General features: G+C 61.8%; 111 protein-coding genes and 1 tRNA gene (2 of these 112 running past the window's edge). 58 read left to right on the forward strand and 54 right to left on the reverse strand.

Features of this window, described 5'->3' with window-relative positions; genetic code table 11:
• Both AN189_RS01730 and AN189_RS01735 read right to left on the reverse strand, forming a co-directional pair.
• Window positions 1–1,284: the 5' portion of a calcium-binding protein gene (locus tag AN189_RS01730; RefSeq protein WP_056030023.1), read on the reverse strand. 111 nt of this gene lie to the left of the window's left edge; 1,284 of the gene's 1,395 nt are visible here — the first part of the coding sequence; its start codon is at window positions 1,282–1,284; its stop codon lies off the left edge, out of view.
• Window positions 1,285–1,335: 51 nt separating this feature from the next.
• A complete protein-coding gene (locus AN189_RS01735) occupies window positions 1,336–2,541 on the reverse strand; it encodes a calcium-binding protein (RefSeq protein ID WP_056030025.1) in 1,206 nt (401 codons plus the stop codon).
• Between the two features lie 288 nt (window positions 2,542–2,829).
• On the opposite strand from AN189_RS01735, the gene AN189_RS01740 reads away from it, so the two are divergent.
• The 8 genes from AN189_RS01740 (at window position 2,830) to AN189_RS01775 (ending at window position 11,529) form a co-directional block, all read left to right on the forward strand.
• Complete coding sequence (locus AN189_RS01740) at window positions 2,830–4,191, forward strand: mechanosensitive ion channel family protein (RefSeq protein ID WP_056030028.1); 1,362 nt, start codon at window positions 2,830–2,832, stop codon at window positions 4,189–4,191.
• A 120-nt stretch (window positions 4,192–4,311) separates the two neighbouring features.
• Complete coding sequence (locus tag AN189_RS01745; protein ID WP_216597715.1) at window positions 4,312–5,961, forward strand: YadA-like family protein; 1,650 nt, start codon at window positions 4,312–4,314, stop codon at window positions 5,959–5,961.
• A 23-nt stretch (window positions 5,962–5,984) separates the two neighbouring features.
• Window positions 5,985–6,437, forward strand: a complete 453-nt coding sequence (locus AN189_RS01750) for a hypothetical protein (RefSeq protein WP_172794835.1) — start codon at window positions 5,985–5,987, stop codon at window positions 6,435–6,437.
• A gap of 184 nt (window positions 6,438–6,621) precedes the next feature.
• On the forward strand, window positions 6,622–6,978 hold the full coding sequence (gene rsfS, locus AN189_RS01755; RefSeq protein ID WP_056030037.1) for a ribosome silencing factor: 357 nt from the start codon (window positions 6,622–6,624) through the stop codon (window positions 6,976–6,978).
• A complete protein-coding gene (gene rlmH, locus AN189_RS01760; RefSeq protein WP_056030039.1) occupies window positions 6,978–7,448 on the forward strand; it encodes a 23S rRNA (pseudouridine(1915)-N(3))-methyltransferase RlmH in 471 nt (156 codons plus the stop codon). The genes rsfS and rlmH overlap by 1 nt, the downstream gene beginning before the upstream one ends.
• 81 nt (window positions 7,449–7,529) lie before the next feature.
• On the forward strand, window positions 7,530–9,050 hold the full coding sequence (gene gpmI, locus AN189_RS01765; RefSeq protein WP_056030042.1) for a 2,3-bisphosphoglycerate-independent phosphoglycerate mutase: 1,521 nt from the start codon (window positions 7,530–7,532) through the stop codon (window positions 9,048–9,050).
• Window positions 9,050–10,162 carry a murein hydrolase activator EnvC gene (locus tag AN189_RS01770; RefSeq protein ID WP_056030045.1) on the forward strand — a complete coding sequence of 371 codons (1,113 nt, stop codon included), beginning with the start codon at window positions 9,050–9,052 and terminating at the stop codon, window positions 10,160–10,162. The genes gpmI and AN189_RS01770 overlap by 1 nt, the downstream gene beginning before the upstream one ends.
• An 8-nt stretch (window positions 10,163–10,170) precedes the next feature.
• A complete protein-coding gene (locus AN189_RS01775; RefSeq protein ID WP_056030049.1) occupies window positions 10,171–11,529 on the forward strand; it encodes a S41 family peptidase in 1,359 nt (452 codons plus the stop codon).
• A 90-nt stretch (window positions 11,530–11,619) separates the two neighbouring features.
• Here AN189_RS01775 and AN189_RS01780 read toward each other — a convergent pair whose 3' ends face one another.
• On the reverse strand, window positions 11,620–12,513 hold the full coding sequence (locus tag AN189_RS01780) for a homocysteine S-methyltransferase family protein (RefSeq protein WP_056030052.1): 894 nt from the start codon (window positions 12,511–12,513) through the stop codon (window positions 11,620–11,622).
• Between the two features lie 90 nt (window positions 12,514–12,603).
• Window positions 12,604–13,059: a GAF domain-containing protein gene (locus AN189_RS01785; protein WP_056030055.1), complete on the reverse strand. Its 456-nt coding sequence runs from the start codon at window positions 13,057–13,059 to the stop codon at window positions 12,604–12,606.
• Between the two features lie 232 nt (window positions 13,060–13,291).
• On the opposite strand from AN189_RS01785, the gene AN189_RS01790 reads away from it, so the two are divergent.
• Window positions 13,292–14,869: a gamma-glutamyltransferase family protein gene (locus AN189_RS01790; RefSeq protein ID WP_056030058.1), complete on the forward strand. Its 1,578-nt coding sequence runs from the start codon at window positions 13,292–13,294 to the stop codon at window positions 14,867–14,869.
• On the opposite strand, the gene hspQ is transcribed toward AN189_RS01790, so the two are convergent.
• The gene (gene hspQ, locus AN189_RS01795; RefSeq protein WP_056030061.1) at window positions 14,866–15,192 is read right to left on the reverse strand and encodes a heat shock protein HspQ; all 327 of its coding nucleotides are present in this window, start codon (window positions 15,190–15,192) and stop codon (window positions 14,866–14,868) included. The genes AN189_RS01790 and hspQ overlap by 4 nt on opposite strands.
• A 208-nt stretch (window positions 15,193–15,400) precedes the next feature.
• On the opposite strand from hspQ, the gene AN189_RS01800 reads away from it, so the two are divergent.
• On the forward strand, window positions 15,401–15,985 hold the full coding sequence (locus AN189_RS01800) for a transglycosylase SLT domain-containing protein (protein ID WP_056030064.1): 585 nt from the start codon (window positions 15,401–15,403) through the stop codon (window positions 15,983–15,985).
• A gap of 43 nt (window positions 15,986–16,028) precedes the next feature.
• Here AN189_RS01800 and dps read toward each other — a convergent pair whose 3' ends face one another.
• Complete coding sequence (gene dps, locus AN189_RS01805; RefSeq protein ID WP_056030067.1) at window positions 16,029–16,508, reverse strand: DNA starvation/stationary phase protection protein Dps; 480 nt, start codon at window positions 16,506–16,508, stop codon at window positions 16,029–16,031.
• 187 nt (window positions 16,509–16,695) lie between these two features.
• On the opposite strand from dps, the gene AN189_RS01810 reads away from it, so the two are divergent.
• Both AN189_RS01810 and puuE read left to right on the forward strand, forming a co-directional pair.
• The gene (locus AN189_RS01810) at window positions 16,696–17,298 is read left to right on the forward strand and encodes an outer membrane lipoprotein carrier protein LolA (RefSeq protein WP_056030070.1); all 603 of its coding nucleotides are present in this window, start codon (window positions 16,696–16,698) and stop codon (window positions 17,296–17,298) included.
• A 114-nt stretch (window positions 17,299–17,412) separates the two neighbouring features.
• Window positions 17,413–18,816: an allantoinase PuuE gene (puuE, locus tag AN189_RS01815; protein WP_056030073.1), complete on the forward strand. Its 1,404-nt coding sequence runs from the start codon at window positions 17,413–17,415 to the stop codon at window positions 18,814–18,816.
• A gap of 70 nt (window positions 18,817–18,886) precedes the next feature.
• Here the strand turns inward: puuE and AN189_RS01820 are convergent, their stop codons facing one another.
• From AN189_RS01820 to AN189_RS01830, 3 genes are all read right to left on the reverse strand, one after another.
• The gene (locus AN189_RS01820; RefSeq protein WP_056030076.1) at window positions 18,887–21,835 is read right to left on the reverse strand and encodes a DNA translocase FtsK; all 2,949 of its coding nucleotides are present in this window, start codon (window positions 21,833–21,835) and stop codon (window positions 18,887–18,889) included.
• 11 nt (window positions 21,836–21,846) lie between these two features.
• Window positions 21,847–23,025 (reverse strand): aminotransferase class I/II-fold pyridoxal phosphate-dependent enzyme, encoded by a 1,179-nt coding sequence (locus AN189_RS01825; protein WP_056030079.1) that lies wholly within the window; start codon window positions 23,023–23,025, stop codon window positions 21,847–21,849.
• 109 nt (window positions 23,026–23,134) lie between these two features.
• Complete coding sequence (locus AN189_RS01830; RefSeq protein WP_367379425.1) at window positions 23,135–24,472, reverse strand: amidase; 1,338 nt, start codon at window positions 24,470–24,472, stop codon at window positions 23,135–23,137.
• Between the two features lie 68 nt (window positions 24,473–24,540).
• Here AN189_RS01830 and AN189_RS01835 point away from each other — a divergent pair, with 68 nt between their 5' ends.
• Together AN189_RS01835 and AN189_RS01840 are read left to right on the forward strand one after the other, a co-directional pair.
• Window positions 24,541–25,752: a UbiH/UbiF/VisC/COQ6 family ubiquinone biosynthesis hydroxylase gene (locus AN189_RS01835; RefSeq protein ID WP_253279524.1), complete on the forward strand. Its 1,212-nt coding sequence runs from the start codon at window positions 24,541–24,543 to the stop codon at window positions 25,750–25,752.
• Between the two features lie 63 nt (window positions 25,753–25,815).
• The gene (locus tag AN189_RS01840) at window positions 25,816–26,196 is read left to right on the forward strand and encodes a rhodanese-like domain-containing protein (RefSeq protein WP_056030085.1); all 381 of its coding nucleotides are present in this window, start codon (window positions 25,816–25,818) and stop codon (window positions 26,194–26,196) included.
• Here AN189_RS01840 and AN189_RS01845 read toward each other — a convergent pair.
• Both AN189_RS01845 and serB read right to left on the reverse strand, forming a co-directional pair.
• Entirely contained in the window at window positions 26,193–26,954 is a 762-nt protein-coding gene (locus AN189_RS01845) for a TSUP family transporter (protein ID WP_056030088.1), read from the reverse strand. The genes AN189_RS01840 and AN189_RS01845 overlap by 4 nt on opposite strands.
• 1 nt (window position 26,955) lies before the next feature.
• A complete protein-coding gene (serB, locus tag AN189_RS01850) occupies window positions 26,956–27,825 on the reverse strand; it encodes a phosphoserine phosphatase SerB (protein ID WP_056030090.1) in 870 nt (289 codons plus the stop codon).
• Between the two features lie 67 nt (window positions 27,826–27,892).
• Here serB and AN189_RS01855 point away from each other — a divergent pair, with 67 nt between their 5' ends.
• From AN189_RS01855 to mnmH, 5 genes are all read left to right on the forward strand, one after another.
• Window positions 27,893–29,443, forward strand: a complete 1,551-nt coding sequence (locus tag AN189_RS01855) for an alpha-amylase family glycosyl hydrolase (RefSeq protein ID WP_056030093.1) — start codon at window positions 27,893–27,895, stop codon at window positions 29,441–29,443.
• Window positions 29,444–29,546: 103 nt separating this feature from the next.
• Window positions 29,547–30,686 (forward strand): phosphoserine transaminase, encoded by a 1,140-nt coding sequence (locus AN189_RS01860; protein WP_056030096.1) that lies wholly within the window; start codon window positions 29,547–29,549, stop codon window positions 30,684–30,686.
• Between the two features lie 63 nt (window positions 30,687–30,749).
• Window positions 30,750–32,345, forward strand: a complete 1,596-nt coding sequence (serA, locus tag AN189_RS01865) for a phosphoglycerate dehydrogenase (RefSeq protein ID WP_056030099.1) — start codon at window positions 30,750–30,752, stop codon at window positions 32,343–32,345.
• Between the two features lie 126 nt (window positions 32,346–32,471).
• Window positions 32,472–33,260, forward strand: coding sequence for a metallophosphoesterase (locus tag AN189_RS01870; RefSeq protein WP_056030102.1), 789 nt, complete (start codon window positions 32,472–32,474; stop codon window positions 33,258–33,260).
• Window positions 33,257–34,309 carry a tRNA 2-selenouridine(34) synthase MnmH gene (mnmH, locus tag AN189_RS01875; RefSeq protein ID WP_056030105.1) on the forward strand — a complete coding sequence of 351 codons (1,053 nt, stop codon included), beginning with the start codon at window positions 33,257–33,259 and terminating at the stop codon, window positions 34,307–34,309. The genes AN189_RS01870 and mnmH overlap by 4 nt, the downstream gene beginning before the upstream one ends.
• On the opposite strand, the gene selD is transcribed toward mnmH, so the two are convergent.
• The 5 genes from selD to AN189_RS01900 are packed head-to-tail and all read right to left on the reverse strand — an operon-like array spanning window position 34,306 to window position 41,110.
• Window positions 34,306–36,468: a selenide, water dikinase SelD gene (gene selD, locus AN189_RS01880; RefSeq protein WP_056030108.1), complete on the reverse strand. Its 2,163-nt coding sequence runs from the start codon at window positions 36,466–36,468 to the stop codon at window positions 34,306–34,308. The genes mnmH and selD overlap by 4 nt on opposite strands.
• A 21-nt stretch (window positions 36,469–36,489) precedes the next feature.
• Window positions 36,490–37,050, reverse strand: coding sequence for a pyridoxamine 5'-phosphate oxidase family protein (locus tag AN189_RS01885; RefSeq protein ID WP_056030111.1), 561 nt, complete (start codon window positions 37,048–37,050; stop codon window positions 36,490–36,492).
• On the reverse strand, window positions 37,043–38,077 hold the full coding sequence (locus AN189_RS01890) for a lipocalin-like domain-containing protein (protein WP_056030114.1): 1,035 nt from the start codon (window positions 38,075–38,077) through the stop codon (window positions 37,043–37,045). The genes AN189_RS01885 and AN189_RS01890 overlap by 8 nt, the downstream gene beginning before the upstream one ends.
• Window positions 38,067–40,457, reverse strand: coding sequence for an FtsX-like permease family protein (locus AN189_RS01895; protein WP_056030117.1), 2,391 nt, complete (start codon window positions 40,455–40,457; stop codon window positions 38,067–38,069). The genes AN189_RS01890 and AN189_RS01895 overlap by 11 nt, the downstream gene beginning before the upstream one ends.
• Window positions 40,454–41,110, reverse strand: coding sequence for an ABC transporter ATP-binding protein (locus tag AN189_RS01900; protein ID WP_056030120.1), 657 nt, complete (start codon window positions 41,108–41,110; stop codon window positions 40,454–40,456). Before AN189_RS01900 ends, AN189_RS01895 begins: the two co-directional genes overlap by 4 nt.
• A 146-nt stretch (window positions 41,111–41,256) precedes the next feature.
• Between AN189_RS01900 and AN189_RS01905 the strand changes: the two genes are divergently transcribed.
• A complete protein-coding gene (locus AN189_RS01905; protein WP_056030123.1) occupies window positions 41,257–42,432 on the forward strand; it encodes an acetyl-CoA C-acyltransferase family protein in 1,176 nt (391 codons plus the stop codon).
• 64 nt (window positions 42,433–42,496) lie between these two features.
• Here AN189_RS01905 and AN189_RS01910 read toward each other — a convergent pair whose 3' ends face one another.
• Window positions 42,497–42,784 carry a YggT family protein gene (locus AN189_RS01910; protein WP_056030126.1) on the reverse strand — a complete coding sequence of 96 codons (288 nt, stop codon included), beginning with the start codon at window positions 42,782–42,784 and terminating at the stop codon, window positions 42,497–42,499.
• 119 nt (window positions 42,785–42,903) lie between these two features.
• Here AN189_RS01910 and AN189_RS01915 point away from each other — a divergent pair, with 119 nt between their 5' ends.
• From AN189_RS01915 to AN189_RS01945, 7 genes are all read left to right on the forward strand, one after another.
• Window positions 42,904–43,446, forward strand: a complete 543-nt coding sequence (locus AN189_RS01915) for an acyl-CoA thioesterase (protein WP_056030130.1) — start codon at window positions 42,904–42,906, stop codon at window positions 43,444–43,446.
• Between the two features lie 63 nt (window positions 43,447–43,509).
• Window positions 43,510–44,877, forward strand: coding sequence for an MFS transporter (locus AN189_RS01920; RefSeq protein WP_056030705.1), 1,368 nt, complete (start codon window positions 43,510–43,512; stop codon window positions 44,875–44,877).
• Window positions 44,874–45,785 carry a penicillin-insensitive murein endopeptidase gene (mepA, locus tag AN189_RS01925; RefSeq protein ID WP_056030132.1) on the forward strand — a complete coding sequence of 304 codons (912 nt, stop codon included), beginning with the start codon at window positions 44,874–44,876 and terminating at the stop codon, window positions 45,783–45,785. The genes AN189_RS01920 and mepA overlap by 4 nt, the downstream gene beginning before the upstream one ends.
• Before the next feature lies 1 nt (window position 45,786).
• Window positions 45,787–46,662, forward strand: coding sequence for an esterase-like activity of phytase family protein (locus tag AN189_RS01930; RefSeq protein WP_056030135.1), 876 nt, complete (start codon window positions 45,787–45,789; stop codon window positions 46,660–46,662).
• Window positions 46,663–46,748: 86 nt separating this feature from the next.
• A complete protein-coding gene (locus tag AN189_RS01935; protein ID WP_056030138.1) occupies window positions 46,749–47,375 on the forward strand; it encodes a queuosine precursor transporter in 627 nt (208 codons plus the stop codon).
• Window positions 47,376–47,754: 379 nt separating this feature from the next.
• The gene (gene arfB / locus AN189_RS01940) at window positions 47,755–48,183 is read left to right on the forward strand and encodes an alternative ribosome rescue aminoacyl-tRNA hydrolase ArfB (RefSeq protein WP_090158190.1); all 429 of its coding nucleotides are present in this window, start codon (window positions 47,755–47,757) and stop codon (window positions 48,181–48,183) included.
• 10 nt (window positions 48,184–48,193) lie between these two features.
• Window positions 48,194–48,376 (forward strand): hypothetical protein, encoded by a 183-nt coding sequence (locus tag AN189_RS01945; RefSeq protein WP_056030148.1) that lies wholly within the window; start codon window positions 48,194–48,196, stop codon window positions 48,374–48,376.
• Window positions 48,377–48,525: 149 nt separating this feature from the next.
• Here AN189_RS01945 and AN189_RS19050 read toward each other — a convergent pair whose 3' ends face one another.
• From AN189_RS19050 to AN189_RS01950, 3 genes are read right to left on the reverse strand one after another with little or no spacing between them, the layout of a single operon-like run.
• A complete protein-coding gene (locus tag AN189_RS19050; RefSeq protein WP_157057346.1) occupies window positions 48,526–48,867 on the reverse strand; it encodes a hypothetical protein in 342 nt (113 codons plus the stop codon).
• Window positions 48,852–49,532: a hypothetical protein gene (locus AN189_RS19055; RefSeq protein WP_157057347.1), complete on the reverse strand. Its 681-nt coding sequence runs from the start codon at window positions 49,530–49,532 to the stop codon at window positions 48,852–48,854. Before AN189_RS19055 ends, AN189_RS19050 begins: the two co-directional genes overlap by 16 nt.
• 47 nt (window positions 49,533–49,579) lie before the next feature.
• Window positions 49,580–50,872 (reverse strand): nicotinate phosphoribosyltransferase, encoded by a 1,293-nt coding sequence (locus AN189_RS01950; RefSeq protein ID WP_056030150.1) that lies wholly within the window; start codon window positions 50,870–50,872, stop codon window positions 49,580–49,582.
• A gap of 184 nt (window positions 50,873–51,056) precedes the next feature.
• Here AN189_RS01950 and AN189_RS01955 point away from each other — a divergent pair, with 184 nt between their 5' ends.
• The 3 genes from AN189_RS01955 (at window position 51,057) to AN189_RS01965 (ending at window position 52,407) form a co-directional block, all read left to right on the forward strand.
• Entirely contained in the window at window positions 51,057–51,323 is a 267-nt protein-coding gene (locus AN189_RS01955) for a PepSY domain-containing protein (protein ID WP_056030153.1), read from the forward strand.
• A gap of 27 nt (window positions 51,324–51,350) precedes the next feature.
• Window positions 51,351–51,905, forward strand: coding sequence for a cytochrome b/b6 domain-containing protein (locus AN189_RS01960; RefSeq protein ID WP_056030156.1), 555 nt, complete (start codon window positions 51,351–51,353; stop codon window positions 51,903–51,905).
• An 88-nt stretch (window positions 51,906–51,993) separates the two neighbouring features.
• Complete coding sequence (locus tag AN189_RS01965) at window positions 51,994–52,407, forward strand: LuxR C-terminal-related transcriptional regulator (RefSeq protein WP_172794836.1); 414 nt, start codon at window positions 51,994–51,996, stop codon at window positions 52,405–52,407.
• A 4-nt stretch (window positions 52,408–52,411) separates the two neighbouring features.
• On the opposite strand, the gene AN189_RS01970 is transcribed toward AN189_RS01965, so the two are convergent.
• The 4 genes from AN189_RS01970 to AN189_RS01985 all read right to left on the reverse strand — a co-directional run bounded on the left by AN189_RS01970 (window position 52,412) and on the right by AN189_RS01985 (window position 56,150).
• A complete protein-coding gene (locus AN189_RS01970) occupies window positions 52,412–52,870 on the reverse strand; it encodes a TerB family tellurite resistance protein (RefSeq protein ID WP_056030162.1) in 459 nt (152 codons plus the stop codon).
• Between the two features lie 64 nt (window positions 52,871–52,934).
• Window positions 52,935–53,981 (reverse strand): AbrB family transcriptional regulator, encoded by a 1,047-nt coding sequence (locus AN189_RS01975; protein ID WP_253279525.1) that lies wholly within the window; start codon window positions 53,979–53,981, stop codon window positions 52,935–52,937.
• On the reverse strand, window positions 53,982–54,887 hold the full coding sequence (locus AN189_RS01980) for a rhodanese-related sulfurtransferase (protein WP_056030165.1): 906 nt from the start codon (window positions 54,885–54,887) through the stop codon (window positions 53,982–53,984).
• Between the two features lie 39 nt (window positions 54,888–54,926).
• Window positions 54,927–56,150: an Hsp70 family protein gene (locus AN189_RS01985; RefSeq protein ID WP_056030168.1), complete on the reverse strand. Its 1,224-nt coding sequence runs from the start codon at window positions 56,148–56,150 to the stop codon at window positions 54,927–54,929.
• A gap of 127 nt (window positions 56,151–56,277) precedes the next feature.
• Here AN189_RS01985 and pncA point away from each other — a divergent pair, with 127 nt between their 5' ends.
• The 4 genes from pncA to AN189_RS02005 all read left to right on the forward strand — a co-directional run bounded on the left by pncA (window position 56,278) and on the right by AN189_RS02005 (window position 59,612).
• A complete protein-coding gene (gene pncA, locus AN189_RS01990; protein WP_056030171.1) occupies window positions 56,278–56,874 on the forward strand; it encodes a bifunctional nicotinamidase/pyrazinamidase in 597 nt (198 codons plus the stop codon).
• Entirely contained in the window at window positions 56,871–58,061 is a 1,191-nt protein-coding gene (locus AN189_RS01995) for an FAD-binding oxidoreductase (protein ID WP_056030174.1), read from the forward strand. Before pncA ends, AN189_RS01995 begins: the two co-directional genes overlap by 4 nt.
• Before the next feature lie 12 nt (window positions 58,062–58,073).
• Entirely contained in the window at window positions 58,074–58,907 is an 834-nt protein-coding gene (locus AN189_RS02000) for an NAD(P)-dependent oxidoreductase (RefSeq protein WP_056030711.1), read from the forward strand.
• A gap of 141 nt (window positions 58,908–59,048) precedes the next feature.
• Window positions 59,049–59,612, forward strand: a complete 564-nt coding sequence (locus AN189_RS02005; protein WP_056030177.1) for a L,D-transpeptidase — start codon at window positions 59,049–59,051, stop codon at window positions 59,610–59,612.
• Here the strand turns inward: AN189_RS02005 and AN189_RS02010 are convergent.
• Together AN189_RS02010 and AN189_RS02015 are read right to left on the reverse strand one after the other, a co-directional pair.
• Window positions 59,600–60,757 (reverse strand): nitrogen fixation protein FixF, encoded by a 1,158-nt coding sequence (locus AN189_RS02010; protein ID WP_056030181.1) that lies wholly within the window; start codon window positions 60,755–60,757, stop codon window positions 59,600–59,602. The two genes, AN189_RS02005 and AN189_RS02010, sit on opposite strands and share 13 nt — an antisense overlap.
• Before the next feature lie 3 nt (window positions 60,758–60,760).
• The gene (locus AN189_RS02015; RefSeq protein WP_056030184.1) at window positions 60,761–61,417 is read right to left on the reverse strand and encodes a peroxiredoxin; all 657 of its coding nucleotides are present in this window, start codon (window positions 61,415–61,417) and stop codon (window positions 60,761–60,763) included.
• Window positions 61,418–61,539: 122 nt separating this feature from the next.
• On the opposite strand from AN189_RS02015, the gene AN189_RS02020 reads away from it, so the two are divergent.
• Window positions 61,540–62,979: an aldehyde dehydrogenase family protein gene (locus AN189_RS02020; protein ID WP_056030187.1), complete on the forward strand. Its 1,440-nt coding sequence runs from the start codon at window positions 61,540–61,542 to the stop codon at window positions 62,977–62,979.
• Between the two features lie 61 nt (window positions 62,980–63,040).
• Here AN189_RS02020 and AN189_RS02025 read toward each other — a convergent pair whose 3' ends face one another.
• On the reverse strand, window positions 63,041–63,688 hold the full coding sequence (locus tag AN189_RS02025) for a pseudouridine synthase (RefSeq protein ID WP_056030190.1): 648 nt from the start codon (window positions 63,686–63,688) through the stop codon (window positions 63,041–63,043).
• Window positions 63,685–64,341: a YggS family pyridoxal phosphate-dependent enzyme gene (locus AN189_RS02030; protein WP_056030193.1), complete on the reverse strand. Its 657-nt coding sequence runs from the start codon at window positions 64,339–64,341 to the stop codon at window positions 63,685–63,687. The genes AN189_RS02025 and AN189_RS02030 overlap by 4 nt, the downstream gene beginning before the upstream one ends.
• A 230-nt stretch (window positions 64,342–64,571) precedes the next feature.
• On the opposite strand from AN189_RS02030, the gene AN189_RS02035 reads away from it, so the two are divergent.
• The 5 genes from AN189_RS02035 (at window position 64,572) to holA (ending at window position 70,735) form a co-directional block, all read left to right on the forward strand.
• On the forward strand, window positions 64,572–65,858 hold the full coding sequence (locus AN189_RS02035) for a porin (protein ID WP_056030195.1): 1,287 nt from the start codon (window positions 64,572–64,574) through the stop codon (window positions 65,856–65,858).
• A 192-nt stretch (window positions 65,859–66,050) separates the two neighbouring features.
• Entirely contained in the window at window positions 66,051–66,416 is a 366-nt protein-coding gene (locus AN189_RS02040; RefSeq protein ID WP_056030198.1) for a DUF3576 domain-containing protein, read from the forward strand.
• Between the two features lie 68 nt (window positions 66,417–66,484).
• Window positions 66,485–69,244, forward strand: coding sequence for a leucine--tRNA ligase (locus AN189_RS19540; protein ID WP_056030201.1), 2,760 nt, complete (start codon window positions 66,485–66,487; stop codon window positions 69,242–69,244).
• A 31-nt stretch (window positions 69,245–69,275) separates the two neighbouring features.
• A complete protein-coding gene (locus AN189_RS02050) occupies window positions 69,276–69,716 on the forward strand; it encodes a hypothetical protein (RefSeq protein WP_253279538.1) in 441 nt (146 codons plus the stop codon).
• Window positions 69,713–70,735, forward strand: coding sequence for a DNA polymerase III subunit delta (gene holA / locus AN189_RS02055; RefSeq protein WP_056030207.1), 1,023 nt, complete (start codon window positions 69,713–69,715; stop codon window positions 70,733–70,735). The genes AN189_RS02050 and holA overlap by 4 nt, the downstream gene beginning before the upstream one ends.
• 96 nt (window positions 70,736–70,831) lie before the next feature.
• On the opposite strand, the gene AN189_RS02060 is transcribed toward holA, so the two are convergent.
• From AN189_RS02060 to AN189_RS02075, 4 genes are all read right to left on the reverse strand, one after another.
• Window positions 70,832–71,071, reverse strand: a complete 240-nt coding sequence (locus AN189_RS02060; protein WP_056030209.1) for a hypothetical protein — start codon at window positions 71,069–71,071, stop codon at window positions 70,832–70,834.
• A gap of 106 nt (window positions 71,072–71,177) precedes the next feature.
• Window positions 71,178–71,846 (reverse strand): YjbF family lipoprotein, encoded by a 669-nt coding sequence (locus AN189_RS02065; RefSeq protein WP_083484206.1) that lies wholly within the window; start codon window positions 71,844–71,846, stop codon window positions 71,178–71,180.
• Window positions 71,843–74,026 carry a YjbH domain-containing protein gene (locus tag AN189_RS02070; RefSeq protein WP_056030215.1) on the reverse strand — a complete coding sequence of 728 codons (2,184 nt, stop codon included), beginning with the start codon at window positions 74,024–74,026 and terminating at the stop codon, window positions 71,843–71,845. Before AN189_RS02070 ends, AN189_RS02065 begins: the two co-directional genes overlap by 4 nt.
• A gap of 95 nt (window positions 74,027–74,121) precedes the next feature.
• Entirely contained in the window at window positions 74,122–75,309 is a 1,188-nt protein-coding gene (locus tag AN189_RS02075) for a TIGR03862 family flavoprotein (RefSeq protein WP_056030218.1), read from the reverse strand.
• A gap of 39 nt (window positions 75,310–75,348) precedes the next feature.
• Between AN189_RS02075 and AN189_RS02080 the strand changes: the two genes are divergently transcribed.
• Window positions 75,349–75,660 (forward strand): hypothetical protein, encoded by a 312-nt coding sequence (locus tag AN189_RS02080; protein WP_056030714.1) that lies wholly within the window; start codon window positions 75,349–75,351, stop codon window positions 75,658–75,660.
• A 19-nt stretch (window positions 75,661–75,679) separates the two neighbouring features.
• Here AN189_RS02080 and AN189_RS02085 read toward each other — a convergent pair whose 3' ends face one another.
• A complete protein-coding gene (locus tag AN189_RS02085) occupies window positions 75,680–76,276 on the reverse strand; it encodes an enoyl-CoA hydratase/isomerase family protein (protein WP_056030221.1) in 597 nt (198 codons plus the stop codon).
• Window positions 76,273–77,031 (reverse strand): SDR family oxidoreductase, encoded by a 759-nt coding sequence (locus AN189_RS02090; protein WP_056030719.1) that lies wholly within the window; start codon window positions 77,029–77,031, stop codon window positions 76,273–76,275. The genes AN189_RS02085 and AN189_RS02090 overlap by 4 nt, the downstream gene beginning before the upstream one ends.
• Window positions 77,032–77,133: 102 nt before the next feature.
• Here AN189_RS02090 and AN189_RS02095 point away from each other — a divergent pair, with 102 nt between their 5' ends.
• The 6 genes from AN189_RS02095 to lpxK all read left to right on the forward strand — a co-directional run bounded on the left by AN189_RS02095 (window position 77,134) and on the right by lpxK (window position 83,181).
• A complete protein-coding gene (locus AN189_RS02095) occupies window positions 77,134–78,630 on the forward strand; it encodes a DUF2125 domain-containing protein (protein ID WP_056030224.1) in 1,497 nt (498 codons plus the stop codon).
• 73 nt (window positions 78,631–78,703) lie between these two features.
• The gene (locus AN189_RS02100; protein ID WP_056030227.1) at window positions 78,704–80,047 is read left to right on the forward strand and encodes a TldD/PmbA family protein; all 1,344 of its coding nucleotides are present in this window, start codon (window positions 78,704–78,706) and stop codon (window positions 80,045–80,047) included.
• Window positions 80,034–80,804, forward strand: coding sequence for a 3'(2'),5'-bisphosphate nucleotidase CysQ (locus AN189_RS02105; protein ID WP_056030230.1), 771 nt, complete (start codon window positions 80,034–80,036; stop codon window positions 80,802–80,804). The genes AN189_RS02100 and AN189_RS02105 overlap by 14 nt, the downstream gene beginning before the upstream one ends.
• A gap of 69 nt (window positions 80,805–80,873) precedes the next feature.
• The gene (locus AN189_RS02110) at window positions 80,874–81,119 is read left to right on the forward strand and encodes a DUF4170 domain-containing protein (RefSeq protein ID WP_056030722.1); all 246 of its coding nucleotides are present in this window, start codon (window positions 80,874–80,876) and stop codon (window positions 81,117–81,119) included.
• Between the two features lie 50 nt (window positions 81,120–81,169).
• Entirely contained in the window at window positions 81,170–82,204 is a 1,035-nt protein-coding gene (locus tag AN189_RS02115) for a 3-deoxy-D-manno-octulosonic acid transferase (protein WP_172794837.1), read from the forward strand.
• Complete coding sequence (lpxK, locus tag AN189_RS02120; protein WP_056030236.1) at window positions 82,204–83,181, forward strand: tetraacyldisaccharide 4'-kinase; 978 nt, start codon at window positions 82,204–82,206, stop codon at window positions 83,179–83,181. Before AN189_RS02115 ends, lpxK begins: the two co-directional genes overlap by 1 nt.
• On the opposite strand, the gene AN189_RS02125 is transcribed toward lpxK, so the two are convergent.
• Genes AN189_RS02125 through AN189_RS02135 form a run of 3 tightly spaced genes read right to left on the reverse strand, consistent with a single transcriptional unit; the run spans window position 83,178 to window position 85,477 of the window.
• Entirely contained in the window at window positions 83,178–84,302 is a 1,125-nt protein-coding gene (locus AN189_RS02125) for a CaiB/BaiF CoA-transferase family protein (protein ID WP_157057348.1), read from the reverse strand. The genes lpxK and AN189_RS02125 overlap by 4 nt on opposite strands.
• Window positions 84,299–84,952: a DsbA family protein gene (locus tag AN189_RS02130; protein ID WP_056030243.1), complete on the reverse strand. Its 654-nt coding sequence runs from the start codon at window positions 84,950–84,952 to the stop codon at window positions 84,299–84,301. Before AN189_RS02130 ends, AN189_RS02125 begins: the two co-directional genes overlap by 4 nt.
• Before the next feature lie 15 nt (window positions 84,953–84,967).
• Complete coding sequence (locus AN189_RS02135; protein ID WP_056030246.1) at window positions 84,968–85,477, reverse strand: DUF721 domain-containing protein; 510 nt, start codon at window positions 85,475–85,477, stop codon at window positions 84,968–84,970.
• 68 nt (window positions 85,478–85,545) lie between these two features.
• Between AN189_RS02135 and mutY the strand changes: the two genes are divergently transcribed.
• Together mutY and AN189_RS02145 are read left to right on the forward strand one after the other, a co-directional pair.
• On the forward strand, window positions 85,546–86,598 hold the full coding sequence (gene mutY / locus AN189_RS02140) for an A/G-specific adenine glycosylase (RefSeq protein ID WP_056030249.1): 1,053 nt from the start codon (window positions 85,546–85,548) through the stop codon (window positions 86,596–86,598).
• A 44-nt stretch (window positions 86,599–86,642) separates the two neighbouring features.
• A complete protein-coding gene (locus AN189_RS02145) occupies window positions 86,643–87,785 on the forward strand; it encodes an alkane 1-monooxygenase (RefSeq protein WP_056030251.1) in 1,143 nt (380 codons plus the stop codon).
• Here AN189_RS02145 and AN189_RS02150 read toward each other — a convergent pair.
• The 4 genes from AN189_RS02150 to AN189_RS02165 form a co-directional block, all read right to left on the reverse strand.
• Entirely contained in the window at window positions 87,782–88,813 is a 1,032-nt protein-coding gene (locus AN189_RS02150; RefSeq protein WP_056030254.1) for an NADP-dependent oxidoreductase, read from the reverse strand. The genes AN189_RS02145 and AN189_RS02150 overlap by 4 nt on opposite strands.
• A gap of 151 nt (window positions 88,814–88,964) precedes the next feature.
• Window positions 88,965–90,077 carry a site-specific DNA-methyltransferase gene (locus tag AN189_RS02155; protein ID WP_056030257.1) on the reverse strand — a complete coding sequence of 371 codons (1,113 nt, stop codon included), beginning with the start codon at window positions 90,075–90,077 and terminating at the stop codon, window positions 88,965–88,967.
• Window positions 90,078–90,175: 98 nt separating this feature from the next.
• On the reverse strand, window positions 90,176–90,805 hold the full coding sequence (locus AN189_RS02160; RefSeq protein ID WP_056030260.1) for a ribonuclease HII: 630 nt from the start codon (window positions 90,803–90,805) through the stop codon (window positions 90,176–90,178).
• Between the two features lie 38 nt (window positions 90,806–90,843).
• Entirely contained in the window at window positions 90,844–91,293 is a 450-nt protein-coding gene (locus AN189_RS02165) for a hypothetical protein (protein ID WP_056030263.1), read from the reverse strand.
• A gap of 156 nt (window positions 91,294–91,449) precedes the next feature.
• Here AN189_RS02165 and AN189_RS02170 point away from each other — a divergent pair, with 156 nt between their 5' ends.
• Together AN189_RS02170 and AN189_RS02175 are read left to right on the forward strand one after the other, a co-directional pair.
• Window positions 91,450–91,731 carry a hypothetical protein gene (locus AN189_RS02170; RefSeq protein ID WP_056030266.1) on the forward strand — a complete coding sequence of 94 codons (282 nt, stop codon included), beginning with the start codon at window positions 91,450–91,452 and terminating at the stop codon, window positions 91,729–91,731.
• Window positions 91,676–92,407, forward strand: a complete 732-nt coding sequence (locus AN189_RS02175; protein ID WP_172794838.1) for a response regulator transcription factor — start codon at window positions 91,676–91,678, stop codon at window positions 92,405–92,407. The genes AN189_RS02170 and AN189_RS02175 overlap by 56 nt, the downstream gene beginning before the upstream one ends.
• A 213-nt stretch (window positions 92,408–92,620) precedes the next feature.
• Here AN189_RS02175 and AN189_RS02180 read toward each other — a convergent pair whose 3' ends face one another.
• Window positions 92,621–93,478: an alpha/beta hydrolase gene (locus AN189_RS02180; protein ID WP_056030728.1), complete on the reverse strand. Its 858-nt coding sequence runs from the start codon at window positions 93,476–93,478 to the stop codon at window positions 92,621–92,623.
• Window positions 93,479–93,616: 138 nt separating this feature from the next.
• Window positions 93,617–93,693 (reverse strand) — tRNA-Arg (locus AN189_RS02185).
• Window positions 93,694–93,830: 137 nt separating this feature from the next.
• Here AN189_RS02185 and AN189_RS02190 point away from each other — a divergent pair.
• Window positions 93,831–94,829 (forward strand): LacI family DNA-binding transcriptional regulator, encoded by a 999-nt coding sequence (locus AN189_RS02190; protein WP_157057357.1) that lies wholly within the window; start codon window positions 93,831–93,833, stop codon window positions 94,827–94,829.
• Here the strand turns inward: AN189_RS02190 and AN189_RS02195 are convergent, their stop codons facing one another.
• Entirely contained in the window at window positions 94,830–96,932 is a 2,103-nt protein-coding gene (locus AN189_RS02195; RefSeq protein ID WP_056030274.1) for a bifunctional diguanylate cyclase/phosphodiesterase, read from the reverse strand.
• A gap of 191 nt (window positions 96,933–97,123) precedes the next feature.
• On the opposite strand from AN189_RS02195, the gene mgrA reads away from it, so the two are divergent.
• The 4 genes from mgrA to AN189_RS02215 all read left to right on the forward strand — a co-directional run bounded on the left by mgrA (window position 97,124) and on the right by AN189_RS02215 (window position 101,734).
• The gene (mgrA, locus tag AN189_RS02200) at window positions 97,124–98,167 is read left to right on the forward strand and encodes an L-glyceraldehyde 3-phosphate reductase (protein WP_056030277.1); all 1,044 of its coding nucleotides are present in this window, start codon (window positions 97,124–97,126) and stop codon (window positions 98,165–98,167) included.
• A gap of 54 nt (window positions 98,168–98,221) precedes the next feature.
• Window positions 98,222–99,247: a LacI family DNA-binding transcriptional regulator gene (locus AN189_RS02205; RefSeq protein ID WP_056030280.1), complete on the forward strand. Its 1,026-nt coding sequence runs from the start codon at window positions 98,222–98,224 to the stop codon at window positions 99,245–99,247.
• Window positions 99,244–100,542: a xylose isomerase gene (gene xylA, locus AN189_RS02210; protein ID WP_056030284.1), complete on the forward strand. Its 1,299-nt coding sequence runs from the start codon at window positions 99,244–99,246 to the stop codon at window positions 100,540–100,542. The genes AN189_RS02205 and xylA overlap by 4 nt, the downstream gene beginning before the upstream one ends.
• Before the next feature lie 70 nt (window positions 100,543–100,612).
• The gene (locus AN189_RS02215) at window positions 100,613–101,734 is read left to right on the forward strand and encodes a Gfo/Idh/MocA family protein (protein WP_056030287.1); all 1,122 of its coding nucleotides are present in this window, start codon (window positions 100,613–100,615) and stop codon (window positions 101,732–101,734) included.
• On the opposite strand, the gene AN189_RS02220 is transcribed toward AN189_RS02215, so the two are convergent.
• Together AN189_RS02220 and AN189_RS02225 are read right to left on the reverse strand one after the other, a co-directional pair.
• The gene (locus AN189_RS02220; RefSeq protein ID WP_056030290.1) at window positions 101,731–102,054 is read right to left on the reverse strand and encodes a hypothetical protein; all 324 of its coding nucleotides are present in this window, start codon (window positions 102,052–102,054) and stop codon (window positions 101,731–101,733) included. The two genes, AN189_RS02215 and AN189_RS02220, sit on opposite strands and share 4 nt — an antisense overlap.
• Window positions 102,055–102,082: 28 nt before the next feature.
• Complete coding sequence (locus tag AN189_RS02225) at window positions 102,083–105,574, reverse strand: chemotaxis protein CheB (protein ID WP_056030293.1); 3,492 nt, start codon at window positions 105,572–105,574, stop codon at window positions 102,083–102,085.
• 75 nt (window positions 105,575–105,649) lie between these two features.
• Here AN189_RS02225 and AN189_RS02230 point away from each other — a divergent pair, with 75 nt between their 5' ends.
• Window positions 105,650–106,171 (forward strand): PAS domain-containing protein, encoded by a 522-nt coding sequence (locus AN189_RS02230; protein ID WP_172794839.1) that lies wholly within the window; start codon window positions 105,650–105,652, stop codon window positions 106,169–106,171.
• Here AN189_RS02230 and AN189_RS02235 read toward each other — a convergent pair.
• The 7 genes from AN189_RS02235 to AN189_RS02265 form a co-directional block, all read right to left on the reverse strand.
• Window positions 106,168–106,893 carry a peptidase gene (locus AN189_RS02235; RefSeq protein WP_056030298.1) on the reverse strand — a complete coding sequence of 242 codons (726 nt, stop codon included), beginning with the start codon at window positions 106,891–106,893 and terminating at the stop codon, window positions 106,168–106,170. The genes AN189_RS02230 and AN189_RS02235 overlap by 4 nt on opposite strands.
• A 33-nt stretch (window positions 106,894–106,926) precedes the next feature.
• Window positions 106,927–107,721 carry a transglutaminase family protein gene (locus AN189_RS02240; RefSeq protein WP_056030301.1) on the reverse strand — a complete coding sequence of 265 codons (795 nt, stop codon included), beginning with the start codon at window positions 107,719–107,721 and terminating at the stop codon, window positions 106,927–106,929.
• Window positions 107,722–107,730: 9 nt separating this feature from the next.
• Complete coding sequence (locus AN189_RS02245; RefSeq protein WP_056030304.1) at window positions 107,731–108,672, reverse strand: alpha-E domain-containing protein; 942 nt, start codon at window positions 108,670–108,672, stop codon at window positions 107,731–107,733.
• A gap of 1 nt (window position 108,673) precedes the next feature.
• Window positions 108,674–110,101, reverse strand: coding sequence for a circularly permuted type 2 ATP-grasp protein (locus AN189_RS02250; RefSeq protein ID WP_056030308.1), 1,428 nt, complete (start codon window positions 110,099–110,101; stop codon window positions 108,674–108,676).
• 50 nt (window positions 110,102–110,151) lie between these two features.
• Entirely contained in the window at window positions 110,152–110,925 is a 774-nt protein-coding gene (locus AN189_RS02255) for a transglutaminase family protein (RefSeq protein WP_253279527.1), read from the reverse strand.
• A 65-nt stretch (window positions 110,926–110,990) separates the two neighbouring features.
• Window positions 110,991–111,215, reverse strand: a complete 225-nt coding sequence (locus AN189_RS02260; protein WP_056030313.1) for a DUF1127 domain-containing protein — start codon at window positions 111,213–111,215, stop codon at window positions 110,991–110,993.
• A gap of 130 nt (window positions 111,216–111,345) precedes the next feature.
• A complete protein-coding gene (locus AN189_RS02265; RefSeq protein ID WP_056030316.1) occupies window positions 111,346–111,660 on the reverse strand; it encodes a hypothetical protein in 315 nt (104 codons plus the stop codon).
• A gap of 248 nt (window positions 111,661–111,908) precedes the next feature.
• Between AN189_RS02265 and AN189_RS02270 the strand changes: the two genes are divergently transcribed.
• Window positions 111,909–112,445, forward strand: coding sequence for a copper chaperone PCu(A)C (locus AN189_RS02270; protein WP_056030319.1), 537 nt, complete (start codon window positions 111,909–111,911; stop codon window positions 112,443–112,445).
• 13 nt (window positions 112,446–112,458) lie between these two features.
• Here AN189_RS02270 and ppsR read toward each other — a convergent pair whose 3' ends face one another.
• Window positions 112,459–113,629, reverse strand: the 3' portion of a protein-coding gene (gene ppsR / locus AN189_RS02275) for a transcriptional regulator PpsR (protein WP_056030322.1). Its footprint extends 236 nt past the window's final position; only the last 1,171 of its 1,407 coding nucleotides appear in the window; its start codon lies off the right edge, out of view; its stop codon occupies window positions 112,459–112,461.

A 113,629-nucleotide genomic window follows, 5' to 3' on the forward strand; every position in this document is an offset into this window, starting at 1 on the left:
GGGGGCCGGTTCCACGAACCGCACGAGGGTGTAGCGTCCGGTTTCGTCGACGACCTCTTCCAATGACACCATAACCTCGGATCCCAGGCTGTCCTCGGCGGCATCCTCGACCAGCAGGAGCATGCTGATCTGGTCGGTTGCAGGATCAAAGTCGGTGATCGTGGCATTGGCCGCGATATCGACCCGGTCGGCGCCATCGCCCAGCGTGATCGTGTCGACCCCGTCCAGATCATAGGCTGTGATCAGGTCATTTCCGGCGCCGCCGAACAGATCGTCGCTGCCAGCGCCACCAGACATCACGTCGTCACCCGCGCCACCAAAGAGCTGGTCATCGCCGGCATCGCCAGAGATGATATCGTCGCCCGCGCCGCCATACAGCAGGTCGTCGCCAGCGCCACCGCTGACAGCGTCATTCCCGTCGCCGCCGCTGACATCATCATTTCCGTTGTCGCCGTCGAGGTCGTCATCGCCGTCATTGCCGCCGATCTTGTCGTTGCCAGCCCCGCCGTCGATTGCATCGTTGCCGTCACCACCGAACAGAATGTCGTCGGATTGCCCGGCGCTGATGGCATCATCTCCGTCACCGCCGAACACGCGGAACGGTCCGATATCGGCCGTATCCGCGATCGTCACGGTATCGTCGCCCTCGTTGCCGAGGATCAGGCCGCTACCACCGGTCGCGTTGATCGTATCGTCGCCCAGACCGCCAAAGGCACGGTGTTCACCCGCGACCAGATTGATTTCGTCGTCGCCTGTTCCGCCGCTGAGCGTATCATCGCCCGCACCATCGAACAGGACGTCGTTGCCCGCGCCACCAAAGACCTGATCGTCGCCGGTGCCGCCGCCGATCAGATCGTCGCCGAATCCGCCGTCAACGATGTCATTGCCGGCATCGCCGCGAATTTCGTCATTGCCCAGACGCCCGCGCAGGATGTCGTCGCCGTCACCGCCGCGCAGCGTATCGTCGCCGTCGTCACCGATCAGCGTGTCGTCGCCGCCGGCACCATTCACGGAATCGTTTCCAGCCAAGGCGCTGTAGCGATTGTCGTTGTCGTCGAGGGTCAGAACGTCGTCACCATCCGTCCCCAGCTGAAGGGGTGAAATCGGCCGTTCGGTGACGTCCGGTGTCTCGGTTTCCGGCTGCGGTTCCGCAACCTCGGTCACGCCAAGGGTCAAACCATCGTCCGCCGGTGGGTTGTCGTTTTCGTCGTCATCGTCACTGTCGTTGGTCAGCGCGTAAATCAGGCCGATCCCCAACAGGGCCGGTATCAAAAAGAGTTCCATAAAATCATCCCCCACGGATTGGCTGCATCGTTAAAGTTGGCCGCAGATCATCTATGATGTGAGATCCGGCAGTGTTGGCCTGAAAGTCGCTTCAAGCGTTGCCGCACGATCCGCCGTGCTGAGCAGCGACAATGTCACACTATCACGCCGCAAATCGTCCGGGTCGACATTTTTCAAGATCACGACCTGTTCTTCGTTCTGGATCAGGCCCGATTGGCCCTCTGGCACGGAAAGGCTGATCTGCGTATCCGCCCCGACACCCCTGATCACCAAGCTCGGTGCAGGCGTCGTGTCAGGGTCCAGACCATTCAGAAGTTCGACCTGAAATTCGACGGTCTCTGTCGCGGGGTCAAAGTCAAAGATCGTCGTCTTGCCTGTTGTTGTCGCGACAAAACTGTCGGTCCCCTGATTGCCCGTCAGCAAGGCGTCGCCATCCGCACTGATCAAGGTATCGTCGCCAAATCCGCCGTTCAGCCGTGATACAGCCTTGCCCGCGTCGGCACCTTCGGGTTCATAAGTGCCAAGGGTATCATCGCCTGTGCCACCAAACAGGCTGTCGCCGATGCCGGACATCACGTCGTTCCCGGCCCCGCCATCCATGCGCGTCCCGTCGGGGGACGAAAATTCGTTGATGGCGACCATGACATCATCACCGTCATCACCTGACAGCACGCCAGCCTCACCCTGATAGACAATGATGTCGTCGCCGTCGCCGCCGAACACCGTATCGGGGTTGCGGCCTGAGGCAATGATGTCGTCACCCGCACCGCCGTAGATGATATCAAACCCCTGTTCGTCGATGATGATATCGTTGCCGTCGCCGCCGTTGGTCACGTCACCACCGACGCCGGGCAGGATCAGATCGTCGCCGTCTTCGCCATCAATGTCGTCGGCACCGGACCCGCCGATCAAAAGATCGTTGCCCCTTCCGCCGCGCAAGATGTCATCACCGGCTGCACCGTTCAGAAAATCGTCACCTGCCTTGCCATCGAGGAGATCATTGCCGCGGAAGGCCTCGATTTCGTCGTCGCCGGCTGCGCCGATGAGGGTATCGTCTTCGGGTGTTCCCGTAAGTGTCTGATCCGCGTCTGGATCAGGGCCCGGCCGGGTGGGCAGATCGACCTGTTCGGACACTTCTGTCTGACCCAGAGTCAGACCCTCGTCGTTTCCAAAATCATCGTCGGAATCGTCGTCGTTCGTCGTGAATGCATAAAGCAGGCCGATCCCCAGCAAGGCGGGCAAGACGAACAGTTCCATCGTCAATCCTTTGACTAAAGACGCATTGTTTCCGAAAAAAATACAATATAGATTTCAATGCGTTATAATTGTGGCAAACTGACCTTTGTCGAATGTTGCCGTTGAGTCAATGCCGGTCCTATGGGGCATTTGTCTTATCCCGTGCGCAAACGGATAAGTGGTCTGTCCCTTTGGTGGGCAGGGGTTGCGCGGCACCCGTCAGGCCGTTGTCTTGGACGTCGCACATGCGCATGCTAACCTTGCGTGTGGTCGCGAGGGGCGCCAACCGCGATCTGTTGGGGGAGAGTTATGGCCGTTCACGATGATCTGTTGCAGGCAGCAGAGACCCCGGAAACCCCGATCGCGGAAATCGTTGGCGTCGGTCATGATCTGATCCAGCAGGCCGAGGTGTTCATATCCTCGCTGTGGCGTCCGTGGATTCTGTATCAGATCCTGATTTTTGCGGGAATTTTCCTGGCGGCCCATATGGTGCGGCACATCTTTGCGCCGCGTCTGCGCAACTGGATCAAGGAACGCGAAGACTGGCCGATGTGGCGGATCCGCTGGATGCTGGTCGTGCACCGGCGGCTACGGGGCATCGCCTTTGTCGTGATCATCTGGCTGGTGATCCTTGTCATGCAAGAGGTGACATGGAACAGCCGTAGCTATCTGTTGCAGATCATCGGCAATCTGGCCCTGGCGTGGCTGTTGGTTGCGCTGACGACCCGCCTGATCGGCAATCCCTTCATGCGGGGTGTCGCCCGCTATACCCTCTGGGCCTGGATCACCCTGCGGATTCTGGGGCTGACGGATGAATTTTCGGCGCTGCTGGACAGTGCCGCGTTTCACATCGGCGAGGTCCGGTTTTCGCTGCTGCAACTGGTGCAGGCTGTCCTGATCATCGGTGTACTGTGGATCGGTGCACGGTTCCTGTCCCGCACCGCCACGGGACGCATCCGGGGGAACAAGGACATCAGCCCGTCCATGCAGGTGCTGGCGGTCAAGGCGATGCAGATCGCGCTGTACGGTGCTGCGGTGTTCATCGGCCTGCGGACCATCGGGATCGACCTGACCGGGCTTGCGGTCCTGTCCGGGGCCATCGGTGTGGGTCTGGGTTTCGGCCTGCAAAAGGTGGTGTCGAATCTGGTGTCCGGCGTCATCATCCTGTTGGACAAGTCGATCAAGCCCGGCGACGTCATCAGTCTGGGCGACACCTTTGGCTGGATCAATTCGCTGGGTGCGCGATACGTCAGCATCACCACGCGCGACGGCAAGGAATACCTGATCCCGAACGAGGACCTGATCACCGGTCAGGTGGTGAACTGGTCCCATTCGAACGAATTCGTGCGTCTGGATATCTATTTCGGCACAGCCTACAGCGACAATCCCCACGATGTCCGACGGATCGCCATTGCAGCGGCGCAAAGCGTGGATCGCGTTCTGTCCTCGCGCCCGACGGTCTGCCATATCGTCGGATTCGGCGACAGTTCCGTTGACTACATCCTTCGGTTCTGGATTTCGGATCCCACCGGCGGCCTGACCAACATCCGCGGAAATGTCTATCTGGCGTTGTGGGACGCCTTTGCCGAAAACGGCATTTCAATTCCCTTCCCGCAGCGCGAGGTCAAGGTGCTGGACGATTCTGTTCTTTCGACGCGCCGAATTGATTGAAAGTGTCTGAAACGCGCGAAGTTAAACAATTTCGTGAAGAATTTGCCTGCGTTTTCTCTGGCCACGCGCCAGCGTTGCCTTACCTTGGGACGAGTAACGATTGCATAGGGATTAGGTAAAATGGCAATTTCCAGAAAAACGATGTGGACGGGGGTCGCAACCGCGGCGCTGCTGGCAGGTGCGCAAAGTGTTGCAGCACAGGCCTACGGCGATGGTGGCGGCATCGCGGCAGGGACCGATTCAGTTGCACTTGGCCCGAATGCCAACGCGCTTGGGACCGATTCTGTTTCTGTTGGCAGCATCGCATCCAGCGGCGGTGAAGGTGCCACGGCGGTTGGTTCCAACGCAGTCGCGTTCGATGCCGACAACACTGCCGTTGGCTATTTTGCGAATACATCGGGCCAAGGTGCCGTCGCAGTCGGTGGGCAGAACAATCCCGGTGATGGGATCGGTGCATCTGCGCAGGGTATCGATGCGGTCGCAGTTGGTGCTGGTTCGGCAGCAAACGGAAATTCGACCACTGCAATCGGCGGTGAATCCGTGGCGACGGGTGCCGGCACGACTGCCATCGGCTGGCAGTCAGCAGCGACAGGAGAGCGTGCGCAGGCCTTTGGCCACCTTGCGACCGCGCAGGGTGAACGCTCTTTGGCCATCGGTGAAAACGCCGACGCCCAGAGCGATTTCGCGACGGCAATCGGAAACGAGACGACAGCGACCGGGATCGACGCCTTGGCCATAGGTGACAGTGCTGCGGCGGACGGCAATTCCACCACGGCGGTTGGTGGCGAATCCGTGGCGACCGGCCCGGGCACGACGGCGATCGGCTGGCAATCCAGCGCAACGGGGACACGGGCGCAGGCCTTTGGTCATCTGGCCGATGCGACGGGCGCATTTTCCACAGCCGTAGGCGAGGATGCCGACGCGCCGGGCGATGGCGGCATCGCGATCGGTTACCAGTCGCGCGCAAACGGTGTCGATTCCATCGCCATCGGCAGCGACAATGCGGGCGGCACCGCGACGACGGCAACCGGAAATTCCACGACAGCAATCGGTGGCGAGGCAACGGCGAACGGTGCTGGTGCGACGGCAATCGGCTGGCAGGCCGCGGCAACCGCGGAACGGGCGCAGGCCTTTGGTCATCTGGCGCAGGCCAGTGGCGTGCGGTCCACCGCCGTGGGTGAGGCCGCGAATGCATCCGGTGCGACCGCGCTTGCCTTTGGCAACCTGTCGACCGCATCCGGTGACAACTCCATCGCCATCGGCAACGGTGCCACCGCAACCCGTGCGAACCAGGCTGTGATCGGCACGAATGTGCATACCTACACACTGCCCGGCATCGCATCCGAGGCAAGCCGGGACGCCCAAAGTGGCACGCTGCGGCTGGTCACGTCGGACGAGAATGGCAACCTTGCCACGATCGAATCCGATATCATCGGCCAGATCAACGGTGCCTTTGGTGCCACGAGCCAGCGCCTGAATGACCTCGAGGGTGGTGTCGTCGCCAACAGCGCGGCCATTGCGCAAAACCGCAATGACATCCTGACCAACCGGGACGGGATCGCGATGGCGATGGCGCTGAACACGCCTTATGTCGATCCGAACGCGACCTACGCCGTGTCGGGCGGTCTGGGTTTCTTTGATGGGGCGCAGGCCTTTGCCATGTCGGGGGCCTACCGCGTGGATGCGCGCACGCAGCTTGACGCAGGCGTGACCTATGGTTTCGACCAGAGCAAGGTCGGCGGCCGCGTGGGTGTGACTTACTCGTGGTAATCACGCGCCTGATGCAAAAAGGTGTGACGCCGTGGCTATATGCTGCGGCGTTCGCCGTTTCGCTGGCGGTGGCCCCGGCCCCCGCGCAGGCGCAGGATGTCGAGCAAAGCTTTGCCGTTGCGCTGGTGCGCGATGCGCTGACCGCGCTGGCGCAGGCCAACGCCACGGGCAATTACACCGTGCTGCGCGATTACGGGTCGGCGCAATTCCGGTTGGAAAATGACGCCACCGACCTTGCCATGGCGTTTGCCCGTGTGCGCAGCGAACGGCTGAACCTGCTTCAGGCGCTGGTCGTGGACCCCGTCCTGCAACGCGCGACAAGTGCGCTGAACAACAGCGCGATGCGGCTGTCGGGTTATATTCCGGTGGACGACCGTGCCATTTCGTTCGACATGGAATTCGTGAACGAGGGCGGGGCCTGGCGCATCTTTGCATTGCGGGTCGGGGAATACACCGCACCCGTTTCGCAGGAGTAGGCTGGCGGATGGGCGACACCCTGCCGTCCGCGTCAACCACGGTCGTTGAATTTTTACACGGCCGGGTCTAGATTGGACGCACGCCAAGTACCGGGGCGGTTGAAACCGGTGCCATTCTTCGGAGGACGATGAACTGTCTTTATCCACCCCGGCAGCACACACTGCCACCCGCGAGGATCGCACTGTGACCGGTGCAACCTACAACGCTGACCAACTGCTTGACGCAATCCTGACATCGCTGGACGACGACAAGGCCGAGGAGGTTGTGAAAATCAACCTGCGCGGCAAGTCCGAAATGGGTGACTGGATGGTCATTGCCAACGGTCGGTCCACCCGTCAGGTCTCTGCCATGGCCGAAAAACTGGTCGCCCGCATGAAGGAAAAATTCGGCGTGCTGTCCAAGGTCGAGGGCAAGGATGTCGGCGACTGGGTTCTGATCGACACCGGCGATGTCATCGTTCACATCTTTCGCCCCGAAGTGCGCGAATTCTACCAGCTCGAAAAGATGTGGATGCCCGGCGCGGACACCGCCGCCGTCTGATGAAGCTGACCGTTTGCGCGGTCGGCCGCCTTGTGTCGCGTTCCGAGGAACGGGCACTGACGGACGATTACATGTCCCGCTTCACCCCCGCCGCGCGCCGGTTGGGGTGGGGACCCCTTACTGAAATCGAGGTCGAGGACCGCAAGTCGCTTGGCATGACTGCCGAGGCGGAATTGTTGCGCCGCGCCATTCCCAAGGGGGCGGTCATCATCGCGCTGGATGAGCGCGGCAAGCCGATGACCTCGCCTGATTTTGCCGAACGGCTGCGCAATTTTGGTGATCAGGGTCGTGACGTGGCCTTTGTCATCGGGGGCGCCGATGGCATCGACCCCGGCCTGCGGGCAGAGGCCGACATGCTGCTGTCGTTCGGGTCGATGGTCTGGCCGCACAAGCTGGTGCGGGTCATGCTGGCCGAACAGATCTACCGCGCTGCGACCATTCTCACCGGCTCGCCATACCACCGCGCCTAGGTTAAACGGCAGCTGATGCGACGCGGGGCATTTTCCCCCGCCGTCGGTTACGTTACGTCCTTGTGCAAAAGGAGACCCGCGATGACCCGATCCGTGCCGAAACCCGTAGTGCTGTGCATCCTTGATGGCTGGGGCGACCGTGACGCACGCGAAGGCAATGCGCCCGCGCTCGCCAATACCCCGCATTTTGATCGCATCAGTACCACCTGTCCGCGTGCGCAACTGACGACCCACGGCCCGGATGTAGGTCTGCCCAGTGGCCAGATGGGCAATTCAGAGGTGGGCCACACCAATATCGGTGCGGGCCGCGTGGTGGCGATGGATCTGGGGCAGATCGATCTGTCGATCGAGGACGGCAGCTATCCCGCGCAGGACGCGCTGCGCAGCTTTATCGCGACATTGCAGGACAGCGGCGGACGTGCGCACCTGATGGGTGTGGTGTCCGACGGCGGTGTGCACGGTCATATCGCGCATCTGATCGAAACGGTGCGGGTACTGCACGACGCCGGTGTCCCTGTCGTCGTTCACGCGATCACCGACGGGCGTGACGTCGCCCCCAAATCCGGGGCGGATTTCATGGCGCACCTGCTGGATGCGGTCCCCGCGGGCACCCGGATCGGAACCGTCATCGGCCGCTATTACGCGATGGACCGCGACAATCGCTGGGAACGGGTCGAAACCGCCTATGACGCGATGGTGCGCGGGCGTGGTGCAACGGCTGAAAACCCGACGGATGCCGTGGCACATGCCTATGCCGCCGGACAAACCGATGAATTCATCCCTGCCACCGTGATCGGGGACTATGCGGGCTTTGAACAGCGCGACGGTCTGTTTTGCCTGAATTTCCGGTCAGACCGCGCGCGTGAAATCCTCGAGGCGATCGGCAACCCCGATTTCGACGGGTTCGCGCGTGATCTGCCGCAACTGGCAGCGCGGCTGGGCATGGTCGAATATTCGGATCGTCACGTCGCGTGGTATGACGCGGTGTTCCCGAAACGCGATATCGTCAACACCTTGGGGGCCTGGGTGGCACAGCACGGGCTGACCCAGTTCCGGCTGGCCGAAACCGAGAAATATCCGCATGTCACCTTTTTTCTCAATGGCGGTAAGGAAGAGCCGGAGACAGGCGAGGACCGTTTCATGCCGAAATCACCCAAGGTCGCGACCTATGATCTGCAACCGGAAATGTCCTCGGCCGAGGTGACAGAGGCCTTTGTCGGTGCCATTGAAAAAGGGTACGATCTGATCGTCACCAATTACGCCAACCCCGACATGGTGGGGCATACGGGCGATCTGGATGCGGCCATTGCCGCCTGCGAATCCGTTGACCGTGGTCTGGGCCAGGTTCTTGCGGCGCTGGACCGCGCAGGTGGTGCGATGATCGTTTGCGCCGACCACGGCAATTGCGAAACCATGATTGATCCCGAAACGGGTGGGCCGCACACGGCGCATACCATCAATCCGGTGCCGGTCATCATGGTGGGCGGTCCGTCCGGGGCTATGCTGCACGATGGCAGACTGGCGGATCTGGCCCCCACGTTGCTGGCGCTGATGGGACTGGACCAGCCACCCCAGATGACCGGCCGTTCGTTGATCGACTGATGCATTGGCTGGCGCTGATCCTGCTGCTGATGGGCAGCCCGCTGGCGGCGCAATCCCCTGCGGACGCCGCGGCGCAGGCCGCGGATCGTCTGACGGCGGCACGCGCCCAGCTCGAGGCGGCGACAACCGCGCGCAATCAGGTCAGTGCTCTGACCGAAACCGTGCAATCCTACGAGGACGGTCTGGTCGCCCTGCGTGACGGTCTGCGTCGTGTCGCGATCCGGGTGGATACGCTGCAAACGCAGTTGGACAGCCGCAGCGTCGAGATCAGTCGCCTGCTGGGGGTCCTCGCGTCGATCGGTGACGCGCCAGCCCCGTTGCTGCTTTTGCACCCAACCGGTGCGCTGGGCACGGCACGCGCCGGCATGATGGTCGCGGACGTGACGCCCGCGTTGCAAACCCGGGTCGAGGACCTGCGCCTGCAACTGGAGGAACTGGCGCTGTTGCAGGCTTTACAGGAAACCGCGCTGGATACGCTGGCCAGCGGGTTGGAGGGCGCGCAGGCCGCCCGTGCCGCATTGTCAGAGGCCATATCAGACCGGACCGATTTGCCACGGCGGTTCACCGACGACCCGATCCAGACGGCGCTACTGATTGCCAGCACCGATACGCTGGACAGTTTCGCCGACGGGTTGGCGCAGACCTTCGACACCGGCGACGCGGCCCCTGTCGTGCAACCCGACGGCAGCCTGACGCTGCCGGTGCGGGGCACACTGCTGCGCGGGTTCAACGCGCCGGATGCCGCCGGGATCAGCCGCCCCGGTATCATCCTCGCCGCCCGGCCCCGTGCGCTGGTCACCACGCCGCTTGCCGCGACGGTGCTGTTTCGGGGGCCGCTGCTGGACTATGGCAACGTCGTGATTCTGGAACCCGCACAGGACGTGATGTTCGTGATCGGCGGGTTGGCCGAGGTTTACACGCAGGTGGGCGAAATCCTGCCAGCCGGCGCGCCTGTTGGGCTGTTGGGTGGCGATGCACCCGCGATTGACGACATTTTGAATGAAACGGACCGGCCCAGCGGGCCTGCGGCCTCTGAGACCCTTTATCTCGAAGTCAGAGACGGGCAAAGTCCGGTGAACCCCGCGACATGGTTCGCGCTGGACCGAGGATAGGACACGCTATGAAAAAGTTGATGATGGCAGCGACGGGCGGCACCTTGGTGGGGCTTGTGGCGACGACACAGTTTGCGGGTCCCGTGCTCGCGCAGACGACCAGCAGCGACGGCAGCATCTATCAGCAGTTGGACCTGTTCGGTGATATCTTTGAACGGATCCGGCAGGGGTATGTCGAAGATGTAGACGACAAGGCGCTGATCGAGGCCGCGATCAACGGCATGCTGACATCGCTGGACCCGCATTCGTCCTATCTGTCAGAGGATGATGCATCTGACATGCGGGTTCAGACCCGTGGCGAATTTGGCGGTCTTGGTCTTGAGGTCACGCAAGAAGAGGGCTGGGTCAAGGTTGTATCGCCAATGGACGGTACCCCGGCCGATGCCGCAGGCATGCAGGCGGGCGATTACATCACGACAGTCGATGGCGAAAGTCTGCTGGGCCTGACCCTGGACGAGGCACTGGAACTGCTGCGCGGTCCCGTCGGGTCCGAAGTCATCATCACCGTTGTCCGCGAGGACGAACCCGAACCTTTTGACGTGTCGATCATTCGCGACACGATCAAACTGACCGCCGTGCGCGCCCGTACCGAAGGCAAGGCCGTCGTTCTGCGCATCACGACGTTCAACAACCAGACCTATCCAAACCTGGAAGAGGGGCTGGCCGAACAGATCGAGGCCGCAGGCGGAATCGAGAATGTTGATGGCGTCGTGCTGGACCTGCGCAACAATCCCGGCGGCCTGCTGAATCAGGCCGTGTTCGTGTCCGACGCATTTCTGAATGCAGGCGAAATCGTGTCGACCCGCGGTCGTAGCCTGGCCGACAGCGACAGGTTCAACGCCACCGAAGGTGATCTGGCCGAAGGCCTGCCAATCGTCGTGCTGATCAACGGCGGGTCTGCCAGCGCATCGGAAATCGTGGCCGGTGCCTTGCAGGATCATCGCCGCGCGATCGTCGTCGGCACCAAGAGTTTCGGCAAAGGGTCGGTGCAGACCGTTGTGCCGTTGCAGGGCAACGGAGCCATGCGCCTGACGACGTCGCGCTACTACACACCGTCTGGCCGGTCGATCCAGGCGCTGGGCATCTCGCCCGACATCATCGTGGAACAGCCCCGCCGCGCTGCCGTGGAACCCGAAACCGAAGAAAGCGATCTGCCCCAGCGGACAGAGGCGGGTTTGCGCGGCTCGCTTGATAACGACAGCCTGACGGATGACGAGATCAAACAGATCGAGGCTGATCGTGACCGTGCAGAGGCTGCGGCGCAGCTGCGCGAAGAGGATTATCAGCTCGCTTACGCGATTGATATTCTCAAGGGTCTGAACGCCTTGGGTGGCGAAGAGGTCGGGATGATCTCGCAGGACCAGTAGACAGATTTTTCGCGAAAAATCTGACGCGCCCAAATTTTCGCGAAAATTTGGAAAATGCGTGGCCGCCCCGATGGGCGGCCACTTTTGCATTCAGACGATGGTGTGACCCGCGTCCCGGATCGCATTGGCCAGCGCAGCGATATGGGCTGGGCCGACCTCGCAGCATCCGCCGACGATCGTGGCGCCTGCCGCAATCCAGCGCAGCGCGTGATCGGCATATGCCTGTGGCGACAGATCACGGCTGGACAGCGCATCGACGGTCGGTTTGTCCTCGAGAAAGGCCGATGTGATCTTTTCAAACCCGTTAGCATAAGCCCCGAACGGAAGCGTCCCGTTTGCGAGGACGGCGATCGACTGGTGGATCGCCTCGGGCGAAGAGCAATTGATCAGCAATGCCTCGGCACCGCCCGCCACGGCGATGGGCAGAATATCGGCCACAGGTTCGCCTGACCGCAGTTTGGTTCCATCGCGGTCATCGACGGTGATTGCCATCCAGACCGGCAGGCCCGCAACGGCAGCACCGGCGAGAACGGATCGCGCATGATCAAGTGATGCAACGGTTTCACACAGGATCAGGTCGCAATCCGCGCTGATCTGGCGTGCCACTTCCGCATAGAGCGGGATCGCTTTGTCCGGCAGTGGATGAATGTCCGGCCGATAGCTGGCGATCAGCGGTCCGATCGATCCTGCAATGCGGCACGATCCATGCGCGTTGCGCGCGGCTTTTGCCTCGGTCAGTGCATTTTGCAACAGCTCTGTGAATTTGCCTTCATGGGCGGTGCCGTCCAGCCTGTCGTGGTGAATGGCATACGTATTTGTCGTGGCGATGGTTGCCCCGGCCGCAAAATAGTCACCGTGGACCTGCTGCACGAGTCCGGGGTGATTCAGCATCACCTCTGTTCCCCAAAGGGGTGTCGGTTTTTCGGGCGCGCGGTGGGTCAGCTCCTGGCCCAATCCGCCGTCCAGTAGAACGATGTCGGTCATCTGTGAACTCCGTCGGTGCAGGCGGCCGATCCGGCTGCATCGTCGCCATTACCACAGGACCGCGCGATCACAATGGACGCGTGGTCGCGGTCAGCGCGCAAAAACCGCCGCAAGAAGTGCGGCCATCTGATCTGCATCTGTCTGCGAAAAGGCGTCGGGTTGGTCGCTGTCGATGTCGAAAACCCCCAACAACGTGCCGTCACGGTCGTAGACCGGCAGGACCAGTTCTGACCGCGTGGATGATGCGCAGGCGATGTGTCCGTCGAATGCATCGACATCGGGGACAAGCTGCACTTGCCCTGTCCGCGCAGCAGCACCGCATACCCCGCGGCTGAACGGGATCACGAGACAACCGTGACCGCCCTGATAGGGTCCGATCTTGAGAAGTTCGGGACCCGTCACGCGGTAGAACCCGGTCCAGTCGAACCGGTCATCGGCATGATGGACCTCGCAGGCGACAGTGGCCATCAGGGCTACGGTGTCGTCTTCGCCCGTGGTCAGGGACGCGACGGTCTGGTGAAGGGCGGCATAATCAACAGTTTTCATTCTGTCGTCCTAGCGCCAATCGCAGGGCGGAAAAAGCCCGCAAACAGCCCAGACGCCGCCATGTCTTTGACATGTTGCAGGGGCATCCGTGTTCCACAAGCTGCATAGCTTCTTGCGGCACCGCACAGCCTAGCCCCCACCCGGTCGTGCGGTGCCGCATCTTTCTCAGATCAGTGATTGCCCCGGCTGGTGAATTGTCTCAGGTTCCTCAGGAGAAAAGAGGGGGAAACCGATGCGCGACTTTCATAAACCGGGCCGATCCGCAGTCTATGCCGAGAACGGGATGTGTGCCACGTCGCACCCGTTGGCGGCCAAGGTTGCCATTCAGATGCTCGAGGCTGGCGGCAATGCGGTGGACGCGGCCATTGCCGGCGCTGTGTTGCTGGGAATCTGCGAACCTCAGATGACGGGCATCGGTGGTGACTGCTTTGTTCTGATGACACCGCCTGGCGAGGATCGGATCATCGCGCTGAACGGTTCCGGTCGTGCGCCTGCCGGGTTTTCGGCGCAAACCCTGCGCGATCAGGGGCATGCGACCGTGCCTGTGGCCAGCGCCCATGCGGTGACCGTACCGGGTGCCATCGACGCCTTTTGCCGGCTGTCAGCGGATTGGGGCAAGCTGGGTCTGAAAGCAGCCCTTGCTCCCGCGATTCACTATGCCGAAGCGGGTGTTCCCGTCGCCCCGCGTGTGGCGTTCGATTGGGCGCTGGACGCACCGCGTCTGCAAGGGGTTGCCCGTGACAAATACCTCATCGGCGGGGCGGTTCCGAAGGTCGGGCAGATGTTCCGCGCGCCGGGCCAGGCCGAGGTTCTGCGGCGCATCGCGATGGACGGGCGCGCCGGTTTCTATGAAGGCGAGGTCGCCGCGGACATGGTGGCCGCGCTCAACGCCGCGGGCGGGACGCATACGCTGGACGATTTTGCGAACAATACGCCTGATTACGGTGACCCGATCCACGGGGCCTACGGCGGGCTGGATCTGTTCGAGCACCCGCCAAACGGACAGGGGGCCACCGCGATCCTGTTGCTGAACATCCTCGCTCAATTCGATCTGGCAGCGATGGACCCGTTCGGTGCGCAGCGTGTGCATATCGAAGCCGAGGCGACGAAACTGGCCTATGATGCCCGTAACCGGTTCCTGTCCGATCCCGACCACATGACGCGTCTGGACCATATGCTGTCGATGGACACTGCGCAGAAACTGGCGGCCCAGATCGACCCGAAACGGGCGCAGGCACCCCAGCGTGCAGCGGTCGAGGCGATCCACAAGGACACCATCTATATCACCGTGGTGGACAAGGACCGCATGGCGGTGTCGCTGATCTATTCCGTGTTCCACGGGTTCGGGTCCGGCATCGCGTCCGACAAATTCGGTGTGCTGTTCCAGAACCGCGGTGCCGGTTTCAGCCTGACCGAAGGTCACGCCAACGAGGGTGGTCCGGGCAAGCGTCCGATGCACACGATCATTCCGGGCATCCTGCAACAAAACGGCAAAACGCTGATGCCCTTCGGCGTGATGGGTGGGGCCTATCAATCGACAGGTCATGCGCGGTTCGTCACGAATATCACGGATTACGGTCTGGACGTGCAGACTGCACTGGATGCGCCCCGTGCGTTTTCAGATGTTGACGGGCTCAAGGTCGAGCGCGGCTATTCCGATGCTGTGCGTGCCGAATTGTCGGACATGGGGCACGACGTGAATATTCCCGAAACCGCGATCGGCGGGGCGCAGGCGATCAAGTTGCGTGACGACGGTGTGCTGGAAGGCGCATCGGATCCCCGCAAGGACGGCTGCGCGTTGGGGTATTAATTCAGCTGAACCTGAAGTGGATACGCCCCGTCCTCGAACGGACCGAACAGGTCCGGGACGTCGGGGTGGTCCACGGGTTCGCCAGAATAGTCCGCGACGAGGTTCTGTTCTGACACGTAGGCCACGTAAAAGCTGCGGTCGTTTTCGGCCAGAAGATGGTAGTAGGGCTGATCCTTGGCAGGGCGCGAATCCTCTGGGATCGCCTCGTACCACGCATCCGTGTTGGAAAAGCTGGCGTCCACGTCGAACACAACGCCCCGAAAGGGGTGTTTGCGGTGACGGACAACCTGGCCCAGATAGTATTTTGCGCGTGTTTTATACATAACGAACGCCCCCTTGAAGGCACAAATACGCCCAAACCGTGGCAAAAGTCCATCGGGGGCCATGCAATTGAGCAGAAACAGTCTGTCTATCGTCGGTCGGCGGATCAGCGCGGATGCGTTGATTGTGATCGGTGACGTCGGTTTGAACCGTTCACAGACGGCTGATTTTGGGCTATGCTGTAAAAAAACAAACAAAAGCGAGAGGCGTATGAGCAGTTTCTTTCGCGCACTGGTGCTCTTGGTATTGCTTGGCAGCTGCGGCAGCCGAGAGTTTTCGGCACCGCGCGACCTTGATAACGCGTGTTCCATCTTGACGGAGCGGCCTGAATATCGCCGTGCCTTCAAGAGGGCAGAGCAGAAATACGGCGTGCCGATGCCGGGCATGATGGCGATGATCTACCAAGAGAGTAAGTTCATCGGCAACAACCGGCCGCCGCATCAATATGCGCTGGGGGTGATTCCCATCGGTCGTCAGTCCTCTGCCTTGGGATATTCCCAGGCACTGGATGGCACATGGGAAGAATACCAGAACGAGGTGGGTGGCCGGCGATCCAAACGCGAGGATATCCACGATGCCGCTGATTTCATGGGATGGTACATGACCAAGACCGTGGCCGAAACCGGTGTGCCGATGTACGACATCCGCAATCAGTATCTGGCCTATCATGATGGCCGGTCAGGTTTCAAACGCGGCACCTGGCGCAGCAAAAGCTGGCTTATTCGCATCGCCGGCGAGGTCGAGCAGCGTGCGCTGCTCTATGATCGTCAGCTGCGGTCCTGCGGCAAGAGATAACAAATGCCCCCGCCCCTGACGGGCGGGGGTTATCCGCTGCGGGTCAGACGGTGCTGTTGGCCCCGATGAACCACGCGTCCTTGTCCAGCGTGCGGCTGATTTCAACAAACAAATCCTCGGTGTCGCCATCGCCTGCCTCTTCGGCGGCCGATGCTGCGGCGCGGATCTGTTCACCGACGCTCAGAAAACGGGATTTCAGTTCTGCTACGTGGTCTTTCAGGTCCGTCAGTTCGACCGGATATGCCGTCATCTTGGCCTTGTCGGCTGCGACCTCCAGCGTGCCGCGGGCATATCCGCCCAGGATCACGGTGCGCTCTGCGATGGTGTCGATGCCGTCGCGCAGACGTGCGGCAACATCGTCCAGCAATTCGTGCACGCCGATGAAACCCGGACCCTTTAGGTTCCAGTGGGCCTGCTTGACCGCCATGTTCAGCGCCTGCATCTCGACCAGGTTGTCGTTCAGAATGTTGATGACTTTTTCACGGGTCTGGCCGTCAAGGCCTGCGACAAATGCTTCTGGCATGTCATGCTCCTAAATTGAGTTTTGCGGCGATGCCGCCGTTGACCACTCAATGCGCGGCCCCCGCCGCTGGTTCCATGTCGCGGATAAACGCTGACGGGGTGGCGCTATCGCATGTCAGACCCGATATGGTTTCCAACAGTGAGACCGCGACCTATGTCGTGGGCCAAGTCGAATAAAGGTTAAGACCATGAACAGACGCACGCTTCTTTTGTCCGCGACCGCGGCCGCCTTGGTGGGAACGGGGGCACAGGCGCAGCAGCTCTCGCTGGCCCAGGTGTCGGCCTATCTGAACCAGCTGACCACAGCCACGGGCGGTTTCACGCAGATCAACGGCGACGGCACACTGTCGACCGGACAGATCTATATCAAGCGGCCGGGCCGCATCCGGTTTGAATACAACGCACCCGACAACAGCCTGGTCATGGCGGGCGGCGGGTCCGTCGCCATCTTTGATCCGCGGTCCAACGGACCCGCGGAACGCTATCCGCTGAACCAGACGCCGCTGTCGATCATCCTGGCCGACAACGTTGATCTGGGGCGGGCCCGCATGGTGACCGGGCATACCTCGGACGGGACGACCACGACGATTACGGCGCAGGATCCCGACAACCCGCAATACGGCAACATCCAGATGGTATTCACCGCCAATCCGGTCGAGTTGCGCCAGTGGGTCGTCACGGACGAAGTGGGTGAAACCACGACCGTGATCCTGAACGATTTGCGTCCCGGTGCCGCGATTTCCGATCGCCAGTTCAACATCATCGCGGAAAACAACGCGCGCGGTAACTGATCTGCCCTTGCCCCGGTGCGCGGCTGCGTCCCGGGGCAAGCTGCGCGGATTTCTGTTTGCTTCGGTGTGCGGCGTGGCAGAGTATGAAATGCCGCCCCTGAGGAAAGACCGCAGATGACCTACCCCCGCGACATGATCGGCTATGGTGCCCGGACACCCGACCCCAAATGGCCGAACGGGTCCAAAATCGCCGTTCAGATCGTCGTCAACTACGAAGAAGGCGGCGAAAACAACATTCTGCACGGCGATCCTGCATCAGAGGCATTCCTGTCGGAAATTCCCGGTGCGGTGCCTTGGCCCGGGCAGCGACACTGGAACATGGAAACGATTTACGAATACGGCGCGCGTGCCGGATTCTGGCGGCTGCATCGCCTGCTGCATGACACGCCGGTGACCGTGTTCGGGGTTGCGACCGCCCTGGCCCGCGGGCCGGAACAGGTGGCCGCCATGCAGGCCTCTGGCTGGGAAATCGCGAGCCACGGGCTCAAGTGGATTGAATACAAGGATACCCACGAGGATACGGAACGCACGCATATACAGCGTGCCGTCCGCCTGCATACCGAAGTGACCGGCGAACGTCCGCGCGGCTTCTATCAGGGCCGTGCCTCGATGAATTCCATGCGTCTGGCCGCCGAAGAGGGGTTCGACTATCTCGCCGACAGCTATGCCGATGATCTTCCGTTCTGGCAGACCTTTGGCGGCAAGGATCATCTGGTCGTGCCCTATACGCTGGACGCCAACGACATGCGGTTTTCGACCCCCAACGGGTTCAATGCGGGCGATCAGTTCTTTGACTATCTCAGGGCCAGCTTTGACGCGCTCTATCGCGAAGGTGTCGAAGGCGCGCCCAAGATGATGTCGATTGGCCTGCATTGCCGGTTGGCGGGGCGTCCGGGCCGGATCGAGGCGTTGCGCAAGTTCATGGATCATGCGCGAAGCCACGATGGCGTCTGGTTCGCGACCCGCGCACAGATCGCCGATCACTGGCGTGCGCATCACCCCGCACCAACCGGGTTGCGTCCATCGCAGATGGATCAGGCCGCATTCGTCGCCAAATTCGGTGGGGTCTACGAACATTCCCCGTGGGTCGCCGAAGAGGCGTTCAAGCTGGAACGTAGCCCGGCCCATGATACGCCCGTGGGGCTGGCCAACCTGATGGCCCGCGCGTTCCGCCGCGCGACGCCCGAAGCAAGGCTGGACGTGCTGCGTGCACACCCGGACCTTGCCGGTAAACTGGCGGCGGCCAAACGCCTGACCGCAGACAGCACGTCGGAACAGGCATCGGCGGGGCTGGATGCGCTGACCGACGCCGAACGGTCGCTGTTTCAACGCGCCAACGAGGCCTACACCAAGAAATACGGTTTTCCGTTCATCATTGCGGTGCGCGACAATACCAAGGACACGATCCTCGATGCCTTTGAGACACGTCTGAACAACACCAAAGAGCAGGAATTCGTGACCGCTTGCGAACAGGTGAACAGGATCGCCGCACTGCGCTTGCAGCAAATCCTGGGCTGACAGCAATGTCCCCGCGCATCTGCCTGATGCGCGGGGACATGTGTCTCTGAACCTATGAACAGGGTCTATTCTAGTGCTGCTCTGGCACGAGGATTTCGCGCTTGCCGACGTGGTTTGCCGCGCTGACCACACCTTCGTCTTCCATCTGCTCGACCAGTCGGGCGGCCTTGTTGTAGCCGATCGCCAGCTTGCGCTGGATGTAGCTGGTCGAACACTTGCGGTCCTTGATGACGATGGCCACGGCCGTGTCATAGAGCGCGTTTTCAGCGTCAGATCCGTCGCCCAGACCCAGCACCAGATCAATGCTGCTTTCCGTGTCCTCTGACGGACCTTCGACCACGCCTGACATGTATTCGGGCGGACCGAACGATTTGAGGTAATTGACGATTTCCTCGACCTCTTCGTCCGAACAGAACGGGCCGTGGACGCGCGTTACCTTGGAGCCGCCCGCCATATACAGCATGTCGCCCATGCCCAGCAGTTGTTCGGCACCCATTTCACCCAGGATGGTGCGGCTGTCGATTTTCGACGTGACCTGAAAGGAAATCCGGGTCGGAAAGTTGGCCTTGATCGTGCCGGTGATGACATCGACCGACGGCCGCTGTGTCGCCATGATCAGGTGGATCCCAGAGGCACGCGCCATCTGCGCCAGACGCTGGATGCAGGCCTCGATTTCTTTGCCCGCGACCATCATCAGGTCAGCCATCTCGTCCACAACGACGACGATATAGGGCAGGACCTCTGGTTTGAATTCATCGGTTTCGAACACGGGTTCACCGGTCTCGTCATCGAAACCTGTCTGCACGGTGCGGCTGAACATTTCGTCCTTGGCCAGCGCCTCGCGGACGCGCCCGTTATAGCCGTCGATGTTGCGCACGCCCATTTTCGACATCTTGCGATAGCGTTCCTCCATCTCGCCCACGACCCATTTCAGAGCCACAACAGCCTTTTTAGGGTCTGTTACGACGGGCGACAGCAGATGTGGGATGCCGTCATAGACGCTCAGTTCCAGCATCTTGGGGTCGATCATGATCATCCGGCATTCCTCTGGCGACAGCTTGTACAGCAGCGACAGGATCATGGTGTTGATGGCCACGGATTTACCCGAACCGGTCGTCCCTGCGATCAGCAGGTGGGGCATCTTGGCAAGGTTTGCGACAATGGGCTGACCGCCGATATCCTTGCCCAGGGCCAGCGGCAGTTTCATCGCACTGTCGCCAAAATCACGGGCGGACAGGATTTCGCGCAAGACCACCTTTTCGCGGTTCTCGTTGGGCAGTTCGATGCCGATCACGGTGCGGCCGGGCACGGTCGACACGCGGGCAGAGAGGGCGGACATGCTGCGCGCAATGTCGTCGGCCAGACCGATGACGCGGCTGGCCTTGAGCCCCGGTGCTGGTTCCAGTTCGTACATGGTGACGACGGGGCCGGGGCGGACGCTGACGATCTCGCCCTTGACGCCGTAATCATCCAGCACGTTTTCCAGCATGCGGGCGTTTTCCTCCAGTGCTTCATCGGACAGCACATGGCGCTGCACACCTGCGGGGTCGGCCAGCAGGTTCAGTGGCGGCATCTCGTAGGCGGCGAACTTGTCCTCGAACGCCAGTTCGGGCTGCGCCTCGGCGCGGGCCTGCTTGGACGGGACGACCTTGCGGCTGAGTTCGTGCTGCACGACGGCGCGACGCGGCTCTGCGGGGTTTGCGCGCGGCGCGTTCGGGTCAAACAGCGGTTGGGCGACCAGCGGTGCGGCCTCTTCGCGGGGCAGGGGGCTGCGCTGATAGACGGCCGGGGCCTCTGGTTCGACGAGCGTGTCGTCCTCCTCCTCCTCCTCGGTCAGCGTGAAGGCGTCCATGTCAGGTTCGGATTGTGTCAGAGGCGGCACCTTTGGCAGAACAAGCGCCTTTGGGCGGCGGCCCTGGGTCAGGGACGGCTCGATCCGTACGCCAGTGACCTCGGGCGAGACGACAGGCGCGGGCGGCATGGTGCGGGCGCGTACTGCGTCTGAAATGCGGCTGCTGATCCGGTCCTGCGGCGGGCTGTCGATGTCACCGTCAAAGGTGGTTTCGATCATCTCGGGCTCTGGTGCCTTGCGTCGCAATAGAGACCCTAGTCCAGGCATCTTGCGCGAAGGCTGCGGCACCGGTTCTGGCGCATGCATGGCGTCGCCCGTCAGTGGCGGTTCGGCCCGCGTGCCGTCAGCGCGGATGATGGGCGGCATCTTGCGGCTGGTGGCGTGACCGGGGTTGGCGCGCACTGCGGCAATGGCGCGGGCGCGCGCATCGTCCTGTGCGGGGGCCTGTGCTGCGCGTTCCTCGCGGCGGGCGGCCATGTTGCTGCGGGCGGCCCCCGCTGCCTGGGCCGCGCGATGAGTGCCGGTGTTCAAAAGCCGCAGAGCCGTATCATACAGCATCACCGTGCCCAGCATGACAAAGCGCAGGCCATGGCGGATTTCGACCCGCGTGAACCCCAGTGCAAAGGCAAGCAGCGCCACGGTTGCGACTGCCAACAGCAGGGTCAGGACCTTGATCGAAAACGCGGCACTGACAGGCAGGATCGTCAGCACCATGCCCAGAACGGTATCGCCCAACAGACCGCCCAGACCGAAATTCGGCGGCCAATTCGCGCCCGGTGTCAGTGTGGCCGCATAGAGAGACGCGACGACAATCACGATCGGTGCAAAAACCACCCGTGCGCCGGCGCGATCGGACCCCGAATGCAGCATGAACCGCACACCCCAGGCCAAGAGCGTCATCGGCAGCGCCCAGATGCCCAGACCCACGATCATCATGACCGGTGCTGCAATCGCCGCACCGGGTGCGCCCAGCCAATTGCTGACCGGGGCCTGTGTGGCAGAAATCCATGACGGATCATCAGGGGAATAACTGAACAGCATCGCGGCGGTCAGCAGGCCCAGAACGATCAGACCCAATCCCAGCAATTCCTTGCCACGACGTTCAAGAACGGCCTGGGTTTCACTGTCCAGAAGGGGGTCGCGTTGCCGGGTCTGGTAGGATGCCATTCGTTTCGTCCTCACTGGTTTAGGCAGTCGCGCAGACGGGTCAGGCCTGTGGCGACTTCGGTCTTGGGGCCGCACAGGGCGACCCGGATGTAGGGTGCACCGGGATTTCCGGTGGCTGTATCGCGGCTGAGATAGGCCCCGGGCAGCGTGCGCACGCCGGTGGTCTGCCACAGGTGCAGCGCGGCCTGTTCGCCGTCCGCAACGGGTAGCCACAGGAAAAACCCCGCGGGCGGGCTGACGTAGCCGGGCACATGTCCCAGGATCTCGTCGGCCACGGCGAATTTTTCAGCATAGAGCGCGCGGCTGGCGATCACGTGGTCCTCGTCGTCCCAGACAAGAGCCGAAACCGCCTGAATAGGGCCTGGAAGCGGGGCGCCGGCATAGGCGCGCAGCGCGCGGATACGGGCGATGTTGCCGGGGCCAGACGCGCAGAACCCCGACCGCAATCCTGCAAGGTTCGAGCGTTTCGACAGCGAATGGAAAATGACGACCCGGTCGGGGTCTGCACCCATGTCGCGGGCGATTTCCAGCGCGCCGGGGGGCGGCGTGTCGCGGTAAATCTCGGAATAGCATTCGTCGGCAAAGATGATGAAATCATGCTTCTCCGCCAGCGCAATCAGATCGCGCCAGTAATCGCCACTGGCCACGGCACCCTGCGGGTTGGCAGGCGAACAGACATAGGCGATGGCCGTGCGATCGAGGATGTCCGCGTCGATTGCGGCAAAATCCGGCAGGTGCCCGGTGTCAGAGGTCGCGGGCACATAAACAGGCTCTGCACCCGTGCTGAGAGCCGCAACAGCGTAGACCTGATAGAACGGGTTGGGGGTCAGGACGACCGGGCGCTGGCCGTTCTTGGTTTCGGGGCACAATGCCATCGCGGCGTTGTACAGACCCTCGCGCGTGCCATTCAGCGCCATGATTTCGGGGGCGGTGACGGTCACGCCGTAGCGGCGGTTCAGCCAGCGGCTGATCGCGTCCAGCAGAACGGGTGTGCCGTCGTTGTTGGGATACTTGGCAAAGCTTGCCATTTCAGCGGCCAGCGCATCGGGCAGAAATGCGGGAAAGGCGTGCTGCGGCTCGCCGATGGTCATGTTGATCGGTGTGTCGCCCGGCTGGACGGCATCAAGCAGCCCACGCAAACGGGGCCACGTCGCAACCGGAAGGTCTGCAAACCGCATCGGGGGTTTCATGTTACTGCCTCTCATGCGGGATCATGGCGTCCCGCTTATCAGCAGGTTAGCCGCCTGCAATGCCCGCTGTCCAGCGGCCGCAAAGGGCTTTGGGCTGGGATTGTGTCTTTTAGGCCAGCGCCAGTTCCGCAGCGCGGGCAACCCGCAACAATGCATCATCGCGGCCCTTTTGGCCGCACAGCATGATCCCGCAGGATTTGGTTGCGGTCGGCAATGTCACGGCAGGCAGGTCCATCAGGTTGGCGATGCGTGTGTTGCGCAGCGCGGCAAGGTTCTGAACCTTGTAATAGTCGTTGTCAGCCATCAGGCGTGCGACCTCTGGCGGCAGGATCGAAGCTGTCGGCATCAGCAGCGCATCATAGGGTGCGGCAGCGGTGGCGAATGCAGTGCGAATGTCGCGCAGGCGGGTCCAGTTGGAAATATAGTCGGCTGCCGTCACATCGCGCCCGGCGGTAACGCGTTCCTCGATCTGGCCGAACATCACGCCGGGGTGGCCGGTGATCAAGTCCCGCCACCACGCCCATGCGTCCGCCGTGTAGAGAGGTCCGGCAAAACCAAAGGCCTCTTCCAGCGGGGCGAATTTCAGGTGCGAAACGGTCGCACCGGCGCGTTTCAGATCACGGACCGCCGCGTCAAAGGCTGTGCGCGTTTCGGGGGCCAGGTCGTGCATCGCAACCGTATCCAGAATGGCAAGGTTCAGATCGCGGCGTGGTGCGGTCAGATCCGGTGCGCGCGCGCCTTCGAGTGCTGCAACCAGCAGGGCCGCGTCGGTGACCGACCGGCAAAGCGGCCCGATGGTGTCGAACGTCAGGCACAACGGGACGGTGCCGTCCAACGGCAGACGGCCATGGGTAGTCTTGAACCCCGTCAGATCGTTCCATGCGGCTGGAATGCGGACCGACCCGCCCGTGTCCGACCCGATGGCTGCCGCCGCCAATCCAAAGGCGACCGAAGCGGCGGCCCCCGAAGACGATCCGCCCGGCACCGCGTCGTGGTTGTTCCGGTTTGGCGGTGTCGCCGTGATCGGGTTGATGCCCAACCCGGAAAACGCGATTTCGGACATATGCGTCTTGCCCAGACAGACCAGTCCGGCCGCGGTCGCATTTTCCAGCACATGCGCATCACGCTCCGGCACACGGCCCGCCAGCATGCGGGTGCCGGCCTCTGTCACGGTTCCGGCGCTGTCGAACAGGTCTTTCCAGCTGACCGGCACCCCATCCAGCGGGCCACGCCGCAGCCCGGATGCGGCCCGCGCACTGGCGGCTTTGGCCTCGGCGCGCGCGCGGTTCTCGGTCACCGTGGTGTAGATGCGTTTCGCATCGGGGTGTTCCGCGATCGCCTTGAGGAAGACCTCGCACAAATCGATCGGGTCGATACCGCCTGCTGCAATGGATTTCCCCAAAGCCTCGGCCGTCATCCAGCGCCAGTCATCCATCACAGCCTCCATGCGTTACGGTCAGGCTAGCGGTGCGGTGCCGCATGGACAATCCCGCGCGGACGGCCATATCAAGCGGCATGAACAATCAGAATGATATCCTCATCGTGGGCGGTGGCCTGAATGGCCCGGCGCTGGCCATTGCCTGTGCGCAGGCGGGCCTGCGCGTCACGATCATCGACGCCATGACGCCTGACGTGCATCGGGACCGCGATTTTGACGGGCGCGCCTATGCGCTGTCGCTGACATCGGTGCGGATGCTGCGCCGATTGGGGCTGTGGGACGCCATCGCGGACAACGCCCAGCCGATGCTGGACATCAAGGTGACGGATGGCCGTGCCGGCGAAGGCGCATCCCCTTGGATGATGCATTTCGACCATGCGGAAATCGAAGAAGGCCCGATGGGCTGGCTGGTCGAGGATCGTCACCTGCGCCCGGCATTGCTGGACGCAATGGACCGCGACCGGATCACTCATCTGACGGGACGTCGGGTTGTGGCGCAAACGGTCGATGCGGCCCGTGCCACAGTTACGCTGGACGACGGCGATGTCTTGTCCGCACAGGTCCTGGTGGGGTGTGACGGTCGCAGCAGCGGGACGGCCTCGCGCGCGGGGATCGGACGCACGGGATGGGACTACGACCAGCTTGCCATGGTCTGCGCCGTGGAACATGAATTGCCGCATGACGGTATCGCGCATCAGTTTTTCATGCCCGGCGGGCCACTGGCGATCCTGCCGCTGACGGGAAACCGGTCGTCTATCGTCTGGTCCGAGGACGCGACCCGCGCCCGTGCCGCAATGGACCTCGATGATGATGCGTTCCTCGAGGTGTTGAAACCTGCCTTTGGGTCGTTTCTGGGCGACATCAAGCTGGCGGGCACCCGGTTCACCTATCCGCTGGGCCTGACGATGGCGCATAGCCTGATCGCGGCACGTGTGGCGCTGGTCGGTGATGCGGCGCACGGGATTCATCCCATCGCGGGGCAGGGTCTGAACGCCGGTCTGCGCGACGTGGCAGCCCTGGCGCAGGTTTTGCAGGACGCGCGCCAGCGCGGACAGGATATCGGTAGCCCCACCTCGCTGGAGGCCTACCAGCAGTGGCGCCGGTTCGATACGGTCAAGCTGTCGTTGGCGACTGACGCATTCAATCGTCTGTTTTCAAACGATAATCCGCTACTGCGTGGGGTGCGCGATCTGGGGATGGGTGTCATCAACGCATTGCCCGGCCTGCGGCGTGGTTTCATCCGCGAAGCAGCCGGTCTGAACGGGACGCTGCCGCGATTGATGCGCTGACGCTGGACTTGACCGGCGCTGCGCTATGTCCTGTCCAGAGAATAACGCACAGGAGTTTCCACCGTGAAAACCGCAAAAGACTATCTCGACGCGGCCAATGCCGTCATTACCCGCATGCCGACCGAGGACGCGATCAAGGCGCATGCCTCTGACGACGGCGGCATCTGGATCGACGTCCGCGACAGCGGCGACATCGCGAAAACCGGAACGATCAAGGGGGCCAAGCGGCTGCCGCGCGGTTTCATGGAATTCGCAGCCGATCCCGCGTCCCCCTACCACAAGGATTTCATGCAACCGGACGGGAAATACTACCTTGTCTGTGGTGCCGGTGGTCAGGCGGCACTGGCAGGCAAGACATTGAAAGAGATGGGATATGCCGACGTGACCAATGTTGGCGGTGTCCCCGACTGGAAAGAGGCCGGCGGCCCGACCGAAGACGCCTAAGCCCACATCTGCCATAGCAGCCGCACGGCAAGCGCCGTTGCGGCTGTGACCAATACCGGCTTGATCAGGCGCGATCCGATCCGCATGGCAAGTTTCGATCCGACCCAGGCACCCGCGATCTGGGCTGCGCCCATCGCCAGCCCGACCATCCACCACGGTTCCGCGACCAGCGCATATGTGGCGATGCCGCCAAGGTTGGAGGCAAAGTTCAACAGCTTGGTGTGGGCCGTTGCGCGCAGCACGCCGTAGCCTGCCAATCCGACAAACCCCAACATGTAGAACGCCCCGGCCCCCGGCCCGATCAGCCCGTCGTAGAATGCGACCAGCGGCACGACGGTCAGCGTAAACAGTCCCGGTGCAATGCGCTGGGCGCGGTCGACGTCATTCAGGCCGGGTTTCAGCGCGAAAAACAGTGCAATTCCGATCAGTAAAACTGGCAGGCCAAGGCGGATCACATCCGTGGGCAGGCGGGACGTCAGCAGCGCACCGATGATCGCCGCGCCAAAGGCAAGAACTGCGGGCCAAAGCTGCCTGCGCAAATCCACATGGCCGCCCCGTGCATAGGTGATCGCGGCCATACCTGCGCCGAATACGCCCTGCACCTTGTTCGTCGCAATGGCCGTCACCGGCGGCGCACCCGCCAGCACGAGGACCGGCAGCGTGATCAGCCCACCGCCACCGGCGATGGAATCCACGATCCCGGCAACAAAGGCGGCGCATAGCAAAAGGAGCAGGATGTCGCCCGCGACCTCGAACACGTCAGGCCACGAAATCCGCGTCAGTGTAGCCCTGAAGATAAAGCAACGCCGTCAGGTCACCGTGGTTGATCCGCACGTCGCATTCCGCCTGCACGCTGGGTTTGGCATGCAATGCGACACCCGTACCGGCACGCCCCAGCATTCCCAGATCGTTCGCGCCGTCGCCGACGGCGATGACCTCGGCCTCTGTTATCCCCAATCGTGTGGTGATGTCCTCCAGTGCCGTGACCTTGGCCACGCGGCCCAGTATCGGGCGGCCCACCTCACCCGTCAGGATGCCGTCCGCCACCATCAGCGTGTTGGCGCGGTTTTCGTCAAACCCCAGCGTTTCGGCAATTTTCGCGGTAAACGCGGTGAACCCACCGGATACCAGCGCCGCATGACCGCCCTGCGATTTCATCGTTTGCACCAGCGTGCGACCGCCCGGCATCAGGGTGATGCGGGTATCGACGACCTGTTGGATGATGGTTTCAGGCAGGCCGCGCAGCAGACCGACCCGTTCGATCAGGGCTTCTTCGAAATCCAGCTCTCCGTTCATGGCGCGGGCGGTGATATCGGCGACGCGGGGACCGACACCGGCCTCTGCTGCCAGTTCATCAATGCATTCCTGCTGGATCATCGTGCTGTCCATGTCCGCCAGCAGCAGGCGTTTGCGTCGTCCCGCGCTGGGCTGGACCACCAGATCAAGGCCCATAGCCTGCATGTCGTCCCAGACGGACCACAGGTTGTCCGGCTTTTGCGCCATGGGGAATTCAGCCGCCGTATTGCCGGACAACCAGACCGCATCGCCGCCGCCCCAGGCGTTGCGCAGGTTTTCGACCAAGACGGTGTCCAACTGGCCGGGACGGGCGATCAATGTCGTGATGAACATGGGCGACCTCTCTCTCTTTGCAGCACCGATTAACGTTGATAGCGTCCAAGGGAAAGTGGAGGCATGCATGACGAACCTGACATGGTGGCAACGCGGGATCATCTATCAGGTTTATCCACGCAGTTTTCAGGACAGCGACGGCGACGGGATCGGTGATCTGCGCGGCATCACGCAGCGGCTGGATCATATCGTTGATCTGGGGGCGGATATCGTCTGGATCTCGCCGATCTTTCCCTCTCCGATGAAGGATTTCGGCTACGACATCAGCGACTATCGCGGCATCGACCCGATGTTCGGGACCTTGGCCGATTTCGATGCGATGATTGATGCCGCCCATGCACGCGGGTTGCGCGTACTGTTGGATTTCGTGCCCAGCCATACGTCGGATCAGCACCCGTGGTTCGTCGAATCCCGCAGCGCGCGCAACAGCGACAAACGCGATTGGTATATCTGGCGCGACGCAGGCCCGGAAGGTGGGCCGCCGACCAACTGGATCAGCGAATTCGGGCCAAGCACCTGGGCATGGGACGACCAGACGCAGCAATACTATCTGCATATCTTTCTGACCGAACAGCCAGCACTGAACTGGCGGAACCCCGCGGTGCAGGCCGAAATGCTGGATACGATGCGATTTTGGTACGATCGCGGTGTCGATGGGTTCCGCGTTGATGCCATCACCCACGCTGCCCCCGACGTGGACAAGGGCGACCATCCCGAGAACCCCGACTGGCACGACGGCATGAACCCGTCGCTGCGCCTGTTGAAGGTGCATTCCAAGAATCAGCCGATGAACTACGATATCGTGCGGATGATGCGTGCGGTCACGCAGGAATACCCGGACCGCCTGCTGCTGGGTGAAACCGATGGTACGCTGGCCGAAGTCACAAGCTATTACGGATCGCAGGGTGACGGGTTTCAATTGCCGTTCAACTTTGCCCTGCTGGATATCGCGTGGACCGTGCCCGACATTGTCGGCACGATTGAAGCCTATGAGGCCGCATTGCCCGACAGTGGTTGGCCGACATGGGTGGTCGGGAACCATGATTGTATTCGGATCGCGTCGCGGGTGGGGCCTGACCTCGCGCGTGTTGCACTGACATTGCTGCTGACCCTGCGCGGCACGCCGACGATTTACCAGGGTGATGAACTGGGGATGCAAAGTGCTGAAATCCCGCCAGAGCTGGTGCAGGACCCGTGGGAAAAACAGGTGCCGGGCAAGGGGTTGGGGCGCGATCCCGCACGCACGCCGATGCCGTGGGACGACAGCGCGCAGGCCGGGTTCACGGACGGAACCCCGTGGTTGCCCGTGTCCACGCCGCCCGACGGGACCGTTGCGGGGCAGGCGGCAGGCGACACCATGCTGGCCTACGTGAAACGCCTGACGGCATTGCGGCAAACGACGCCAGCATTGTTGTCGGGGGAATATCGCACAATCAGCGCCGCTGATGATCTGCTGGTCTACGCGCGCGGCAGCGGTGACGACGCGATCATCATGTGTTTGAATTTCGCGGATGCGCCCCGCGATCCGGGTTTGTCGGGCCACACGCTCTTGTCATCGGCCAATGCCGCTGACGGTCCCCTGCATCCGTTCGAGGCGCGTTTGATCCGCCCAAGCTGACGCTACGATAAACGATCCATTGCCAAACCCGTTGCCGCGGCCTATGTCCGGCGGTGGGACACCCTTCCCCAACGAAGGGCGCATATCTGTGAGGATACCAGCAATGGTTATGACTACCCCGGCAACGCGGCCGGCTAATCCGCGTTTTTCCAGTGGCCCCTGTGCCAAACCCCCTGTTTTTGATTTGGCCAAACTGTCCGACGCCCCCTTGGGCCGGTCGCATCGTGCCGCCGTCGGCAAGGCCAAACTGGCCGAGGCCATCGATCTGACCCGCGAAATCCTGGGCGTGCCGGACGATTACAGAATCGGGATCGTGCCTGCATCCGACACCGGTGCCTATGAAATGGCGATGTGGACCATGCTGGGCGAACGCCCTGCCGAAATGGTCGCCTGGGAAAGCTTTGGCGCGGGCTGGGTCACTGACGTGGTCAAGCAGCTGAAAATCGAGGCCACAGTGCACACCGCCGAATACGGCGAGATCGTGGATATGGCCGCGCTGAACTACGACAACGACGTGTGTTTCACCTGGAACGGCACAACGTCCGGCGTGAAAATGCCCCATGGCGACATGATCCCCGCCGACCGCAAGGGTCTGACGATGGCCGATGCGACCTCTGCCGCCTTTGCGCAGCCGCTGCCTTGGGACAAGCTGGATGTGACCACCTTCAGCTGGCAAAAGGTCATGGGTGGCGAGGCCGCGCACGGCATGCTGATCCTGTCGCCCCGCGCGGTCGCGCGACTGGAAAGCTATACCCCCGCATGGCCCCTGCCAAAGATTTTCCGCCTGACAAAGGGCGGCAAGCTGATCGAGGGCATCTTCAAGGGTGAAACGATCAACACGCCGTCCATGCTGTGTGTCGAGGATTACCTGCTGGCCCTGAAGTGGGCGCAGTCCATTGGTGGTCTGGACGCGCTGCACGCGCGCTGCGACGCCAATGCGCAGGTCGTCTGGGATTTCTGCGATGCAAACGATTGGATTGCGAACCTGGCCGTTGATCCGGCGACCCGTTCCAACACGTCGGTCTGCGTCAAATTCACGGATGAGCGCATCACCGACGGCCCCGCATTCGCCAAGGCTGTGGCCAAGCGGCTGGAGGCCGAAGGCGTCGCACTAGACGTCGGTGCCTACCGTGATGCCCCAGCCGGTCTGCGGATCTGGTGCGGTGCCACGGTGGAAACATCCGACGTGGCCGCGCTGATGCCGTGGATCGCCTATGCCTTTGAGGCAGAGATCAACGCCTGACTTGAACGGGGCCACCCCCGCGTGGCCCCGACCCCATCCCCACATTCCAGAGGAGTGCCTGACATGGCCCCCAAAGTTCTGATTTCCGACGCCCTGTCCGAAGCCGCCGTCCAGATTTTTCGCGATCGCGGAATCGACGTCACGTTTGAACCCAAGCTGGGCAAGGACAAGGAAAAGCTGCTGTCGATGATTCACGAATTCGACGGTCTGGCGATCCGGTCCGCGACCAAAGCCACCGAAAAACTGATCGAGCAGGCGACCAACCTCAAGGTCATCGGCCGCGCGGGTATCGGTGTCGACAACGTCGACATTCCCGCCGCGTCGAAAAAGGGCATCATCGTGATGAACACGCCCTTCGGCAACTCGATCACCACTGCCGAACACGCGATTTCGCTGATGATGGCCGTCGCCCGTCAGATCCCCGAGGCAAACGAAAGCACCCACGCCGGCAAGTGGGAAAAGTCCAAGTTCATGGGTGTCGAGCTGACCGGCAAGACGCTGGGTGTCATCGGTGCCGGCAACATCGGGTCCATCGTGATCGATCGCGCCCGCGGCCTGCGCATGAAGGTCGTGGCCTATGACCCTTTCCTGTCCGAGGAACGCGCGATCGAGATCGGCGTCGAAAAGCTGGAACTGGACGAGCTGCTGGGCCGTGCCGATTTCATTACCTTCCACGTGCCGCTGACCGACCAGACCCGCAACATCCTGTCGGCCGAGGCAATCGCCAAGCTGAAACCCGGCGTGCGCATCATCAACTGCGCCCGTGGCGGTCTGGTTGACGAAGAGGCGCTGGCCGAGGCGATCAAATCCGGCCACGTGGCCGGTGCTGCATTCGACGTCTTTGCCGAAGAGCCTGCGACGAACAGCCCGCTGTTCAACCTGCCCAACGTTGTCGTCACGCCGCACCTCGGCGCTGCCACGACCGAAGCACAGGAAAACGTGGCCCTGCAGGTGGCCGAACAGATGTCCGACTATCTGCTGTCCGGTGCCGTGACCAACGCGATCAACATGCCGTCCATCACGGCAGAGGAATCCAAGGTGATGGGCCCCTGGATCGAACTGTCCAAGCATCTGGGCAACTTTGTCGGGCAAATGACCGACGAGCCGATCCAGTCGATCAACATCCTGTTCGACGGTGAAGTGTCGGGGATGAACCTCAAGGCGCTGACGGCATCGACCATCGCGGGCATCATGCGCAAGCGGAACCCCGACGTGAACATGGTCAGCGCGCCCGTGATCGCCAAGGACAACGGCATCAAGGTCAGCACGACCAAGCAGGACCAGTCCGGCGTGTTCGAAGGCTATATCAAGGTGACAGTCACCACGGCAGAGCGTGAGCGTTCGGTCGCGGGCACCGTGTTCAGCGACGGCAAGCCGCGTTTCATCCAGATCAAGGGCATCAACGTCGATGCAGAGGTCGGCGCGAACATGCTGTATACCACCAACGAGGACGTGCCCGGTATCATCGGCACGCTGGGGTCCACGCTGGGCGATCACGGTGTGAACATCGCCAACTTTACCCTCGGGCGGTCCGTGGCCAAGGGCGAGGCGATTGCGCTTCTTTATATCGACGACGAGGTGCCGGAGGCCGCGATCAAGGCGCTGCACGGCACCGGCCGGTTCAAACAGGTCAAGACGCTGACCTTTGACGTCGCCTGATTGATCGCTGATCCGAATGCCAGCCCGCCCCGAAATGATCGGGGCGGGCTTTTTCGTGGGCGGGGTTGATCTGTTCATTCCCCGCCGCTCTGCTACATCTGCGGTGAAACAGACGGAGACGGACGCATGATCTATGCCATCGGGGATATCCACGGCCAGAAACAGATGATGGACCACGCATTGGACCTGATCGCGCAGGACGGCGGGGATGATGCGCATATCGTGTTTCTGGGGGATTACACCGACCGGGGACCGGACAGCGCCGGCGTGATCGACGCGCTGATTGCAGGGCGTGACGCGGGGCGTAACTGGACCATCATCCGCGGCAATCACGACCGGATGTTCGAATACTTTGTCGCGGACGGCACCTGCCACGATCCGGCGATCAAATCGGGTTTGTCCTGGTTGAACACGCGTCTGGGCGGGCCGCAGACCCTTGCGTCATACGGCATCGTGCCCACTGGCCCCGCCGTGTTCGACATCGACGACAACGGTCTGGAAATCCTGCGCCATCTGCCGACGCAGGACGGCGACCTGACGCTGGAACAACTGGTCACGGCCGCACAAAAGGCGGTTCCGCAGGCGCATCTGGATTTTCTGCGGGACAATCCCCTGATGCACCGGGTCGATGATCTGTTGTTCGTGCACGCAGGTATCCGCCCCGGCGTGCCGCTGGATCAACAGGCCGAGGATGACCTGATCTGGATACGTGACGGCTGGCTGGATAACAGCGACGACCACGGCGTGCTTGTGGTGCACGGTCATACGATCGTCGATCAGCCCACCCATTTCGGCAACCGGATCGATCTGGACAATGGCGCGGGCAAGGGGCATCCGCTGATCCCCGCGGTTTGCGACAATGGTGAATGGTTCATCCTGACAGATGCGGGCCGTGCCCCGATCCACCGGGAATGAAACGCAGCTTTGACACGCTGGATGCGATTCTGGCGCATGATTTCGACACCGTTATCGACGTGCGCAGCCCCGCCGAATTTGCCGAGGATCACGTGCCTGGCGCAATCAACCTGCCGGCGCTGACGAACGATCAACGCGCCGAGGTCGGCACGATCTATACGCAGGTCAGCGCCTTTACCGCGCGCAAGCTGGGGGCGGCCATGGTTGCCCGCAACGTGGCGGATTACGTGGATGGTCCGCTGAACGGGTTCGATGGTGCGTGGCGGCCGCTGGTCTATTGCTGGCGCGGGGGGCAGCGGTCCGGGTCGGTTGCCACCATCCTGCAACAGATCGGTTGGCGGGCCGAGGTGGTCACGGGCGGTTATCAGTCCTACAGGCGGCTGGTGCATCGGTCATTGTATGACGACCCGGTCCGGCACCGGCTGATCCTGCTGGATGGCTATACCGGCACTGCGAAAACCGCCTTGCTGCATCTTCTGGCGGCGCGCGGTGTCCAGACCCTCGACCTCGAAGGGTTGGCCGCGCATCGCGGGTCGCTCTTGGGTCGTGTGCCGGGCGGTCAGCCCGCGCAAAAAGGGTTCGAGAGCGCGCTGGCCGCGCGATTGGCCCGCCTTGACCCCGACCGCCCCACACTCGTCGAGGCGGAAAGCAGCAAGATCGGGCGCATCGTCCTGCCCAAGCAGCTGTGGCTGAACATGACGCAGGCCCCCCGGATCGAGGTGACGGCCACGCTGCCCGTGCGTGCGGCGTTTCTGACAGAAGCCTATCAGGACATCATCGCGGACCCCGCGCGGTTGCGCGACCGGTTGCAACCGCTGCGCAATATCCGCGGCCATGCCGTCGTCGATGGCTGGGAGGCGTTGCTCGCGGCGGGTGATTTTCCGGCGCTGGCCACGGCCCTGATGGATCAGCACTACGACGCGGCCTATGCCCGGTCGCGCAAGACCGCGACACGTGACTGGCTGGGGCAGGTGCACGCCGATGCGCTGGACCCTGTGGGCCGCGAGGTGGTGGCAGACCAGCTTGCCGCGCTGATTGCCACGCTTTAGCGCAGTCGGATGGTGTTGCCTGCGGTTACGGTCCCGATGCGCGCGGCCCGGGCGTAACCTGCACCGCGTAGCGCGTCGATGATCTGATCGGCCTGTGCCGGATCGACGGCCGCCAACAGCCCGCCAGCGGTCTGGGGGTCGAACATCAGCGCCTGACGCGGGCCTGTCGGGCCATCGATCGCACCAGCCCCGGCAATGTTGTCATCGAACAGGCTGGACCGCGTGCCATTCGTCGCCAGTTCCAGCGCACCGGGCAGCAACGGCACATCAGCCAGCGCGATCTCTGCCCCGGTGTCGCTGGCGTCGCACATCCCGCGCAGATGGCCGGCCAGGCCGAACCCGGTCACATCGGTCATGGCACGGGCATCGCGCAGGATGTCGCTGGCGGCGGCCTGACCCTGGCACATCGCCTGCAACGCCTGCGCCACGTCCGCACCGCGTGCCTTGCCTGTCATTTCCGCGGCCATGATGGTACCGCTGCCGATGGGTTTCGTCAGGATCAACACATCGCCGGGTTGCGCGCCTTGCAAGGTGATGGGCGCGCGGTCGCACAGCCCGGTGACGGTGAAACCGATGGTCATTTCCGCACCCAGCGACGTATGCCCGCCGACGATATCGGCCCCGGCAGCGCCCAAGTCGTGCCGGGCCGTCGATACGATCTCTTGCAAGGTGCGGGACTGAAGGTCGGGCGACAGGCGCGGCAGGATCAGGTTGACGGTCGCGGCCTGCGGTCTGGCACCCATCGCCCAGATGTCGCCCAGCGCATGGTTCAGCGCGATGCGGGTCATCACCACCGGGTCATCCCAGAATGCGCGCAGGTGGTCTGTGCTGATGACCTGCCGGGTATCACCCATCGTCAGCAGGCCCGCATCATCACCCGCGATCAAGGACACATCGGGCCGGGTCGGCGCGGGCAATGCGCCCAGCGCATCCATCAGGGCCGCGCGTCCGACCTTGGCGCCGCAGCCGCCGCACATCGGCTTGTCACCCATCGCCTGACGCAGGCCAAGGGCATGCACCTTTGGCAAGGGTGGGGTGTCCATCGCAGGCAGGTCGCTGAACTGCCGCATGAAGGTCTGGTCGATGTGGTCCTTCCATCGCCACAGAAGAGGGCCGGAAAACGCGGTGCCGAACCGTTCGGCCAGCGCTGATCTGCCACCCAGTGACACCAATTTGAGGTAGTCCTTTTGAGGGGTGTAGGTGTTCAGCGCGCCACCCGACAGCACGGCGCGCAGGTTGTCGGACAGGACCGGCGCCTCGCGCACGGCAAAGACACCGGCCTTGGGGCGTGGCGCATGGGACAGATGCGCGCAATCGCCGACCGCAAACAGGGCGGGATCACTGGATTGCAGCGTTGACCCGACCGTGATGAACCCGTCGTGCAGGTCCACGCCGATCTTTGTGATCCAGTCGTGGGGTCTGGCCCCGGCGGCACCCGTCGTGAAATCCGACCGGATACGGCGACCGTCGGCCAGCAGGACGGCATCGGCCTGCACGGCTGCGACCCTGGCATCCTCGATGACCGTTACGCCATTTCCGGCAAGGGCTGTCATCACGCGCCGCCGCGCGGTTGCGTTCAGCGCAGACAAGGCGCGGCTGCGGTCGATCAGGTGGACGGTGGGTTGCAGGCCCCGGTCCCGCAGGGCGTGGGCCATCGCCATCGCAAGCTCTGCCCCGGCGACACCCCCGCCAATGATCGCGATATGCGGATTGGTGGCGTTGTCGCGAAACGCATCCCAGCGGCTGGCGAACTGGCCCAGCGGTTTGGCGGGCACCCCGTGGTCGCCAAAACCGTCCAGCGCCGGCATGTCAGAGGTAATGCCCACATCCACGCTGACCGCGTCATAGGCGATGGGCGCACGGCCCGGAACGGTGATCAGGCGGGCGGCGCTGTCGATCTGCGTCACCGCACCGTCGATCACCCGCGCACCGGCAAAACGTGCAAGCTGCACCAGGTCGATGTCCAGATCGTTACGGCTGTAGTGCCCGGCCACAAACCCCGGCAACATCCCCGAATAGGGTGCCGTCGGACCGGGCGAGATCAGCGTCACGCGCACGCCCGCCAAAGGGTTCATGCCCCATTTGCGCAGCACCAGCGCATGGGTGTGGCCGCCGCCGATCAGCACGAGGTCACGGGTCAGGGGAAGTGTCGCTTGCATGTCAGTGGTTCTAGCGATGCGTCAGGGCGAAAGCCACTGTCCTTGCCAGTCGTTCACGCGGGCGTAGGCCGCGCGGCGGTGGTCGCAGCCCAGATGCACGAGGTCGATCCGCTGGATCACGCAGGACAGCACGGCAAAGGTCGCAAAGTCGGGGTCCTTGTCATAGGCCAGCGCGTCATCGCCCAGCGGTGTGCCGGGCGCAGGCGTGACGCCATAGGACATGCGCCCGCGTTCCGGAATCGGGTTCCAGCGGTCGCGCACGGTCTCGCCTGTCAGGATCGTGACCGCGCATTGCAGGCGGATTTGCAGGTTCTGCTTGTCTTCCCAGATGTGCAGGGCGGCGCGGGGCGTCTTGCGCAGGCTGGTGATCTTGTCCGAATGCAGATCGGTATAGACCTCGAGCGTTGCGGTGTCGCGCTGGGCTGTGCGCAGCACCACTGTGCGGGCCTCTGGCCAGCCGTCCGCACCCACGGTGGCAAATGTCGGCTGCCGCGCGGGCGATTTGCGGTCTGCGACACCACGCGACAGGCGTTGCCACATGCGGTCGTGCAGACCGTCCAGCGTTTCGAACCAGTCACTCATATCCTGTCATCTCCAGATAGCCTTGGCCGTCGTGGCTGCCGGTCACCGTAACCGGACCTTCCCAGTAGGGGACGCTGGTGTCCATCCACGCCTGCGGGTTGATCGCGGCAACGGTGACGTCGATGCCGCGGTCCGGCAATGTCACCTGCCACTGCGTCGGGACATCGCGCCCGGCCACGGTCGTTGTCGCCAATGGTGCGGCGTTGAACGCCCCGTCACTGTAGGGGGTGGCGGTCCCATCCGCGTCAATCCATGTCGCAGAGGTAAAGTTCTGGTCGTCGGTCTGGCGCAGGCGAAACCCCATCATCTTGGCCCCATCGTCAAACGACAGCGAAAACCAGTCCCATCCGGTCTGGTTGTCGCCCAGCGGCTGGCTGGACCATTCGCGGTCCAGCCATGCGGTGCCGGTCACGGGCACATCGCCGTCCGGCAGCGTCAGTGTGCCGGACAATTCATAGAACGGTTGAGAGTAGTAATAGGATGCCTGTCCGGCGGCGGATTTGACCGAATAGCCGTCGATCCCCTGAAACACCAAGGGTCCGGTCGCCGTCAGGTTCACATCATAGGCAAAGTCCGGGCCAGAGGCGGTCAGACGCGCATCATCGAATCCGGTCATCTGCCAATCGTCGATCCATGCGGCAAAGGGGTCGGCGGTCACGCCCGCCTGACCGATCCCGCCCCGTGCCAGTCGTTCGGTCACGAAATGTGCATCTGGCGTTGTCACTGCGGCGTGACCCATCCACAGCTGCGGATCGTCCCAGCCCGCCCGCGTTTCCGGTGCCATGGCGCTGCGGAACAATGTCCATTGCAGCCCGTAGGGCGTGCCGTCCGGCCCGGTCATGTTGGCCGTGATGTACCACCATTCGATACGGTAATCGGGGTGCGCGCCGTGGTCCGCGGGAAAGCTGAACCGTGGGTTCGGCTGCGGCACGGCGAAACCTTCGGCATCGGTGCCAAGGCCCGCGAAACCCTGGGCCGATGCAGCAACGGGCAGCAACAGGGCGAGCAACAGAGCCTTAACGTTCATTGGAAAACACCTTGAGCAGATCAGCAGGGGGTGTGCGGGCCAGACGCCACGCAGGCCAGAGTGCCGCAAGCGCTGCCGCCACCAGCGCAAACAGGCCCAGCCGCGCATAATCGGCGGGAAACAGAAACATGGGCAGTTTCCAGCCAAAGGCCGCGACATTGACCACCGACAGCAGCGCCCAGGCCAGCGCAAGCCCCAGCGGCAATGCAATTGCCGCCGTAAAGACCGCAAGGATCACGGCGCGGATCAGTTCGACCACGCCCAGACTACGGCGGGTCATGCCCATCGCCCAGGCGGGTGCGAGTTGCGGCACGCGCAGCGCGGCCAGCGTCAGGAGACTCATGAGAATGGCAAAGCCCGCGACGGCCAGCGTCAGCACGTTCAGTGCCGTTGTCACCGTGAATGTCCGGTCGAACACATCAAGCGAGAATTGCTTGATCCCCGCCTGATTGATCATCGCGCCCTCTGACATGCCCAGATCGCGGGTCAGGTCAGCACGGAATGCGGCCACGTCGTCAGGCGGCAACCGCAACCCGAATTGCAACGCATTCACGTCGGGATAGAGCGTGGCAAAGACGTCCTCGGACAAAATGGCCTGACCGATGGGATTGCCATAGTCGCCATAGATGCCCGCAACGGTGAATGTCGTATCGATGATAGGCACGCTGTCGCCCAGCACCAGCCCGGTGCGCCGTGCGAGTTGTTCGTTGATCAGGATACCGGTGCCGTCCGCGACACGCTGCCAAGGCGCGTCGGTCGCCGTCAGAAACGTCCAGTTGTCGGTATAGGTCGGTCCAATCCGTGCGCCGAACACTTCGGTCGGCAGATCCCGCACCTGGGTGTCAGCCGACTGGATTGGCAGGATCGCGTCCACGCGGTCGGCTGCATAGGCCGTCAGGGCATTGGCCTGTGCTGTATCCTCTGCCGTGACATAGAGCTCTGACGCAAGCCGCTGGTCAAGAAAGCCGATAAACGTCAGGCGAAAGCTGCTGACCATCGTGGACACGCCCACATTCGCCGCCATCGCCAGCAGCAAGGCCGCCAGTGCCAGCGACAGGCCGGGCAGCTGCTGCCGGGTATCGGCCCAGAACCATTGTGCGCGGATGCCGCGCGATAGCCATGCCGCCAGTGCCAGCACCCGGTCCAGGATCAGCGGAAGTGCCAGCGCAGCCCCGATCAGCAATGTTCCCAGCAGGGCAAAACCGGTCACCATCCCGTCGGCGACCAAGGCAAGTCCCGCCGCGCAGATCAGCAAAATTGCGGCCAGCACGCCCTGGACCTGTGCCGTGCGTCCTGCGGCCATCGACAAGGCGCGGCGCGACCCGCCGGCCAGCAAGGGCATCTGTGCCAACCGCCAAAAGGCCGATGCCGCCGCCAGTGCCGTGCCGCCCAGTGCAATCGCCAATCCGGACAGCCACCAGACGGGGCGCAGCTGCAATGTGCCGGACACCGTCTGCCCATAAAGCCCTTGCAGGGTTGCGGCCACATCCGGCAACAACAGGGATGCGATGACATAGCCAAGCGCCACACCGATGGCACCAGCGACCAACGCCATGATCGCCAGTTCTGCCGCCATCAGGATCATCAGGCTGCGCAGCGGCACGCCCAGCGCGCGCAACGTCCGCACCACGGGCCTGCGCTGTTCGAACGCCAACCCGATGGCCCCGTTCACGATGAATATGCCGACCGCGAAACTGAGCAGGCCAAAGGCTGTCAGGTTCAGGTGGAAACTGTCTGTCAGCCGGCCCAGGTCATTGCTGCCCTGTGCGACCTGCCGCGTCAGATCAGGGGCCACCTCTGCCAGTGACGGACGGCCCAGCGGCTGTTCCGGTGCCACGATCAACCGCGTGATCACGCCGTCGCGGCCCAACAATTCCTGGGCAAGCCCGATATCGGTCAGCACGGTGCCGGGTGCCACATCTGAGGCCGTGACAGGTTGCGCGCCGATGTCCGGCAATTGGTCCAGCACCTCTGCCCGGCCAAACACCTGACCGCCGCCGGACAGAAACCTGTTGATCTCGACCCCGTCCGACACCGTGATGGGGCCCAACCCGCCAGGCGCGGTCAGCGGATCAAGGCCTACGACACGGACACCGTTCAGCCGCCCCTCGACCACCGGCGACACCAGCCAGCCCGCCCGGCGCAGGTCGACATATGTCGCCTGCGGGATCGTGCCGCCGTCACGTGCGGTCAGTTGATCGAATTGCCCCTCGCCCAGTGTTGCGGCGGCGGCGTCATAGCTGGCTGAGGCCTCGGCGTTGATGGCCTGAACCCCCGACCAAAGTGCGGTCGCCAGCGCCAGTCCCGCCAGCAGGGTGAACAGTTGCAGCGGGTTGCGCCACCAATGTGACAGCAGCGCCTGAAGCGTTGCGCGGATCACGCGATGCGACCCTTGCGCAGGTGGATCTGCCGCTGCATCTGGCCTGCCAGTGCCTGCGAATGGGTGACCATCAGCAAACCGGCGCCCGTGTCGCGCACCAGGTCCAGCATCAATGCCAGCACCGTCGCGGCTGTTTCCTCGTCCAGGTTGCCGGTGGGTTCGTCCGCCAGCACGAGTTTCGGACGCGGGGCCAGTGTGCGGGCAAGTGCCACCCGCTGCTGTTGTCCGCCGGACAATTGTTCGGGGTATTTGTCCAGCTGCGCATCCAGCCCCATGCGATTGGCCAGTTTTGCGCACCAATCGGCATCGTGCCTGTCTGCCAGCCGCGCCTGAAAACTGATGTTGTCGGCAACCCTGAGCGACGGGATCAGGTTGAACTGCTGGAACACCACGCCCACGGTGCCACGGCGCAGGGCCGCGCGGTCCGCATCATTCAGCGCGGTCAGATCCACGCCGTCCAGCAGGATCTGTCCGCGGTCGGCGCTGTCCAGCCCGCCGATCAGGTGCAACAGGGTGCTCTTGCCGGACCCGCTCTCTCCGGTCAGGGCCAGTGTTTCGCCCGCATTCAGTGACAGGCTCACGCCGTCCAGTACCGTGATCTGGCCGTCGGCGCTGGCATATCCCTTGTGCAGATCGGTGACGGTCAACAGCATGGCGGACTCCTTTTGTCACAACATAAGGTGCCGTCGCGTTTTTCCACTCCTGCGGTTGCTTTGCCGCAGGGTTACGTTCCCCTGGGGCTGGTGCCGGGGCGCACCGCTTGTCATCCTGTCGCAAATCAAGGGGGAGAGGGTTCAACATGTCAGAGATTGTCATACTGGGGGGTGCCCGTACGGCCATCGGCACCTTTGGTGGTGCCTTGGCGGGCACGCCGCCGATCACACTGGGGGCGATTGCCTCCAGGGCGGCAATGGACAGGTCCGGTGTCACAGGCGACCAGATCGGTCACGTGGCCTTTGGCCATGTCATCAATACCGAACCACGCGACATGTACCTGTCGCGGGTGGCCGCGATGGATGCAGGCGTTCCGGATACAACGCCTGCGATGAACGTGAACCGTCTGTGCGGGTCCGGCGTGCAAGCCATCGTGTCGGTGATCCAGTCGCTGGCGCTGGGGGATGCCGATTTCGGCCTAGCGGGGGGTGCTGAAAACATGTCGCGCAGCCCGTTCATCCTGTCGGACCAGCGCTGGGGTGCGAAAATGGGCGACGTCGTGACCCGCGACATGATGCTGGGGGCACTGAACTGTCCGTTTGGCACGGGCCACATGGGGATCACGGCGGAAAACGTCAGCGCCGAACATGCCGTCAGCCGCGCGGATCAGGACGCCTTTGCACTGCTCAGCCAGCAACGCGCCGCGGCTGCGATGGCGGCTGGCTATTTCGATGACCAGATCGTTCCGGTCCCGGTCAAGGTCAAGCGCGAGATGGTGGATTTCGCCACGGACGAACACCCCAAGGCGACCACGGCAGAGGGTCTGGCCAAACTGCGGCCGGCCTTTGCCAAGGATGGCAGTGTCACCGCTGGCAATGCCTCGGGTCTTAACGACGGGGCAGCGGCGATCGTGCTGGCGCGTGCGGATGCCGCGCAGGCGGCGGGCCTGACACCGCGGTTCCGCGTGCTGGGCTACGCCCACGCCGGCGTCCGGCCAGAGGTCATGGGGATCGGTCCCGTACCTGCTGTGCGCAAGCTGCTGGATAAGACCGGCCTGACTGCCGCCGATTTCGACGTGATCGAGAGCAACGAGGCCTTTGCCGCACAGGCGCTTGCCGTCAGCAAGGAACTGGGTCTGGACCCGGCCCGTGTGAACCCCAATGGCGGTGCAATCGCTCTGGGTCATCCGGTGGGTGCCACGGGTGCCATCATCACGGTCAAGGCGATGTACGAGCTGGACCGCATTCAGGGCAGGCGTGCGCTGATTACCATGTGTATCGGTGGCGGTCAGGGCATTGCACTGGCGATAGAGCGGATCTGACGTATCATCTTGCCGCAAATACTCACGCCGTAGGCATTGGTCGCCCCGCGCGGGGCGGCCAAACTCAATAGAACAGGGCCGCGTTGTTCAGCAGCACGATGCGGATGATCTCGATCCCGATCAGGGCCACGATGGGCGACAGGTCGATCCCGCCCAGGTTCGGCAGAACACTGCGCAGCGGCCCATAGATCGGTTCCAGAATCCGTTGCAGCGTGTACCAGATCTGCCCGACCAGCGGCTGGCGCACGTTCAGCACGTCGAAACTGATCAGCCAGCTCATGATGAAATGGGCAAAGATGAAAAAGCGCGCCACGCCAAGCAGCAGCAGGATGATTTCAAAGATCGAGGTCATGGGCGTCACTTTCGTCTGATGATGCCCCGCAGGTAAGCGCAAGCCGGGGGCGCATCAAGTGTTTCGTGCCGCAGCGGCACGCATTGACCCGCGCGCTGCCTGCTGGCACGGCGCGGCACATGTATCCGTTTGTCCGTCTTGCCAAGGAATTCATTCAGCATCGCAACGCGGGCGATCTGCCTGTGCTGGGCGCGCATGTCAGTCATCATCGCTGCTGGCCGCAGGATCTGGATGTTTTCGTGGAAATGAACAACGGACGTATCCTGACGATCCTCGATCTGGGCCGCACGATCCTGGCCCAGCGCGTAGGCTTGCTGCGTGCCCTGCGGCAGAACAAATGGGGTTTGACGATGGCGGGGGCCAGTGTGCGCTATCGCCGCCGGATCAGACCGTTCGAGCGTTTCCGCGTCGTCAGCCGCTGCGTGGGCTGGGACGCACGGTTCTTCTATCTCGATCAATCGATCTGGGTCGGCGATACCTGTGCGGCGCAGGCGCTGTACCGGTCCGCCGTGACGGACCGGAATGGCATCGTCGATCCTGCGCGCGTCTTTGCCGCCGCCGGTTTCGATTCGACTCCGCCCGCGCTGCCTGCCTGGACCCAAGGCTGGATCGACGCGGATGCCACCCGGCCCTGGCCGCCGGAACTGCCCGCGGGGATGTAAACGGGACTTGCCAGTGCGGGGCCTGCCGGGGTTAGGTTGTGCCTGGGCGACAAGGGGCAGGTCATGGCAGTATCACGCAAACGCATCTGGGGTTGGATGGCCTTTGATTGGGCATCACAGCCGATGTACACGCTGGGGCTGACGTTCGTTTTCGGCCCCTATTTCGCCAGCGTTGCGACCACCTATTTCATGGACAGCGGTCTGGACCGGGCCGCCGCCGGGGCCGAGGCACAGGGTCTGTGGTCGCTGGGGCAGGCCGTGGCTGGATTGCTGATCGCGGTCACTGCACCATTTCTGGGGGCATTTGCCGACAATTCGGGGCGCAAGATGCCGTGGATCGCGGGATTTTCGATCCTGTTCGTCATTGCCACGGCGATGCTGTGGAACCTGACGCCGGATGGCGCGTGGATCTACATGGCGCTGATCGTGTTTTATGCCGCATTCTTTTGCGCTGAATCCGCGCTGAATTTCGTCAATGCAATCCTGCCCAGCCTTGGCAACCGCCAAGAGGTCGGGCGCATCTCCGGGTCGGGGGCTGCCTTTGGCTATTGGGGTGGTGTCGCGTCCTTGTTCATCATGTTGCTGCTGTTCGTCGAGGACCCCGACAGTGGTGTCACGCTGATCGGTCTGGCCCCCGCGCTGGGCCTTGATCCCGCCCAGATGGAAGGCACCCGCGCGGTCGGCCCATTCATCGCGGTTTGGTTCGCGCTCTTTATGGTGCCGTTTTTCCTTTATGTCCGGGATGACCCGTCGCTGGGTGGGCGGTCCACCCGCATCAGTGCGGTCTGGGCCGAACTCAAGGACACGCTGCGCGGCGTTGCGCGCCGCAAGAGCCTGCTGAATTTTCTGCTGGGGTCCATGTTCTATCGCGACGGGTTGAACGCGCTTTATGCCTTTGGTGGCGTCTATGCCGCAATCGTGCTGGGATGGACGACCATCAACATCGGCATATTCGGGATCGTGGCAGCCATTGCGGCTGCAATCTTTACCTGGGTTGGTGGTCTGGCTGACGCGCGGTTCGGGCCGAAACCCGTGATCCGCGTCTGTGTCTGGTGCCTGATCGCTGTCAGCGTGGTGATCGTGGGCATGTCCCGCGAGACGCTGTTCGGCGTGCCGCTGCCTGTGGGGTCCAGCCTGCCCGATACGATCTTTTTCGCGGCTGGGGTGATCATCGGCGGCGCAGGTGGGGCGACCTATGCTGCGTCCCGGTCCATGATGGTCCGTCACACCGACCCCGACCGCCCGACCGAAGCCTTTGGCCTGTTTGCATTGACCGGCAAGGCGACGGCGTTCCTTGCGCCGGCCAGTATCGCGGTGTTCACATATCTGACAGGCAACGTGCAGCTTGGGTTTTTGCCGGTCATCTTTTTGTTCCTGCTTGGCCTGTTTCTGCTAAGGTGGGTCAACAAAGACGGGGACCGAGCAGCATGATCCGCACCATTGCAGCACTGACGCTACTGACGGCCCTCGCGGCATGTCAGCCGGAAAAACCGACGGTTTCGCCCGTCGTATCGACACAGAACACCAATGACACGCGGATTGCGAAACGCGTCTTTGGCGCGATACCGGAACCATCTGCGCAGGCCCCGGCACCGCTGGGATTCTATTCGCGCGGCTGTCAGGCAGGGGGACAGGCCCTGGCCGAATCCGGGCCGACCTGGCAGGCGATGCGCCTGTCGCGCAATCGCAATTGGGGCCAGCCCGAACTGATCGATTTCGTGCAGGATCTGTCGCGCGTTGCCGCAGCGCAGCCCGGGTGGAACGGGCTGTATGTCGGTGACCTCAGCCAGCCGCGTGGCGGGCCGATGCTGACCGGTCATGCCAGCCATCAGGTCGGTCTAGATGCCGATATCTGGCTGAAACCCGCGACCTCGCTTTCGCTGACGCGGACCGAACGCGAAAATATCTCATCCGACCGGATGGACCGGCGCAGCGGCGCATTTGTCAACAACAGCTGGACACCCCAGCACGAGGCGATCGTCAAGGCGGCCGCATCAGACCCACGTGTTGCCCGGATCTTTATTTTTCCGGGAGCCAAGGTCGAGATGTGCAAGAACGCCACCGGCGACCGCAGCTGGTTGAACAAGGTGCGTCCCTGGTACGGGCACAACTATCATTTTCATGTGCGGCTGAATTGTCCTCGCGGGGCCGCCTTTTGCGAAAATCAGCCCGCCCCGCCCGCAGGGGACGGTTGTGCCGATGCGCAGGAATGGGTGAACAACATCATCAACCCGCCGCCGCCCCAGCCGCGCGACCCCAATGCCCCCGCACCCCAGCCCAAGCGTGAACTGACGATGGCCCGCCTGCCTGCGCAATGCGCCGCTGTTGCCGCCAACTGACATGCGCGCCTTGATCGTTGCCGCCCTTGCCCTGCTGGTGGGGTGCCAGTCCGTCGGGGATGCGCAGGCTGAACCGACCGTGACCTACCTGGGCCGCTATGTCTGGACCGATAGCGACCCGGCGTTTGGCGGCCTGTCCGGGCTGGAACTGAACGCGGACGGCACGCGGATCTGGGCGCAGGGGGACCGCGGTGTTCTGTGGACCGGTTCCGTGACGCGCGACGGGGATCAGGTGACCGGCATCACGACGGACCCGCCACGCGTGCTGCGCATTTCGACCGGAGAGCCGGTTTCCGGTGCGACGGCCGACCCCGAGGGACTGGCCCTGTCCGCGGATGGCACGCTGTTCGTCTCATTCGAAGGGCTGGCCCGTGTCGCGGCCTACCCCGACCTGGACGGTCCTGCGGTGCGTGTGCCGCGCCCTGACATGTTCAGGGGGCTACAGAACAATTCAGCGCTCGAAGCGCTTGCGATTGGCCCCGATGGTGCGCTTTATACCTTGCCAGAGCGGTCGGGTGGCACGCATCGGCCTTTTCCGGTTTATCGCTATGCCGGTGGGGTCTGGACCACGGTATTCGACATCGCGCGCACGGATGCGTTCCTGCCCGTGGGCGCGGATATCGGGCCTGATGGTCTGCTGTATCTGCTGGAACGGGATTTCACCGGTTTCGGGTTTCGGTCGCGCGTGCGCAGGTTGCCGCTGGACGGCAGCGCATCGGAACTGCTGTTGCAGACGCGCACCGGGACGCATGACAACCTCGAAGGGATCAGCGTCTGGCGCGATGACGCAGGCGATATCCGCCTGACGATGGTGTCCGACGACAATTTTCGCTGGTTCCAGACGACCGAGATCGTGGAATACCGCGTCAGCGATTGACGCAAGCCGTCCGTGCGGCTAACCGGGCGCGTCCCCGCGATCTTGCGGGGCCAAGTGCCGCACCCTTGCCAAAACGGAAAACCGCTATGACCCGTATTCTACCTGGCGTGATCGCCATGGCCGCCATTGTCGTGGCCTCGAACATCCTCGTGCAATTCCTGATCCTTGACGGCCTGCTGACCTGGGGTGCGTTCACCTATCCGCTGGCGTTCCTCGTGACTGACCTGATGAACCGCATCTATGGCGTATCCGCCGCGCGCCGCGTCGTTTTCGTGGGCCTGATCGTGGGTATCATCTGTTCGCTGATCGGCAGCCAGATCCAGCTGGAATTCGGTCCTGCCGTGCCGATCCGGGTCGCTATTGCATCCGCCACCGCATTCGGTGTGGCGCAATTGCTGGATATCACCGTGTTCAACAAGCTGCGCCTGGGCGTGTGGTGGGTGGCCCCGCTGGGATCGACGCTGGTGTCGTCGGTCGTGGACACGGCCATCTTCTTTTCCATCGCGTTTGCAGCCGTGTTCAACCCGCTCTCCACCGCGGCCGCAGACCAGATCATCTGGGCACAGGACGCTGTGCCGTTCCTGAATGCCGGTCCGCTGGTGCCGCTGTGGGTGTCGCTCGCCGTGGCCGATTGGGGGGTCAAGATCGCCGTCGCGCTGGTCGCGCTGATCCCATTCCGCCTGATTGTTCGCCGAGTCACAGCCACGTCATAAATTCAGTATCTGGTGTGATTAGGGTTTGACAGCCGCGATATCTGCGGCAACCCTCAACACAGGCGAAACATTTGAAAGGAGGTGATCCAGTGCATCATGAAGTTCTGGAGAAGTGTGTCGGGACAGCTTGGGGGGTTCTGATCTAGGGCAGCCCTTAGGTCTGTAGCACCACAGGTGGGTGACCCTATGGGTCCCTAACCGACCCACCTCCGATATTCAGGAAAGGGCTGTCCCATCGCCGGGGCAGCCCTTTTTTACGCCGAATGCCCTGCATTCGGCGGGTGGGGGAAAGAGATTGGCCCTCGGCCAATCGCGGCCCCACTCGGTTCCAGACTGGGTGCCAGTGTCAAATGCGCCCCGGCCTGCTATGTATCCCCACATGGCCGACGATCTACGCATCACCGACAGCATCACCCTGCAAGGCTGGGAAATGACCGAGGCATTCACCCGTGCCTCGGGTCCCGGCGGGCAGAACGTGAACAAGGTCAGCACGGCGGTCGAATTGCGGTTCGAGGCGGCGCGCTCACCCTCCTTGCCCGATCCGGTCAAGGCGCGGCTTAAGCGGCTGGCGGGGCGGCGATGGACATCTGACGGGGCGCTGGTGCTGTTCGTGCAGGACACAAGGTCCCAGGCCCGCAACCGCGAGCTGGCGCGCGAGAGGCTGGCCGAACTGGTCGAACAGGCCACGCAAAAACCCAAACGCCGCGTGCCGACGAAACCGACCTATGGATCGGTGAAGCGGCGGCTGAAGGCCAAGAAGGTGCGCGGAGAGGTGAAGTCCCTGCGCGGCAATGTCACGCCCGACTGACGGAACGCGGATGCCCCTGACGCTGTTGGACAGCAACATCAGACAGGAGACGACCGTGAAACAAAAATGGATCTACGCCCTCATCCCCCTCGGCTTTGTCGCCATCATCGCATCCATGTTGATCGGTGGAGAGGTTGTGCAGGAGACGACGGACAGCCCCGTGGGCGAGATTGTTGAGGGGCAGGGGGAGTGAGTTGCCAAGTCTCTGCCGACTCACCAGTCGAAGGTAAAAGTAATAAGAAAGGAGTCCTTTAGTTGGTCTAGCGGCGGATAAATGCGAAACAGTTTAAGGGTAGACTTGATGCGCCCAAGAGAATTGTGAAGACGAATATTTACGAACCATCACCACTCTGTAAATTCTAGAATGTTGTTGAAAGGTAGCAATTCAATGGTTGGGCCAAGCAGCTGTTTCCAGTATTTCTCCCGATCTTGTGCATGATCTCGCTCAACGACACGTATTGCGCGATCTCCAACATGTTGGCGTATAGTTTTATTCAAATGTTCATCTGCACCAGAATAGCCAAAGACTATCAATGCGTCAGATTCTTTGATGGCTTTCGGCAAGTGATCCCAATATAACTGTAGGACTTTTGAACTTTGAATCACATTTGGTTTCAATGCTCCATTTGTAAGCACAATATGACTTCTAACTGTTCCTTCCTGTTCTTCTAGTTGGTGCCGCATGATTTTAGTCGCGGCACCTTGTGCCCATCCAAAAATAGAGGAGATCCATGAAGGTGCATATAAAACGCTTGGTTTTGTAGGCGTTTCCTTGAGAGGTTTTGTTCCGAAAAGCCAAGTTTTTTGGTGTAGCCATCGAGTAAAGTTCCATCAAAACCGTTGCATAGCTTTATTTTTCTATCGCCGATTAATCTCTCTTCATTGAAGGGTTGATACAGCAAAGTGTCATAATTCAGTGTTGCCACATGAGACTTCGAATCAGAAATAAAAATTACAAGATGGTCTATAAAATCAGACCACAGTGGATTTGACGTAAAATTCGCATCAAATTGATGGAAGTATTTAGCGACTAGATAGGTATATTTTTGTAGTGCATCTGGAAATTTCATTGCATCATTAGTCAGCCAGTGCTGAAGGCTGTCATCGTTTACTGCGACACGTAGAATCCGACACGCCATCAATGCGAGTTGGGTACCTAAGAGTTGATCTTCACTAGTTGGACCATCTGAATCAACTCCTTCTATAGCTGACGAAACAAGCTTCTTTTGCGCATCGTTGAGAGCCTCTTTGTCTCGCCATACTTCACGCATCGCTGTTGGCAACTGAAAGAAGTCATTGTCTAGCGCTCGACCAAGGCCATTTCCGAAAATAATCGTACTGCGTGTCAAGTGAGGTATCCCATAGATAATTCAACCTTTAATTGCATGATTATTATCTAAACCACAACCTCCACCCGCTCCTGCGACCCCACCCCGAACACGCGCTTGTATCGGGCTATCTCCTCCGCCGGACCCATCGCCTTGTTGGGGTTGTCGCTCAGTTTGACGGTGGGGCGGCCATCCGCTGCGATGGCTTTGCACACCAGGCTGAAGGGGGCGAGTGCGTCGCCCTCTGTCAGGCCGATGAAGTCGTTGGTCAGCATCGTGCCCCAGCCGAAACTGACGCGGACGCGACCGGCGAATTGGCGGTGCAGGTCCAGGATCTTGTCCACCGTCAGCCCGTCGGAAAAGATGATCAGTTTTTCGCGCGGGTCCTCGCCCCGTGCGCGCCACCAGTCAATAGCGGCCTCTGCCCCGGTAGCGGGGTCGCCGCTATCGATGCGGATGCCGGTCCAGCCGGCCAGCCAGTCGGGCGCATTTGCAAGGAAACCGGGCGTGCCAAAGGTGTCGGGCAGAATGACCCGCAGGTTGCCGTCGTGTTCCGCCTGCCAGTCCGCCAGTACGTCGTAGGGCGACCGCGCCAGTGCTGCGTCGTCCTGCGCCAGCGCGGCATAGACCATGGGCAGTTCGTGCGCATTGGTGCCGATCGCCTCCATGTCGCGGCTCTTGGCGATCAGGCAGTTGGACGTACCGGTAAAGGCATCGCCCAGTCCCTCGCTCATCGCTTGCACGCACCAGTCCTGCCACAGGAAACTATGCCGCCGCCGGGTGCCGAAATCAGCGATCCGCAGGTCAGGCACGTCGCGCAGGCGTTCGACCTTTTCCCAGGCCTTGGTCATGGCGCGGGCATAGAGCACCTGAAGTTCGAACCGGCCCATGTCGCCCAGCACCGCGCGGCCGCGCAGTTCCATCAGGGTGGCAAGTGCGGGGATTTCCCACAGCATGACCTCTGGCCAGGAGCCTTCGAACGTCAGCTCGTACTGGCCGTCGCGTTTTTCCAGGTGATAGGGCGGCAGGCGCAGGTTTTCGAACCAGTCCATGAATTCCGGCGTGAACATCGCGCGTTTGCCGTAAAAGGTATTGCCGCGCATCCATGTGGATTCACCGCGCGACAGGGACAGGGACCGGATGTTGTCCAACTGTTCGCGCAGCTCGCCTTCGTCGACCAGATCGGCGAGGCGGATGGATTTGGTCCGGTTGATCAGGCTGAAGGTGACCTGCGTGTCGCGGTTGTTGCGAAAGATCGACTGACACATCAGCAGTTTGTAGAAATCGGTGTCGATCAGGGACCGGACGATCGGGTCGATCTTCCATTTGTGGTTCCAGACACGGGTGGCGATATCGACCATGGGGTCCTCCGGCGTTTGGGTTGTTAGACCAACTGCCGTGCAGGCTTGCAAGGGCGCGGCGCGGCATAAGCCCGGGCTTATATCCGGATGCATAAGCCGTTGGCGGATAGTGCGGCTAACAAGGGTGGTTCAGATCGGTGTCAGGCCCGGCGCTGTGCCGCGGCATCACCCAAGGAACGCACCCATGAAAAAGATCGCAACACTGACCGCCCTGATCGCCCTGTCTGCTACGGCGGCACTGGCAGAACCGTCCTGCACCCCCGCTGCCGAGGGCGCTGCGGCCCCCGTCTGGGAGGCCGTCAAGGCATTCGAGGAAGAAGGCGGCGTCGTGAAGGCGTTCAAGATCAACGGCGGCGACTGCTACGAGATCTACGGCTCGCTGGACGGCACCAACATGGAAGTTTTCTTTGACCCGACCACGGGCGAAGAGCTGGAACGTATCGACGCATAACCGCTGAACCACGAAAGGAGGCGCACCATGGCCGCTATGTCTGAACAGCACGGGACCGTCCGGGTCTGGGATATCGGGGTGCGCCTCTTTCATTGGTCACTGCTGATCTGCGTGGCGGGCGCGTGGCTGTTTGTCGATCCCCGTTCACTCCACCGCTGGCTTGGCTACTGCGTGATCGGATTGATTGCGTTTCGCCTGATCTGGGGACTGGTTGGATCGCGCCACGCGCGGTTTACCGATTTCATCAAGGGACCCCGCACGGTGCTGGCCTATCTGCGCGCGATGGCTACGGGAACCGAACGCCGCTATCTGGGTCACAACCCCGCGGGTGCCGCAATGATTGTGGCGCTGTTGCTGACGTTGGCGGGCATCTGCACCACGGGGATCATGATGGGGATGGATGCCTATTTCGGTGTCTCGTGGGTCGAGCATTGGCACGAAGGACTCGTGAACGGATTGCTCATTCTGGTCGCCATGCATCTGGTGGGTGTGGTAACTGCAAGTTGGCGCCACCGCGAAAACCTTGTGGCGTCCATGGTCCACGGCCATAAGGACGCGCATGAAACAGGTGCTGAAACCTAATTCACGATCCCGGCGCGCCCTTTTCCTGGGGGCCGCCGTTTTGCAGTTGGTCTGTCTGGGCCTTTTTACGATCGACATCCTCTCAGAGATGTCTTCGCCCGACTTTCACACCCTCGTTGAAACATTGAGCGTTCTGGGACTGTGTCTGAGCATCGCAGTTACGTTTCGTGAGTATCTGCACCTGATCAACCGCAATCGCCGGATTGAGCGGGAGCTGGGTGCCGCCACTGGCGCATTTTCACAAATGATGCAGGAAAATTTCGCGCAGTGGGGCCTGTCTCCGGCAGAGCGCGATGTCGCGCTGATGTCGGTCAAGGGCCTGTCCGTCTCGGAAATTGCCGCATTGCGCGAAACGGCCAATGGCACGGTCAAAGCGCAATGCGCTGCAATCTATCGCAAGGCCGGGGTATCTAACCGCGCAGAGTTGATTTCGGTGATGATCGAGGATCTGATCGCCGGTGTGCCGCTTCCTGCCCAGACCCACCAATCGTCATCAACATGAGGTATCAGGACGGAAACCGTCCTGATTTGGCCATTTCCTCGTCGTGTAGTTCACGCGCACGTTCGGGGGACACGCCCAGGATCGCCTCGATTTCGTGCAACAGCGCGTCTTCGGCGGGTGCCTCGTTTCCATCGGAAAAGACGACGGACCATAGCGCGCGCACGGCGTCCTCCAGGTGGTCATCTGCGATGTGCTGATGCAGCACTTCGGCCAGTTCGGCGGTGTCCGGCATGGCGGATTCCAGTTTTTCGCAACGGGCCCGCATCTTGGCCGCATCGACCGGGTTCAGGTCATAGAGCGCGGCCAGCACGTGGTCGATTTCCTCGACCTCTTCGAACAGATAGGCGCGGTCGATCTTTGCTGCGCGCACCAGCAGCGCCCCCAGCGCGTGCTGTTCATCCGCCTTTGGCAGCGGCGTGACCGTGGTACCGGGATGAAACAATGACAAAAGACGTTCTAGCATGGGACCCCCGGAAATATGCAGCGTGATTCTAGCCTAGTCAGCCGATGCTGCAAAGCGGTCGCGCCTAACGTTTTCGGCGCATCAGAAACTGAAAGGTCGCGGGCGCAACAGCAATCACCAGCGTGATGCGGACGATGTGCATGACAGAGACAAAAGCGATGTCCTGTCCCAGTGCCAGCGTCAGCAGCGACATTTCCGTCAGTCCGCCCGGCGAATACGCGAGGAATGCCTGTGACAGCGGGATACCCTGCGACAGCGCGATCACTTCGGCAAAGCCAAGTGCCACAACAAGCATGGCCACCGAGGCAACTGTCGCGATCCACAGGTCGTGCCCGATCTGGCGTGGGGTGGACCCCACGAACCGCGCACCGATGATCGTGCCGATCACGATCTGTGCCACGATGACCAGAACGGTGGGTGGGGCGATTTCGACCCAGCCGATCAGATGCACGATACCCGACAGGATCATCGGTCCGAATACGGTCGCAGCGGGCAGACGCAGCATGCGGCCACCGTAGACACCCAGCACGGCACACCCCAACAGGATCAGCCCGTTGGTCAGTGTGATTGCGCTGAGTGGGACGATACCGCGCCCGTCGGTGCCGGACCGCACACCCAGAACGTAGCCGAAATACATCACCACCAGCGTCACCACGATCAGGATGCGGGCGGCGTGCGCCAGCGCGATCTTGCGCGTGTCGCCGCCGGCGGCCTCGCCCAGGATCAGCATCTCGTTCAGGCCGCCCGGCATGGCCGCATAAAAGGCAGTAACCGGATCGTAGCCGCCCAGCCTGCGATAGACAAAGATGGAAACACCGGCGGCAAGCGCCAGAAAGAATGGCAACAGCAGGATCGTCAGTGTCCAGCTGCCAAGGCGGTCGAACAGATCAGGGGTGATCGCACTGCCCAGCAATACGCCGATGACCGGGATAACGATGGTGCGCAGTTGACCGGGTCCGCGGACGGGCAGACCCAGAATGGCGGCAAGCGTGGTGCCGATCATCGGCCCCAGCATCCAGGGCAACGGCATGTTGACCATCCAGCCGATGACCCCGGAAATCACCCCGATCAGCAGTGCAAGGCCGATGTCCTGATGCTGCCGGATCCGCACCTAGAGGCTGCCGATATGTCGTTCGCCCCGCGCACGGGCGAGGGCCATCTGGCGTTGACGTTCGCGAAACCGTTCCTTGTCCTCGGGGGTGGTTTCGTCGACGCAGTGGTGGCAGGCGACGCCTTCCTCGAATGACGGCAGTTGCGTGTCCGCCGGTTCCAGCGGGCGGCGGCAGGCGTGGCACAGCACATGGGGGCCCTCGGTCAATCCGTGGCCGACGCTGACCCGCCCGTCAAAGACGAAACAGGACCCGTTCCAGGTGCTTTGATCCTGCGGCACCTCTTCGAGATATTTGAGGATGCCACCCTGCAGGTGATAGACGTCCTCGACGCCTTGCTGGCGCAGGTAGTTCGTCGATTTTTCGCAGCGGATGCCGCCCGTGCAGAACATTGCGATCCGCTTGTTGTGGAAACGGTGCTTGTTTGCCTCCCACCATGCGGGAAATTCGCCAAAGCTGCGGGTCTGCGGATCAATGGCCCCGTCAAAGGTGCCGATGGCGACCTCGTAGTCGTTGCGGGTATCGATCACGGCCACATCATCGGATTGGATCAACGCGTTCCAGTCAGCCGGGGCAACATAGGTGCCTGTCCCTTCGGCGGGGTTCACATCCGGTTGGCCCATGGTGACGATCTCACGCTTGAGCCTGACCTTCATCCGGTTGAAGGGCTGTTCCGTGGCGTGGCTTTCCTTGTGCGCAAGGTCCGCGCAACCGGGGAGGGCGCGGATATGGGCCAGAACGGCGTCAATCCCGGCGCGCGTTCCTGCGATCGTGCCGTTGATCCCCTCGCTGGCCAGCAGCAGCGTGCCGCTGATGCCATGCGCCTGACAGATGTCCAGCAACGGCCCACGCAAGGCGGCGGGATCGGCAAAACGCGTGAAATGATAGAGTGCGGCGACAGTAAACATGTTTCTTCGCATACGCCCGCGCGAAACGGGCGGCAACCCTCAGCCGCGTGCCGCAGCGCGTGCCAATCCGTCGGATACGGCCGTAAAGGCAGCGCCGCGGTCCAGTCTGGCGCGCGGAAAATCCTGCGCAAGCGATTGGGTCAGCACACCCATCAGCGAAGAGCCGCCCACAAAGACCAGTGCCGCGATCTGGTCAGGGTCGGTGTCGCCCAATGCGTCGCGTGCTGCCCGACGCACCTCGGCCACCGGATCGGACAGCGTGTCGGCCAATGCGGCACCGTCCAGCGGCACAGCCAGACCTTTTTCCAGAGGGGCGAGGTCGATTCGGGCCGCGTCATGCGTGTTGGCCGCGATCTTGCCGTCCTCGACCGCAAAGGCGATGTCGTGGCCCAGTTCCATCTCGATCACCTCTGACAGGCGGGCAAAGGCGGTCTGGTCCACGCCTTGTCTGGCAAGATCCGCCACCAGACGCCGCGTTTCCGGTGCGTAGAGGAATGCGATTTTTTCCCAGGTGGCGAGGTCATTGTAAATTGCATTGGGTGCGGTCGAAGTGCCGTTGCCAAACACGTCGCGCACGTCCCCACCGCGGCCCAGCAGCGGCATGACATGGGCGAGCGACAGCAAGCGGTCGAAATCAGTGCCGCCGATGCGCACGCCGTGACTGTTCAGGATCTCGATGCCATCCGCGTTCTGCCGAAACAGCGTGAAATCCGATGTGCCGCCGCCGATGTCGACGACCAGACCCAGCCCGCCGGGCGGGAGCGGATCGGCAGTCAGGGCCGCGGCCTCTGGCTCGGGCAGGAAATCCACAGCGTCGAACCCGGCCATGTGGTAGGCTTCGGCCAGATCGGCAAGCGCACGGGCATGGCGTTCGGGGTCATGGTGAAACCGGACAGGACGCCCCGACAGCGCGGTGTCAAAGGTCAGATAGGTCGATTCCTCGGCGGCGGCTTTGACGTGGCGCAGGAAATCCGCAACCACGCCCAGCAACGTCATGCGCTGATAGCCGATCTGCCGGGTTTCACGCATCAGGGGCGTGCCAAGAACGGATTTCAGGGCGCGCATGAACCGGCCTTCGCGTCCGCCGATCAGGGCTGCATTGGCCGCAGAACCGGTCAGCATCTGGTGGCGTGCCATGTCAAAGAAAACGGTCGTCGGCAGCGTGGTCTTGCCCGTCTCGACGGGGACGCGGAACACAGCATCACCTGCCATCAGGGCTGCGGCAGTGTTGGATGTGCCGAAATCGATTCCAAGGGTGGGCATCGCAGTCTCCTGTTGCGGGACGCGCCGGATAGGCGAAACCCTGGCGCCTGACAAGTCGGCACCGGACAGCGATTGACCGAACCAGACGGCAGGCCTAACCCTAGGGGCATCAAGTAGAGGATGACCGATGACCAGCGCCCTGATCGTGATTGATGTGCAAAATGATTTCTGTCCGGGCGGCGCGCTGGCGGTTTCTGGCGGCAATGACATCGTCGCGGGGATCAATGCGCTGATGGACGATTTCAGCACCGTGATCCTGACGCAGGATTGGCACCCGGCGGGACATTCGTCGTTCGCGTCCAGCCATCCCGGTCAGGCCCCAATGGACCTGATCACCATGCCCTACGGCCCGCAGGTCCTGTGGCCCGATCACTGCGTCCAGGGCACGGTCGGGGCCGCTTTTCATCCTGATCTGCGCACCGACGGGGATCTGATCATCCGCAAAGGCTATAACCCGGCCATCGACAGTTATTCCGCGTTCTTCGAGAACGACCAGACCACACCGACGGGACTGGAGGGTTACCTGAAATCGCGTGGGATCACCAGGCTGACGCTGGTGGGCCTGGCACTGGATTTCTGTGTGAATTACTCGGCTGTGGATGCCGCGCGGCTGGGGTTCGATGTGACCGTGCGCGCGGATCTGACCCGCGCAATCGACATGAACGGGTCACGTGATGCAGCCCTGACCGCGATGCAGGACGCCGGAGCCAGGATCGCCGTATGACGCTGCACCCCCACTACGATGTGGTGATTGTCGGGGGGGCGATCTATGGGTCGGCCGTGGCCTGGTTTCTGGCCTCCGATCCCGATTTTGATGGCCGCATCCTGGTGGTGGAACGGGACCCGACCTATGCGCGGGCGGCGACTTCGCTGACCAATTCCTGCATCAGGCAGCAGTTTTCCGATCCGCTGAACGTGCGGATCAGTCAGTTTGGTGCGGCCTATATTCGTGATTTTCCGACGCAGATGGGGCTGGGCGATACGGTGCCGCATCTGGCGTTGCAAAGCTTTGGTTACATGTATCTGGCAGATACACCGGGTTTCGCGGCAACCCTGCGCGAGGTGCAGCAGATGCAGGCCGCCAACGGGGCCGCCACACGCCACATGACGGCCGACCAGATCGCTGCGGCCTATCCGTTTTATGCCTTGGACGACATCATCGCGGGCAACCACAACACCGTCGACGAGGGGTATTTCGACGGCGGCACATTGTTTGACTGGTGGAAGCGGGGTGCCCGGCAAAAGGGCGTGACCTATGTCGCGGATACGGTCGTCGGGCTGGACCGCACCGCGGACAGGATCACCCACGCGCAATTGCAGGCCCATGGCCGCATTGGGTGCAATTGGCTGGTGAATTGCGCAGGCACCCGCGGATCAACGGTCGCGGCCATGGCGGGTCTGGCGTTGCCGGTCGAACCGCGCAAGCGCTACAGCTATGTTTTCAAGGCAGAAACCCCGTTGGATCGCGCGCTGCCGCTGACAATCGATCCATCGGGTGTTCATGTGCGCCAGGACGGGGCCTATTATCTGGCGGGCTGTCCGCCTGACGACGATCCGCCGGTCGATCCTGATGATTTCGGGTTTGACCACAGCCTGTGGCAGGACAAGGTCTGGCCTGCGATCGCAACCCGCATCCCGGCGTTCGAGCGGGTCAGGATCATGAACGAATGGGTCGGCCACTACGATTACAACACGCTGGACCAGAATGCGGTGGTCGGACCGCACCCGCTGGTGAGTAATTTTGTCTTTGCCAACGGGTTTTCCGGCCACGGGTTGCAGCAGTCGCCTGCCATCGGGCGCGGGCTTGCGGAATGGATCACACAGGGGTCATACCGGACGCTGGATCTGTCGCCGCTGGGCTACGCCCGTGTCGCCACAAACACACCGATCATCGAAAAAGCCGTGATTTAGGGAAATACCATGTTGAAAAAGATCGTCTTGACCGGGGCCGCCGGAAATCTGGGCGGCGTGCTGCGCGCGCCGCTTGCGCAGATGTGCGAGGTGCTGGTCAGCACCGACATCGCACCCGCGCTGGACGGCTGCCAACCGAACGAGACCTACAAGCCCGCCGATCTGGGCCGTTTGGATCAGGTCGAACCCCTGCTGGAAGGTGCGGACATGGTCGTGCATTTCGGCGCAATCGGGGATGAGGCGCCTTGGGACGAGATCCTCAATTCAAACATCGTCGGTGCCTATACCGTCTGGGAAGCGGCCTACCGTCAGGGGGTCCGCCGCGTGGTCTATGCTTCTTCGATTCATGCGGTCGGTATGCACCCCAAGACCGATAATCTGGACGGCACCGAACGCCACAGGCCAGATACCTATTACGGTCTGGCCAAATGCTTTGCCGAAGATCTGGCCAGTCTCTATTGGGACAAGCGCGGGATCGAGTCAGTCTGCATGCGCATCCTGTCCTGTCAGCCGGAACCTGCAAACGCGCGCGCGCTGGGCAGTTGGTTGTCCTATCCGGACCTCATTCGCATGGTGCAGGCCGCGATCACGTCGCCCACGACCGGATTCAGCATTGTCTGGGGTGTGTCGCACAATGACCGAGCACCGGTCAGCAACACCCGCGCATCATTCCTGGGGTATCGTCCCCAGGACAACGCAGAGAGCTATGCCCCGGCCATCCTGCCGAACGCCGCACCGATGGACCCGCAAAACCCCGAGGACATGTGCCACGGTGGTCCCTTTGCCGTGGTGCCACTGGGCGAAAGCGGTGTCGCGATGATCAAGGCGCGCAGCGTCAAACCGTAGATGCCAGCGCATCTGTGTGATGCATCCGCATCGCCATTTCGATTATCCGATTGTTGACGGTCATTGGCCATAATCACGGCGCAATGGTGTAATTAGAATGGTATTGTTGATGCACGATTCCCTGACCGCAGGTGCCCTGTCATGTTGACCCGACGTTCCTTTGTCGCCGCTGCCGCCGCGCTGCCCTTGGCTGCACCTGCGCTTGCGAATACCGCCACGTCCTACCCACGATTGCCGCGTAAATTCCGGCCGCAAATCGTTGATGTGAACCCCGATTTGCCCGCCGGCGAAATCCATGTTGTGCAAAAGGAATTCTTCTTGTTCTGGACGTTGGGTGATGGTCGCGCGCGTCGTTATGGCATCGCAACCGGGGCCGAGGGGCGCAATTACCGCGGTGTGCTGACCATCGCCCGCAAGGCTGAATGGCCCAGCTGGCGGCCGACCCCTGACATGATCCGCAAGGAACCAGAGGTTTACGGCCCCTATGCCGCGGGTCTGCCGGGTGGGCATCCGCGCAATGCGATGGGCGCTCGGGCGCTGTATCTGCACGATCATCGCGGTGACACGTTCTATCGCATTCACGGAACGCCGTTGCACGACAGCATCGGCCAGGCGTTTTCGTCCGGCTGCGTGCGTCTGCGCAACGACCACGTTGCCGAATTGTATGACATGGTGCCGGTCGGCACCCGCGTTTACCTGTTCTGAAGGTCGGATCGGTTTAACTGCCGGTCCAGCCTATAGCCCAGATCGGATGGCAGGTCGTCATAGCGGGCATGAACCAGATAGTGATTCCATAGCCATCCTAGAACCTGCCGCCGCAGTGTCTTGTCAGGCTTCCAGTCGGTTGACCGCCTTATGGCGTGGTCAAGGTCTTGTGCATTGCGCGCACGCAAGACAAGCCCGTCGATATCATAGCAGGCATTGGCCAGAATGATGGCCGGGCGGTCCATCAGCACAGCTTCGAGTCCGACTGTCGAATTCAGCGTGATAACGGCCTGTGCGCCCAGAATCAGGTCCCGGGTCACGTTGGTATTGGCAAAGACCACCCGCGGATGCGGGGTGATGTCACCCTGCACGGACAGTGGAAAACTGGGGTGTTCCTTGATGACGAAAACCCGGTCCAGATGCCGTTCGGCGGCATCGCGGATGACGTTGTAGAATTGGTGCATGTCGCGCACCCATGGCGAATGCAGCGTGACCTGCATGTCGGACGGGACTTGAAACGCGACAAAGATATAGCTGTCCGGCAACGCGATCGGGTCGGGCCCTTTGGCCTTGGTCGCCCGCTGGTTCAGCAGGTCAGGCAGCCCGGGCGCTGCAAAATCGGTGTCGCTGTTCAGGTAGAAGGCAGGATCGCGCGGCACGCTGTTGGCAGCGTTCAACCCATGCGGGTCGATTTGCAGTGTGCCGGGGAAAAACCCGGCCTCGATGAACAGACGTTCGCGGTTCAGGCGGTCCGCCACGCTGGCCAGCACGGATTCGGGGAACAGCGATCCGTTATAGATCAGCGCCGCCCTGTCGGGATCGTCCGACAATTGCGCCGCAAGCCGGTATTCAAGCAGCCGAGCCTCGACCGCCTTGAGCCAGCCGTACACCCCCCCGATGACCCGGTTCCCGAATACTGCGGGCAACCGGATTCGTTTGCGCGTCAGGTTGCCCGCAACAAGATCATGTGCGGGATCGCGGATGGCGCAGCACAACGCAGCCAGCACGCCGCGCCAGCCCTGCGTGCCGTGCAGGGCCCGCAGCGTCGCCCCGGTCCCGGTCTGCACGGTGTCCGACAGGGCCCCGAGGGCCCCGTCGAAGTGTTGCACGACGCCGGTATCCAGTTTCAGCCAGCGCCGTGACATGGGTCAGTCAGCCTTGAGCGCGGTTTTGCGCAGGTAGGGCAGAACGGTGGTGAATTCACCGAATTTTGCCTTTGCGTCGGCGTCCGACACGGTGGCCGGAATGATCACGTCGTCGCCCACGTTCCAGTTGGCAGGTGTCGCCACACCGTTCTTGGCGGCGGTCTGCAGGCCGTCCAGTGCGCGCAGCACCTCGGCAAAGTTGCGACCGACGTTCATTGGATAGACCATCGACAGCTTCAGCTTCTTGTCGGGGCCGACGATGAAAACGGCGCGCACGGTGGCGGTGTCGTTCGGCGTGCGTCCGTCAGGCAGATAGGCCTCGGCCGGGAGCATGTCGAAGGCCTTGGACAATGCCAGATCGGTGTCGGCGACGATCGGAAAGCCGGGATTTGCCCCGCTGGCTGTCTCGATGTCCTTTTTCCACTTCTTGTGGTCCTCGACACCGTCGACGCTGATGCCCAGCACGTTGGTGTCGCGCTTTGCCCATTCGTCGGCGAGTTGAGCGACCGCACCAAATTCGGTGGTGCAGACAGGCGTGAAATCCTTGGGGTGGGAAAACAGGATGGTCCATTTGTCGCCGACGAAATCGTGCAGGCTGATCGGTCCGTGATCGGTTTCAACGGTCAGGTCGGGGATCGTGTCGTTGATGCGCAGTGCCATGTCGTGATGTCCTTGTGCGATGATTGGTTGCTCTTCACATAGACATTCACGCCGGGGTTTCCAACGCTTGCGGGGCGCGACCGGCAGTGACACTCTCACCTCAATTCCCACAGGAGCCTGTCATGCTGGACAAACGCGAATTCTATATCGATGGACGTTGGATGGGGCCCGCTGCCCCCCGTGATTGCGAGGTCATCGACCCCGCGACCGAAGAGCCATGCGCCGTGATTTCATTGGGCGATCAACGCGATACCGACGCCGCCGTGATTGCGGCAACCGCCGCCTTTCCGGACTGGGCCGCGCTGAAACCGGCTAAGCGGGCGGAATATTGCGCAGCAATCCTGGATCAATACCGCGCCCGCAAGGACGAGATGGCCGAGGCGATCCGCGCCGAGATGGGTGCACCCATCAAGCTGGCCCGCGAAAGCCAGGCGCCCTGCCTGTCGTGGCATTTGAAGAATTTTCTGGATGCGATGGAACAGATCGACTGGTCCCGCCTCTTGGGGGATCATGCGCCCAACGACCGGATCGTGCTGGAACCCATCGGCGTGGTCGGGCTGATCACCCCATGGAACTGGCCGATGAACCAGGTCACGCTCAAGGTGATTCCGGCGCTGTTGGCCGGCTGCACCGTCGTGCTGAAACCCAGCGAAGAAGCCCCGCTGTCGTCAATGCTGTTCGCAGAGTTCGTTCATGATGCCGGCGTGCCTGCGGGCGTGTTCAATCTGGTGAACGGTGACGGCGCGGGTGTCGGTGCGCAGCTGTCATCGCATCCGGATGTGTCCATGATCAGCTTTACCGGATCGACCCGTGCGGGCATCGCGATTTCCAAGGCGGCGGCAGACACGCTCAAGCGGGTGACGCTGGAGCTGGGCGGCAAGGGTGCCAACGTGATTTTTGCCGATGCAGGCCCCAAGGCGGTCAAGCAGGGCGTGCTGCATTGCATGCAGAATTCCGGTCAATCGTGCAATGCGCCAACCCGGATGCTGGTCGAGGAGTCGATCTATGACCAGACGGTGGCAGAGGCCGCCGAGATCGCCCAGGGTATCAAGGTCGGCCCCACCGCCGAGGATGGTCGCCATATCGGTCCGGTGGTGAACAAATCGCAATGGGACAAGATCCAGAGCATGATCGAACGCGGTATTGCAGAGGGTGCGCGCCTCGTGGCCGGTGGTCCCGGTCTGCCGGAGGGCGTCAACCGCGGCTATTATGTTCGACCGACGGTGTTCGCTGACGTGCGCAACGACATGGATATCGCGCAGCAGGAAATCTTTGGCCCGGTGCTGTCGATCATTCCGTTCAAGGATGAGGCCGATGCGGTGCGCATCGCAAATGACACACCCTACGGATTGACCAATTACGTCCAGTCCGAAGACGGGGCCAAGCGTAACCGTATGGCGCTGGCGTTGAAATCGGGCATGGTCGAGATGAACGGGACCTCGCGTGCGGCAGGCAGCCCCTTTGGCGGGATGAAAATGTCCGGGCGTGCGCGCGAGGGTGGCGTCTGGGGCATCGAGGAATTCCTCGAGGTCAAGGCGATCAGCGGCTGGTCCACGGACTGACCGCAGGCAGAGTTTTCGCGAAAACTCTGACAGGGCCGATTTTTCGCGAAAAATCGGGGGATCAGAACGGTGGCTTGGCGGAAACCTTGACCGGCAAGCCACCGTCCGGATGACGGAAAGCCAGCGATTCGCTGTGCAGCATCAGGCGCGGGTAATCCAGCGCGGCACCCGTTGCGTAGAACGGATCGCCCAGGATCGGATGACCGATAGCCAACATATGCACCCGCAGTTGGTGGGACCGGCCAGTCTTTGGCATCAGGCGCATCCGGGTTTCGTCACTCCCGCGTTTCAGCCGGCGCCAGTCAGTCACAGCGGCGCGGCCATTTGCATGGTCGACCATCTGGCGCGGACGGTTCGGCCAATCCACGCACAGCGGTAAATCGACAGTGCCCTTGGCCTCGGCCACCTGGCCGTGCACCCGGGCGACATAGGTCTTGCGTGTCTGCCTGTTCTCGAATTGCAGGCCGAGGTGGCGCTGCGCATGGGGCGTCAGGGCAAAGACCATCACCCCGGAGGTATCCCGGTCCAGTCTGTGCACCAGCAGCGCATCGGGAAAGACGGACTGCACGCGGGCGATCAGGCAGTCTGCCAGATGCGGGCCTTTGCCGGGGACGGACAGCAACCCCGCGGGTTTGTCGACCAGCAAGACCTGATGGTCATGGTGGAGCACCACCAGCGGGTCCTGTGGCGGGGTGTAGGTGTCGGTCATCCCTGCGCGACCCGCTCGCCAAAGATCGCGGACCCGACACGGATATGCGTGGCCCCCAGCGCGATCGCGCTTTCAAAATCGCTGCTCATGCCCATGGACAGGCCGGTCAGCCCGTTGCGCGCTGCAAGTTTGGCGAGCAGCGCGAAATGCAGTGATGGTTCCTCATCGACGGGGGGGATGCACATCAATCCGCGCAGGGGCAGATCCAGCGCGCGGCACTCTGTAACAAAACGATCCGTATCGGCGGGCAGCACGCCGGATTTCTGAGCCTCTTCTCCTGTGTTCACCTGAATGAACAGATCGGGACACTGGCCTTCTTCCTGGGCGATTCGCGCGATGGTCTGTGCCAGTTTCGGACGGTCGACGGTATGGATCGCATCAAAGAGCTGTATCGCGCTGCGGGTCTTGTTGCTTTGCAGCGGGCCGATCAGATGCAGGTCGATGTCTGTGTAACGCTTTGCAAAATCTGGCCATTTTCCACTGGCCTCCTGCACCTTGTTTTCACCGAAACAGCGGTGGCCCTGATCCAGCACATGCGCCACCCGGTCGAGAGGCTGGACCTTTGAAACGGCGATCAGGGTGATGTCGGCGCGCGGGCGGCCTGCTTTTTCAGCGGCTTTGGTGATGCGGTCCTCAATCGTGGATAGGGTCACTGGATGTCCTCTGTGCTGGGCAAAGATGCGGCCTCGTTGGTCAAATAGGACAGAACGGTGGCGGTGTCATGATGGGAAGCTGTCGGCATTGTGTGTCCCTCGTGCATCATTTGTCCGTGACCCCCTTACTGCGGGGCCAATTTCCTTGAGTGCGGGCCGCAACAGGCGCAAATACGCTGCAATGCCGGACAACTGGCATATTCGGGAATGCAAACACGAGGGAATTATCCATGAAAAGCATCCTTCTTACCTCGACCGCGCTGGTTGCCTTTGCTGGCGCCGCGATGGCAGAGAGCCACGAAGCAATGGCACCGATGGCCGATGGCACGATCGCTGCTAGCGATACGCCGATGGAAGCACTTGGCGCCGCTGATGGCGTCGTGGTTGGTGCCGACGGTGAGTTCGGTTACAACGAAGAAGTCGAAGGCGGCTTCTATTTTGACGGTGGCCTGTCGATCACGACTTCCGCTGGCATGAACATGGGCCTGACCGCTGGTCTGACCCTGGACATCGACCTCGGTTTTGGTGATGCGGAATCGTCCAGCCTGACCGGTGAGGGTGGTGCTGGTACGTTCGGCGATATCTCCATCGACGCATCCGACTTTGTCGTGTTCGTCGAAGGCCAGGGCGCTGCACTGTACGTTGGTGATACCGAAACCGGTGCTGCAACGCGTTGGTCCGGCACCACGAACATGGAAAACGACGGCTTCCTCGAGCAGGACGACGTTGATGATGGCGCAGACGACGGCGACTTCGTTGACGGCGTGATGCGCGGCGACCTGGAAATGGGTCCGATCGCAGCATCGCTGTCGTTCCTGCTGGTTGACGGCAGCGACGATCAGGATCTCGACAGCCTCGATGGTCTGTCGCTGGGCGTCGAAGGCACCTTTGGCGGCTTCGTGATCGGTATGGCTTACCAGGAAGAGATTTCCGACAGCCTGGTCGACACAGTGTCCACCGACACCAACGCTGACGGCATCATTGGCGCATCCGAACTGGGTAACGACGATCCCGGCACCGTTGACGAAATCATCGGTCTGTACGCTGGTACGTCCTTTGCAGGCGCAGACGTCAAAGTCGCATACGCCAGCAACGAAACCACCAACGAAGACTCGCTGGGTCTGCAGGTCGACTACCCGTTCGGTCCGGTTTCGGTTTCGGCATTCTACTCTGCTGAATCCGCAGTCGACGACAACTACGGTATCGGCGTCTCCTACGAGAACGGCCCGCTGGCTGGTGCAGCATACTTCCACGACGGTAACGACGAAGAAATCGGTCTGGAAGCATCCTACGTGCTGGGCAACGGCCTGACCATGTACGCCGGTTACATCGACAACCGTGGCGTTGGTGACGACTACGAAGCCTATGCAGCGGCAACCTACGACCTGGGTGGCGGTGCTGAGCTGATCGCCGCTTACGGTGACACCGGTGACGACTACACTGGCGCGAACGACGAGATCGGTAACTCCTTCGAAGTGAACGAAGGTGTGACGGTCGCAGTGTCCTTCACGTTCTAAGCGATACACTCTCATTCGAGAGTCGGGGGCGGTCCGCAAGGGCCGCCCCTTTTCGTTTCAGGGTGCTTATCGCGGGGCTGGGCTTGTGACAGGCTTGTGGCTTCGATAGATAATTAGGCAATGCCAATTGCGCGACGGGGCCTAGACGTGACTCATGCCATCCGATCTGGCCGAACGGCCATAATCAGTCTGATGTTCGTGGCGTTGACCGGTTGCGGACTTCTTGGATTTGGCGGGGGTGCATCGGCACCGGCCGCTGCCCCGTCCGGTCCTAACCCCTATCTGTATAATGCAAGCCTGCAGGTTCTGTCGTTTCTGCCATTGGAATCGGCCAATCAATCGACCGGGCAGATTGTCTATGGGTTCGGGCGCGCACCGGGTGCCGCGCAGTCCTACCGCGTGGTTGCGACGGTCACCGGCAATGCGCTGGATGCCCGGTCTTTGGTCGTGGATGTCCGGTCTGCCAGCGGGGCTGCATCAAGCGAAGTGCGGCGCGGCATCGAGGATGCAATCTACACACGTGCTCGCGCACTGCGGATCGCTGACCTCGCGCCCTGAATAATTCTGAACGTATTCTCTGGGCCGGGTTCTGTCCCGGCTCTTTGTCATTAGAAAGTCTGATACCGATGTCGTCCTACGCTCCGTCCGAAATCGAACCGAAATGGCAGGCCGCATGGGCCGATGCCGGGACCTTTGTGTCCGAACGTGACGAGTCCAGGCCGAAATACTATGTGTTGGAAATGTTCCCCTACCCATCGGGGCGCCTGCACATCGGTCACGTGCGCAACTACACGATGGGTGACGTTGTGGCCCGGTACAAGATGTCGACAGGCCACAACGTGTTGCATCCGATGGGGTGGGATGCCTTTGGGATGCCTGCGGAAAATGCGGCAATGGCGACCGGTGGGCACCCGTCGGATTACACCTACAACAACATCGCCGAAATGAAGACCCAGATGAAACCGCTGGGATGGTCCCTTGACTGGAGCCGTGAATTCGCGACCTGCGATCCTGCCTATTACGGTCAGCAGCAGGCGCTGTTTCTGGACTTCCTGGAAAAAGGTCTGGTCTACCGCAAGAACGCCGTGGTGAACTGGGACCCGGTCGACATGACCGTGCTGGCCAACGAACAGGTCGAGGATGGCAAGGGCTGGCGGTCCGGCGCAGAGGTCGAGCGCCGCGAGCTGACGCAGTGGTTTTTCAAGATTTCCGACCATTCAGAAGAACTGCTGGAGGCGTTGGACGGTCTCGACAACTGGCCGGCCAAGGTCAAGTTGATGCAGGCCAACTGGATCGGCAAATCGCGCGGTCTGCAATTCTCTTTCAGCTTGATCGACGGCCCCGCAGGGCATGACCGGGTCGAGGTCTATACGACGCGACCCGACACGCTGCTCGGTGCGTCATTCGTCGGAATTTCGCCCGATCATCCGCTGGCCAAACAGCTGGAGGCCGACAATCCTGATGTCGCCGCCTTCTGTGCTGATGTCCGCAAGGGTGGCACAACCGAAGAGGCGCTGGAAAAGGCTGAAAAGCGTGGTTTCGATACCGGTCTGCGCGTCCGCCATCCGTTCGACACCGCCGCCGAACTGCCGGTCTATATCGCGAATTTCATTCTGATGGATTACGGCACCGGCGCGATTTTCGGGTGCCCGGCACACGATCAGCGCGATCTGGATTTTGCGAAAAAATATGATTTGCCCATTAAAGTTGCTTTGAAACCCGTTGGCGCAATCGAGATCGATCCAAAAATTCGTGAACACCAAGAGTATATTCGGGACTTCAAACTAAACCCTAGCGAAAAGTCGCACTGGGCATTTGGCGACGAAGATTCCGGCGAGATTGAGTTTATCTGGATTAAAGACCACGCTTTGTCGTTTGGAAGTTATGCGCCGATAAAGCCAAGCAAGATTCCGCAAATGAACGAACTGATGTTGAAAATCAGGTCGCAGATAGGAATATACAAGGCATCCGAAGGCTTTGAGTACCCTGGTTTTAGTGCGATACGCTATCCGGCTACGGTGAGCGAGGCGATATCCGACGCGATCACGTTCTGCGAGGAAAATGGCGTCGGTCACGGCGTGACGAAATTCCGCCTGCGCGACTGGGGGCTGAGCCGTCAGCGCTATTGGGGTTGCCCGATCCCGGTGGTGCATTGCGACGCCTGCGGGGTCGTGCCCGAGAAAAAGGAAAACCTGCCGATTGAGCTGCCTTATGACGTCAGCTTTGACGTGCCGGGCAACCCTTTGGACCGGCATCCGACGTGGCGTGATTGCGCCTGTCCGTCATGCGGTGCTGCGGCACGGCGCGAAACCGACACGATGGACACCTTTGTCGATTCGTCGTGGTATTTCGCCCGGTTCACAGCGCCAGGGGCCACAACCCCGACCAGCGCAGAAGATGCCGCCTATTGGATGAACGTCGACCAGTATATCGGTGGGATCGAACACGCGATTCTGCACCTGCTGTATTCGCGGTTCTTCGCCCGTGCGATGCATATGACCGGGCATTTGCCGGAAACGGCCAAGGAACCGTTCGATGCGCTGTTTACCCAAGGCATGGTGACCCACGCGATCTATACGACCAAGAACCCGCAGGATGGCCGCCCCGTTTATCACTATCCCGAAGAGGTCGAGCTGCGCGACGGCAAGGCGTATCTCAAGGAGGCAGGCACCGAAGTGACGGTGATTCCGTCGGCCAAGATGTCCAAGTCCAAGAACAACGTTGTCGATCCCACGCGCATCGTTGCGGAATTCGGCGCTGATACTGCCCGCTGGTTCGTCTTGTCCGACAGCCCGCCGGAACGTGACGTTGAATGGACCGCAGCCGGTGCAGAGGCCGCGCACAAGCATCTGGGCCGCGTCTGGCGGATTGCCTCGGACATCGCCCAAGACACTTCCCCCGCCTCTGACGCGGATGAGGCCCTTCTCAAGGAGATGCACCGCGCGATTCGCGATGTGACCGGTGGGATCGACAGTTTCGGCTTCAACGCGGCCATTGCAAAGCTCTATGCCTTTACCAATGCGCTGTCGAAATCCAAGGCAGGGAGCGCGGCCAAGCGGACAGCCGCGATGACGCTCGCGCAGTTGATGGCCCCGATGACACCGCATCTGGCAGAGGAAATCTGGGCGCTCTTGGGTGGTGAGGGGCTGGTCATCGACGCGCCCTGGCCGCAGGTCGACGAGGCGATGCTGGTCGACGCCACGGTCACCTTGCCGATCCAGGTCAATGGCAAACGCAAGGCCGAGATTGTTGTCGCGGCAGACGCCTCCAAGGACGAGATCGAGGCACTGGCGCTGTCACAGGACGCGGTGCAGCGGATGCTGGACGGTGGTGCCCCCAAGAAGATCATCGTCGTGCCGGGCCGGATCGTGAACATTGTCATCTGAGGGCATCACCCGACGTGCGGCCCTCTTGGCTGTGCTTGCGCTGGGGGCCTGCGGGTTCACACCCGCTCTGGCACCGGGGGGCACGGGTGACGCCTTGCGGGGGCAGGTCGCGATCGAGGCGCCACGCAGCATTGCCGGCTTTGCGATACGGTCGCGTCTGGTTGACCGTCTGGGCGATGGTGCCGGGCCATATCGCCTGTCCGTCAGTCTGGACCGCGCCCAAGAGGCGGCGGCGTTGTCGACGGGTGGGGACATCCTGCGGTACAACGTGGTTGGTGCCGCAGGCTGGGCGCTGACGGATGCGGACGGGATGCGTCTGGGCGGCGGTCAGGTCGATGCCTTTACCAGCTATGCGGCCACGGGATCGACCGTGGCGACGCAAACGGCCGCGACCGACGCGAATGGACGCCTGATGATCCTGTTGGCCGACCGGATCGTGGCGGACATCTATCTGTTGGACCTCGCGCGATGAAGCTGGCGGGCCGGGATGCGGCCGGGTTCCTGCGCAAGCCTGACCCGACCCGCGCAGGCATTCTGATCTTTGGTGCGGACCCCGTCCGTGTGGCCACGGCGCGTGCGCAGGTGATCGCGGCACTGGTCGGCCCGCAAGGCGAAGCCGAGATGCGGCTGACGCGCATTCCTGCCGGTGATCTGCGCAAGGACGGCGCAGTGTTGGACGACGCGGTCAAGGCGCAGGGGTTTTTCCCAGGGCCGCGCGTTGTGCATCTGGACGAGGCGACGGATGGGCTGTCACAGCAGGTCGCTGCCGCACTCGAGGATTGGCGCGAGGGCGATGCACAGATCGTTGCGACCGCAGGCCAGCTGACGGCCAAGTCAGCCCTGCGCAAGGCATTCGAGGGGCACCGTAACGCGGTTGCCATCGGACTGTATGATGATCCACCGGGGCGGGATGAAATCGAGGCCCAGCTGTCAGCTGCCGGTCTGCAACCGCCGTCGCGGGACGTGATGGAGGCGATCACAGGCCTGGCCCATGGCCTGACGCCGGGCGACTTTCGCCAGACGATCGAAAAACTGGGCCTGTACAAGCGTGGAGATACGCTGCCCGTGACGGTCGAAGAGGTGCATCTTTGCGCACCGCAGGCAGCCGATGTGGATGTGGACGACATTCTGGATGTGGTCAGTGCCGGCGACACTGCGCAGATCGGCACCGTTCTGCGTGACCTATATGCGCAGGGTGTCGCGCCCACGACGCTGTGCATCGGCGCGATGCGCCATTTCCGGCGGTTGCATACGGTTGCGTCCGATCCGGGCGGTGCAGGGCAGGGGATCGCACGGTTGCGCCCGCCGGTGTTCGGTCCCCGCCGGGACAAGATCATGCGTCAGGCCAGCCACTGGGGCCGCGTACGGCTGGAACAGGCGCTGACGACACTGACGGATACCGACCTGACGATCCGGTCATCCAGCCAGGCCCCGCAGGCGGCCCTGATGGAACGCACGCTGATCCGTCTGGCAATGATGGCACGCCGCTAGGCGGACCGGGTCACCACATCTGCGCAATAGCAAAGGTTCAAACGAAAAAGGCTGACCCGAAGGCCAGCCTTTCGAACTTCAAGATCCGGGGATCTATTAGTTGGTGGTGGTGGTCGCTGCAGCTTCGTCGTCGTCGCTGTCTGCGGATGCCAGAACCAGAGCTGCCAGCAGGCCGAGAACGACGTAGCCGGAGTTGATGGAGCCAGCAGGAGCCATCGGGGTGTCAACCATGACAACCGGTGCTTCCATGACTTCGGGTGCCAGGCCGCCAGCGGTAGCTGCGGCACCGGTCACTGCGATAGCAGCAGAGGCGGCGAGAGTAGTGATGATGCGCATGTCGGTACTCCAATTAGATGCACTGTGTGGATGATCTAGGGTTGTCTAACTACGTTTCACGCTCGAAACAAGATACTTCTTAATTTCGGGCGCTTGCGGCCCGTGTTCAGGGGCGATCCAGAACAAGGAAACCCAGTTCGGGGCTGATCGCCTGCCTGCTGCGGACAATCTGCCCGCTACCATCCAGCCAGTAAGTGTTTGTAAACGATAGGTTTTCGTTCTGACACTGCTCTTCGTAACGCCGCGTAAACACATCCAATTCGACGATTCTGATTGTTTCCGGACCGGCAGAATTGATGCTGCACTGCAACACTTCGGTTGAAATCTGGTCCAGATCGGACAGTGTTTCATGCGTTCTGACCGCATTTCCGCCGCCAGCGGCCAGTGCGCGGCGGGATTCGATCACCGATGCCGCCATCAGATCACGCGGAAAGCCGCGTGTGGCGATGACGATTCCGTTCTCTGTGGTGATGGATGCTTCGTCTTCACTGATCCAGGTGACGCGGTTGAGGTTGATGGCGGCGGGCACCATCAGGGCGCGCGATGTCCCCTCGTACGCCTCGACAACCATGACGTCGCCCGGCAGCTGATCTACCATGGCGCGGGTCACAACAAAGGGTGCGGCCTCGGTCGCGGGCTCTTGCCCAGGAAGGGGCAGGTAGTTCAACGCCTGTCTCACTGCACCGGCACCCTGGTCCCCCTCGTTCAGCGGACCGCATGCGGTCAGCCCAAGGATGCAGGCACCCATGGCTAATCCTTGCCAGACTGTCGTCATCGCCAGAACCTCCCGCTGGTATCCTCAAGGTCGTTGAACTGACCGTCGCGCAGGCTGTTGTACAGACGGCCCGGCACCCGCAGGCGCGCGCCGCCGTCACGTGTCAGCGAACGCAATCCCGTGGAAACGGTCCTGCGGGTCGGTGATCCGATAAAGTAATCGGCTGGAATCGTCAGGCGGATCCCCTTGTCAAAGGAGCCTTCGCCGAATTGGCTGAACGGCATGTCGGTCAGGGTAAAGAACCCGCCAACGCGCCAGCCGTTGTCGAATTCGCGGTCCAGCGAGAATGTTGCGCCATAGTCGCCTGCCAGGTAGCGGCCCACGTCCAGTTGCGCATGATAGCCCTCGCCGATGTCGTAGTAGCCGGACAGATGGCCTGTCACCACGTCGTAGTCGCCGACCTCGACCCGGTCGCCGTTGCGCTGCGTTTCATACAGGGCAAATCCGAACCCCATGTCCTGGTCGCGCAGCTTGGAATAATTCAGCTCTGCACCGATGGCCCAGCGGCGATCAACCGGCGCATAAAGTACCTCGCCGGACACGCCGCCGTACATTTTTTCCAGGTAGCCTGCCGTCAGGCGGCCATAGACCTCTGGCGCAAGGCGGTCGGCATAGGACACATACAGCCGGTCCAGCTGCAATCCGCCGTCCAGCCCGAAATAGGTCTGATCGGTCCGCACGTTCACGTAGTCATTGGAATCGCGGAAATCGACCAGCGGATCGCGTGCACCCAAGGCCGAGATGGAGGTTCGGCCCACGAACGACAGTTTGCGGGTGGCCTGATATTCGGCGTCAAAGGCCAGGCCGAAATCCGGGCTGATCGGTTCCCCCGGTGTGAACAGAACGAAATCGAGGTAAGGTCCGATGCCCCATTCGAATTTTGGGCTTGGCACGGGGGCCAGATCCAGCGGTGCATCGGGGCCTGCGGGCGCGATCGCGATTTCGTCGAAAATCGCTGCGGTGCTGCCGACGGTGTTTTCCAGATCCTCGAAATCCGTGCGCGGCAGGGATACGGCCGACAGGGGCAGGCCGTTGCGCTGGGGTTCCAGCACAAAGGTCTCGATCGCGTCAGGCATGACTTGCGTCATCATCCGGGCGACACGGCCAATGGCCTGCGTTTCGGACCGGTAGCGGTTGTTTTCGAACCGGACCCGCGCGGTGCGATCCGTCATGTCCAGACCGATCAGGTCGATGCCCTCGATCTCGAGCAAGCCTGTCAGCGCCTCTCGGATGGCGGGCTGTGCGCCGCGGTTCCACGATTGCGCGGCGCGCTGCGCCTCGGTGCGTGTCTTGATCGGGGCCGGTGCCCTGTCCAGCCCGCTGAATGTCGGGCGTTCGTTGGGGTTGATCGTGAATGTTGCACGCACCCCCAACTCGTTGCCGTACATATAGCTGGCCCCCAGTTCGACACCGGGTTTCGGGCGGTAGGACACGCCGAAATTCAGCGGCGAAGACACCTGCACGGCGGGCCGTGCCTGGCCCGGTTCATAGGCGATGGATGAATATTCTGCCTTGAAGGTCAGGTTCGGGGTCGCGGTATATTCGATCCCGCCAAATGGCGCGATATCGCCGCGAAACCATTGTTCGACCGACAGCTGACCGCCGGTGTTCACACCCGCATCCTCGTCAAAGACATCGGGTTCGTCGCGGGTATCAAAGCTGCCGCCCAGTGGGTTGCTGACCCCGTTGCGTTCGCCCATGCGCCCCCAGCCCAGACCGGCCGTCACCTTGAGGTTGGAACCGACGGATTTGGTGCCGACGATGTATTCGGAGCTGTAGCGGCCGGTACCAAGAAAATCGCGCAGACCCACCGCGACGGCAGGCAGATAGCGCCCCTCGTTCGTCAGGCGATACTGGATGTCGAAACTGCGGTCGTAGGTGGTTGCGATGCCGCGGGTGCCATCCGCGCGCAGGCTGCCGTAGATATCGAACACCCCGTAGCGAAAGCTGCCGGAAATCCGGTCATTCAGCTGAAAGGTCAGGGTCGTGCGGTATCCTGCGGTATCGGAATAGCTGCTGGTGATTGCCAGTTCGCCGCTGTCGGCTGTCTCGGCGGTGGGCATTTCCAAAAGACCGGTCGTACCAAAGCTTGTGTAGGTCGGACCCTCGGCGGACAAGGGTGCCGCCAGTACTGTCAACAGCGCAGCATAGCTGGTTGTCCTGGCATATTTCAGCGTCATCTGCGTCACCTTCGTCCCTGCTTTATGGGCTTCTAACAGGAGGGGCCGCAGTTGGAAATCTTGAAAATCCGTCGGGGGCGAATCGTGCCAAGCGGTCACACGCCAGCACCAGGACCGGACGCGGACGCCGCGGCAAGCGCCTGCTGCGCCGCTGCCCGCCCGGTCGCAAGGCAGGCCGTGATCAGGTAGCCACCGGTCGGCGCATCCCAATCCAGCATTTCCCCCGCGCAATATGTGCCGGACCTGTCACGCAGTGCAAATCCGTCCAGCGCGTCCCAGCGCAGCCCGCCCGCGGTCGATATGGCCTGATTCAGCGGCATGGGCCCCTGCACGGGCAGCGGTAGCGACTTGAGCGCCAGTGCCAGCGCGGCGGGGCTGTTGTCGGTCATGCGTGCACATTCGTTGAACAGCGCCTGTTTGACGACGGGCAGTTTGATCCCCTTGCGCAGCAGTGTCGCGCGGGACGGCTTGCCGGTGACGCGGGACAATCTGGCCGCGATGTCATCCACACCCAGATCGGGCAGCAAATCGACGTGCAGAGCTGCACCCTGCATCAGCGCATGGCTGACCTCGTAGATGCCGCCGCCCTCGACGCCGTCGCGTGTCAGAACCCATTCGCCCCGCGACGTCAGTTCCCCGGCCCGCAGGACCGTCGCCTTGACCGGCTGTCCGATGACAGTGGCCATGTGATGCGACCAATCCACGCGAAAACCGCCGTTTGACGCGCGAAACGGGGCAACCTGCGCAAATTGTCCGGCCCAGGCCCCATCGGACCCAAGGCGCTGCCAGCTTGCGCCGCCCATCGCGAGGATCGTGATGTCAGCTGACACATGCCGTGGTCCATCAGGCGTGTCGAACAGGCAACCATCTGCGTCAAAGCCAGTCCAGCGCCAGCGCATCCGGCGCTGCACACCCTGCGCATCCAGCCGCGCGAGCCAGGCGCGCAACAGCGGCGAGGCCTTCATCACGACCGGAAACACCCGCCCGGTCGATCCAGTAAAGACCTGCTGACCCAGATCATTGGCCCATTGGACTGCTTCATCCGGGCCAAAGGCTGCCAATGCGGCACGCAGGGCAGGCGAGGTTTCGGCGTAGCGGTCTGCGAATTTGGCGGGGTCTTCGGCCTTGGTCAGGTTCAGGCCGGATTTGCCCGCCATCAGGAACTTGCGACCGACCGACGGCATCCGGTCGGCGATCGTGACCGACAGCCCGGCACCGGACAGCACGTCGGCGGCCATCAGACCGGCAGGTCCGGCACCGATCACAAGGGCGGTCTGTGTCATGGCTTGGCGATCCTCTGTGTTGGATTATCTTGTGCGATGATGACGCGTGACCCGCAAGACACCCTTCCGACCTGTGCGCTGTGCCTGCGGCCGGTGCCGCCCGGCGTGCCGCAAAGCCAGCACCATCTGATCCCCAAGCTGAAGGGCGGCAAGGGTGGGCCGACCGTCCTGGTTCATCACATCTGCCACAAGGAAATTCACGCGACCCTGTCAGAGTCCGAACTGGCCCGGGTCTACAACACGCCAGAGATGCTGCGCAGTCATCCCCGGCTGGAAAAATTCGCAAAATGGGTCGCCAAACGCCCGCCGGAATTCATGTCCAAGGTGCCAAAGCGCAAACGCGGGCGTTAGGTTTGGTGGGCTGTCATCGTTAGAAAAGTGATTTCAGGTCGCGCACATGGTCTGCATCGGCCTGCAACGCTGCCGTCGCCATGGCGCGGGCCGCAGCGACGGGGTCATCCGCGACTTCTTCGATCAGTCCGTATGTCAGCGCCTGCTCTGCCGTCCATTTCTGCGCGCCCAGCAGCAGCGATTTTGCCCGCGCCGGACCGCACAGTGCCACCAGCCGGGGGGGATCGGACGGTTGCGGGCGCACGCCCATTTTCATCACCGGATAGAAAAAACGGGCCCCCGGCACCGCGATGCGCATGTCGCAGGCCAGCGCCATTCCCATCGCGCCCCCGGCCAGCGTGCCGTTCAGTGCGGCGATGGTCAGGCCGGGATGATCGGCAATGGCGGTGGACAATTCTTCCCACAGGGGTGAGGTGGCCAGCCTGCCGACATCGGCCAGATCGGCCCCGGCGCTGAAGACGCGCCCGTTTCCGGTCAGGATCAATGCGCTGGAATCCTGGGCGGCCTGCACGGCGCGGCACAGCTCTGCCAGCATGGCGGCAGTCAGTGCGTTTGCCTTGTCCGGGCGGTCCAGCGTGAGAATCGTCAGCTCGCCTTCGGTCGCGGTGTGGATCACGCGACGCCGACCATTTGGCGGATCTTTTCGTCGCGCAGTGACACATCCTGTCCCAGATGGCTGTCGGCCTCTGGCGTGCACATCCACACCAGCGCCTGTGCTGCCCATTCAGGCGGGATGTGGTCGGACCAGTCCAGCTGGCTGACAGGGCCAATGCCTGACGCCTTGATGTCCTTTTGCATGTCGGTGGCCACGGTGCCGGGCGACAGACCCATGACCCGCAGCCCCTTGCCGCGGGTTTCGCGGTCGGCCACCTGCGTCAGCATATAGGCCCCCGCCTTGGAGGCGCAGTAGGCGGACCACCCTTCGAGTGGGTTATGCGCTGCCCCCGAGGATACGGTGATGATGGTGCCGGAACCTTGCGCGATCATCGGCCCCATCGCGGCGCGTATCCCGTGCATGGCCCCCTTGAGATTGATGTCGATGGCCTTGGACCATGCCTCTGGGTCTGTGGATGACAGCGCACCCATCGGGTCGATCACGCCGGCATTGTTCACGATGACGTCAATCGCGCCATAGGTCTCGATTGCGGCACCGACGGCCTGTTCGACCTCCCAGTAGCGGGACACATCGCAGGGCACGGCCAGGGCCTTTTCACCGATCTCACCCGCGATTTCGACAATGTTTTCACGGCTGCGCGCGACCAGAACGACGTTTGCACCAGAAGCGGCAAAGGCGCGCGCCGCTGCTGCGCCGATCCCGCGGCTGGCCCCGGTGATAAGCGCAGTCTTGCCTGTCATGTCAAAGTTTTTCATCGTCAGTCCCTTTTGATCGTGCGACGCAACAACTAGCATCGTTTTAACGTTTTCAAAACCATCGCGGCAGAGAGTCCGGGATGCGACCAAAGGAATGACAAGATGACCCGTACCCAAAATCTTGCGCCCGTACTGGCCAGTGCTCTCTGCCTTGCGGGCCTGCCTGCCTTTGCCGATGTCACGCCCCGTCAGGTCTGGGACAACTGGCAGGCGATCATCGACAGGTCCGGCAGCGGGGCGGTGACCGTCGGCAATCTGGACGAGGGGGCAGACACGTTGACTGCGACGGACGTGGTCTACACGTTTGCCGGTTCCGACACGACAAGCGCCGTCATGGTTGATCGGATCACATTGCAGGACAACGGCGATGGCACGGTGTCGGTCAGCCTGCCTGACGACATTCCGGTGAACGTGCGCACCGACGAGGGCGAGCGCATTGAACTTTACGTCGCGCCGTCGGGTGCGCAGACGTTGGTCAGCGGCACGCCGGACGCGATGAACTATGCCGTATCGGCCGACCAGTATGTGGTGGGTCTGACCCAGATGGTCGACGCTGACGGCGTGCCGGTCGATCTGGATTTTCGCGTGGCGCTGAACAGTTTGACCGGCAACACCGTGCAGAACGCCGGGACCGATCTGAACATCACCTATGATTTTGCGGCGCAAAGTGTCGATCTGCTGGTCGATGGTGCCGACGACACGGGTGAAGCTTTTACCATGTCGGGCAAGATCGATGAGATGGCACTTGATGCTGACCTGACCTTGCCTGCGGGTGCCGATCTGTCCGATATCAGCGCGGATGATTTGTCGGGCGTGCTGGTGTCTGGTGGCTACGGATACGAATCCGCTGCCTATATCTTTGCCAGCTCTGGCGCGGAAATGTCGGCGGACGGTACCGCGACGACCGGTGCAGTCCGTGTGGATTTCGGCATTGACGCCGACAGTCTGCGCTATGCCGTCCGGGCTGACGATATGGTTACGGCACTGCGCGGCACGGAACTGCCGACCGCCGTCGAAGTCGCGGCTGCATCCTATGAGGTGGGGCTGACCATGCCGGTCAGCCCGTCGGATGAGCCCCAGCCGTTCGCGCTGAATTTTGGTTTGAACGGTGTGACGTTGAACGATGAAACCTGGGGTCTGTTTGACCCCATGGGTGCTGTTCCGCGTGATCCGGCCGATCTGGTCATCGATCTGTCCGGCACGATGCTGTCTGCAGACAGTGACGATACGGGTGCGGACGAGATGATGGAAAACCCGCTCGCGGGGCGCACCCTTGCCAGTCTGGATGTGAACGAAATCCGTCTGGGTGCCGCAGGTGCGCTGATCCGTGCCGTGGGTGCATTCACCTATGACCTGAACGGGGAACAGACGCTGTCCGATGTGACAACCCCCGAAGGGTCCGCCACGATCACGCTGACCGGGATCAACCAGTTGATCGACACGCTGATCGCCATGGGTGTCGTCCCGCAGGATCAGGCAATGATGGGCCGCATGATGCTGGGCATGTTCACGACGCCGGCAGGTGACGACACGCTGGAGACCGTTTTTTCGTTCACGAACGACGGTCAGATCACGGCAAACGGTCAGCGTATCCGTTGATCCGTTGTGTCGCGCCTTGCGGTGCTGGGGGTTGGGAACTAGGTCGATCGCGACAAGACAAGGACCATTTGACATGACCGAACTCTCTGATCTGACCCAGGCGATGCTGGATGCGGCCCGCAAGGCGGGTGCCGACGCCAGCGATGCGCTGGCCGTGGACGGCACCTCGATCGAGATCGCGGTGCGGGCCGGTGCGCTGGAAAAGGCGGAACGGTCCGAGGGTGTCGATATCGGCCTGCGCGTGTTCGTGGGACAGCGGCAGGCAAGTGTCGCATCCTCTGACACCCGGCCAGAGGCGATTGCCGAAATGGCTGCGCGCGCTGTTACCATGGCGCGCGAGGCACCGGAGGATCCCTATTGCGGGCTGGCGGCGCCTGATCAATTGGCAACCGACACCGATATGTCGCGGCTGGACCTGTGCGACCCGGCCCCGGAACCGGACCCCGCGATGTTGCAGGATATGGCGCTGCGCGCCGAGGCGGCGGCACTGCGTGTCGATGGGGTGTCGCAGGTGTCGGAAACCAGTGCAGGCTACGGTCGGCGTCGCATGCACCTGAGCCAGAGCAACGGATTCGCGGCTGGTTATGCGCGGTCGGATATCGGGTTGTCCTGCGTTCCGATCAGCGGGACCGGCACAGGCATGGAACGCGATTACGACTACGATTCGCGCATCTACATGACGGACATGCGCGACCCCGAGGATATTGGGCGCAACGCTGCCCTGCGCACTGTCGCACGGATCGGCGCGCGTCGTCCCAAGACGGGGCAATATCCGGTGCTCTTCGATGAACGGATCGCCAGCTCTTTGATCGGGCATCTGGTGCAGGCCACCAACGGCAGCGCCATCGCACGCGGCGCGTCGTTCCTGCGCGATGCGCTGGGCGAACAGGTGCTGCCCAAGGGCATGACCCTGACCGAGGATCCGCACCGCGCCCGCACGTCGGCCTCCAAACTGTTCGATGCCGAAGGATTGCCCACGCAATCGCGCCTGCTGGTCGATGACGGCAGGCTGACTGGCTGGACGCTGGACCTGGCCACCGGGCGCAAACTGGGGCTTCCGTCGACCGCGAACGCAGCGCGTGGCACGTCATCGGCACCGCGACCTGCGGTCACGAACCTGTCGCTGACGCAAGGCACGGCCAGTCGTGACGACCTGATCGCACAGATGGGCACAGGGCTGGTGGTCACCAGCATGATCGGATCGACGATCAATCCCAACACGGGCGATTATTCGCGGGGCGCATCCGGGTTCTGGGTCGAAAACGGGGAAATCGCCTATCCGGTGAACGAACTGACAATCGCGGGCAATCTGCGCGACATGTGGCTGACCATGATCGCGGCGAACGACGCGCGCACCCATCTGAGCCGGGTGGTGCCGTCGCTCTTGGTCGAGGGTATGACGCTTGCCGGCGATTGATCTGCCTTTGTTGATCGACGCGGCGCGGGCTGCGGGTGACATTTCGCTGTCGTTTCACGGACGGTCCCCGACGGTCTGGGAAAAGGACGGCGACCAGGGACCAGTGAGCGAGGCCGACCTTGCGGTAAATCGCATGCTGTCTGACCGTTTGCGGGCATCACGCCCGGACTACGGTTGGCTGTCAGAAGAATCGCCCGACGACACGGACCGCCTGGGCGCGCAGCGCGTGTTTGTGATTGACCCGATCGACGGCACGCGGGCCTTTATCCGCGGTGACAAGGATTGGGCCCATGCCATCGCCGTGGTCGAGGATGGCGTGCCTATCGCCGGTGTCGTCTATCTGCCTGCCCGCAGCCTGATGTTCGCCGCCGGGCTGGGACACGGGGCGACCTGTAACGGTCGTCCGATCCGGGTCAGCGGTCAGGCAAACGTCGCGCGTGCCCAGGTGCTGACCACGAAACCAAACCTTGCGCCGCATCATTGGTCGGGCGGCGTGCCGCCGTTCACGCGGGGTTTCCGGTCGTCGCTGGCCTACCGGATGGCGCTGGCAGCTGAGGGAAAGTTCGACGCCATGCTGACGCTGCGCCCGTCATGGGAATGGGACATTGCCGCGGGCGCGGTCATCGTGTCCGAGGCAGGCGGCCATGTCACCGACCGGCGGGGTCGGCCGCTGCGGTTCAACACCCCCAAACGTCAGCTGGATGGTGTGATCGCCGGTGGCGCGGTGGTGCCTGCGCTGCTTGCTGCATTGGTCTGATCAAGCGGGCGGTTGTGCCGGCCGCCAGCGCCGCCTAGTTTGACGCAAACCCTGCAAGAGGACGACACCATGACCCAACGCCTGCATCTTGTTTTTGGCGGAGAACTGATTGACCCGACCAAGAACGCCTTTGTCGATGTCGACAAGATCGACATCGTCGGCATGTTCCCGAATTATGACAGCGCATACAACGCCTGGAAGGCCGCAGCACAGCGGACGGTCGACGACGCGCATACCCGCTATTTCATCGCGCATATTCACCGTCTGCGGGACGAGGAGCAGGCTGCATCCTCGACCGAGGAACTGGGCCACTAGGCATGACGCCCTGCGTCTGGTGCCGCTGCGGATCGCCGGCGATTGCGACCATGGCCGATACGCTGGGCAGTCGGCTGGCCGATGATGGAGATACGGTTCGTTTCGTTCTGACAGGGGACGGGTCCACCCCGCATCCTCAGGGCAAACGCGAGGCGCGCGCCTATATCGACAGAACCCGGCCCGTCGCCTTGATCTGGATGGGCGGAACCGTTGATCTGGGCACGTTGCAGGCCGCGGCGGATGCGCAGCTGCCGGTGATCATGGTCAATATGGACGGGGCATCCATCGCGCCGTTGACGGGGTTCTGGACACGTGGACGCACGCGGGCTGTGCTGGGGCGGACCCGGTTGGTTCTGGCTGTCGACAAGGCGGCTGAACGGGCCTTTGTCGCGGCAGGTGTCGACCGGAAAAAGGTCAAGACGGATGTTCGGCTGGAAGAGCCGGTTTCCGTTCTGCCCTATACCGAAACAGACCGTCGTGCGATCGCGGACGCATTGAACAACCGCCCTGTCTGGTGTGCGACGCGGGTCACGATGAACATGGTCGCGGGCCTGATCGCCGCCCATCGCCACGCCACGCGGCGTTCGCACCGCCTGTTGCTGGTGGCCGAGGCCGCCGATCCCCGCGCGGGTGCCGCACTTGCCCAGGCCTTTGGCGACCAGCGATTGCTGACAGAACAGTCTTCAGTCGCGCAAATTCCACAAGAGGCAGCACAGGTGCATGTCGCTGACAGTGACGGCGATCTGGGTCTGTGGCTGCGACTTGCTTCGGTTACCTTTGCCGGGGGGACGTTCGACCGGTCCGACGCGCAGGACCCCTTTGCGATTGCAACGCTGGGGTCTGGCCTGATCCATGGACCGATGACGGAACCGTTCGCCGCGCGATATGCCAGGCTGGACGCAGCGCAGGCCACCCGCAAGATCGACCAGTGGACCGAACTTGGTCCGGCTGTCGAGGATCTGCTGGCGGCGGACCGGGTTGCGCGCCTCGTTGCGGCCGGGTGGGACGTGACGTCCCAGGGGGCCGAGGCCGCGGATCTGATCGTCAGCCTGATCCGGGACGCGGTCGATGGGATGGCCGCCTGATGCGCCCGCCCGGTTTCTGGTCGAATCCGCCGGATCATCCTGGGTGGCAGGCGCGGATGCTGGCACCCCTTGCAGGGCTCTATGCGCTGGGAACGGCGCGACGTGTCGCGCAAAGAGGCTATCGTGCGCCGGTCCCGGTGATCTGCATCGGCAACATCAATGTCGGCGGAACCGGCAAGACGCCGACGGCCATGGCGCTGGCCAGTCGCCTGCATGCGGCGGGACATGTCCCGCATATTGTGTCCCGCGGCTATGGGGGCGCGTTGGATGGCCCGGTCCAGGTCGTTGAACGCACCCATGATGCGGCGCAGGTCGGCGATGAACCGCTGCTGTTGTCTGCCTTTGCGCCCACGTGGGTTGCCAGGGACAGGGCTGCCGGGGTGCGCGCTGCCGTCGACGCGGGCGCGGACGTCATTCTACTGGATGACGGATTCCAGAACCCGGCAGTGGTCAAGGACCTGTCCATCGTCGTCGTGGATGCCGCGCGCGGATTTGGCAACGGTCGGGTGATGCCGTCAGGGCCATTGCGGGAACCGGTGGACGCAGGCCTGGCCCGTGCGGATTTGCTGCTGGCCATCGGTGATGCGGCGGCGCAATCCCGCTTTGCCGCGCAATGGCCTGTGCCGCAGTTGCGCGGCGAACTGGTGCCGCTGGTGACGGGGATGCCCTGGACCAGCCTGCGGCTGCTGGCATTTGCAGGGATCGGCCATCCCGAGAAATTCTTTGCCACGCTGCGCGCCATGGGGGCCGATGTGGTCCGTGCCGAACCGCTGGACGATCACCAGCCCCTGACCGAGGCGCTGATGACCCGTCTTGCGTCAGAGGCAAGGCTACGCACGGCGCAACTGGTGACCACCGAAAAGGACGCGGTGCGATTGCCACCCGCGTTCCGGTCCCAGGTTCTGACACTGCCGGTGCGGTTGCAGGTGGATGACTGGGGCCCGCTTGACCGGGCGTTGGCGGCGCTGGGTCTTTAGTCCAGCAGCGATTGATCCTGACCCAGTTTGGGTGACGGGCTGTCCGATACGGTCGTTGCGTCCGAAAACAGGACGGGCATGCGCACACCCGGAACGCCATCACGGTCGATCCGGAGTCCCCGCGCGATTACCTGCGGGTCCGCGAACACCTCTGCCATGTCGTTGATCGGTCCGGCAGGCACGCCGTGGGATTCGCAGCGCGCCAAAAGATCGGCCTTGGAGACCATGCGTGTGGCCGCCGTCAGCACCGCGTTCAGCGCGTCGAGATGGGCCAGACGGTCGGCATTGCTGGCAAAGCGCGGGTCCTTGGACAATGCGGGCAGGTCCAGCAGCGCGCACAGCCGTGCGAACTGGCTGTCGTTGCCGGTCGCGATGACGATATGCCCATCGGCGCAGTCGTAGACCTGATAGGGGGCAAGATTGGGGTGATGATTGCCCGTGCGTTCCGGTGGCGTGCCGGTGGTCAGGTAATTCATCGCCTGATTGGCCATGGTCGACACCGCAACGTCCAGCAGGGCCACGTCCAGATGCTGACCGCGCCCGGTGCTATGGCGCTGATGCACGGCCGCGAGGATCGCCGTGCTGGCATATATGCCGGAAAACAGGTCCATGACGGCGACACCCACACGGTTGGGCTGGCCGTCGGGTGGGCCTGTCACGCTCATCAGTCCGGACATGCCCTGAATGATGTAATCGTATCCCGCGCGGGTGGCATAGGGGCCGGTCTGTCCGAAACCCGTGATGGAACAATAGATCAGCGCGGGAAAATCATCGCGCAGGCTGGCGTAGTCCAGCCCGTATTTTGCCAGTCCGCCGACCCGGAAATTTTCGATGACGATATCCGCGTCAGCCAGCAGACGGCGCACTTGTGCCTGACCCTCCGGCGTGCGGAAGTCCACGACGACCGACGCCTTGCCGCGGTTGGTGCCGTGGAAGTAGGCAGCAGACCGGTCGCCAGCGCGATCGACAAAGGGTGGTCCCCAACGGCGCGTATCGTCGCCGTCGGGGGATTCGACCTTGATGACCGTGGCACCCAGATCGGCCAGCGTCTGGCCGCACCACGGTCCGGCGAGGATGCGGGCCAGTTCGATGACCTTCAGCCCGGCCAGGGGTTGCATCAGCCTTCCAGCTTGGCGTCGAGGATCGCCTTCATGTCGTCATAAGACATGTTGCTGTAGGCCTCGCCATCGATGATGAACGACGGTGTGGACCGGACGTTGTCGGCCGCCGCGTTCTGTTCGTACCATGCCACGAGGTTCTGCGCGTTCTCGGCGTCCTGCATGCAGGCGTCGAGCATTTCGTCGGTCAGGCCGGCGGTCTTGGCAACGGTGCGCAGATCGGCCGCGATCGTGGCGGGATCACCCGACGCGGTCCACATGCGCTGTTTGTCGTAGAATTCTGCGGTCACGCCAAAGAACCGCATTTCACCGCCGCACCGCGCCATCATGGACGCCCACAGGCCGGGACGGTCGAAATAGACCTCGCGGTAGATGAACCGCACCTTGCCGGTGTCGATGTAATCGGCCTTGAGCTGGGGCCAGACCGTCGCGTGAAAGTTTGCGCAATGCGGGCAGGTAAAGGATGCGTATTCGATCATTTCGATCGGGGCATCGGCATCGCCCATCACCATGTCCTGGATCGCGCTGGGATCGGCGTCCTGTGCGTTGGCCATGCCGACCAGAAGATTGCCGCCCTCGCCGCCAGTGGTAAATGCGATTGCGCCGATAGCGGCTAGTGAGGCCCCACCCAGAAGAAGTGTTCTACGGTTCATGTCTCGGTCCTTTGGTCAGGTTTTCTGTTTCGTCAGGAAATTCGCGGTCAATGCCTCTAGGGCTGCCCGCAGGCTGTCGTCGCCCACACCGGCCGCCGCTGCCTTGGCCTGTGCCTGCACGGCTGGGTCGGGTTCGGGGGCGACCTTGGGCGCGTGATCGAATTGCGCGCGCCCGTCTGCAAACCCCGTGGGTGCGGTCTGCGTGATGTGGATGCGGGAAATCGCGCGATAGCCGTAGCAGGCGTTTACGCGTTCCAGCAGCTGCGGTTTTTGCATTTCCAGCATCGGGGCGTTCGACCCCGTGGTCAGCACCGTCAGCGTGGCCCCCAGCGCGCCGCGTCCGTAGGATATTTTGACAGGCCGCGCGATCCCCGCGATCTGTTCGCCCACGATTTCCGCCCAATGGGTCAGCAACCGCGATTCGGCAAAGCCACGTCCTTCGGTCGCGGTGCGGATGCGTGTCTGCATCAGCGTCGCTGCGCGGGAGAAGCCGCGCGTGGTTGAATGGCGCCTGGGCTGTTTCATAGTCATGACTTAATCTAAGGGTGGTCCCGCGCCAAGTCAGTGCGCGCAGTTCCGGCAACAGGTGAAGAATGCGTGAACAAGCGTTACAGCTTTTGCAATGGTATGATCGCCATGCGCGGGCCATGCCGTGGCGTGTCCCCCCCGAGGATCGCAAAAATGGCGTGATGCCAGACCCTTATGGTGTCTGGCTGTCAGAGGTGATGTTGCAGCAGACCACCGTGGCCGCCGTGCGCGACTATTGGCGGAAATTCACCGACATCTGGCCGACGGTCGCGGATCTGGCTGCGGCCGAGGATGCCGAGGTCATGGCCGCCTGGGCGGGGCTTGGATATTATGCCCGCGCCCGCAACCTGCTGAAATGTGCGCGGGTCGTCGTGACGGATCATGGGGGGCAGTTCCCGCCCGATCATGCGACGCTACTGACGCTGCCGGGGGTCGGTCCCTATACTGCCGCCGCTGTCGCTGCGATTGCATTCGACCAGCCCGAAACGGTGCTGGACGGCAATGTGGAAAGGGTGATGTCGCGCATTCATGACGTGCATACGCCATTGCCTGCGGCCAAGCCTGAACTGATGGCACTGGCGCAGGCGCTGACTCCCGTTGAGCGGCCCGGTGATTATGCGCAGGCCGTGATGGACCTGGGGGCCACGATCTGCACACCCAAATCACCGGCCTGCGAAATTTGCCCCTGGCGTGATCCATGCCGGGCGCGGATGGCCGGCACGGCGGCAGAGCTGCCGAAAAAGACCCCGAAAAAGAAGGTTCCGACCCGCCGCGGGATTGCATATGTCACCCGACGCGCCGATGGGGCCTGGCTGCTGGAAACGCGACCCGAAAAGGGTCTGCTGGGCGGTATGCTGGGCTGGCCCGGATCCGACTGGAGCGATGCGCCGGTCGCCGATCCGCCGCTGGACGCGGACTGGTCCGAACTGGATGCCACGGCGCGTCATACCTTTACGCATTTCCATCTGGAATTGACAATCATGACGGCGCGCGTGCCGGGGGATGCCGTGGCGGACAGGGGCGACTTTATCCCGCATGGCACCTTTCGCCCGACGGCATTACCCACCGTCATGCGCAAGGTCTATGACCTTGCGTCCGGCCAATTGATTATTGACTGAAAGCCTTCATACTTTGGCCACAGGGACGAGGGATCAACCGGACCATGACCGATATTGCACAGCCTCACCGGATTGCGCGGTTCAGCGCGGCACTGCCGTTCTGGCTGTCGTTGCTGTTGATCCCGATTGCCTGGGTGTCGGCGTTCGTTGGCGGCTGGGCGGTCCTGCTGTTGCCGCTGACGACATGGTATCTGTTCAGCGTCATCGACATTTTCGCGGGCCTGAACGAGGCGAACGAGGACCCCCATACTGCTGACGATCAACTGTGGTGGTATCGTCTGATCACGATTATCTGGGCCCCGATACAGGGCGTGTCGCTGTTCGCGATGATCTATTACGTGACACGGACGGACCATCTGGGTGGGTGGGAAATGTTCGGTCTGTTCTTTGGGATGGGCGTGATCACGGGGACCATCGGGATCAACTACAGCCACGAGCTGATGCACCAAAAACCCAAGGTCGAACGCTGGATGGCCGATATCCTGTTGGCGATGGCACTGTATTCGCATTTTCGCAGCGAACATCTGTTGGTGCATCATCGTTATGTCGGCACGCCGCGCGATCCGGTCACGGCCCGCTATAACGAGGGGTTTCACCGGTTCTTTCCGCGAGTGCTGGTGGGCTGTGCCACATCGGCATTCAAGGCAGAGGCGGCGATGCTGGCCCGCAAGGGCAAGCCTGCGCGCGATTTCAGCAACCCGTTCTGGCGCTATGGCGCGCTGCAACTCGGGTTTCTGGGGATTGCGTTTGTCGTGGGTGGCTGGGTCGGTCTGGGTCTGTTCGTGCTACAGGCCTTTGTCGCGATCTGGCATCTGGAGCTGGTCAACTACATCGAGCACTACGGGCTGACGCGGGAACATCTGGGCGACGGGAAATATGAACACACCAAGCCGCGCCACAGCTGGAATGCTGCGTTCAAGGCGTCGAACTGGCTGCTGATCAACCTGCAACGTCATTCAGATCATCACTACAAACCAGACCGACGGTTCCCGCTGTTGCAGAACTATGGTCCGGACGAGGCACCACAACTGCCCTATGGCTATCCTGTGATGGGGATCGTGGCGATGACACCGCCCTTGTGGCGGCGCATGATGAACCCAAGGGTCCGGGCATGGCGCCGCCAGTATTATCCGCACATCACGGATTGGACACCGTACAAGACCGCGTCCAATCCCTGGCCGCGCTAGGCGGGGTCTGCACCGACGCGCACCAGCTGTTTGCCGAAATTGCCGCCAGACAGCATGTCGAGGAACGCCTGGGGCGCGTTTTCCAGACCCTCTGCCACGTCTTCGCGGAATTTCACTGTGCCGTCTGCGACCATCGGTGCGACCTGGCCCACGAAATCGGGAAATTTGTGGTAGTGGTCAAAGATGATGAACCCCTCGACCAGAAGACGGCGGGTCAGGATGTTACGCCACACGGCGGGCAGGGGCTGAGCCTCCGCAACACCGTTGCCGGAATACCAGGCAATCATCCCGCACAATGCGATGCGGCCATGCGTGTTCATGCGCGTCAGCACCGCCTCCAGGGTCTTGCCGCCGACGCTTTCGAAATAGACGTCGACACCATCCGGGGCCGCATCCTTGATCGCGGCTGACAGGCTCTTGGCGTCATGTGCATAGTGGTCAAGGCAGACGTCATAGCCCAGTTCCTCGACGGCAAAGGCGCATTTTTCCGGGCCACCGGCCACGCCGATGACACGCATGTTACGCGCCTTGGCCAATTGGCCAACGACGGCACCCACGGCACCTGTCGCGGCTGAAACGACGATGGTTTCACCATCCTTGGCGCGGCCGATGTCGTTCAGGCCGACCCAGGCCGTGATGCCGGGCATGCCCAGCACGCCCAGGGCGGTCGAGATCGGTGCCTGTTCTGGATCGACGACGCGCACGCCCTCGCCATTGCTGATGGCATGGCTGGTCCAGCCGAACGCACCCACAACGATCTGACCGGGTTTGAAATCGGCGTTGCGGCTTTCCATGACCTCTGCGACAGCGCCGCCTTCCATCACTTCGCCGATTTCAACGGGTTTGGCATAGGATTTGGCGTCGTCCATGCGGCCGCGCATGTAGGGATCTAGCGACAGCCAGATGACCCGAACCAGGATTTGTCCGTCCCGCACGGCGGGCAGGGTCGCCGTCTGAAGTTTGAAATTGTCCGTGCTCGGTTTGCCCTGTGGCCGACTGGCGAGGGTGATTTGTGTGGCATCTGCCATGTTTTGCTCCTTCTTTGATCGGTGACGTAGCGTGGTTGGCACAAAAAAAACCCCGACCTCGCGTGAGCGAGAGCCGGGGCAAGTTAGTGCCTGCGCGGCCGCATCATTGTGCGGCCGTCGTCGCGAGGCACCGGCGGTAACTGTGAAATCCTTAGGTGTTGGCAGCCATTTCAGCGCGGATCTGCTGGCGCAGCAGGTCGATGGGGACCTTTTTTCCGTCGCGGCGGAATTGCCAATAGGTCCAGCCGTTGCAGCTGGGTGCGCCTTCGAGATGCGCACCGACCTGATGAATAGACCCCTTGATGTCGTCCCCGATCAGGGTGCCATCGGCCCGCACGCGGGCCTTGTGACGCCCGTTCATCGACCAAAGCTCTTCGCCCGGACGCAGCATGCCGCGTTCCACCAGCACGCCAAAGGCGACGCGCGGTTCGGCCCGTTTCGATTGCGTGACCTCCAGCGCTTCGCGGTCGAATTTGCGGACCTTGGACAGGCGTTTTTCCGCAACCTTGCGATAGCTCTCTTCGCGTTCGATCCCGATGTAGTCGCGCCCCAGCATCTTGGCGACGGCACCTGTCGTCCCCGTGCCAAAGAACGGATCCAGCACGACGTCGCCGGGGTTCGTGGTGCCCAGCAAAATGCGGTGCAGCAGGCTTTCCGGTTTTTGCGTCGGATGTGCCTTGTTGCCGTCCTCATCCTTGAGACGTTCGTGCCCGGTGCAGATCGGCAGCATCCAGTCGCTGCGCATTTGTACGCCTTCGTTCAGGGCCTTCAGCGCCTCGTAGTTGAACGTGTATTTCGCGCCTTCGGATTTGGACGCCCAGATCAGTGTTTCGTGCGCGTTCGTCAGGCGTTTGCCGCGAAAATTCGGCATTGGGTTGGCCTTGCGCCAGACCACATCGTTCAGAATCCAGAACCCCTGGTTCTGCAATTCGGCCCCCATGCGGAACACGTTGTGATAGCTGCCGATGACCCAGATCGCGCCATTCGGTTTCAGCAGACGCTGCGCCGCCTTGAGCCAGTCGCGGGTGAACCGGTCGTAGCGGGCGAAACTGTCGAACTGGTCCCAGTCGTTGTCGACGGCATCGACCTTGGAATTGTCGGGCCGATGTAATTCGCCCCGCAATTGCAGATTATAGGGCGGATCAGCAAAGATCAGATCGATGCTGTTCGCCGGAAGCGCGTTCATCCGTTGGATGCAATCGCCGTCCAGAATTTGGTTAAGCGGTAGCGTTAAGGCCTTTTGGCCCTTTGTTTTTATTGTCATGCTCTGCCTCTGTCCCGGCCAGATTTTTTCCGGCTCGTGAATTGGGTACAGGATGGCCCAGCGGGCAAATCAACCGCAACGGATAAAGTTGTCCACAGCTACGGGTTTTTTTCTTGCCACAAGATGTTGCGGACAGGGGCGAAACTACGGCGATGATGTAGTGTGACACCGTTGCATTTGAGTCCCTCTTTGTGTTCGGGTGTCGGATATCCGGCGTTTCGATCCCAGCCATAGCCCGGATGCTGTTGCGCCAATCCCACCATCAATCGGTCGCGCCACACTTTCGCCATAATTGAGGCCGCAGCGATCGACAGTGACCGGCTGTCACCCTTGATGATGGTGGTGGCGGGACAGGGCATATCGCGGGGCAAAAGGTTGCCGTCGATCAAGGCAAAATCAGGCGCTTGGGGCAGGGATGCTATGGCGCGGACCATCGCGATATGGCTTGCCCGCAGAATGTTGTGCGTGTCGATTTCCGCGACGGTTGCCTCTGCAATGCCCACCTGTGCGACCCTTGGGATCAGGTCGAACAGGATCTCGCGTTTGCGCGCGGTCAGGCGTTTGCTGTCGTTCAGGCCGTCCGGAATGTTGTCCGGGTCCAGAATCACCGCCGCGGCGACCACTGGACCCGCGATCGGGCCGCGCCCGACCTCGTCGACGCCTGCGATTTGGTGAAAACCGTCGGTGCGGGCAGACAGTTCGAATGTGAAGTCAGGTGTATGTGTCATACCCCAAAATGCATGCGCGGGCCCTTGGGGTGCAAGCCCTAGCGATAGCCCGCCGCACGCAGGCACCCATCGTGATAAAGTGTCCTGACCCGATTGCCGTGCATCACCCGTTCGGCACAGATATTCGGCAAAGGCGAGGTCACCGGTAGCTGGTCGCGCAGGCAGTCACCGTCATAATGCGCATTGCCCACGCGACAGGACCGGGGCAGACGTGTGGCGGTCCAGTCGGCACCAATCCGCGCGCCTGCGGGGGCTGTCACCGGTGGCGCGATTCCATCTGTCAGCCCACCCCGGTCGCGGGTGGTCTGCGGCAGTATCGTGCCGCTGCTATCGTCCGCGTCCGATGACATCAGTTGTGCCAGGACCAGTGCGGCTGTCAGTCCCACGGCGATGCGTGCCAGCGTCGTGTCCTTGTCGGTTTCCGCCTGTGCGGCAGGCGCCGCGGCAAGGGATGTTGCCACAATCATGGCGGTCAGTGTTCTGTGCATGTCGGTGTCTCCGGCTTGGGCGGGCGTGCCCGCATTCGAGGACCAGCGTCCGCCAGGTCACCGTGTCAGGCAATAACAGGCACTGGCGGACAGGATGCTGCGCCGATAACATCGCGGGATATTGTATATCATCCAGACGAGAGGTTCAGTGCTGACATGAAACACATTCTTTCTCTGACCCTCGTTTTGATCGCCACCACGACTGCGGCGCAGGCTGCCTGCTATGCCGATTACAAGGCGAAACAGGACAACCCGCTGCGGCTGCACTACGGCGTTGCCGAAATTGACGAACCCTGCACGGTGGACTCGGCCGAGGACCAGATCGGTCCAAAGCTGCGGGCCGACGGTTGGGTTCTGTTGAACATTGTCGGCACGTTTGACGATGCGGGACTGGACAGCAGAAAGGACAGCGCAGGTGAATATTTCCTCCGCTACTGAAGGGCGCGAGATCGGCAATCGGATCGTTCTGGGCGGGATCATCGCCATCGTCGTGATCCTGGCGGCGACCGCGGTGTTGCTGTTCGTCAATCTGCCGGACGCCAACGCGTTCAATGCGCGGGTCGAACAGCTGTTCGTGGAAAACGACACGCTGACCGGCAACGCCGAAATCAAGCTGCTGGAAATCATCGCGCAATCGGGGACGGCCTTTAGTGATACGTTGTCGTCCTATCGGTTCGTCATTTTCGTGCTGCTTGTCTTTTCGACCGCACTGTTGGTCGCGGCCATCGCATTTCTTGTCATGCTGATCGGATTGACCCGCCGCATGGGCCAGATCGAGCGAAAGGGGATCGAGGTGAATTCCCTGTTGATCAGCCGCGATCAAAAGGCGGTTTACCTTAACAATTTCGAATTCAAGCTGACCGAAGCGGCGATTGAAACGCTGTCCGTGCTGGCAGAGGCGCGGATGGATGACGAGGTTCTGTCCGGTGCCGAAATCGAAGGCGTCATTTCGGGACGCGATCCATCTGACTGCGAAGAGGCAGCGGGTGCCACCCGCATCAAGCGGCTGCGCGACACGCTGGGCAACCAGATGGTAAGCGAACTCTTGGTGAAAAATATCGCCCGCAAGGGATATATGCTGGCCATCGACAAGGATGTGATCCGGATGGTCTGACCGGGGGCACCCCGCGGTAAAAGTTGCAACGATGGGTCAAACGCCGGATGCCTGCGTCAGATTCTGCCGCGGCGTGATGTCCTGAGCCAACTGTCCGGCCAGCCGCGAAATCCCGCACCTTTGTGTCTGCGCCATCCCCGACAAGCACCTGCAAAAGCGTGGTTGTCCCGACAGGCAGAGGGCGTGACTTCGTCGGATGCGCGGTCGTGCCTGTCAGGGCTGAGCGAAGCGTGTTTTCAGAAACGCGATCACCTCTGGCACCATCGGGGCAAAGAGGTCTCCTCCGTGGCTGGCACCTGCGACGCGGGTCAGGCTGACCTCGGTCTCGCGCGCCTCGAGTGTGGCCAGCAGGCGGTCACTTTGCAACGGAGAGACGACCACGTCTTGCGTGCCGTGCATCAGCAAAAAGGGCGGCAGCTGCGCATCATCCGGCATCCGAGAGATCACCCACTCCGGGCTTGCGGCATTGGCAAGGTCCGGATTGTCGGCCACCGGCGCACCGATCAGCAGATCCTCGGGGGAGGGGCCATCGCCCATGTCGCTGTCTCCGACATCATCATTGGCGCGGTCCACCGCGATCATGGACAGGTTTGACGGCGCATACCATGACACCACGCCCTTGAGGGTGATGTCATCCTGCTGCGCCGAAATGATCCCCGCCCAAAGCGCAAGATGCGCACCCGAGCTTTGTCCCCAGACGGCCAGTTGCGCTGCATCATAACCATGATCGGTCCCATGCGCTGCGAGGTAGCGTAATGCAGCGGCCACGTCGTCGCGTTGGGCGGGCCAGATCGCATCGGTCGAATAGGTGTAGTTCATCGCAGCAACCGCGATTCCCGCGTCCATCAGGGCCTCTGCACGATCCAGCCGGTTGATCTGGTCCTTGTCGTTGCGAAACCAGCGGCCACCGTGGATGAATAGCACGATGGGCGGGTTCGCGACACCCTCTGGCAAATACAAGTCCAGCTGGTTGCGCGCGCCGTCGCCGTAGGCAATGTCGTGGATGACTTCGGACTGGACCGCACTCGCCACGAGGCTTGCCACGGCAGACAGCAGGACAGCGGTCTTCATATGAGGCTCCATCACATTGGACAGGTGACCTGCACCCTTTGCAACGCAACCAACCTGCGGCTCAAATGGTTCCATCGCAAGCCGCAACCTGTGGCGCGCGTCCAGCGGCACGGTGGCAGCATCGGTGTCAGCTGTTTTTGGTGACCCCGGCAGGGTTCGAACCTGCAACCTGCCCCTTAGGAGGGGGCTGCTCTATCCAGTTGAGCCACGGGGCCTTGGGTTGTCATTGCCGCGAAAAGTAGGGTTGGTCAACGGTTGGAACGGTTCGCTTGGACAACGGTCGGGGCAGGCTGTAAATAGAACCAGTGTCTAGATCAGGATTTCGACTGTGAGCATTCCACCGCGCCGCCCGATGACCCTTCGCGATGTATCAGAGGCATCGGGGGTCAGCGAAATGACGGTCAGCCGCGTGTTGCGCAACAAGGGTGACGTCAGCGCCGCGACGCGTGCCAAGGTTCAAGAAGCGGCCAAGTTGCTGGGATACGTGCCGAACCGGATTGCCGGATCCTTGGCGTCTAGCCACGTCAATCTGGTGGCCGTGATCATCCCGTCACTCAAGAACATGGTGTTCCCCGAAGTCCTGTCGGGGATTTCGGATGAGTTGGACGAAAGTGTTCTTCAGCCGGTCGTTGGTGTCACCGGATACCGCCCTGAAAAAGAAGAGCAGGTCTTGTTCGAGATGCTGTCATGGCGGCCCGCCGGCCTGATCATTGCGGGGCTGGAGCATTCTGACGCATCGCGGGCGATGCTTGCGCAGGCAGCGATACCGGTTGTTGAAATCATGGATGTGGACGGTGCCCCCATTGATTCCTGCGTGGGAATTTCGCACCGCCGCGCAGGGCACGAAATGGCAGAAGCGATCCTGCGCGCCGGCTATCGCCGGATCGGATTTCTAGGCACGCAGATGCCCCTTGATCACCGTGCCCGGAAACGTTTCGAAGGTTTCACCCGGACACTTGCCAAGGCGGGCATCGAAATCGAGGGCCAGGAGTTCTACGCTGGCGGATCGGCGCTGGTGAAAGGGCGCGAGATGACGCAAGCGATCCTCGAACGTCATCCTGATCTGGATTTTCTGTATTATTCCAATGATATGATCGGTGCAGGCGGGTTGCTGTATCTGCTGGAAAAAGGTGTGGACGTGCCGGGTCAGATTGGTCTGGCTGGTTTCAACGGCGTCGAGCTGCTGGATGGTCTGCCGCGAAAACTGGCCACCATGGATGCCTGTCGTCGCGAAATCGGGATAGAGGCGGCCCGCATGATCAAGGCGCGGATCGCAGGGCAGGAGGAGCCGGGAAAAATCCAGACCATGACGCCCCGCCTGGAATTGGGACAGACTCTGATCCGGAGCTGATCATGGTCTGTTTGCCTCGAACCTGGCTAGAAAAGTGGAAAGTTGGTCCAGTGGCAACGCTTTTTCATAAAGCCAGCCTTGGGCGCGGGTGCACCCCATGCTGATCAGGCAATCCTGTTCAGCCGTGGTTTCGACACCCTCGGCCAGTATGCCGACACCAAGGCGGTCTGCTAGGCCGATGATCGCACCCGTCAGGGCCTGAAGTTGCAGGTCGAGGTTTAGATTCTGGACGAAACTTCGGTCGATCTTGATCTGGTTGACCTTGAATTTGCGCAAGGAGGCGATTGCGGCATGGCCCGTTCCAAAATCATCAAGCTCCATCACGAAACCGGCTTTGACCAGGTTGTCGATATTGCTGAGATAGTGTGACGTGCGTTCGTCCAGCAGCGTCGATTCAAGCAGTTCCAGCCTGATGCGATGCCGTGCAACGCCATGCCGATCGAGAACTTTGAGGATGTGAGGCAGAAGTTTTGGGTCCGCGACCTGATTTGCGGACAGGTTCACGCTGATCGTCAGGTCGCTGCGTCCGATCCGGTCAAGGTGGGTCAATGCCTTGCAGGTCTGTTCCAGGACGATGGTATCAAGCGCCTCCGTCAGTCCCGCGCGCTGTGCGATCCCTAGAAAAGCATTGGCCGCAAGGATACCTTTGCGCGGGTGTCGCCACCGCAAAAGTGCCGCGAATCCAAAACAGCGATGTGTCACGGCATCGACCTGCGGCTGAAAGAAGGCTTCGAATTCATCGCGGGCGACAGCATCCTGCAGGTCGCGTGTGAGCCCGCCATCGCTGAGCGCCTGTGCGCGCATCCGCGGACGAAAGAACGCGACAGACCTGCCATTCAGCTTGGCGTCGGTCAGCGCCATTTCTGCAGCACCGAGGATCGAGATGCTCTCGTCATGGGGTTCGCGTGGGTCCAGAATGGCGACGCCTGCGGCAACGGCACAGCCGACACGCTGGCCGTCACAGGTGACGGGATCCGACATGCCGCGGCACAATTGTTCGGCCAGCTCTTCCAGCTTGGGGTTATCGAGGGCGATCTCTTTGACAAAGAGGAATTCATTGCCGCCGATCCTGGCCGCGAGACCATGTGTCTGGGCGGCGTCTTGCAAAAACGCTGCGGCCTGTCGCAACAATCGATCGCCAGCGTCATAGCCGTAAATCGCGTTCACCTGTTTGAAACGTCTGATGTCGAGGTGGATGATGCCCAAGCCTGTTTGCAGATCAAGACGGGCAGCCCAGTCGCGGATGTCATCCAGCAGTTTGCGCCGGTTGCGCAGGCCCGTCAGTTCATCCGTCAGCATCATGCGTTCCAGCCGGGCCTGCTGGTGTTTCAGTTCCGTGATGTCGATCCGCAGACCCACACGCCCGCCGCCGGGCGTTCTGCGTTCCTGGACCCGCAGCCAGCGGCCGGAAGACAGTTGCTGTTCCACCATGCTGTTTTCCCGACTGTGCGCGCTGAGCCGTTGTTCAAGCCACTCATCCTCTTGGCCGATGGCGTCAAGGTATTCCCCGGCATCCAGTCCGGCCTGCAGGATTTCGCGAAACGTCGTGCCTTCGGTCATGCGATGCGCGCTTTGGGGGTAGAGGGCGCGATAATTGTCGTTGCAGATGACCAGCCTGTCTTCGTTGTCATAATAGACAAAACCGTCGGCCAGGGCATTGATGGTCGTCGTCAGTTGCGATTCGGCCTGTTGCACGCGGTCACGGTAATGCGCCTGCGCCGTTTCATCGGTGATGATCGCGATCAGTGTCGGTTTGCCTGCGTTGATGCACACAACCCGGACAAGGTATTCCCGTTGTTCATCTGTTTTCAGGCGAACCTGCCGGGGGCGTCCGGGACAGGTTCGCAGCCGGTTCAACAGTGCAACGGTCCGGTGCGATCTGATCGCGGGGACCAGGTCGGCCATGCGCCGTTTACGCAACTGACGTAGGTCGCACCCGAACAACGCAAGTGCCTGTGAATTACCGGCAATCACCTGCTGCGTTTTGCCATCTGCCACGATGATCGCGGCAGGTCCCATGTCGAACAAGGCGTCCAGAACGCCACGGCGTTCAAGCTCTTGCCGCGCGGCAAAAGCCGCATTCTGATCCGGATCAAGTTTCATGACGTTCCCGCGTTGGCTGTTGCGGTTCTAGTGTCCGATGGTGAAGCAAAGGTTTAAGACTCTGTCCTTCAGCCATTTTTATCATTTCGGCGGGCCGTCTATTCGTTCAGATGATTGGACACGCCTGTTGTGGGCACCACCTTGTCCGCAGCAGACGGCCTCTGCGCCGCAACCCTGACAGGAGACCCCTTATGACCTACTTGCCCGCCTCGGACCGCTATGACCGCATGCCTTACCGCCGCTGCGGTCGGTCGGGCCTCAAGCTTCCGGCGATCAGCCTGGGGCTTTGGCACAACTTCGGCGGGGACACTCCGCACGAAGTCAAACGCGACATGTGTCGCACGGCGTTCGACCATGGCATCACCCATTTCGACTTGGCCAACAACTATGGCCCGCCACCGGGCAGCGCCGAAGAAGCGTTCGGTGAAATCCTCGCGACCGATTTCGCAGGCCTGCGGGACGAGCTGATCATCAGTTCCAAGGCGGGCTATGACATGTGGCCCGGTCCCTATGGAAATTGGGGCAGCCGCAAATACCTGATGGCGTCCTGTGACCAGTCGCTGGACCGGATGAGGCTGGATTACGTCGACATTTTCTATTCGCACCGGTTTGACCCGGAAACCCCGCTAGAGGAAACGATGGGCGCATTGGCCGATATCGTGAAATCGGGTCGCGCGCTGTATGCCGGAATCAGCAGTTACAACACTGAAAAGACGCGTGAAGCTGCTGCATTGCTTGCCGACGAGGGTGTGCCGTTGCTGATCCATCAGCCCAGCTACAATATCTTTAACCGTTGGGTGGAAACCGATGGATTGAAAGAGACGCTGGCCGATCTGGGTGTGGGATCGATTGCGTTTACCCCGCTGGCACAAGGTATGTTGACCAAGAAGTATCTGGGCGGAATCCCCGATGACAGCCGTGCAGCGCAGGACAAATCGCTGTCGCCCGATCTGATCACCGAAGACGCGCTGGACAGCGTGCGGGCATTGAACGAACTGGCAGAGGCCCGGGGTCAGACGCTCGCGCAGATGGCGATTGCATGGGTATTGCGCAACGAAGGCATCACGACAGCCTTGATCGGTGCCAGCAAGTCCAGCCAGATCGTCGACTGCGCGGGGGCGGCGGCAAATCTGACCTTTACCGATGACGAGCTGGCCGAGATCGACGCACGCGCAGGCGACAAGGCGATCAACCTCTGGGCGGAAAGCTCTTTGTCGGAAAATGCTCCTGCATAAAAAATGATTGGCGTTCCTCATTTTTCGGATTAAGGTCTGAAAGGGGGGACGCCAATGGCCAGAGCAACGATTCATGATGTCGCAAGAACGGCGCAGGTCAGCCTTGCGACTGTTGACCGCGTGCTGAACAATCGCGGCAGCGTTGCGGCGAAGTCCGTTAAAAAGGTGCAGGATGCCGTCGCACGGACGGGTTATGTCCGTGATCAGTTTGCTGCCAACCTGTCCCGTGGAAATGGCTATCGGTTCGTTTTTCTGCTGCCGGCCGGGCAATCGGCATTCGTGCGCAAGCTGATCGCAGAAATTGCGCGGGAATCTGATCTGAACCGCAAGGATCGGGTTCATATTGACATACGATCATCAAAAACATTCGATCCGGTCTCTCAGGTTGCGTCCCTGCGGCAGATCGACCCCGAAACGACTGATTGTGCCGCCGTCATCGTCAGCGACGTGCCGCAGGTCCGGGCAGAGCTGACGCGGCTGCGCGCGGCAGGGGTTCGCATCGTGTCTCTTGTCGCGGATGTGCAGGCCGAGGCACGCGATATCTATGTCGGGCCGAACAATGAGGTGGCGGGCCGGATGGCCGGGCAGTTCATGGGACGGCTCATCCGGGAACCTGTGGGTCCCGTGCTTGTGATCGCAGGGTCGCTTGCTGCGCGCGACCATGCGCAGCGCTTGTTGGGATTCCGGCAGGTTCTGCAAAATGATTTTTCCGGATTGACGCTGCTGCCCGTCGTCGAGGGTTTCGATGACGCAGCGCGCATCGCTGATCTTGTGGCGCGCACGTTGGATGCAATGTCACCCGTCGGCATATACGCGATCGGTGCCGGGAACGCGGGCCTGGTCGCCGCGCTGCGCCGTGCCAATTCGGCGTTTCGGCCCGTCACCATTGCACATGAATCGACCGACGCCACCCGCGAGGGTCTGCGCGATGGCCTGATTGACCTGGTGATCGACCAGGATCCGGGCCGCGCCGTGACCCGCGCCGTGCGCCTGATGCGCGACATGGCAGACAAACAGGCCGTGCCATCCGCGCGCGGCGAAATCCCCCTAAGTGTTATCATCAAGGAAAGCCTCTCATGACCGACTATTTCAAAGGAATTGCCCCCGTCACCTATGAGGGGCCTGACAGCACCAATCCGCTGGCGTTCAGGCATTACAACCCGGACGAGGTCATTCTGGGCAAAACCATGCGCGACCACCTGCGGTTTGCGGTTGCCTATTGGCACAATTTTGTCTGGGAAGGCGGCGACCCGTTTGGTGGCCGGACGTTCGACAGACCGTGGTTCCCTGCCGACAGCATGGAACTGGCCAAGCTGAAGGCCGATGCCGCATTCGAGATGTTCGAGATCCTCGGCGTGCCGTATTATTGCTTTCACGACCACGACATTCGGCCAGAGGGTGCATCGCTGCAAGAAAGTGCGGATCGTCTGCATGAAATGGCGGATTACGTCGCCCCCAAGATGGAAGGCGGCACCCAGCTGCTTTGGGGGACGGCCAATATGTTCAGCCACCGCCGCTACATGAGCGGAGCCAGCACGAACCCCGATCCCGACGTCTTTGCCTATTGCGCCAGCACGGTCAAAACCTGCATGGACGTAACCCATCGTCTGGGTGGTCAGAACTATGTCCTGTGGGGCGGGCGCGAAGGCTATGAGACCTTGCTGAACACCGATCTGGACCGAGAACTGGCGCAGATGGGGCGGTTTTTGCAGATGGTCGTCGAATACAAGCACAAGATCGGATTCAAGGGCGCGATCCTGATCGAGCCAAAGCCGCAAGAACCGACAAAGCATCAATACGACTACGACGTCGCCACGGTTTACGGATTTCTCCAGCGGTTCGGTCTGGAAAACGAGGTCAAGGTGAACGTCGAACAGGGACATGCGATCCTTGCCGGCCATTCGTTCGAGCATGAATTGGCGATGGCGCGGGCGCTGGGCCTGTTCGGGTCGATCGACATGAACCGCAACGACTATCAGTCCGGCTGGGATACCGACCAGTTCCCCAACAATACGCCGGAGGCCGCGCTGGCCTACTACGAGGTGTTGCGTGCAGGCGGATTCACCACGGGTGGCACGAATTTCGACGCCAAGCTGCGCCGCCAGTCCATCGACGCAGAAGACCTGATTGCAGCGCATGTAGGCGGGATGGACATCTGCGCCCGGGGGCTGAAGGCTGCGGCCGCCATGATTGCCGATGATGCACTTGAGGCACCACGCCGCGCCCGCTACGCTGGGTGGGACAGTGCGGACCACCTGTCTGAAACCGCAACGCTGGAAAGCGTCGCTGCCTATGCCGAGGCAGGTCAGATTGACCCCCAGCCGGTATCAGGTGGGCAGGAACGGTTGGAAAACATCGTAAACCGCTACGTTTAGTGGTGGATGCCGGACCGGGGCGCTGCCCCGGACCCCGGAGTATTTTTGGCAAGATGATGGAGATGGCGCCATGACACGGATCAAGCTTGGCATGGTGGGTGGTGGCAAGGATGCCTTTATCGGGGCGGTTCACAGGATTGCGGCACGCCTGGACAACCGGTTCGAACTTGTGGCCGGCGCGCTGTCCTCTACGCCTGAAAAAGCGCAGGACTCCGGGCGTGCGCTTGGGCTGGCACCGGACCGGACCTATGACGACTATGTTGCCATGGCCAAGCGCGAGGCACGGCTGAAGGACGGAATAGCAGCCGTTGCAATCGTGACCCCCAACCACATGCACGCGCCGGTCGCGCGTGAATTTCTGAAGCGCGGCATTCACGTGATCTGTGACAAGCCGCTGACGGCAACCCTGCCGGAAGCACGCAAACTGGTGGCCGTGGCGGAAAAGTCCGACGCCTTGTTCATCCTGACGCATAACTACACGGGTTATCCGCTGATGCGGCATGCGCGTCAGATGATCGCTGAAGGCGCGCTGGGCCGGATCCGGGTCGTGCAGGTGGAATATGCACAGGACTGGCTGGCCGAGGCACCGGAACCGGACAACAAGCAGGCGGCGTGGCGCACCGATCCGGCCAAGTCAGGGGTCGGCGGGTCCACCGGCGACATCGGCACCCATGCCTATAATCTGGCCTGTTTCGTGACGGGGCTGAAGCTGGACAGCCTTGCTGCGGATCTGGATGCCTTTGTGCCGGGGCGGCAGGTGGACGACAACGGACACGTGATGTTGCGGTTTCACGGTGGGGCCAAGGGCATGCTGTGGTGTTCGCAGGTTGCCACGGGAGCGGAAAACCGTCTGACCCTTCGGGTTTACGGCGACAAAGGCGGGATCGAGTGGGGGCAGGAAAACCCCAACGTCATGCGCTACACGCCACTAGGCGGTGTCACGCAACTGCTGACCCGCAATGGTGCGTCGGGTGCGACGGCAGGCACGCGGGTGCCTGGTGGTCATCCGGAAGGATACCTGGAGGCATTTGCCAATATCTACGCGGCAGCTGCCGATGCAATCGAGGCTGCGCGCGCCGGCGAGAAATCGTCTGCGCTTTATCCCACGATCCAGGACGGTCTGGATGGCGTTGCATTTGTCGATGCCTGCGCGCGGTCGTCACGCCGCAACGCGGCGTGGATCACGCTTTAGGCGATGCGGGCGGGTGCGATCTGCACCCCGAAGGCCGCAGCAATATCCCCGATCTGGAACGGCTTTTCGACAAGTGTAAAATCGCATATTTCGCCGATTTCGTCGCGGTTGTAACCCGATGCGAACACGACCTTGACGCCCTTGCGGGACAGGTCGAGGCCCAGTTCGATGCTCCGCTCGCCGTTGCCGAGGTTCATGTCCAGCAGGGCAAAGTCGAAGGTGTGGGACCCACATTTCGCGTGGGCCGATGCAAGGTTGTGTGCGATCTGCACATCGAAGCCGAGCTGGTTTTCCAGTCCATCTGAGACATCGAGGGCCACGATGACCTCGTCTTCGACATATAGGATTTTAGGACGTGTAGGTGTCGAAGACGCTGTCATTCGGAATCTCGATAAGTGAATCTTTCGGAATGGTAAAAACGCACCGCAGCCCCGATTGTTCCCAAAAAAATTCAACTTTCCCATCAAGACTGCCCTCGATCGTTGATCGGATCAATTGGCTGCCGAAACCGGAAACCTCGCTCTGGTCTGCAGGCGGGCCGCCTTTTTCCTGCCAGCTGAAGATAAAGTCATCCGATTCACCATCATCCTGCCGCACCCATGACAATGAGACCTGACCGTCCTCTTTTGAAAAACTGCCGTATTTCGCGGCGTTTGTCGCAAGTTCGTGGATCGCCATGCCAAGTGACAGCGCGGCGCGGGCGTTGACCACGATATCGGGGCCTTTCAGTTGGACGCGTTCGGCACCGTAGACATCCACCAGTTCAGGGCGCAGGACATCCTGCAATTTCGCCGATGACCAGTTCGATTGGGTCAGCAGTTTGTGGGTCTGGGCAAGGGCCTGAATTCGCTGCGACAGCGCCTCAAAGATCGCCTTGTCAGCGGTTGCGTCACGTTTGGCGCGTGACACCAGCGCCAGAACGTTGGCCAGCATGTTTTTGACGCGATGCTGCAATTCCTGCATCACGCGGCGCAGCTCGAACTGGATCTGAACCAATTCGGTGCTATCACGGACATTGATGCCGATGCCGATCAGCTTGTCGCCCTGACGCACGGGATACCAATCAGTTTCAAACACCCGGTTGTCATCCGGCCGCGTCGGCACGGCCCCTCTGATCTGGTAGTTTTCGACTTTTTTGCCGGTTTCGGCCACCTGCTTCGCCAGACGACGTGCGATGTCAGCCATGCCGCCCGACATTTCACCCAGCGATCTGCCGATCATGTCTTCGACCGAAACCCCGAGGATTTCGGACAGTCGCGTATTGGCCCGGATGTAATTGAGATCGGTGTCCAGCAGGGCCATCGCAATCGGGCTTGCGGTGTACAGGCCCTCGATTTCCTCTAGCCGGTCGGCCGCGATCAGGCGCGCCTCTTCGGCGTCCTGGGCCAGCCTGCGCAGTTCGGTGACGTCGAACAGGGACACAACGACCCCGCCCTTTGAATGGCCGCTCTGGGCATAGGGGACAAAGCGCGCCCGGAAGGATTTACCGCGACGGGTTTCATATTCCTTTTCCAGCAGCTCCTGGCTGTCCATCACCCTTTTGCAGTCAGTGACGATCTGATCCATGTCCACCTCGGACGCGATATCGTCGATGCGGCGACCGATATCGGTTTTCTGGAATCGGAACACCTCGCAGGCTTCGGGGGTAAAGCTGCGCAGCTTGAGGTCGGCGTCCAGAAAAATGGTGCCGATCTTGGTGCTGCGGATGAAATTCGCGAGGTCCGTGTTGGCGTCGCGCACTTCGGTAATCTTGTTGTTCAATTCGTCGTTGGTGGTTGTCAGTTCCTCGTTCGCGGACTGCAACTCTTCGTTCATGGACATCATCTCTTCGTTCGAGCTTTTCAGCTCTTCGTTCGATGTCTCCAGCTCTTCGACGGTGGACCTGATCTGAAGCCTTGCCTCGTCCAGCTCGCTTTCGAGGTCCTGCACATATTTGGCTGTCGCTTCTGACAGGTTTTCGGGACTGGGAAGCTTGGTGCCCTCGGGCAGGGTCTGGTCCTGGAACAGGATCAGGTCCTGACCGCCTGTCATGCGCTGCCTGGTGATACGGATCAGTCGCGGCGTGCCATCCAGAACGCCCGTGAAATCCCAATCGGCGGTTTCGCCGCTTCCAAGCTGGCGGTTCAGCAGCCGACGCAGGTTGTTTTCCAGTTCCGGTCGGATCAGCTTCATCAGGTCCAGCTGCGGCCGGCCTGCCTTCATTTTCAGATAGGCCGTCGCCGGATCAGATGCGTATTGCAGGTCGCGGGCGTTGCTGACGACGATATACGCAGGCGACATCAGGTCGATCACCTTGTCCGCATAAGCCATGGCGGGCGCTGTTTGTCTGTTTGCGGCGTCGGGCATCGCGATCTGCGGTTCGTTTTCGGGATCGGGGGCGGGTGTCTGGCTCAGGTCCAGGCGTGCCGCCGGGCCGGGCTGCCGCCGATAGATACGGTTTTGTCGGGACAGATCGGCAAAGGCCTCTGGACCGTTGATCGGCGACTCGGATGTGCCCAGCACGAGGATACCGCCTTCGCGCAGGGCATAGTGAAACACCCGGATCGCTTTTTCCTGCAGGGATTTGTCGAAATAGATCAGGACATTCCGGCAGGTGACCATGTCAATCTGACTGAACGGCGGGTCCTTGATGATGCTTTGGTTCGAAAACCGCACCATGGAACGCAGCCTGTCGTTCACGGTGTACCCGTCGCTGCGCCATTTGAAATATTTGTGCAGGTATTCTGCCGGGACTTCGTCGGCGATGGTGTTCAGGTATTGACCACGCCGGGCCGTTTCCAGCGCGTCTTCGTCAATATCGGTGCCAAAGATCATGACGCGCGGCCACACATCAAGGCGTTCCATCGCTTCTGACAGCAGCATCGCGATACTGTAGGCCTCTTGTCCGGTCGAACAGCCCGGCACCCAGATCCGCAGCTCATCGGTGTTGCCGCGGCCTTCCATCAGCTCGGGAATGACCTTGTTGCGCAGGTCGTCGAACACGGAATCGTCGCGGAAAAAGCTGGTGACGTTGATCAGAACATCCTTGAACAGGCGACTGACCTCTTCTGGATCATTGATCAGAACCTTGAGGTATTCGTTCGGATGGCTCAGGCCCAGCACCGACATGCGCACCGCGATCCGCCGCAGCAAGGTGCCGGGTTTATAGCCGGAAAAGTCGTGGCCCGTGCGGTAGCGGACATGCCGCATGGCGCGGCTGATGAATTCGCGGTCGGTCAGGGCGTCCTCCGGGATGCCGCCGCGACAGTCAAAGTAGTCGTTCAGGACCGCAAACATTTCCGCGACTGGCAGGACGATATCGGCGACCCCGGTTTCGATCGCGCTGCGCGGCATGCCGTCGTATTTCGCCTCGGACAGGGCCTGCACGAACACCAGACCACCTGCCTCCTTGATCGCGCGGGCACCCAGGCTGCCGTCGCTGCCTGTGCCGGACAGGATGATGCCGACGGCGCGTTCACCCGAGTTCTGCGCCAGTGACACGAGAAATGCGTCGATCGGGCGCCTGCGGCCACGCGGTAGATCGTAATTTTCCGTCCGAAGTTTTCCGTCGATGATCGTCAGGGATTGGCCTGGCGTGATCAGGTATATGTTCCCCGCCTCTACGGCCATTCCGTTCGCGGCTTCCTTGACCGGGGTTTTGGTCCGTTTGGTCAGCAATTCACCCAAGAGACTGTCATGATCCGGGTCGAGGTGCTGGACGATGACGATCGCCAGGCTGTGGCTGGGAGGCAGGTTGTCCAAAAATCCCTGAAGCGCCTCAAGCCCACCCGCAGAGGCCCCGATTCCGACGACCACAGGCCCCTCGGGGGGCGTGATAGGCAAAGAAAACGTGTCGATCATCAGGTCATCCGGTTCATGTTGTCATCGTCTCATGTCATGAGTAACGATCAAGTCAAATCTGTCGGGGGGGTCCACATGCCGTATCTCAATCTTGAAGAGGTCGCAAAACGTTTCGACCCCCTCTCTGTTGCTTTGACAATAGCCGACCCCGGTCAAACAGACTTGCCTTTGATCTATGCGAACCCTGCATTTAGTGCGCTGACCGGATATGCCCAGCACGAGGTTTTGAACAGGAATTGCAGGTTCTTGCAGGGCGATCTGGACAACACATCGGCGCGCCGCACGGTCCGCGACGCATTGGCGGCCGCCAAGCCTGCGCAGGCAACGTTCGACAACCTGCGCAAGAACGGGTCGTCGCTGACAACGCTGTTGTATCTCGAGCCTCTGCATGATCGTGCCGGTAATCTGATCTATGTGGTCGGGTCACAGTTCGAGCTGCACCCCAAGGTCAGCGCCGCCGAGGTGGACCGGCATTCCAACCAGTTCGTCGATGGGATCGGTGACCTGCTGGCATTGAACGAAAACCTGCGCGCCGTGACGCAACGGTCGTTGGCGCGGTCGGCCTTGGCGACGGTCAGGCTATGGCTCGAGACCTAGAGCGTGTAGTCCGGCAGTGACGAAAACGCCTCTTTGAGGGCCAGCGACCAACCGTCGGAAATGCGATGATACAGCTCATCGTCAGTTTCCACACGTTTGCGATGGGTCGGTTTGAAATCACCGGTTCCGTAGCAGAGAATGTCGAACGGCAAGCCGACCGACAGGTTCGATTTCACCGTTGAATCGAAACTGACCATCAGCAGCTTGACCGCATCCGCAAATGACATTTCCGGATCAAACCCGCGCACAAGGATGGGTTTGCCGTATTTCGTTTCGCCAATCTGGAAAAACGGGGTTTCTTGGGTGACTTCGACGAAATTGCCCTCGGGGTAGACCATGAACAATGTCGGTTCACCGCCCTTGATCTGGCCACCGACAATGACGGTGGCGCGGAACTTTTCCTCGCCCCCGACGGAGTTGGAATAGGAAATGACCTCTTTCAGCGTTGCCCCGACCAGTCGGGCGACCTGGAACATCGTGGGTTCGCGCAGGATCGACGGGTCGCGGTCGGCGGCTGTCTTGGACCGTTCGTCCAGCAGCGAAATCAGCGATTGCGTCGTGGCCAGATTGCCGGCTGTCATGAGCGTGATCAGGCGCTCGCCCTCGACCTCCCAGGTGAACAGTTTGCGGGTCGATGAAAAATTGTCGACGCCGGCATTGGTGCGGGTGTCTGACATGAAGACAAGGCCTTGGTTCAGTCGCAGGCCGACGCAGTAGGTCATTTGATCAGGTCCAGATTGGGTCTGGCTGCGCTTTTACTGCTGCACTTGCAAAGTCACAATCAGCGATTCGACACCTGCACCGCGGCGCAGGCCCCTGACCGGGGCCGCGTCGCGTGCGTCCCGGCCGACTGCCAGCCGCGCATAGCGGTCATCCGGGCTGATCCGGTTGCTGACGTCGAAACCGACCCAACCCAGATCGGGCAGGTACACCTCGGCCCAGGCGTGGCTGGCGGTCTGGTCATCGGTCTGGTTCAGCTTGAGATAGCCGGACACATAGCGTGCCGGCAGGTCTGCCGCGCGGGCGACGGCAATCAGGATATGGGCATGGTCCTGGCACACGCCGCAGCCACCCGCGAGCGCCTGGGTCGCTGTCGTATCCGCATAGGTCTGCCCGGTTTCATAAGGCACGGCGTCCAATATGTCAGCGCAGATGGCATGCAGTGCGGGGATTGAATTGTCCGACGCCAGTCTGGCGGCCAACCCGCGGATCGCCTCATCGGCCTCGGTCGCGGGCGTGGCCGTTTTGAAATGCCACAGCGGGGCAGTGCTGTTCACGTGGCCCAACACGCCGGCCGTATCGCGGGTTTCGATCACGCCGCGCGCTGTCACGGCCAGTTCGGTCGCGCCGCGTGTCACATTCACCAGGTCCGTGTGGTTACCGTAGTGATCGTCGTAGGTCAGCTCGATCTGGCCGCCCTCGACGATGATGTCCCAGGATTGCACGCGCTGCATCGGGTTGTCCTGCGGACGCAGGTGCAGGCGTTGCAGCGCATATGACACCGGATGATCATAGGTGTAGCGGGTCGTATGTGTGATGTGCAGGTCCAAGGGGCGATCCTATCCGTAGAACTTGTAGTCCTGCTCGATCATCTGACCCAACGCGTTGTTGTCCCGGATGAATCCGGTGATGAATTCGTGCAGACCTTCTTCGAAGATGGACGCGATATCACGGTTCTTCAGTCCCTGCACCATCTGACTGGCGTGGTCCTGGCAGCTGTGTCGTTCGCCGTATTCCGCGCAGAGGTGTTCGAGGTTTGCGCAGGTCTGTTCCAGGCTGAAGATCAGGCTGCGCGGCAACCGCCGGTCCAGGATCAGGAAACGCGCCACCGATGTCGCCGTCATGTCGTCCTCGTCCAGCCAGCGAAAGGCACGATGTGCGCTGACGGACCGCAGGATCGTTTCCCACTGCACGTTGTCCAGCGACGACCCTACGAAACTGGTGCTGGGCAGCAGGGTGTAATATTTGACGTCGATGATGCGGGCCGTGTTGTCGGCGCGTTCGATGAACGTGCCCAGCCGGGCAAAATCGTAGATGTCGTTGCGCAGCATGGTCCCATGCAGCGCGCCGCGAACCAGTGCCGATTGCTGACGGATGATATCCAGAACCTTTGGCAGTTCGGTTTCCACGACCGGTTCGGCCAGCAGGTCTTTCATCGTCATCCAGTTGTCGTTCACCGCGGACCATACTTCGGTGGTGAGTGCGGTGCGCACGAGCCTGGCGTTGTCCCGCGCGGATTTCACGACAGATAAGACCGATGATGCGTTGTCCGGGTCGCGCAGCAGATAGTTGATGACGTCCGCGCTCTCGAATCCTTGGTATTTCTGGGAAAATGACCCGGCAGCGCCAGCCGTCGTCGCCACCGATTTCCACCCTGTTGCCTGATCCTGGCTGCGGGTCAGCGCAATGCGAAACCCTGCCTCGATCAGGCGGGCGGTATTTTCTGCGCGTTCAAGGTTGCGGAACATCCAGTAAAGGCCGCCTGCGGTCTTGCCCAGCATATCAGTCCTCCAGAACCCAGGTGTCTTTGGTCCCGCCACCCTGCGAGGAATTGACGACCAGCGACCCTTCCTTGAGGGCGACACGGGTCAGGCCGCCGGGGGTGATGTCGATCCCCTTGGGGCTGACCAGCGCAAAGGGGCGCAGATCGACATGACGCGGTGCCAACCCCTGATCGACAAAGATCGGCACCGTGGACAGCGACAGCGTCGGCTGTGCGATGTAGTTGCCGGGGCGTGCGCGCAGCTTGGCCGCAAAGTCCTCCAGCTCTTGTTTGCTGGCGGCGGGGCCGACCAGCATCCCGTAGCCGCCAGAACCGTGCACTTCCTTGACGACAAGGTCTGCAAGGTTGTCCAGCACATAGGCCAGACTGTCGGGTTCCGAACAGCGCCATGTATCGACGTTTTTCAAGATCGCCTTTTCGCCGGTATAGAATTCAACCAGTTCGGGCATGTAGCTGTAGATCGCCTTGTCGTCGGCAACACCGGTGCCGGGTGCATTGGCAATCGTAATGTTGCCCGCGCGGTAGACATCCATGATGCCCGGCACACCCAGCATCGAATCAGGATTAAAGCTGAGAGGATCAAGGTATTCGTCATCAACCCGGCGGTACAACACGTCGATCCGTTCATAGCCGCGCGTCGTCCGCATTTTCAGGAAACCGTCAACCACGCGCAGGTCGTGTCCTTCGACCAGTTGCGCCCCCATCTGGTCTGCGAGAAAGCTGTGTTCGAAATACGCGGAATTGTAGATCCCCGGGGTCAGGACCGCGACACGCGGCTTGCCCACGCAAGACGGAGGTGCGCAAGCGGCAAGCGACCGGCGCAGGTTCTTGGGGTAGTCGCTGACAGGCTGGACCTTGATCTTGGCAAACAGCTCTGGGAACATTTGCAGCATCGTTTCGCGGTTTTCCAGCATGTAGCTGACACCGGAGGGCGTGCGGGCGTTATCCTCGAGCACAAAGAAATCGTCTTCTCCGGTGCGGACAATGTCCGTGCCGACGATATGCGTATAGACGTTTCCGGGGGGCGACATGCCGATCATCTGGGGCAGAAACGCCTCGTTGTTGGCGATCAGTTCGCGCGGCATGCGGCCAGAGCGCAGGATTTCCTGCCGGTGATAGATGTCATGCAGGAACGCGTTGATCGCGGTGACGCGCTGCTCGATCCCGCGGGACAGTTTTTTCCATTCACGGCCGGAAATGATGCGCGGCACCAGATCGAACGGAATCAGCCGTTCCTGGGCTGCGTCCTCGCCATAAACATTGAACGTGATGCCGGTGCGCCGAAAAAACGCCTCTGCTTCTTCGTGTTTCGCCCGCAGACGTTCGGCGTCTTGTCGGTCGAACCAGTTGCGGTAGCTGGCATAGGGCGCGCGCACGGTGTCGGCTGCGTCGCGCATTTCATCAAAGTGGTGGTGTTCTTGTTCCATGTACTGACGGTAGCGCAATGTCGGGCAGCCGCAATGGCTTGCGACGCGGTTCAGACTTCTGACACCACAACTGCCTGATGATTAAGCGATACAGTCCCGAAACTTGTCAGAAAGGACACATCGGCTGCATCGCGGCCCACGCCCGTCACAACCATCCGGTCAGCAGTCGTCATCCCGCTGGGATCAACCAGGTGCCACGCGCCGTCCAGAAATACCTCAGCGACGGCGTGAAAATCAGGGGGCGTCACATCGGGGCTGTAAACGCTGGCGATCCGCGCGGGAATCGCGCTGCAGCGGCACAGGGCGATCAGCAGATGGGCATGGTCGCGACAGACCCCGCGCCGATCATCAAAGGTATCCTGCGCGGTCGTCTGGGCGGTGCTTGCGGAATTATCGTAGGCAATGTTGGCACGGATCCAGTCCGCCATCGCGACCACGCGGGCCCCGCCGGTCAAGTGACCAAAGCTGTCCAGCAGATCCTCAAAGCCAGAGGCGGCGCAGTAGCGCGATGCCATCAGGTATTTGATATCCGGCGCGTTCAGCTGGAACAGCGGTGTGGCGGGCAGGATGGCCAGATCGACCACCGGACGCGATACCGTGACACTGGCCGCATAGTGCAGCACCAGCCGGTCGCCAATGTTCATCCAGACGCGGTTCCCGATACCTTCTTCGCCGGGCGTGTCGCGCCAGTTGCAATGGTCGGGAACCGAAAAATCCTCGGATGTTACGATCTGACAGGGGTCTGTCATGGCGCGCAGCTGCAACAGAAGTGTCATCTGTTCCGGCACGGCATAGTCGAGGGTTACGCGAATGTCGCAGTTCAAGATCGCACCTGATGCCGAAGGGGAAGGTAACAACTACCTACCCCGTTCGCGGCGATCAGCAAGGTTCAGATATACAGAACGTCGCGGAAAACGTGCTGCACGATGCCGTCACGCTTGATTCCAAGTGCGGCGAGTTCATCATCTGTCATCGCATCAAGCGCGTTCACCTGCGCCATCCGGCTGTTGCGTTCGGCATAGACCACCATGTGGTCAAGGATGGATGCAAAGATGGCTTTGACGCGGTCACCGATGGCGTGGGCGGCACCGAATGTCAGGTTTGTTGCGGTCATGGTATGTCCTTTCGGGGGTTGCGACCACGGCTGGCCGCGCAATGTCCTCCCTAAAGGTCAAATAGGCTGACCCACTTGGCCGGGCAACGTATAGTGCTGCAACCCTGCTACCCGCATGACGAATAGCGGGTCAGCCCGATTTCGGGCCACGCTTTGCCAGCCGTTTTGCGTTTGCGCGGGTCTTGTTGCGCAGCGGTTGAATGGCGGCCCTCATGATCTCGTGCGGTTGCTGGCCGGTCATCATCGCGGTGCCTGCACGGGTCATGGACTGGAACGCGGCCTCGGTTTTTTCGGTCATCATCCGGTCGTTTTCACGGTCGGTGACCGACCAGAAACCACCCCAACCCATCACGCGCATGGCCATCACGGCCTGCGATTCCGCCAGCATCATGCCAACCTCGGCGTTCAGCTGCATCAGGTCGAACAACGTGGTGTGACGTTTCATGGTGCTCTCCGGTGGCGGTTGCCACCTCACAGCTTATGCTGCAACGCAGCGTAATACGAGGGCGAACTTGGGGACACCCGATCTGCGCGGCGCCGGCAGTGCGGTTGCAGGGACAGGTGCCATGTGAAACAGGTCTGGGCTGAAATCAGCCGGTTGCGGCAGTTTGCCTCTTTTGCGGCGATGCAGTGCTGTTTATCTGCGCGTCGTGCGGGGCCGACAGGTCGCGCAGAATACAGGAGTTCTACGACATGACACCACTGACCCGTCTGACGTTCGGCATGACCCTGGCGCTGTTGCCGGGTTTTGCATTCGGGCACGACTACCGCGTGGGCGATCTGCTGATCGAACATCCCTTTGCGCGCAGTGCACCTGCGACGGCAATGGCCAGTGCAGGCTATATGACCATTCTGAACACCGGCGCGGAAAGCGATACGCTGATCGCCGTCGAGGGGCCGTTCCCGCGTGTCGAAATCCATAACGTCGTGACGGGCGATGATGGGGTCGCGCGGATGCAAGAGCAGGCGGCGGGGATCGAGATCGCCCCCGGCGATACGCTTGCGTTGGCCCCCGGTGGCTATCACGTCATGTTCATGGGCCTGCAAGGCGACGCGCTGGACGTCGGCGAAGAGGTCCCGGCAACCCTCGTGTTCGAGCGCGCGGGCCGAGTCGATGTGGTCTTCAACGTCGAGGATGTCGATGCCATGTCCGGCATGGACCATGGCAACATGGATCACGGGTCAATGGACCACGGGACGATGGACCACGGGACGATGGGCGACAATTGATCCTGTCTGCGGATCAGTCGCTGCTTTGTGCAATCAGGCCGAATTTGCGAAGCTTGACGTAGAGTGACTGCCGCGACAGGCCCAGCATTTCTGCTGCGGCCACGCGGTTGTTGCCAGTCAGCTCAATCGCCGTTTCGATGCACATCTTTTCCACGACATTCGTGGTTTCGGCCACGATGTCGCGCAAGGTCGAGCTGCCGACCAGTTCGACCACGGAACTAAGCCCGCTGTCGTCGTCGGACCGGTGCGATCCATCTGCCTGCGGGGTTTCCCGGACGACGAAAGCAAAGACCGTCGCATCTGCGGCCCTGAGGGTCGTCACGCTCATCTCGACATCGCGGGGGCTGCCATAGTCGCTGGCAATCCGCGTCGCATAGGATCGCAGAGTGCCCACACGCGCTGCGTTTTGTGACATGACACTGAAATCGACCATGCCGCGCTGAAGAAAGTCCATGAATGGCTTTCCGCGCAAATTCAGGTCATGGGCCGCGCCGATCATGTTCAGGAAACCTTCGTTCGCCGACAGAATGGCGCCGTCCTCGTTGGTGAAAACAACGCCGTCCTGACCCTTGTCGTAAACGCCGCGCAGCATTTGTGCCGTCCGGTCCGTTTCGACGTTCAGGGCGGTGCTTGACCGTATCCGGCACAACAGGATGCGTTCGCCGGCCGACCGGAACAGGGTGGGCCGCAGTGTCAGCATTTCGCCATGCGCGCCACGCACCTCGATCGTGCCGTCACCATCGGCCAGTGCCTGCGTTGTCAGCCGGTCCATCAGGTTCGGTTTCGCACGCTGTTCGAACAGATCGGCAAAGGACCTGCCGATCATCTCTTCGCGCTTTGATCCGATCAGTGCCGACAGTTTGGAATTGGTGTCGCTGATCGTGCCTGTCTGGACGGACACCATCGCCACGCCATCAGCCGAGCTGTCCATCATGACCTTGAACCGCGTTTCAAAATCACGCTGCGTTTCGTAATCGCGTTCCAGGGCCAGTTGCGCGCTGACCAGCTGTTGCTGCATCTCTGCGACAGGGCGCAGATCGTGGCCCAGGATCAGCACGATCCCGCCCTCGCCGATGCGGTGAAAGCTGTATTTGATCGGCAGGCCGGTGCGGTTGTCAGGAATCTTGTGGTTGACCTCGATCGGGCGAACCTGATCGTCGCCGTCGACAAAGGCACCCAGCCGT

Origin of the sequence: Loktanella sp. 3ANDIMAR09, assembly GCF_001420005.1 — a bacterium.
Classification (GTDB): domain Bacteria; phylum Pseudomonadota; class Alphaproteobacteria; order Rhodobacterales; family Rhodobacteraceae; genus Loktanella.

Excerpts from the sequence above, each read along its gene's own strand:
- AN189_RS02205 (WP_056030280.1), top strand. The coding sequence starts at position 98,222 with ATGGCCAGAGCAACGATTCATGATGTCGCAAGAACGGCGCAGGTCAGC.
- AN189_RS02165 (WP_056030263.1), bottom strand. The coding sequence starts at position 91,293 with ATGCACAGAACACTGACCGCCATGATTGTGGCAACATCCCTTGCCGCG.
- AN189_RS02150 (WP_056030254.1), bottom strand. The coding sequence starts at position 88,813 with ATGGCAGATGCCACACAAATCACCCTCGCCAGTCGGCCACAGGGCAAA.
- AN189_RS02025 (WP_056030190.1), bottom strand. The coding sequence starts at position 63,688 with ATGACCGACACCTACACCCCGCCACAGGACCCGCTGGTGGTGCTCCAC.
- AN189_RS01790 (WP_056030058.1), top strand. The coding sequence starts at position 13,292 with ATGCGCGACTTTCATAAACCGGGCCGATCCGCAGTCTATGCCGAGAAC.
- rlmH (WP_056030039.1), top strand. The coding sequence starts at position 6,978 with ATGAAGCTGACCGTTTGCGCGGTCGGCCGCCTTGTGTCGCGTTCCGAG.
- AN189_RS19050 (WP_157057346.1), bottom strand. The coding sequence starts at position 48,867 with ATGCGGCACCAACTAGAAGAACAGGAAGGAACAGTTAGAAGTCATATT.
- AN189_RS01980 (WP_056030165.1), bottom strand. The coding sequence starts at position 54,887 with ATGTTTACTGTCGCCGCACTCTATCATTTCACGCGTTTTGCCGATCCC.
- AN189_RS01810 (WP_056030070.1), top strand. The coding sequence starts at position 16,696 with ATGAACAGACGCACGCTTCTTTTGTCCGCGACCGCGGCCGCCTTGGTG.
- AN189_RS01905 (WP_056030123.1), top strand. The coding sequence starts at position 41,257 with ATGTCAGAGATTGTCATACTGGGGGGTGCCCGTACGGCCATCGGCACC.
- AN189_RS01985 (WP_056030168.1), bottom strand. The coding sequence starts at position 56,150 with ATGCCCACCCTTGGAATCGATTTCGGCACATCCAACACTGCCGCAGCC.
- AN189_RS02135 (WP_056030246.1), bottom strand. The coding sequence starts at position 85,477 with ATGAAACAGCCCAGGCGCCATTCAACCACGCGCGGCTTCTCCCGCGCA.
- AN189_RS01920 (WP_056030705.1), top strand. The coding sequence starts at position 43,510 with ATGGCAGTATCACGCAAACGCATCTGGGGTTGGATGGCCTTTGATTGG.
- AN189_RS02060 (WP_056030209.1), bottom strand. The coding sequence starts at position 71,071 with ATGCGCATCATCACTACTCTCGCCGCCTCTGCTGCTATCGCAGTGACC.
- AN189_RS02095 (WP_056030224.1), top strand. The coding sequence starts at position 77,134 with ATGACCCGTACCCAAAATCTTGCGCCCGTACTGGCCAGTGCTCTCTGC.
- AN189_RS02215 (WP_056030287.1), top strand. The coding sequence starts at position 100,613 with ATGACACGGATCAAGCTTGGCATGGTGGGTGGTGGCAAGGATGCCTTT.
- AN189_RS01970 (WP_056030162.1), bottom strand. The coding sequence starts at position 52,870 with ATGCTAGAACGTCTTTTGTCATTGTTTCATCCCGGTACCACGGTCACG.
- AN189_RS01855 (WP_056030093.1), top strand. The coding sequence starts at position 27,893 with ATGACGAACCTGACATGGTGGCAACGCGGGATCATCTATCAGGTTTAT.
- AN189_RS01945 (WP_056030148.1), top strand. The coding sequence starts at position 48,194 with ATGCCCCTGACGCTGTTGGACAGCAACATCAGACAGGAGACGACCGTG.
- AN189_RS02235 (WP_056030298.1), bottom strand. The coding sequence starts at position 106,893 with ATGACCTACTGCGTCGGCCTGCGACTGAACCAAGGCCTTGTCTTCATG.
- AN189_RS02015 (WP_056030184.1), bottom strand. The coding sequence starts at position 61,417 with ATGGCACTGCGCATCAACGACACGATCCCCGACCTGACCGTTGAAACC.
- AN189_RS02170 (WP_056030266.1), top strand. The coding sequence starts at position 91,450 with ATGAAACACATTCTTTCTCTGACCCTCGTTTTGATCGCCACCACGACT.
- AN189_RS01820 (WP_056030076.1), bottom strand. The coding sequence starts at position 21,835 with ATGGCATCCTACCAGACCCGGCAACGCGACCCCCTTCTGGACAGTGAA.
- AN189_RS02225 (WP_056030293.1), bottom strand. The coding sequence starts at position 105,574 with ATGATCGACACGTTTTCTTTGCCTATCACGCCCCCCGAGGGGCCTGTG.
- AN189_RS02180 (WP_056030728.1), bottom strand. The coding sequence starts at position 93,478 with ATGAAGACCGCTGTCCTGCTGTCTGCCGTGGCAAGCCTCGTGGCGAGT.
- gpmI (WP_056030042.1), top strand. The coding sequence starts at position 7,530 with ATGACCCGATCCGTGCCGAAACCCGTAGTGCTGTGCATCCTTGATGGC.
- serA (WP_056030099.1), top strand. The coding sequence starts at position 30,750 with ATGGCCCCCAAAGTTCTGATTTCCGACGCCCTGTCCGAAGCCGCCGTC.
- serB (WP_056030090.1), bottom strand. The coding sequence starts at position 27,825 with ATGTTCATCACGACATTGATCGCCCGTCCCGGCCAGTTGGACACCGTC.
- AN189_RS01800 (WP_056030064.1), top strand. The coding sequence starts at position 15,401 with ATGAGCAGTTTCTTTCGCGCACTGGTGCTCTTGGTATTGCTTGGCAGC.
- AN189_RS01870 (WP_056030102.1), top strand. The coding sequence starts at position 32,472 with ATGATCTATGCCATCGGGGATATCCACGGCCAGAAACAGATGATGGAC.
- AN189_RS02020 (WP_056030187.1), top strand. The coding sequence starts at position 61,540 with ATGCTGGACAAACGCGAATTCTATATCGATGGACGTTGGATGGGGCCC.
- AN189_RS02090 (WP_056030719.1), bottom strand. The coding sequence starts at position 77,031 with ATGAAAAACTTTGACATGACAGGCAAGACTGCGCTTATCACCGGGGCC.
- AN189_RS01835 (WP_253279524.1), top strand. The coding sequence starts at position 24,541 with ATGAACAATCAGAATGATATCCTCATCGTGGGCGGTGGCCTGAATGGC.
- AN189_RS01935 (WP_056030138.1), top strand. The coding sequence starts at position 46,749 with ATGACCCGTATTCTACCTGGCGTGATCGCCATGGCCGCCATTGTCGTG.
- AN189_RS02175 (WP_172794838.1), top strand. The coding sequence starts at position 91,676 with ATGCGGGACTGGACAGCAGAAAGGACAGCGCAGGTGAATATTTCCTCC.
- AN189_RS01930 (WP_056030135.1), top strand. The coding sequence starts at position 45,787 with ATGCGCGCCTTGATCGTTGCCGCCCTTGCCCTGCTGGTGGGGTGCCAG.
- AN189_RS02250 (WP_056030308.1), bottom strand. The coding sequence starts at position 110,101 with ATGGAACAAGAACACCACCACTTTGATGAAATGCGCGACGCAGCCGAC.
- AN189_RS02245 (WP_056030304.1), bottom strand. The coding sequence starts at position 108,672 with ATGCTGGGCAAGACCGCAGGCGGCCTTTACTGGATGTTCCGCAACCTT.
- AN189_RS01890 (WP_056030114.1), bottom strand. The coding sequence starts at position 38,077 with ATGAACGTTAAGGCTCTGTTGCTCGCCCTGTTGCTGCCCGTTGCTGCA.
- AN189_RS01915 (WP_056030130.1), top strand. The coding sequence starts at position 42,904 with ATGTATCCGTTTGTCCGTCTTGCCAAGGAATTCATTCAGCATCGCAAC.
- AN189_RS02190 (WP_157057357.1), top strand. The coding sequence starts at position 93,831 with ATGACCCTTCGCGATGTATCAGAGGCATCGGGGGTCAGCGAAATGACG.
- lpxK (WP_056030236.1), top strand. The coding sequence starts at position 82,204 with ATGCGCCCGCCCGGTTTCTGGTCGAATCCGCCGGATCATCCTGGGTGG.
- xylA (WP_056030284.1), top strand. The coding sequence starts at position 99,244 with ATGACCGACTATTTCAAAGGAATTGCCCCCGTCACCTATGAGGGGCCT.
- AN189_RS01885 (WP_056030111.1), bottom strand. The coding sequence starts at position 37,050 with ATGAGTGACTGGTTCGAAACGCTGGACGGTCTGCACGACCGCATGTGG.
- AN189_RS02010 (WP_056030181.1), bottom strand. The coding sequence starts at position 60,757 with ATGTCACGGCGCTGGCTGAAACTGGATACCGGCGTCGTGCAACACTTC.
- AN189_RS01780 (WP_056030052.1), bottom strand. The coding sequence starts at position 12,513 with ATGACCGACATCGTTCTACTGGACGGCGGATTGGGCCAGGAGCTGACC.
- AN189_RS02130 (WP_056030243.1), bottom strand. The coding sequence starts at position 84,952 with ATGAACCGTAGAACACTTCTTCTGGGTGGGGCCTCACTAGCCGCTATC.
- AN189_RS01860 (WP_056030096.1), top strand. The coding sequence starts at position 29,547 with ATGGTTATGACTACCCCGGCAACGCGGCCGGCTAATCCGCGTTTTTCC.
- puuE (WP_056030073.1), top strand. The coding sequence starts at position 17,413 with ATGACCTACCCCCGCGACATGATCGGCTATGGTGCCCGGACACCCGAC.
- AN189_RS02040 (WP_056030198.1), top strand. The coding sequence starts at position 66,051 with ATGTTCGTGGCGTTGACCGGTTGCGGACTTCTTGGATTTGGCGGGGGT.
- mgrA (WP_056030277.1), top strand. The coding sequence starts at position 97,124 with ATGACCTACTTGCCCGCCTCGGACCGCTATGACCGCATGCCTTACCGC.
- AN189_RS02070 (WP_056030215.1), bottom strand. The coding sequence starts at position 74,026 with ATGACGCTGAAATATGCCAGGACAACCAGCTATGCTGCGCTGTTGACA.
- AN189_RS02100 (WP_056030227.1), top strand. The coding sequence starts at position 78,704 with ATGACCGAACTCTCTGATCTGACCCAGGCGATGCTGGATGCGGCCCGC.
- AN189_RS01770 (WP_056030045.1), top strand. The coding sequence starts at position 9,050 with ATGCATTGGCTGGCGCTGATCCTGCTGCTGATGGGCAGCCCGCTGGCG.
- AN189_RS01910 (WP_056030126.1), bottom strand. The coding sequence starts at position 42,784 with ATGACCTCGATCTTTGAAATCATCCTGCTGCTGCTTGGCGTGGCGCGC.
- AN189_RS01825 (WP_056030079.1), bottom strand. The coding sequence starts at position 23,025 with ATGAAACCCCCGATGCGGTTTGCAGACCTTCCGGTTGCGACGTGGCCC.
- AN189_RS01950 (WP_056030150.1), bottom strand. The coding sequence starts at position 50,872 with ATGGTCGATATCGCCACCCGTGTCTGGAACCACAAATGGAAGATCGAC.
- AN189_RS01955 (WP_056030153.1), top strand. The coding sequence starts at position 51,057 with ATGAAAAAGATCGCAACACTGACCGCCCTGATCGCCCTGTCTGCTACG.
- mepA (WP_056030132.1), top strand. The coding sequence starts at position 44,874 with ATGATCCGCACCATTGCAGCACTGACGCTACTGACGGCCCTCGCGGCA.
- AN189_RS02270 (WP_056030319.1), top strand. The coding sequence starts at position 111,909 with ATGACACCACTGACCCGTCTGACGTTCGGCATGACCCTGGCGCTGTTG.
- AN189_RS01995 (WP_056030174.1), top strand. The coding sequence starts at position 56,871 with ATGACGCTGCACCCCCACTACGATGTGGTGATTGTCGGGGGGGCGATC.
- AN189_RS19540 (WP_056030201.1), top strand. The coding sequence starts at position 66,485 with ATGTCGTCCTACGCTCCGTCCGAAATCGAACCGAAATGGCAGGCCGCA.
- mnmH (WP_056030105.1), top strand. The coding sequence starts at position 33,257 with ATGAAACGCAGCTTTGACACGCTGGATGCGATTCTGGCGCATGATTTC.
- AN189_RS01745 (WP_216597715.1), top strand. The coding sequence starts at position 4,312 with ATGGCAATTTCCAGAAAAACGATGTGGACGGGGGTCGCAACCGCGGCG.
- AN189_RS01775 (WP_056030049.1), top strand. The coding sequence starts at position 10,171 with ATGAAAAAGTTGATGATGGCAGCGACGGGCGGCACCTTGGTGGGGCTT.
- mutY (WP_056030249.1), top strand. The coding sequence starts at position 85,546 with ATGCGTGAACAAGCGTTACAGCTTTTGCAATGGTATGATCGCCATGCG.
- AN189_RS02075 (WP_056030218.1), bottom strand. The coding sequence starts at position 75,309 with ATGACACAGACCGCCCTTGTGATCGGTGCCGGACCTGCCGGTCTGATG.
- AN189_RS01965 (WP_172794836.1), top strand. The coding sequence starts at position 51,994 with ATGTCTTCGCCCGACTTTCACACCCTCGTTGAAACATTGAGCGTTCTG.
- AN189_RS02195 (WP_056030274.1), bottom strand. The coding sequence starts at position 96,932 with ATGAAACTTGATCCGGATCAGAATGCGGCTTTTGCCGCGCGGCAAGAG.
- AN189_RS02065 (WP_083484206.1), bottom strand. The coding sequence starts at position 71,846 with ATGACGACAGTCTGGCAAGGATTAGCCATGGGTGCCTGCATCCTTGGG.
- AN189_RS02035 (WP_056030195.1), top strand. The coding sequence starts at position 64,572 with ATGAAAAGCATCCTTCTTACCTCGACCGCGCTGGTTGCCTTTGCTGGC.
- AN189_RS01735 (WP_056030025.1), bottom strand. The coding sequence starts at position 2,541 with ATGGAACTGTTCGTCTTGCCCGCCTTGCTGGGGATCGGCCTGCTTTAT.
- AN189_RS02115 (WP_172794837.1), top strand. The coding sequence starts at position 81,170 with ATGGCCGATACGCTGGGCAGTCGGCTGGCCGATGATGGAGATACGGTT.
- AN189_RS01830 (WP_367379425.1), bottom strand. The coding sequence starts at position 24,472 with ATGGAGGCTGTGATGGATGACTGGCGCTGGATGACGGCCGAGGCTTTG.
- dps (WP_056030067.1), bottom strand. The coding sequence starts at position 16,508 with ATGCCAGAAGCATTTGTCGCAGGCCTTGACGGCCAGACCCGTGAAAAA.
- pncA (WP_056030171.1), top strand. The coding sequence starts at position 56,278 with ATGACCAGCGCCCTGATCGTGATTGATGTGCAAAATGATTTCTGTCCG.
- AN189_RS02260 (WP_056030313.1), bottom strand. The coding sequence starts at position 111,215 with ATGACCGCAACAAACCTGACATTCGGTGCCGCCCACGCCATCGGTGAC.
- AN189_RS01900 (WP_056030120.1), bottom strand. The coding sequence starts at position 41,110 with ATGCTGTTGACCGTCACCGATCTGCACAAGGGATATGCCAGCGCCGAC.
- AN189_RS02005 (WP_056030177.1), top strand. The coding sequence starts at position 59,049 with ATGTTGACCCGACGTTCCTTTGTCGCCGCTGCCGCCGCGCTGCCCTTG.
- AN189_RS02265 (WP_056030316.1), bottom strand. The coding sequence starts at position 111,660 with ATGAAACGTCACACCACGTTGTTCGACCTGATGCAGCTGAACGCCGAG.
- AN189_RS02110 (WP_056030722.1), top strand. The coding sequence starts at position 80,874 with ATGACCCAACGCCTGCATCTTGTTTTTGGCGGAGAACTGATTGACCCG.
- AN189_RS02230 (WP_172794839.1), top strand. The coding sequence starts at position 105,650 with ATGCCGTATCTCAATCTTGAAGAGGTCGCAAAACGTTTCGACCCCCTC.
- arfB (WP_090158190.1), top strand. The coding sequence starts at position 47,755 with ATGGCCGACGATCTACGCATCACCGACAGCATCACCCTGCAAGGCTGG.
- holA (WP_056030207.1), top strand. The coding sequence starts at position 69,713 with ATGAAGCTGGCGGGCCGGGATGCGGCCGGGTTCCTGCGCAAGCCTGAC.
- AN189_RS02080 (WP_056030714.1), top strand. The coding sequence starts at position 75,349 with ATGACGCGTGACCCGCAAGACACCCTTCCGACCTGTGCGCTGTGCCTG.
- selD (WP_056030108.1), bottom strand. The coding sequence starts at position 36,468 with ATGCAAGCGACACTTCCCCTGACCCGTGACCTCGTGCTGATCGGCGGC.
- AN189_RS01785 (WP_056030055.1), bottom strand. The coding sequence starts at position 13,059 with ATGAAAACTGTTGATTATGCCGCCCTTCACCAGACCGTCGCGTCCCTG.
- AN189_RS02160 (WP_056030260.1), bottom strand. The coding sequence starts at position 90,805 with ATGACACATACACCTGACTTCACATTCGAACTGTCTGCCCGCACCGAC.
- AN189_RS02155 (WP_056030257.1), bottom strand. The coding sequence starts at position 90,077 with ATGACAATAAAAACAAAGGGCCAAAAGGCCTTAACGCTACCGCTTAAC.
- AN189_RS01960 (WP_056030156.1), top strand. The coding sequence starts at position 51,351 with ATGGCCGCTATGTCTGAACAGCACGGGACCGTCCGGGTCTGGGATATC.
- hspQ (WP_056030061.1), bottom strand. The coding sequence starts at position 15,192 with ATGTATAAAACACGCGCAAAATACTATCTGGGCCAGGTTGTCCGTCAC.
- AN189_RS01740 (WP_056030028.1), top strand. The coding sequence starts at position 2,830 with ATGGCCGTTCACGATGATCTGTTGCAGGCAGCAGAGACCCCGGAAACC.
- AN189_RS02145 (WP_056030251.1), top strand. The coding sequence starts at position 86,643 with ATGACCGATATTGCACAGCCTCACCGGATTGCGCGGTTCAGCGCGGCA.